Annotated in this window: 126 protein-coding genes and 4 tRNA genes (2 of these 130 running past the window's edge); 110 read left to right on the top strand and 20 right to left on the bottom strand. The window is 36.7% G+C overall.

Annotated features, from left to right (window positions below; translation table 11 throughout):
* From ND812_RS12770 to ND812_RS12725, 10 genes are all read left to right on the top strand, one after another.
* On the top strand, positions 1–101 hold the final stretch of the coding sequence (locus tag ND812_RS12770; protein WP_265375744.1) for an SDR family NAD(P)-dependent oxidoreductase. The gene continues 631 nt to the left of window position 1, outside the view; the window shows 101 of its 732 coding nt (coding positions 632–732); the start codon falls outside the window, past its left edge; it ends in the stop codon at positions 99–101.
* On the top strand, positions 94–1173 hold the full coding sequence (locus ND812_RS12765; protein ID WP_265375743.1) for an AroB-related putative sugar phosphate phospholyase (cyclizing): 1080 nt from the start codon (positions 94–96) through the stop codon (positions 1171–1173). The genes ND812_RS12770 and ND812_RS12765 overlap by 8 nt, the downstream gene beginning before the upstream one ends.
* Before the next feature lie 18 nt (positions 1174–1191).
* Positions 1192–2184 (top strand): phosphoglycerate dehydrogenase, encoded by a 993-nt coding sequence (locus ND812_RS12760; protein ID WP_265375742.1) that lies wholly within the window; start codon positions 1192–1194, stop codon positions 2182–2184.
* Between the two features lie 24 nt (positions 2185–2208).
* On the top strand, positions 2209–4074 hold the full coding sequence (locus ND812_RS12755) for a TIGR04326 family surface carbohydrate biosynthesis protein (RefSeq protein ID WP_265375741.1): 1866 nt from the start codon (positions 2209–2211) through the stop codon (positions 4072–4074).
* Positions 4075–4099: 25 nt separating this feature from the next.
* Entirely contained in the window at positions 4100–4870 is a 771-nt protein-coding gene (gene rfbF, locus ND812_RS12750; RefSeq protein ID WP_265375740.1) for a glucose-1-phosphate cytidylyltransferase, read from the top strand.
* Between the two features lie 2 nt (positions 4871–4872).
* Positions 4873–5964 carry a CDP-glucose 4,6-dehydratase gene (gene rfbG, locus ND812_RS12745; RefSeq protein ID WP_265375739.1) on the top strand — a complete coding sequence of 364 codons (1092 nt, stop codon included), beginning with the start codon at positions 4873–4875 and terminating at the stop codon, positions 5962–5964.
* A gap of 1 nt (position 5965) precedes the next feature.
* Positions 5966–6418, top strand: a complete 453-nt coding sequence (locus tag ND812_RS12740) for a dTDP-4-dehydrorhamnose 3,5-epimerase family protein (RefSeq protein ID WP_265375738.1) — start codon at positions 5966–5968, stop codon at positions 6416–6418.
* A complete protein-coding gene (locus tag ND812_RS12735; RefSeq protein WP_265375737.1) occupies positions 6415–7368 on the top strand; it encodes an SDR family oxidoreductase in 954 nt (317 codons plus the stop codon). The genes ND812_RS12740 and ND812_RS12735 overlap by 4 nt, the downstream gene beginning before the upstream one ends.
* Before the next feature lie 4 nt (positions 7369–7372).
* Positions 7373–8269 carry a glycosyltransferase family 2 protein gene (locus ND812_RS12730; RefSeq protein ID WP_265375736.1) on the top strand — a complete coding sequence of 299 codons (897 nt, stop codon included), beginning with the start codon at positions 7373–7375 and terminating at the stop codon, positions 8267–8269.
* Between the two features lie 135 nt (positions 8270–8404).
* Positions 8405–9265 (top strand): polysaccharide deacetylase family protein, encoded by an 861-nt coding sequence (locus tag ND812_RS12725; RefSeq protein ID WP_265375735.1) that lies wholly within the window; start codon positions 8405–8407, stop codon positions 9263–9265.
* A 40-nt stretch (positions 9266–9305) separates the two neighbouring features.
* On the opposite strand, the gene ND812_RS12720 is transcribed toward ND812_RS12725, so the two are convergent.
* Positions 9306–9458, bottom strand: coding sequence for a hypothetical protein (locus ND812_RS12720; protein ID WP_265375734.1), 153 nt, complete (start codon positions 9456–9458; stop codon positions 9306–9308).
* Between the two features lie 220 nt (positions 9459–9678).
* Between ND812_RS12720 and ND812_RS12715 the strand changes: the two genes are divergently transcribed.
* The 14 genes from ND812_RS12715 (at position 9679) to ND812_RS12650 (ending at position 25939) form a co-directional block, all read left to right on the top strand.
* A complete protein-coding gene (locus tag ND812_RS12715; protein WP_265375733.1) occupies positions 9679–11346 on the top strand; it encodes a GNAT family N-acetyltransferase in 1668 nt (555 codons plus the stop codon).
* Between the two features lie 7 nt (positions 11347–11353).
* Positions 11354–12505, top strand: a complete 1152-nt coding sequence (locus ND812_RS12710; protein WP_265375957.1) for a glycosyltransferase family 4 protein — start codon at positions 11354–11356, stop codon at positions 12503–12505.
* Positions 12502–13338: a 2OG-Fe(II) oxygenase gene (locus ND812_RS12705; RefSeq protein WP_265375732.1), complete on the top strand. Its 837-nt coding sequence runs from the start codon at positions 12502–12504 to the stop codon at positions 13336–13338. The genes ND812_RS12710 and ND812_RS12705 overlap by 4 nt, the downstream gene beginning before the upstream one ends.
* Before the next feature lie 11 nt (positions 13339–13349).
* Positions 13350–14234 carry a dTDP-4-dehydrorhamnose reductase family protein gene (locus tag ND812_RS12700; protein ID WP_265375731.1) on the top strand — a complete coding sequence of 295 codons (885 nt, stop codon included), beginning with the start codon at positions 13350–13352 and terminating at the stop codon, positions 14232–14234.
* A 3-nt stretch (positions 14235–14237) separates the two neighbouring features.
* Positions 14238–15248 (top strand): polysaccharide biosynthesis protein, encoded by a 1011-nt coding sequence (locus ND812_RS12695; protein ID WP_265375730.1) that lies wholly within the window; start codon positions 14238–14240, stop codon positions 15246–15248.
* Entirely contained in the window at positions 15241–16362 is a 1122-nt protein-coding gene (wecB, locus tag ND812_RS12690) for a non-hydrolyzing UDP-N-acetylglucosamine 2-epimerase (protein ID WP_265375729.1), read from the top strand. Before ND812_RS12695 ends, wecB begins: the two co-directional genes overlap by 8 nt.
* Positions 16359–17573, top strand: a complete 1215-nt coding sequence (locus ND812_RS12685) for a glycosyltransferase family 4 protein (protein ID WP_265375728.1) — start codon at positions 16359–16361, stop codon at positions 17571–17573. The genes wecB and ND812_RS12685 overlap by 4 nt, the downstream gene beginning before the upstream one ends.
* Positions 17570–18961, top strand: coding sequence for an exopolysaccharide biosynthesis polyprenyl glycosylphosphotransferase (locus tag ND812_RS12680; RefSeq protein ID WP_265375727.1), 1392 nt, complete (start codon positions 17570–17572; stop codon positions 18959–18961). Before ND812_RS12685 ends, ND812_RS12680 begins: the two co-directional genes overlap by 4 nt.
* Before the next feature lie 207 nt (positions 18962–19168).
* Positions 19169–20401 (top strand): hypothetical protein, encoded by a 1233-nt coding sequence (locus tag ND812_RS12675; RefSeq protein WP_265375726.1) that lies wholly within the window; start codon positions 19169–19171, stop codon positions 20399–20401.
* 15 nt (positions 20402–20416) lie between these two features.
* Positions 20417–21706: an O-antigen polymerase gene (locus tag ND812_RS12670; RefSeq protein WP_265375725.1), complete on the top strand. Its 1290-nt coding sequence runs from the start codon at positions 20417–20419 to the stop codon at positions 21704–21706.
* The gene (locus ND812_RS12665) at positions 21703–23019 is read left to right on the top strand and encodes a flippase (RefSeq protein WP_265375724.1); all 1317 of its coding nucleotides are present in this window, start codon (positions 21703–21705) and stop codon (positions 23017–23019) included. The genes ND812_RS12670 and ND812_RS12665 overlap by 4 nt, the downstream gene beginning before the upstream one ends.
* 124 nt (positions 23020–23143) lie before the next feature.
* Positions 23144–24118, top strand: coding sequence for a glycosyltransferase family 9 protein (locus tag ND812_RS12660; protein WP_265375723.1), 975 nt, complete (start codon positions 23144–23146; stop codon positions 24116–24118).
* On the top strand, positions 24118–25065 hold the full coding sequence (locus tag ND812_RS12655; RefSeq protein ID WP_265375722.1) for a hypothetical protein: 948 nt from the start codon (positions 24118–24120) through the stop codon (positions 25063–25065). The genes ND812_RS12660 and ND812_RS12655 overlap by 1 nt, the downstream gene beginning before the upstream one ends.
* Before the next feature lie 4 nt (positions 25066–25069).
* Complete coding sequence (locus ND812_RS12650; RefSeq protein WP_265375721.1) at positions 25070–25939, top strand: class I SAM-dependent methyltransferase; 870 nt, start codon at positions 25070–25072, stop codon at positions 25937–25939.
* A gap of 443 nt (positions 25940–26382) precedes the next feature.
* On the opposite strand, the gene ND812_RS12645 is transcribed toward ND812_RS12650, so the two are convergent.
* Positions 26383–26505 (bottom strand): hypothetical protein, encoded by a 123-nt coding sequence (locus ND812_RS12645; RefSeq protein WP_265375720.1) that lies wholly within the window; start codon positions 26503–26505, stop codon positions 26383–26385.
* A 530-nt stretch (positions 26506–27035) separates the two neighbouring features.
* Between ND812_RS12645 and ND812_RS12640 the strand changes: the two genes are divergently transcribed.
* On the top strand, positions 27036–27791 hold the full coding sequence (locus tag ND812_RS12640) for a glycosyltransferase family 2 protein (RefSeq protein ID WP_265375719.1): 756 nt from the start codon (positions 27036–27038) through the stop codon (positions 27789–27791).
* On the opposite strand, the gene ND812_RS12635 is transcribed toward ND812_RS12640, so the two are convergent.
* Positions 27784–28548, bottom strand: coding sequence for a rhamnan synthesis F family protein (locus tag ND812_RS12635; RefSeq protein WP_265375718.1), 765 nt, complete (start codon positions 28546–28548; stop codon positions 27784–27786). The genes ND812_RS12640 and ND812_RS12635 overlap by 8 nt on opposite strands.
* Positions 28549–28849: 301 nt before the next feature.
* Between ND812_RS12635 and glf the strand changes: the two genes are divergently transcribed.
* On the top strand, positions 28850–29995 hold the full coding sequence (gene glf, locus ND812_RS12630) for a UDP-galactopyranose mutase (protein WP_265375717.1): 1146 nt from the start codon (positions 28850–28852) through the stop codon (positions 29993–29995).
* 9 nt (positions 29996–30004) lie between these two features.
* Here glf and ND812_RS12625 read toward each other — a convergent pair whose 3' ends face one another.
* Positions 30005–30763 carry a glycosyltransferase family 2 protein gene (locus ND812_RS12625; protein ID WP_265375716.1) on the bottom strand — a complete coding sequence of 253 codons (759 nt, stop codon included), beginning with the start codon at positions 30761–30763 and terminating at the stop codon, positions 30005–30007.
* Between the two features lie 176 nt (positions 30764–30939).
* Here ND812_RS12625 and rfbC point away from each other — a divergent pair, with 176 nt between their 5' ends.
* The 13 genes from rfbC (at position 30940) to ND812_RS12560 (ending at position 45820) form a co-directional block, all read left to right on the top strand.
* Positions 30940–31488, top strand: a complete 549-nt coding sequence (rfbC, locus tag ND812_RS12620; protein WP_265375715.1) for a dTDP-4-dehydrorhamnose 3,5-epimerase — start codon at positions 30940–30942, stop codon at positions 31486–31488.
* Positions 31489–31525: 37 nt separating this feature from the next.
* Positions 31526–32584 carry a dTDP-glucose 4,6-dehydratase gene (rfbB, locus tag ND812_RS12615; RefSeq protein ID WP_265375714.1) on the top strand — a complete coding sequence of 353 codons (1059 nt, stop codon included), beginning with the start codon at positions 31526–31528 and terminating at the stop codon, positions 32582–32584.
* 2 nt (positions 32585–32586) lie between these two features.
* Positions 32587–33465 (top strand): glucose-1-phosphate thymidylyltransferase RfbA, encoded by an 879-nt coding sequence (gene rfbA / locus ND812_RS12610; RefSeq protein WP_265375713.1) that lies wholly within the window; start codon positions 32587–32589, stop codon positions 33463–33465.
* A 7-nt stretch (positions 33466–33472) separates the two neighbouring features.
* A complete protein-coding gene (rfbD, locus tag ND812_RS12605) occupies positions 33473–34330 on the top strand; it encodes a dTDP-4-dehydrorhamnose reductase (RefSeq protein WP_265375712.1) in 858 nt (285 codons plus the stop codon).
* Between the two features lie 13 nt (positions 34331–34343).
* Positions 34344–35108, top strand: a complete 765-nt coding sequence (locus ND812_RS12600) for a glycosyltransferase family 2 protein (RefSeq protein WP_265375711.1) — start codon at positions 34344–34346, stop codon at positions 35106–35108.
* 70 nt (positions 35109–35178) lie between these two features.
* Positions 35179–35973, top strand: coding sequence for a glycosyltransferase family 2 protein (locus ND812_RS12595; protein WP_265375710.1), 795 nt, complete (start codon positions 35179–35181; stop codon positions 35971–35973).
* Positions 35974–35977: 4 nt separating this feature from the next.
* Positions 35978–37921: an O-antigen ligase family protein gene (locus tag ND812_RS12590; protein WP_265375709.1), complete on the top strand. Its 1944-nt coding sequence runs from the start codon at positions 35978–35980 to the stop codon at positions 37919–37921.
* Positions 37918–39057, top strand: a complete 1140-nt coding sequence (locus ND812_RS12585; protein WP_265375708.1) for a glycosyltransferase family 2 protein — start codon at positions 37918–37920, stop codon at positions 39055–39057. The genes ND812_RS12590 and ND812_RS12585 overlap by 4 nt, the downstream gene beginning before the upstream one ends.
* 2 nt (positions 39058–39059) lie before the next feature.
* The gene (locus tag ND812_RS12580; protein WP_265375707.1) at positions 39060–40592 is read left to right on the top strand and encodes an LA_3751/LA_3752 family putative glycosyltransferase; all 1533 of its coding nucleotides are present in this window, start codon (positions 39060–39062) and stop codon (positions 40590–40592) included.
* Complete coding sequence (locus tag ND812_RS12575; RefSeq protein ID WP_407658521.1) at positions 40589–42202, top strand: LA_3751/LA_3752 family putative glycosyltransferase; 1614 nt, start codon at positions 40589–40591, stop codon at positions 42200–42202. The genes ND812_RS12580 and ND812_RS12575 overlap by 4 nt, the downstream gene beginning before the upstream one ends.
* Positions 42199–43605 (top strand): dolichyl-phosphate-mannose--protein mannosyltransferase, encoded by a 1407-nt coding sequence (locus tag ND812_RS12570; protein WP_265375705.1) that lies wholly within the window; start codon positions 42199–42201, stop codon positions 43603–43605. The genes ND812_RS12575 and ND812_RS12570 overlap by 4 nt, the downstream gene beginning before the upstream one ends.
* On the top strand, positions 43598–44797 hold the full coding sequence (locus ND812_RS12565; RefSeq protein ID WP_265375704.1) for an acyltransferase family protein: 1200 nt from the start codon (positions 43598–43600) through the stop codon (positions 44795–44797). Before ND812_RS12570 ends, ND812_RS12565 begins: the two co-directional genes overlap by 8 nt.
* Before the next feature lie 24 nt (positions 44798–44821).
* A complete protein-coding gene (locus tag ND812_RS12560; protein ID WP_265375703.1) occupies positions 44822–45820 on the top strand; it encodes a glycosyltransferase family 2 protein in 999 nt (332 codons plus the stop codon).
* Between the two features lie 5 nt (positions 45821–45825).
* Here the strand turns inward: ND812_RS12560 and ND812_RS12555 are convergent, their stop codons facing one another.
* Complete coding sequence (locus ND812_RS12555; protein WP_265375702.1) at positions 45826–47346, bottom strand: LA_3751/LA_3752 family putative glycosyltransferase; 1521 nt, start codon at positions 47344–47346, stop codon at positions 45826–45828.
* The gene (locus tag ND812_RS12550; protein ID WP_265375701.1) at positions 47347–48933 is read right to left on the bottom strand and encodes an LA_3751/LA_3752 family putative glycosyltransferase; all 1587 of its coding nucleotides are present in this window, start codon (positions 48931–48933) and stop codon (positions 47347–47349) included.
* Between the two features lie 103 nt (positions 48934–49036).
* Here ND812_RS12550 and ND812_RS12545 point away from each other — a divergent pair, with 103 nt between their 5' ends.
* Positions 49037–50509, top strand: a complete 1473-nt coding sequence (locus ND812_RS12545; protein ID WP_265375700.1) for an acyltransferase family protein — start codon at positions 49037–49039, stop codon at positions 50507–50509.
* Positions 50510–50534: 25 nt separating this feature from the next.
* Here ND812_RS12545 and ND812_RS12540 read toward each other — a convergent pair whose 3' ends face one another.
* Positions 50535–52085 (bottom strand): phosphatase domain-containing protein, encoded by a 1551-nt coding sequence (locus ND812_RS12540; RefSeq protein ID WP_407658547.1) that lies wholly within the window; start codon positions 52083–52085, stop codon positions 50535–50537.
* A 44-nt stretch (positions 52086–52129) separates the two neighbouring features.
* Here ND812_RS12540 and ND812_RS12535 point away from each other — a divergent pair, with 44 nt between their 5' ends.
* Together ND812_RS12535 and rfaD are read left to right on the top strand one after the other, a co-directional pair.
* Entirely contained in the window at positions 52130–53905 is a 1776-nt protein-coding gene (locus tag ND812_RS12535; protein WP_265375698.1) for a UbiD family decarboxylase, read from the top strand.
* 98 nt (positions 53906–54003) lie between these two features.
* Entirely contained in the window at positions 54004–54975 is a 972-nt protein-coding gene (gene rfaD / locus ND812_RS12530; RefSeq protein ID WP_265375697.1) for an ADP-glyceromanno-heptose 6-epimerase, read from the top strand.
* 3 nt (positions 54976–54978) lie between these two features.
* Here the strand turns inward: rfaD and ND812_RS12525 are convergent, their stop codons facing one another.
* The 3 genes from ND812_RS12525 to ND812_RS12515 all read right to left on the bottom strand — a co-directional run bounded on the left by ND812_RS12525 (position 54979) and on the right by ND812_RS12515 (position 56959).
* Positions 54979–55278, bottom strand: a complete 300-nt coding sequence (locus ND812_RS12525; RefSeq protein WP_012388953.1) for an ArsR/SmtB family transcription factor — start codon at positions 55276–55278, stop codon at positions 54979–54981.
* A 148-nt stretch (positions 55279–55426) separates the two neighbouring features.
* Entirely contained in the window at positions 55427–56194 is a 768-nt protein-coding gene (locus tag ND812_RS12520) for an SDR family NAD(P)-dependent oxidoreductase (protein ID WP_265375696.1), read from the bottom strand.
* A 72-nt stretch (positions 56195–56266) separates the two neighbouring features.
* Positions 56267–56959, bottom strand: a complete 693-nt coding sequence (locus ND812_RS12515; RefSeq protein WP_265375695.1) for a histidine kinase — start codon at positions 56957–56959, stop codon at positions 56267–56269.
* A 213-nt stretch (positions 56960–57172) separates the two neighbouring features.
* On the opposite strand from ND812_RS12515, the gene ND812_RS12510 reads away from it, so the two are divergent.
* The 45 genes from ND812_RS12510 (at position 57173) to ND812_RS12290 (ending at position 89051) form a co-directional block, all read left to right on the top strand.
* A tRNA-Thr gene (locus ND812_RS12510) sits at positions 57173–57244 on the top strand.
* A gap of 5 nt (positions 57245–57249) precedes the next feature.
* Positions 57250–57323, top strand: a tRNA-Trp gene (locus ND812_RS12505).
* 39 nt (positions 57324–57362) lie between these two features.
* Positions 57363–57551: a preprotein translocase subunit SecE gene (gene secE, locus ND812_RS12500; RefSeq protein WP_002973751.1), complete on the top strand. Its 189-nt coding sequence runs from the start codon at positions 57363–57365 to the stop codon at positions 57549–57551.
* A gap of 8 nt (positions 57552–57559) precedes the next feature.
* Positions 57560–58114 carry a transcription termination/antitermination protein NusG gene (gene nusG / locus ND812_RS12495; protein ID WP_004783847.1) on the top strand — a complete coding sequence of 185 codons (555 nt, stop codon included), beginning with the start codon at positions 57560–57562 and terminating at the stop codon, positions 58112–58114.
* A gap of 39 nt (positions 58115–58153) precedes the next feature.
* The gene (rplK, locus tag ND812_RS12490) at positions 58154–58579 is read left to right on the top strand and encodes a 50S ribosomal protein L11 (protein WP_100721689.1); all 426 of its coding nucleotides are present in this window, start codon (positions 58154–58156) and stop codon (positions 58577–58579) included.
* Positions 58580–58604: 25 nt separating this feature from the next.
* Positions 58605–59297, top strand: a complete 693-nt coding sequence (gene rplA / locus ND812_RS12485; RefSeq protein ID WP_100721691.1) for a 50S ribosomal protein L1 — start codon at positions 58605–58607, stop codon at positions 59295–59297.
* A 12-nt stretch (positions 59298–59309) separates the two neighbouring features.
* Positions 59310–59843, top strand: coding sequence for a 50S ribosomal protein L10 (gene rplJ / locus ND812_RS12480; RefSeq protein WP_265375694.1), 534 nt, complete (start codon positions 59310–59312; stop codon positions 59841–59843).
* 35 nt (positions 59844–59878) lie between these two features.
* Positions 59879–60262 carry a 50S ribosomal protein L7/L12 gene (rplL, locus tag ND812_RS12475; protein WP_012388946.1) on the top strand — a complete coding sequence of 128 codons (384 nt, stop codon included), beginning with the start codon at positions 59879–59881 and terminating at the stop codon, positions 60260–60262.
* Positions 60263–60387: 125 nt separating this feature from the next.
* Positions 60388–64074 (top strand): DNA-directed RNA polymerase subunit beta, encoded by a 3687-nt coding sequence (rpoB, locus tag ND812_RS12470; protein ID WP_265375693.1) that lies wholly within the window; start codon positions 60388–60390, stop codon positions 64072–64074.
* A 14-nt stretch (positions 64075–64088) separates the two neighbouring features.
* Positions 64089–68390 (top strand): DNA-directed RNA polymerase subunit beta', encoded by a 4302-nt coding sequence (rpoC, locus tag ND812_RS12465; RefSeq protein WP_265375692.1) that lies wholly within the window; start codon positions 64089–64091, stop codon positions 68388–68390.
* 146 nt (positions 68391–68536) lie between these two features.
* On the top strand, positions 68537–68911 hold the full coding sequence (rpsL, locus tag ND812_RS12460; RefSeq protein WP_004783543.1) for a 30S ribosomal protein S12: 375 nt from the start codon (positions 68537–68539) through the stop codon (positions 68909–68911).
* A 14-nt stretch (positions 68912–68925) separates the two neighbouring features.
* Positions 68926–69399 carry a 30S ribosomal protein S7 gene (gene rpsG / locus ND812_RS12455; RefSeq protein WP_015678186.1) on the top strand — a complete coding sequence of 158 codons (474 nt, stop codon included), beginning with the start codon at positions 68926–68928 and terminating at the stop codon, positions 69397–69399.
* Positions 69400–69478: 79 nt separating this feature from the next.
* A complete protein-coding gene (locus tag ND812_RS12450) occupies positions 69479–71419 on the top strand; it encodes an elongation factor G-like protein (protein WP_265375691.1) in 1941 nt (646 codons plus the stop codon).
* Between the two features lie 49 nt (positions 71420–71468).
* Positions 71469–72674 carry an elongation factor Tu gene (gene tuf, locus ND812_RS12445; RefSeq protein WP_108958618.1) on the top strand — a complete coding sequence of 402 codons (1206 nt, stop codon included), beginning with the start codon at positions 71469–71471 and terminating at the stop codon, positions 72672–72674.
* 5 nt (positions 72675–72679) lie between these two features.
* Positions 72680–72988 (top strand): 30S ribosomal protein S10, encoded by a 309-nt coding sequence (rpsJ, locus tag ND812_RS12440; protein ID WP_002974412.1) that lies wholly within the window; start codon positions 72680–72682, stop codon positions 72986–72988.
* Positions 72989–72999: 11 nt separating this feature from the next.
* Positions 73000–73623 (top strand): 50S ribosomal protein L3, encoded by a 624-nt coding sequence (gene rplC, locus ND812_RS12435; RefSeq protein WP_265375690.1) that lies wholly within the window; start codon positions 73000–73002, stop codon positions 73621–73623.
* A gap of 11 nt (positions 73624–73634) precedes the next feature.
* Entirely contained in the window at positions 73635–74270 is a 636-nt protein-coding gene (gene rplD, locus ND812_RS12430) for a 50S ribosomal protein L4 (RefSeq protein WP_100727889.1), read from the top strand.
* Between the two features lie 4 nt (positions 74271–74274).
* Complete coding sequence (locus ND812_RS12425) at positions 74275–74580, top strand: 50S ribosomal protein L23 (protein ID WP_002973792.1); 306 nt, start codon at positions 74275–74277, stop codon at positions 74578–74580.
* A gap of 2 nt (positions 74581–74582) precedes the next feature.
* Positions 74583–75419 carry a 50S ribosomal protein L2 gene (gene rplB / locus ND812_RS12420; RefSeq protein WP_015677973.1) on the top strand — a complete coding sequence of 279 codons (837 nt, stop codon included), beginning with the start codon at positions 74583–74585 and terminating at the stop codon, positions 75417–75419.
* 13 nt (positions 75420–75432) lie between these two features.
* Complete coding sequence (gene rpsS, locus ND812_RS12415; protein WP_100743125.1) at positions 75433–75711, top strand: 30S ribosomal protein S19; 279 nt, start codon at positions 75433–75435, stop codon at positions 75709–75711.
* 8 nt (positions 75712–75719) lie between these two features.
* Entirely contained in the window at positions 75720–76070 is a 351-nt protein-coding gene (rplV, locus tag ND812_RS12410; RefSeq protein WP_100721562.1) for a 50S ribosomal protein L22, read from the top strand.
* 3 nt (positions 76071–76073) lie between these two features.
* Entirely contained in the window at positions 76074–76751 is a 678-nt protein-coding gene (rpsC, locus tag ND812_RS12405; protein WP_100721560.1) for a 30S ribosomal protein S3, read from the top strand.
* Between the two features lie 22 nt (positions 76752–76773).
* On the top strand, positions 76774–77187 hold the full coding sequence (rplP, locus tag ND812_RS12400; protein ID WP_012388934.1) for a 50S ribosomal protein L16: 414 nt from the start codon (positions 76774–76776) through the stop codon (positions 77185–77187).
* Positions 77184–77456: a 50S ribosomal protein L29 gene (gene rpmC, locus ND812_RS12395; RefSeq protein WP_100721558.1), complete on the top strand. Its 273-nt coding sequence runs from the start codon at positions 77184–77186 to the stop codon at positions 77454–77456. Before rplP ends, rpmC begins: the two co-directional genes overlap by 4 nt.
* 3 nt (positions 77457–77459) lie before the next feature.
* Positions 77460–77729 (top strand): 30S ribosomal protein S17, encoded by a 270-nt coding sequence (gene rpsQ / locus ND812_RS12390; protein WP_012388932.1) that lies wholly within the window; start codon positions 77460–77462, stop codon positions 77727–77729.
* Entirely contained in the window at positions 77726–78118 is a 393-nt protein-coding gene (gene rplN / locus ND812_RS12385; protein ID WP_002974152.1) for a 50S ribosomal protein L14, read from the top strand. The genes rpsQ and rplN overlap by 4 nt, the downstream gene beginning before the upstream one ends.
* A 1-nt stretch (position 78119) precedes the next feature.
* Positions 78120–78503, top strand: coding sequence for a 50S ribosomal protein L24 (gene rplX, locus ND812_RS12380; RefSeq protein ID WP_012388931.1), 384 nt, complete (start codon positions 78120–78122; stop codon positions 78501–78503).
* Positions 78504–78505: 2 nt separating this feature from the next.
* Positions 78506–79057 (top strand): 50S ribosomal protein L5, encoded by a 552-nt coding sequence (rplE, locus tag ND812_RS12375; protein WP_100721710.1) that lies wholly within the window; start codon positions 78506–78508, stop codon positions 79055–79057.
* 10 nt (positions 79058–79067) lie between these two features.
* Positions 79068–79253 carry a type Z 30S ribosomal protein S14 gene (locus tag ND812_RS12370; RefSeq protein WP_012476296.1) on the top strand — a complete coding sequence of 62 codons (186 nt, stop codon included), beginning with the start codon at positions 79068–79070 and terminating at the stop codon, positions 79251–79253.
* A gap of 17 nt (positions 79254–79270) precedes the next feature.
* Positions 79271–79669: a 30S ribosomal protein S8 gene (rpsH, locus tag ND812_RS12365; protein ID WP_002973604.1), complete on the top strand. Its 399-nt coding sequence runs from the start codon at positions 79271–79273 to the stop codon at positions 79667–79669.
* Positions 79670–79683: 14 nt separating this feature from the next.
* Positions 79684–80223: a 50S ribosomal protein L6 gene (gene rplF / locus ND812_RS12360; protein WP_100721709.1), complete on the top strand. Its 540-nt coding sequence runs from the start codon at positions 79684–79686 to the stop codon at positions 80221–80223.
* A gap of 6 nt (positions 80224–80229) precedes the next feature.
* Positions 80230–80598: a 50S ribosomal protein L18 gene (gene rplR, locus ND812_RS12355; RefSeq protein ID WP_265357714.1), complete on the top strand. Its 369-nt coding sequence runs from the start codon at positions 80230–80232 to the stop codon at positions 80596–80598.
* A gap of 3 nt (positions 80599–80601) precedes the next feature.
* A complete protein-coding gene (gene rpsE / locus ND812_RS12350; protein WP_002973816.1) occupies positions 80602–81105 on the top strand; it encodes a 30S ribosomal protein S5 in 504 nt (167 codons plus the stop codon).
* Between the two features lie 14 nt (positions 81106–81119).
* Positions 81120–81299, top strand: a complete 180-nt coding sequence (gene rpmD, locus ND812_RS12345) for a 50S ribosomal protein L30 (protein ID WP_002974048.1) — start codon at positions 81120–81122, stop codon at positions 81297–81299.
* Between the two features lie 4 nt (positions 81300–81303).
* Positions 81304–81840: a 50S ribosomal protein L15 gene (gene rplO, locus ND812_RS12340; RefSeq protein ID WP_265375689.1), complete on the top strand. Its 537-nt coding sequence runs from the start codon at positions 81304–81306 to the stop codon at positions 81838–81840.
* Between the two features lie 3 nt (positions 81841–81843).
* Positions 81844–83223 carry a preprotein translocase subunit SecY gene (gene secY, locus ND812_RS12335; protein WP_015678147.1) on the top strand — a complete coding sequence of 460 codons (1380 nt, stop codon included), beginning with the start codon at positions 81844–81846 and terminating at the stop codon, positions 83221–83223.
* 3 nt (positions 83224–83226) lie between these two features.
* Positions 83227–83790, top strand: coding sequence for an adenylate kinase (locus ND812_RS12330; protein ID WP_135742205.1), 564 nt, complete (start codon positions 83227–83229; stop codon positions 83788–83790).
* Positions 83791–83800: 10 nt separating this feature from the next.
* Positions 83801–84019 (top strand): translation initiation factor IF-1, encoded by a 219-nt coding sequence (gene infA, locus ND812_RS12325; RefSeq protein ID WP_012476295.1) that lies wholly within the window; start codon positions 83801–83803, stop codon positions 84017–84019.
* Between the two features lie 9 nt (positions 84020–84028).
* Positions 84029–84142, top strand: a complete 114-nt coding sequence (gene rpmJ / locus ND812_RS12320; protein ID WP_002974084.1) for a 50S ribosomal protein L36 — start codon at positions 84029–84031, stop codon at positions 84140–84142.
* A gap of 6 nt (positions 84143–84148) precedes the next feature.
* A complete protein-coding gene (rpsM, locus tag ND812_RS12315) occupies positions 84149–84526 on the top strand; it encodes a 30S ribosomal protein S13 (protein ID WP_035983662.1) in 378 nt (125 codons plus the stop codon).
* Positions 84527–84537: 11 nt separating this feature from the next.
* A complete protein-coding gene (gene rpsK, locus ND812_RS12310) occupies positions 84538–84951 on the top strand; it encodes a 30S ribosomal protein S11 (protein ID WP_004783964.1) in 414 nt (137 codons plus the stop codon).
* Positions 84952–84960: 9 nt separating this feature from the next.
* Positions 84961–85593 carry a 30S ribosomal protein S4 gene (gene rpsD / locus ND812_RS12305; protein WP_100727886.1) on the top strand — a complete coding sequence of 211 codons (633 nt, stop codon included), beginning with the start codon at positions 84961–84963 and terminating at the stop codon, positions 85591–85593.
* Between the two features lie 25 nt (positions 85594–85618).
* Entirely contained in the window at positions 85619–86596 is a 978-nt protein-coding gene (locus ND812_RS12300) for a DNA-directed RNA polymerase subunit alpha (RefSeq protein ID WP_002974165.1), read from the top strand.
* A gap of 1 nt (position 86597) precedes the next feature.
* Positions 86598–87116 carry a 50S ribosomal protein L17 gene (gene rplQ, locus ND812_RS12295; RefSeq protein WP_100727885.1) on the top strand — a complete coding sequence of 173 codons (519 nt, stop codon included), beginning with the start codon at positions 86598–86600 and terminating at the stop codon, positions 87114–87116.
* 114 nt (positions 87117–87230) lie between these two features.
* Entirely contained in the window at positions 87231–89051 is a 1821-nt protein-coding gene (locus ND812_RS12290) for a PAS domain-containing sensor histidine kinase (RefSeq protein ID WP_265375688.1), read from the top strand.
* Here ND812_RS12290 and ND812_RS12285 read toward each other — a convergent pair.
* Positions 89041–91059, bottom strand: a complete 2019-nt coding sequence (locus tag ND812_RS12285; RefSeq protein ID WP_265375687.1) for a 1-acyl-sn-glycerol-3-phosphate acyltransferase — start codon at positions 91057–91059, stop codon at positions 89041–89043. The two genes, ND812_RS12290 and ND812_RS12285, sit on opposite strands and share 11 nt — an antisense overlap.
* A 122-nt stretch (positions 91060–91181) precedes the next feature.
* On the opposite strand from ND812_RS12285, the gene ND812_RS12280 reads away from it, so the two are divergent.
* The 4 genes from ND812_RS12280 to ND812_RS12265 all read left to right on the top strand — a co-directional run bounded on the left by ND812_RS12280 (position 91182) and on the right by ND812_RS12265 (position 93754).
* Positions 91182–92207, top strand: coding sequence for an ATP phosphoribosyltransferase regulatory subunit (locus ND812_RS12280; RefSeq protein WP_265375686.1), 1026 nt, complete (start codon positions 91182–91184; stop codon positions 92205–92207).
* Positions 92208–92214: 7 nt separating this feature from the next.
* A complete protein-coding gene (locus ND812_RS12275) occupies positions 92215–93489 on the top strand; it encodes an adenylosuccinate synthase (RefSeq protein WP_265375685.1) in 1275 nt (424 codons plus the stop codon).
* Between the two features lie 78 nt (positions 93490–93567).
* Positions 93568–93640, top strand: a tRNA-Lys gene (locus tag ND812_RS12270).
* 39 nt (positions 93641–93679) lie between these two features.
* Positions 93680–93754: transfer RNA gene (locus ND812_RS12265), tRNA-Glu, on the top strand.
* On the opposite strand, the gene ND812_RS12260 is transcribed toward ND812_RS12265, so the two are convergent.
* Together ND812_RS12260 and ND812_RS12255 are read right to left on the bottom strand one after the other, a co-directional pair.
* Positions 93714–94610 (bottom strand): TIGR02757 family protein, encoded by an 897-nt coding sequence (locus ND812_RS12260; protein ID WP_265375956.1) that lies wholly within the window; start codon positions 94608–94610, stop codon positions 93714–93716. The genes ND812_RS12265 and ND812_RS12260 overlap by 41 nt on opposite strands.
* Entirely contained in the window at positions 94600–95499 is a 900-nt protein-coding gene (locus tag ND812_RS12255; RefSeq protein ID WP_265375684.1) for a hydroxymethylglutaryl-CoA lyase, read from the bottom strand. The genes ND812_RS12260 and ND812_RS12255 overlap by 11 nt, the downstream gene beginning before the upstream one ends.
* A 76-nt stretch (positions 95500–95575) precedes the next feature.
* Here ND812_RS12255 and ND812_RS12250 point away from each other — a divergent pair, with 76 nt between their 5' ends.
* Positions 95576–96364 (top strand): ABC transporter ATP-binding protein, encoded by a 789-nt coding sequence (locus ND812_RS12250; protein ID WP_265375683.1) that lies wholly within the window; start codon positions 95576–95578, stop codon positions 96362–96364.
* On the opposite strand, the gene ND812_RS12245 is transcribed toward ND812_RS12250, so the two are convergent.
* Complete coding sequence (locus ND812_RS12245) at positions 96319–97335, bottom strand: tetratricopeptide repeat protein (RefSeq protein ID WP_265375682.1); 1017 nt, start codon at positions 97333–97335, stop codon at positions 96319–96321. The two genes, ND812_RS12250 and ND812_RS12245, sit on opposite strands and share 46 nt — an antisense overlap.
* A 9-nt stretch (positions 97336–97344) precedes the next feature.
* Between ND812_RS12245 and ND812_RS12240 the strand changes: the two genes are divergently transcribed.
* The 18 genes from ND812_RS12240 (at position 97345) to gshAB (ending at position 113575) form a co-directional block, all read left to right on the top strand.
* A complete protein-coding gene (locus ND812_RS12240; RefSeq protein ID WP_322113694.1) occupies positions 97345–97953 on the top strand; it encodes an ABC transporter ATP-binding protein in 609 nt (202 codons plus the stop codon).
* Positions 97937–98596, top strand: coding sequence for a heme exporter protein CcmB (locus ND812_RS12235; RefSeq protein ID WP_265375680.1), 660 nt, complete (start codon positions 97937–97939; stop codon positions 98594–98596). The genes ND812_RS12240 and ND812_RS12235 overlap by 17 nt, the downstream gene beginning before the upstream one ends.
* Before the next feature lie 54 nt (positions 98597–98650).
* The gene (gene ccsA / locus ND812_RS12230) at positions 98651–99349 is read left to right on the top strand and encodes a cytochrome c biogenesis protein CcsA (protein ID WP_265375679.1); all 699 of its coding nucleotides are present in this window, start codon (positions 98651–98653) and stop codon (positions 99347–99349) included.
* Between the two features lie 7 nt (positions 99350–99356).
* Positions 99357–100484: a PP2C family protein-serine/threonine phosphatase gene (locus tag ND812_RS12225; protein WP_265375678.1), complete on the top strand. Its 1128-nt coding sequence runs from the start codon at positions 99357–99359 to the stop codon at positions 100482–100484.
* Positions 100481–101338, top strand: a complete 858-nt coding sequence (locus ND812_RS12220; RefSeq protein WP_265375677.1) for a phosphoribosylaminoimidazolesuccinocarboxamide synthase — start codon at positions 100481–100483, stop codon at positions 101336–101338. Before ND812_RS12225 ends, ND812_RS12220 begins: the two co-directional genes overlap by 4 nt.
* On the top strand, positions 101320–101568 hold the full coding sequence (gene purS / locus ND812_RS12215) for a phosphoribosylformylglycinamidine synthase subunit PurS (RefSeq protein ID WP_135592245.1): 249 nt from the start codon (positions 101320–101322) through the stop codon (positions 101566–101568). The genes ND812_RS12220 and purS overlap by 19 nt, the downstream gene beginning before the upstream one ends.
* Positions 101565–102212, top strand: coding sequence for a phosphoribosylformylglycinamidine synthase subunit PurQ (purQ, locus tag ND812_RS12210; protein ID WP_100727873.1), 648 nt, complete (start codon positions 101565–101567; stop codon positions 102210–102212). The genes purS and purQ overlap by 4 nt, the downstream gene beginning before the upstream one ends.
* A 55-nt stretch (positions 102213–102267) precedes the next feature.
* Positions 102268–103551, top strand: a complete 1284-nt coding sequence (locus tag ND812_RS12205) for a sugar phosphate nucleotidyltransferase (protein WP_265375676.1) — start codon at positions 102268–102270, stop codon at positions 103549–103551.
* 117 nt (positions 103552–103668) lie between these two features.
* On the top strand, positions 103669–104907 hold the full coding sequence (locus ND812_RS12200; RefSeq protein WP_265375675.1) for an EAL domain-containing protein: 1239 nt from the start codon (positions 103669–103671) through the stop codon (positions 104905–104907).
* Positions 104908–104999: 92 nt separating this feature from the next.
* Positions 105000–105752, top strand: coding sequence for a Fe-S cluster assembly ATPase SufC (gene sufC, locus ND812_RS12195; RefSeq protein ID WP_108958640.1), 753 nt, complete (start codon positions 105000–105002; stop codon positions 105750–105752).
* Positions 105749–106912, top strand: a complete 1164-nt coding sequence (locus tag ND812_RS12190; protein WP_265375674.1) for a SufD family Fe-S cluster assembly protein — start codon at positions 105749–105751, stop codon at positions 106910–106912. Before sufC ends, ND812_RS12190 begins: the two co-directional genes overlap by 4 nt.
* Positions 106912–107226, top strand: a complete 315-nt coding sequence (locus ND812_RS12185) for a Rieske (2Fe-2S) protein (protein ID WP_265375673.1) — start codon at positions 106912–106914, stop codon at positions 107224–107226. Before ND812_RS12190 ends, ND812_RS12185 begins: the two co-directional genes overlap by 1 nt.
* Positions 107223–108467: a cysteine desulfurase gene (locus ND812_RS12180; RefSeq protein WP_265375672.1), complete on the top strand. Its 1245-nt coding sequence runs from the start codon at positions 107223–107225 to the stop codon at positions 108465–108467. Before ND812_RS12185 ends, ND812_RS12180 begins: the two co-directional genes overlap by 4 nt.
* Complete coding sequence (locus ND812_RS12175; RefSeq protein WP_265375671.1) at positions 108451–108885, top strand: iron-sulfur cluster assembly scaffold protein; 435 nt, start codon at positions 108451–108453, stop codon at positions 108883–108885. Before ND812_RS12180 ends, ND812_RS12175 begins: the two co-directional genes overlap by 17 nt.
* Entirely contained in the window at positions 108869–109192 is a 324-nt protein-coding gene (locus ND812_RS12170; protein WP_135604126.1) for a metal-sulfur cluster assembly factor, read from the top strand. The genes ND812_RS12175 and ND812_RS12170 overlap by 17 nt, the downstream gene beginning before the upstream one ends.
* Positions 109189–110961 carry a gamma-glutamyltransferase gene (ggt, locus tag ND812_RS12165; protein ID WP_265375670.1) on the top strand — a complete coding sequence of 591 codons (1773 nt, stop codon included), beginning with the start codon at positions 109189–109191 and terminating at the stop codon, positions 110959–110961. Before ND812_RS12170 ends, ggt begins: the two co-directional genes overlap by 4 nt.
* Positions 110962–110964: 3 nt before the next feature.
* Positions 110965–112566, top strand: a complete 1602-nt coding sequence (gene gshA / locus ND812_RS12160; RefSeq protein WP_265375669.1) for a glutamate--cysteine ligase — start codon at positions 110965–110967, stop codon at positions 112564–112566.
* A gap of 1 nt (position 112567) precedes the next feature.
* Positions 112568–113575 carry a bifunctional glutamate--cysteine ligase GshA/glutathione synthetase GshB gene (gene gshAB, locus ND812_RS12155; RefSeq protein ID WP_265375668.1) on the top strand — a complete coding sequence of 336 codons (1008 nt, stop codon included), beginning with the start codon at positions 112568–112570 and terminating at the stop codon, positions 113573–113575.
* Here gshAB and ND812_RS12150 read toward each other — a convergent pair.
* The 6 genes in view from ND812_RS12150 to ND812_RS12125 are tightly spaced (at most 13 nt apart) and all read right to left on the bottom strand, a layout consistent with a single transcriptional unit that may run on beyond the window.
* On the bottom strand, positions 113568–113810 hold the full coding sequence (locus ND812_RS12150; protein ID WP_265375667.1) for a glutathione S-transferase N-terminal domain-containing protein: 243 nt from the start codon (positions 113808–113810) through the stop codon (positions 113568–113570). The two genes, gshAB and ND812_RS12150, sit on opposite strands and share 8 nt — an antisense overlap.
* 4 nt (positions 113811–113814) lie before the next feature.
* Positions 113815–114123, bottom strand: a complete 309-nt coding sequence (gene grxD, locus ND812_RS12145; protein ID WP_015678202.1) for a Grx4 family monothiol glutaredoxin — start codon at positions 114121–114123, stop codon at positions 113815–113817.
* Between the two features lie 2 nt (positions 114124–114125).
* Complete coding sequence (locus ND812_RS12140) at positions 114126–114350, bottom strand: BolA/IbaG family iron-sulfur metabolism protein (protein ID WP_100727861.1); 225 nt, start codon at positions 114348–114350, stop codon at positions 114126–114128.
* Between the two features lies 1 nt (position 114351).
* Positions 114352–115023 carry a glutathione S-transferase family protein gene (locus ND812_RS12135; protein WP_265375666.1) on the bottom strand — a complete coding sequence of 224 codons (672 nt, stop codon included), beginning with the start codon at positions 115021–115023 and terminating at the stop codon, positions 114352–114354.
* A gap of 13 nt (positions 115024–115036) precedes the next feature.
* Positions 115037–115321, bottom strand: a complete 285-nt coding sequence (locus ND812_RS12130; protein WP_265357738.1) for a BolA family protein — start codon at positions 115319–115321, stop codon at positions 115037–115039.
* Positions 115305–115343 carry the final stretch of an ABC transporter permease gene (locus ND812_RS12125; RefSeq protein ID WP_265375665.1) on the bottom strand. Its footprint extends 732 nt past the window's final position, so the window shows 39 of its 771 coding nt (coding positions 733–771); the start codon falls outside the window, past its right edge — the gene reads right to left on this strand; it ends in the stop codon at positions 115305–115307. The genes ND812_RS12130 and ND812_RS12125 overlap by 17 nt, the downstream gene beginning before the upstream one ends.

The following is a 115343-nucleotide window of genomic DNA, read 5'->3' as shown; positions in this document are numbered from 1 at the left end:
CGAATGAAATTGCGAATGTTATCCTATTTTTATCAAGTGACCACAATACTTACCTGACAGGACAAAATATCATTGTAGACGGAGGATTTGTGAATGTATAAAGAAATTCATATAAAGTCTTCTCAAAAAGAATATGAGGTATCATTTGTAGATGATATCTTTACATTAATTCAAAAATTTATTAATGACGGATCTTTCCTAGTTGTTGATTCCAAAATCTACGATTTGTATCTTAAGGAAAAATTAGATCACTCTTTACTGGGAAAAAAAATACTATTAATCGAAGCAGAAGAACAAAATAAAAATATTGAATCTTCGCAAAAATTGATTCAAACATTGGTAGAAAATTCAGTAAAACGAAGTAGCAAAATTGTTGCGATAGGTGGAGGAATTACACAAGATATAGTTTGTTTTACTTCTTCTATTTTGTTTCGGGGTGTTCCTTGGGTTTTTATTCCTACAACTTTGCTAGCGCAGGCAGATAGTTGTATTGGAGGTAAATCATCGATAAACTTCCGGAATGTTAAAAATTTAATCGGAACTTTTAATCCTCCTGATAATATTTACATTGATCCTATTTTTTTAAACTCGCTTTCTGAAGAGGATGTAAAATCGGGAATCGGTGAAATGTATCATTACTTTTTTCACAGCGCATCACCTTTGATTCAAGATTTTCATAATGATCGATTACATGTTCTTTCAGATCGTTCCTTACTTGTTAAATACATTTATGAAAGTTTAACGATAAAAAAGGAAGTAATTGAAATTGATGAATTTGACCGAGGAGTGAGGCGTAAATTCAACTATGGACATACATTCGGACATGCGATTGAAGCTTTGACTGATTATCAAGTAAATCATGGCCAAGCAGTAACCATTGGCATGGACTTAGCAAATTTTCTCTCTTTCCAATTCGGATTGATTTCTGAAAATGAATATAATTCTATGAGCGTTTTATTAAGAGCAAATTTTCCTAAATTTTCCTTTTCTAGTTTTTCTATCGAAGAATATACTTCTTTTCTTCAAAAAGATAAAAAAAACGTAAATTCTAATCTTACATGTATACTTACCAAAGGTGCAGGGCATCTGGAAGTTTATGAAATGGAATTGAATGACACAAACAAGTCATTGATTTCAACTTATTTCGCTGAAGAATATTTAAAACCAGTTTAATTTTTTAAGAGCCTTTATATGAAAAAGAAAATTTTTATTTCTACATATCCGTTTGGAAATTACGATCCAGAACCGCTGCGGTTATTAAATGAAACCGGTTGGGAAATTCTAACCAATACTTTTAAAAGAAAATTAAAGTCTGAAGAAGTGGCAGAAATTGCAAAAGACGTGGATGGGATCATTGCGGGAACTGAAGATTTAACACCTCTAATCCATAAGAATCCAAATTTAAAGTTTATATCCAGAGTCGGCATTGGACTTGATTCCGTTCCTCTTTCTTTATGTAAGGAAAAAAATATTAGAGTTTCCTATACTCCTGATGCAGTTACAAAAGCTGTGGTTGAGTTAACAATAGGACTTATGGTATCTATTACTCGTTTTGTTCCAAATGCAGATAGGGAACTGAGAAAAGGGAAGTGGTCTAGATTTACTGGCAAAAGATTGGGAGAGAGTACGATCGGTCTTATTGGACTTGGCAGAGTCGGAACAAACGTTCTAAAGATTCTTGCTGGATTTTCTCCTAAAAAAATTCTTATCAATGATTTGATAGATAAAACGAAAGAAGTTGAATCTATACTACGTGAATCAGGAGTTTCATTTGCTTTTGTGGATAAAGATCAAATCTATAAAGAATCTGATCTAGTCTCACTGCATGTTCCATTAACAAAACTGACACGAAATTTAATTGGTAAAGATCAATTGAATCAGTTCAAAAAAGATTCCTTTTTGATCAATACTGCCCGCGGTGGAATTATTAATGAATCTGATTTATATGATGCGTTAAAAAATAATATAATTTCCGGGGCAGCAGTGGATGTTTTCGAAGAAGAACCATATAAAGGAAATTTATGTGAACTCGAAAATATTCTTCTGACACAACATATGGGTTCTTGTTCCTACGATTGCAGGTTATTAATGGAGAGAGGGGCTGCGGAAGAAATAATTCGTTTTTTTAAAGAGGAACCTCTTCAAAGTGAAGTTCCTTCAGACGAATATCTCAACCAAATCTAGTAGATAAGAATATTTGTTTCTTTGATGATAAATAATAAAGATTCCAATTCAACTACCGTTCTAATTTGGGATCAGACAGATCCTCCTCCAAAATTTGAAGGAATCACTTTATTATGGAATGAGTTTTTAGAAGACAAAAATTCAAATTTGTTTTCTATTCCGAGACTTGTAGAACAAAATTCAGATAAATACAGAGAATTTTATTTAGGTTTGGCCCATGACTTGGGAGAGTTTAAAATCAAAGGCCGTATGATTGTTGATTGGTTGGAAATAAAACCTGGGCTCAGCTTTTGGTGGATGACTCTAATTGTTGAAAATAACTATGGAAAAACTCTAGAGATTCCCAATCGTATTAAGTTTTTTGCTTTGTTTGATTTTTTGGAAAACAGAGAAGTTAATACACTAAAAATTGTCACCGGGAATAAGCTTTTATATAAGTCTGTAAAAGAATATGCAGCGGAAAAAAAAGTAAATTTTAAATTCAATTTTAATGACTCTTCTCTAGCGAAATCAGTTTTTGAAAGAATTTATTCTTATTTTCCTCTTTTTTCTAAAGTAGTTCTCTTTTTTTTACATTATACTTTAATTAGGTGGAGATTTCTTTTTAATTCAAAACAAAAATACAAACCGGCAAAGTACGTTTTTATCAATTATTTTTTAAATTTTAGCCTTGGTATTGAAAAAGGGACTCCGTTTTCTTCCGATTATTGGGGGAAAATTATTCCAGCCTTAAACCAGGCAAACATAAGCACACATTGGCTCCATTTTTATGTAGATTATAATTTACTGCCAACTGTCAATAAGGCCGTCTCATTAACAAAATCATTCACGCAGTCTGAAAGAAACCAACAACACACTCTAATTGACAGTTACCTTTCTTTTTCTATTTTGTTTAAATCCCTTATTGATTATTTTAAAATTTATTTTATTTCTTTAAAGATTGGATTAATAAAAAAAGCCTTTCGATATAAAAAAGCAAATATTTGGGAACTTTATAAAGAGGATTTGATTGATTCCTTGAGGGGACGAGCCTCCTTATTAAATTGTATATATGTAAATCTTTTTTCTAAGATATCTCTTGATTTGGTTTCTTCTGAGAAAGTATTTTACTTACAGGAAAACCAGTCATGGGAGATCGCACTGGTTCATGCTCTGCAGTCTAAAAATATAGAAGTTATTGGTGTTCCGCATGCTACAATTCGCTACTGGGATTTGAGATATTTTTACGATCCGCGTTCTTATGTAAAAGAAGGACATTGTCCGCTTCCGTACCCTAATCAAATCACAATTAATGGGCCTGGAGCAAAATCGGCGTTACTGGATTCTAAATTTCCAAAGGAAAAAATTATAGATGTAGAAGCGCTTAGATATATGTTTTTAAGCCGTTTCAACAATAGAAAAAAAACTTCGGTGAAGCGAAAAACATTTTTAAAGATGTTGGTACTCGGGGATTACCTTCCTTCGGCAACCGCAAAACAAATGTCTGTATTACAAGAAGCCTATTCTGGCGTGGATAACAACATTGAAATCACTGTGAAACCTCATCCTATTTGTCCCGTAAATAAAGAAGATTATCCGAATATTCAATTTGATGTAATTACGGATTCTTTAGTGGATGTTTTGGAATTATTTGATTTAGTTTATACTAGTAATATAACTTCTGCATCCGTGGACGCGTATTGTGCAGGTCTTCCCGTAATTTCATTTCTTGATGGGGAGACATTGAATATGAGTCCTTTGCGAGGAAGAAAAGGTGTTTTTTTCATATCTAATTCGACTGAGTTGGATCTTGCAGTTCAAGCGGCGAAAGAAATGAAAACAAGTGATTTAGATATATTTTTTAATTTGGATGAAAATATTCCTAAATGGCGGCAATTACTTAAACTATGATGATTATACTTGAGGCTATTATTAAATGAAAACTGTCATACTATGCGGTGGTTTAGGAACTCGTTTGAGTGAGGAAACAACAGTAAAACCAAAACCAATGGTGGAAATTGCTGGAAAACCAATTCTCTGGCATATTATGAAAATATACGAATACTTCGGATACAATGAGTTTGTATTGGCACTTGGATATAAAGGCGAAGTGATTAAGGATTATTTTATTAATTATCATGCCAGGATGAGTGACCTCACTGTAAGTTTGAAGTCTGGAACTGCGCGTTATTCCAATCCAACTGCTGAAGACTGGAAAGTTGACATGATAGATACAGGGGCATTAACAATGACGGGTGGACGATTACTTCGCCTGAAAGACCAATTAGCAAATTCTGGTACATTTATGCTTACCTATGGCGATGGTGTTTCCAATGTAGATATTGGAAAACTAGTCGAGTTTCATAAATCACATGGAAAACTGGCAACTGTAACTGCAGTTAGGCCTCCCGTCCGTTTTGGTGAATTAGCTATTACTGGGAATCAAGTAACTCAATTCCAAGAGAAACCACAAGCAGAAGTCGGTTGGATCAATGGTGGATTTTTTGTTTTCGAACCTGAAGTATTGAATTATATTAAAGATGATTCCATAATGTTAGAAAGAGCTCCGTTGGAGGCTCTTGCAAAGGAAGGACAACTTATGGCATTTCATCATCCTGATTATTGGCAATGTATGGATACTCTAAGAGACAAACAGACGTTAGAAGAATTGTGGCAACATAATAAAGCTCCTTGGAAATTGAAATAAATATGTTTCAGAATATTTATTATGGTAAAAGAGTATTAATTACCGGACATACCGGCTTCAAAGGAGCTTGGTTGTCAGTCTGGTTACATTCGTTAGGTGCAGATGTTGCAGGTTTCTCATTGGATGTACCAACGGAAACAAATCATTTCGAATTATTAGAACTACCTAAGAAAATAAAAGATTTTCGGGGAGATATCCGAGATCGTAATGCTCTTGCTAAAACAATTGATGAATTTAAACCTCAGTTCATTTTTCATATGTCCGCACAAGCGCTTGTTAGAAAATCTTATTTAGATCCAGTAGAAACATTTGAAACTAACGTTATGGGAATGGTGAACCTCCTTGATTTAGTTCGCACAAGAGATTGGATCGATGTGGCTGTTTTGATTACTAGTGATAAAGCTTATCGAAACGATGAATGGTGTTGGGGTTACAGAGAGACAGATGCACTTGGTGGACACGACCCTTACAGCGGATCAAAAAGTTGTGCTGATTTAGTAGCTCATTCATTTTATCATTCCTTTCTAAAAGAATCTAAAACTAGAATTGCTATCACAAGAGCTGGGAATGTGATTGGAGGTGGTGACTGGGCCGCTGATCGAATTGTACCTGATTGTATTAAAGCTTGGTCCAAAGGTGAAACTGTATCTATCAGAAGTCCCTTGGCTACTCGCCCTTGGCAACATGTTTTGGAACCATTGAGCGGATATTTATTGTTAGGTGCAAAATTATACCAAAACCAGGAAGGTTTGGATGGAGAGGCTTTTAATTTTGGACCGGAAGCCAGTGTCAATCAAACTGTGTCTGAATTATTGGATGCGATGGCAACTCGATGGCCAGGTGTTCATTGGTCTGTACCCGAAGGTTTCGAAGTTGGTGGGAAAGAAGCAAAACTACTTAAGTTGTCTTGTGATAAAGTTCTTTTTCATTTGAACTGGCAAGCCGTTCTTGGATTTAACGATACAGTTGCTTTTACAGTCGATTGGTATAGAAATTGGTTGGAATCTAAATCTAATATTTACGAATTTACCTTATCGCAGATCAATCGATACTGTGAATTAGCTGCAAAGAAAAATTACGTTTGGATTTCCTGATATGTCCGCAATTTTGTTAGGGATAGTTATTTCACCTCTGAAAGAAATTTTTGATCCGAAAGGTTCAGTACTTCATATGATGCGTTCTGATGATCCTGAGTTTACTAGTTTTGGAGAATGTTATATCTCTGAAGTAAATTTTGGATCCGTTAAGGCGTGGAAATTTCACAAGAAACAAACTCAAAATTTTTCTGTCCCATCTGGCCAAATTAAATTGGTACTTTATGATGATCGGGACGATTCTCCTACGAAAGGGAATTTGCAGGAAGTGGTTCTCGGTAGGCCAAACGAATATAAACGGATTAAAATTCCTCCGAGAATCTGGTATGGATTTACTTGTGTTTCTGAAAATACCGCACTCATAGTTAATTTTACAGATATACCACACGATCCTTTAGAATCAAATCGATTACCGGATAATGATCCTTCGATTCCATATCAATGGAATTTATGAGTACATATAGAATATTAATTACTGGAGGTTCTGGATTACTCGGTGGGCGATTAGTTCAGTATTTTTCTGCAATAGATAATATTGAAATATATTTAGGAACTAGTAAGCCACTCGAACTTCCAAGTTATGTAAAATCAGGAAAAGTAAGGTTTTTGGATTGGGATTCGGAATCGTCTTTAAAATCTGCCTGCCTAGATACAAATGTTATCATTCATTGTGCAGGAATGAATGCACAGGATTGCCAAAAAAATCCAGAAAGAGCACTTGAATTCAATGGATTTACGACTGGTAAACTTTTAGATGCCGCAATAAAAATGAATGTTTCAAGGTTTATCTACATTTCAACTGCACATGTTTATGACAGTCCATTAAAAGGTCTTGTGACTGAAAATTCACCGCTTCTAAATTCACATCCTTATGCAACTAGTAATGTTTCCGGCGAACAACAGGTAAATCAACGTTATGATCGAATTACTGGAATTAACGTTCGTTTATCCAATGCTTATGGAGCTCCTGTATCTCCCTTAGTCAATTGTTGGATGTTGTTAGTGAATGATCTTTGTAAACAGGCAGTGACTACGAATCAAATGGTATTAAAAACTTCAGGAATACAAATCAGGGATTTTATTCCTATATCGGAAGTTTGTCGAGCCATTCATCATCTCCTGAATCTTCCACTGAACATGGACGAACATACATTTAATTTGGGTGGAAATATGTCGATGAGTGTATGGGATATGGCATTATTAATCCAAAAAAGATGTAAAGAAGTTCTAGGTTTTTCGCCAAATTTACAAAGAGTTTCACCTTCTACAAATGAAGTTTCCGAAAATTTTGAATATGATACTACAAAACTTTTATCTACCGGATATAAATATTTGAATTACTATCAATCTGAAATTGATCAGTTATTATATTTTTGCAACTTAAACTTTAAGAACGTTAACTAGAAGAATGAATCCTTTTATCTCTATAGTCATTCCCACATACAATCATTCGCATTTTTTGAAAAAATCATTAGGATCTGTGGTTACTCAATCTTATATAAATTGGGAAGCGATAGTGATTGATAATCATTCATCCGATACTACAGATGAAGTTGTTAATTCCTTCAGCGACTCCCGCATTCGTTTGAAAAAAATACACAACCACGGTATTATTGCAAGTTCGAGAAATCTTGGAATCTTGGAATCAAAGGGAGAATGGATTTCTTTTTTAGATTCAGATGATTTTTGGTATTCTGATAAATTAGAAAAAACTGTATCAGAAATAATAAAACTAAAAAACGAAGTAGAAGTGATTTGTCATAATGAATTTATGGTTTACCTGGATTCTGACGGAAAATCAATTTTAAAATACGGTCCTTACGAAATGGATTTCTATAGGAAAATGTTATTTTACGGCAATCGATTATCTACTTCCGCAACAACTGTGAATCGAAAATTTCTTTTTGAGAAAAAACTTCTATTTAGCGAAGAGAAAGAGTTTGTAACAGTGGAAGATTATGATTTATGGTTGCGGTTAGCCAATGAAAATGCGAGATTTTGTTTCATTCAGGAAACTCTAGGCGAATATACAATTCATGGTTCAAACCAATCAGGTTCTTTGGATAGACATATGAACCACCTGGAAAATTTAATTAAACATCATGTTTTCCAAATACAGAGTTTTGAATTAGATAAAAATAAACTTTGGAGGAAATTTCGTTCAAGACTCAAGTTTGATAAGGCCATTGTGTATTTAAGAGAAAAAAGATTATCACAGGCAGTTATTTTGTTGATTCGCTCATTTTTTAATTCTCCTTCAGTGTTTGTTACTTTATTAACTGCTAAAATTAGTAAATGGATTTGATTTTGTATTTAATTTTTGGTCATTCAGCTATACGTTTTGGTAAAGTAAAAATTGTCCTACCTCTGTTTGATTCTGTCACAGACTTATTTTTTCCGTTAGATAGGAATTACTGCTTCACTAGTTTAGAAAATCAAAATGTCAATTCTACATAAAATACTCGCGGCATCACATCTGCCTTTAAAGTTTTCCAATTCAATTGCTAAGTTTTTGAAAATTAAAGTTAATTCTGATTTAAGGGTTTTATTGTATCATGATATTCCTTTAGACAAGCAGGAACTTTTTCTTGCCCAATTGCAGGAATTATCGAAAGTCTGGAAATTTGTTTCTCCGGAAGAATTCGAAGAAATGATATTGGGAAATAAGGAAATTGTCGGAAAAAACCTACTTTTGAGTTTTGATGATGGTTATATTTCCAATCGAAGAGTAACAGAAGAAGTTTTAGAGAAAATGGGTATTAAGGCCTTATTTTTTATTATATCGGACTTTGTTTCTATTTCTAATTACGAAGATAGTAAAACATTTGTATCAGCAAATGTTTACCCTGACTATACACCGGAACAAGTACCTGATTCTTGGCTACCCATGAATTGGAATGATTTAAAGTTTCTTTTAGAAAAAGGTCATTCTATTGGCTCTCATACGAAAACACATGCAAGATTATCAAAGATAGAAAATTTAGATCAATTAAAAGATGAAATTATAAATTCCAAACAAATTCTTGAAAATAAGTTAGGAATTACTATCAAACATTTTGCATATACTTTTGGTGACTTAGGAAGTTTTAGTGAAATAGCTTTATCAATTGCAAAAACAAATTACGAATTTGTTCACACTGGACTAAGAGGAAATAATTTTAAAACCTATCCTTGGGCCATAAGAAGAGAAGCCACTTCTCCTGAAGATTCATTACAGTTAATTTCTGCCTTTTTAGAAGGCGGAGCAGATGTTTTATATAAAAAGAAACTTCAAATTTATGAATCTTGGGGTTTAAATTGAAATTTTTGATTGCGCCATTACCTAGCTGGAAGGCTTTTTTTTACTCACTCCTACCTGGTAAAATTTCTGATTCTAGTTTTAATAGAACTTGGCAGAGGGATTTAGAAACATCCATTTGGTTTTCTAAAACTTCTTGGTCTTTTGCTGCCATTGCTATTTGGAAAAGAAAGCATTCGTTAAATGAATCGATCACTTTTTGGTTTCCTGAATACTTTTGTAATTCTTCGTTATTTTTACTTCGTACACTAGGAGTTAAGATCGTTTTTTATCCAATAAAAGAGGATAGAGAACCTGACTACAATGCATGTAAAGAACTCTCGTTAGTTCATCAAATTGATGTATTCGTTTTGGTACATTATTTTGGTAAACCAAACAATTCTGTTAGGGCATTTGAATTTTGTTCTAATAAAAATGTGATCTTAGTGGAAGATTGTGCTCATGTTTTAAAGCCGATTAAAGGAATTGGAGAGAAAGGTGATTTTGTGTTGTATAGTCCGCACAAACATTTACCAATTCCAGAAGGTGCTGCACTGATTATAAGAAATAGTGGGCCATCTCAAATTGAATGGAAAGATGAAGATACTCATCAAATAGTTAAGTTATCTAAAGGACATTATCTAAAAGTTAAAAATACTAGGTTTTATTTACTTACTTGGTTTTCTAAAAGATTAGCACAAAAAATTGGAATTCGTTCTCGGAATTCAAATGTTCCAAATTATAATGAGGATAGTTTAAACCAAACAGTTGCTTATCCGTTAATGGCTAATGTTTCTAAACGGTTTCTAATTTCCGCACTTTCTAGTATTGGCGAAGTAGTTCGGCATAAATTTCAGATTCAAAGGATATGGGATGCTGTTCTGGATGAGTTCATCCCAATTCAATCAGAACGATCTGAAAGTTATATTCCCTATTTAACGGAATATAACTTTCCTAATTTGGAGATTGCAAAGGCTAATTTTGAGCGATTGTATTCTCTTCATTACCCTGTTTCCGTTTGGCCTGATCTTCCTCCGGAAATCCGTTCTAATCCACTCTATTATAAAAGTTCTATTCATTTACGAGAAACTAGTTTTTACCTGCCAACCCATTTTTCATTGTCCAGTAAAGAAGTATCTTTATTTAGTAATTCAAAGAATTCTAATATATTTTTTTCACTGGAAGCTACTAATTTGGATGAGGAAAATTGGAATTCGGAATTAAATTCCATCGATGCAGTAAATCTATTGCAAACGCTCTTTTATGGTGAGGCCAAAAAACATATCGAAGGTTGGGGAATTAAACGTATTTTATTGAAATCAAACGGTAAAAAAATTGGCCTAGTTCAAGTTTTATCTAAAACCTATTTTTATTTGTTCCATGTTCTTAGAATCAATCGAGGTCCATTGTTTTATGAAGGTGTTAGTGAAGAGGAAAAAAAATCTGCACTACACTATATTGCTAAATGGGTATCCAAGTTTAGTTTTTTATTTATCAATCCGGAAATGCTAAATACAGGAAAAAACCTTGTATCACTTTTTCGCATGGGTTATCGGACTCGCCGTGCCATTCCTTGGTCATCTTCTTTAGTCGATCTTTCATTGGATTTAGATGATTTAAGAAAAGAATTGGATGGCAAATGGAGAAATATGTTAAATGCAGCGGAGAAAACTGAATTAAAGTTGGTTATAAGTGAAACTGAAGAAAGTTTTCAATGGATTTTAGATAGATACTCAGAACTTATGAATCAGAAAGAATTTTCAGGAATTCCCATCTCTTTTTTAAAAGGAATAAAAGCTGAGTCCGATCAAAATCAAAAGTTAGTTCAGCTAATTGCTATGTATCAAGGTGAAAAGGTAGCGGGGATTTGTATCTCAATGGCTAACGGTACTGGAACTTATTTAGTTGGTTGGAACGGCGAAGAAGGTCGTAAGTTAAAAGCAAATCAATATTTGCTTTGGAATGCAATTGTTTACCTGCGCTCACAATGTTGTCGTTATTTTGATTTAGGGGGTATTGATGAAGAAAATACTCCTAAAATAGCTGAATTTAAAATTGGAGTCAATGGTCAAAGATACGAATTGGCTGGTGAGTTTGTCCGTTAAACAGCAAATGATTTTAGGTATTGATGCCTCCAATATAAGAGGCGGCGGAGGAGTGACCCATTTGGTTGAGCTCTTGAAAGCCGCTGAACCTAAACAGTTTCAATTTCAGAAAGTTATTGTTTGGGGTGGTAGATCTACATTAGATAAAATAGAAGAACGTTCTTGGATGGAAAAAGTTTATGAACCACTTCTAAATAAATCCTTGTTTCATCGGATATATTGGGGAAAGTTTCTCTTACCTAAAAGAATTTCAACTGGGAAAGTAGATTTATTATTTGTTCCAGGTGCAAATTATTCAGGTAATTTTAAACCTTATGTTTCGATGAGTCAGAACTTATTACCTTTTGAATGGAAAGAAATTAAAAGGTATGGGTTCTCGAAAAATTTTTTTCGTTTGATCCTTCTTTTTTTTAGTCAGACATTATCATTTAAGAAAGCCGATGGGATTATTTTTCTAACCGAATTTGCAAGGAAAGTTGTTTTTGATAAAATTAATTTGCTGAATAAACAAACTGAAGTTGTTTTTCATGGAATTAATCAAAAATTTTTTCAAAAACCTAAAAGTGCGAAAGATATCAGCAACTATTCAATAGATAAACCGTTTAAAATTTTATATGTGTCTTTTGTTGGTGAATACAAACACCAATGGAATGTAGTTTATGCAGTCGGGAAATTAATGAAAAACGGATATCCGATTACTTTCGACTTAGTTGGAGGTGCTGATGAAAAAAAACCGGTCGAAAGGTTAAAATTAGCAATAAACGATGTTGATCCTTTAAACAAATACATTCACTATCATAGTTCTATACAGTATTCGGAAATAGAAATTAAATACAAAGAAGCAGACCTTTTTGTTTTTGCCTCTTCCTGTGAAACATTTGGACAAATAGTCCTAGAGGCAATGGCTGCCGGTCTTCCTATTGTTTGTTCTGAGCTCTCGGCAATGAAAGAAATATTAAAAGATGCAGGTGATTATTTTAATCCATTGGATATTGAATCAATCGAAGAATCGATAAAACGAGTTATTGATTCAAAAGACAAACGAAATGAATATTCAAATAGAGCCTACGTACTTGCTAAGGAGTTTTCCTGGAAAAGAACGGCTAACCAAACATTTGGCTTTTTTCATAAAATAAAAGGAAGATTTGATAAAGTATGACAAATTTAATCAACAGAGAAGAATTAGTTTCAATTCTTCAAAAAAGACTTTCTTCGAAAAAGAGCGACTTAAAAAAATTCTTTCATAATTCGGTAGATGAAATTGGAGTGCGATATTGTTATTTAGACGATTTGCTTCCGAAAGAAATTGCCAACCAAATTCATTCTGTTTTTCCTAAAAAAAACGAAATGCGTTTATTGGATAGTTTTCGAGAAAAAAAATATACATCCAAAAACTTTGACCATTTTGATCCTCTACTTAAAGATATTACTTTTGCAATTCAGGACGAGCGAGTGATCAAAGTAATTGAAGAAATAACAGGTATTATAGATCAAAAACCAGATCCTTCTCTGTATGCCGGTGGCCTTAGTTTGATGGAAAAAGGAAACTTTTTAAACCCTCATATAGATAATTCACATGAAATGACCCGAACTATGTATCGTACATTAAACCTTTTGTATTATGTAAATCCGAATTGGTCGTTAGAGAAGGGTGGAAATTTAGAACTTTGGGATACTTCCGTAAGAAATAATATAACCATTGAAAGTTCGTTTAACAGATTAGTTCTTATGGAAACAAATCCGAAATCATGGCATTCTGTAAGTCCAGTAACAGTAGATGAAATCAGGATTTGTGTTTCCAATTATTATTTTTCAAAAACGTCTCCCATTGGAAAAGAATATTTTAATGTAACCAGTTTTAGTGCTAGACCGAATCAAAAATTTGTCAGATTGTTTTCTTCAATTGATAACAAACTTAGAAGTTTTATCCGTCACATTAAAAAAGACGGATTTGGTAAAAAAGATTTGTATCAGAATCATAAAAACACATAGAGAATAAATTAGTGAACGTACCGTTAAAGATCTTAGTCCTTGGTGCTTCGGGTATGTTGGGAAGTACATTGTTTAATGTTTTATCTAAAAATTCAAAGTTTAAGGTTTGGGGAACAGTCAGAAATCCAGAGGTATTAAAATATATCAAAAATTTACACAATGGAATTATATTAACTCATGTAGATGTGATGAATCAAGATGAGTTAATAAGAATTTTTTATGATGTTAAACCAGATGTTGTTATAAATTGTATAGGAATTATTAAACAGCAAAAAGTTGCGGAAGATCCATTAACTGTTATACCAATTAATTCCTTATTGCCACATAGACTTTCTAGTTTATGCAAATTGATTGGTGCACGTCTGATTCTCATTAGCACGGATTGTGTGTTTGATGGGAAAAGAGGAATGTACGTGGAATCAGATCCACCTAATGCTATTGATTTATATGGTAAATCGAAAGAGTTGGGAGAAATATATAATGATAAACATGTATTTACGTTTAGAACTTCCATTATTGGACATGAATTAAACTCCCAGATTTCTTTGGTGAATTGGTTTTTATCGCAACAAGGTATTGTTAGGGGATTTTCGAAAGCCATTTTTTCTGGTTTTCCTGCAAATGAAATTGCGGAGATAATCGAAAATAAAATTATTCCAAATGAAGATTTATTTGGGCTCTACCATGTTTCAGCTGAGCCAATTTCAAAATTTGATCTTTTGCAATTAATTAAAAAACTATATGGATTTGATATTGAGATTAAACTTGAAGATGATTTTGAAATTGATCGCTCTTTGAATTCCGAAAAGTTTAGAAAAGAAACTGGTTATATACCAAAAAAATGGGATAAACTGGTTCAAGATATGAAAGATTACAGAAAAGAATATTTGGATTAATATATGTTTGATAATAAAACTCTCCTCATTACTGGTGGGACTGGTTCTTTTGGCAACACGGTCTTAAATAGATTTTTAAATACTAATGTCAAAGAAATTCGAGTCTTCAGCCGTGACGAAAAAAAACAAGAGGATATGCGAATTTCGCTTAATAATGATAAGCTGAAATTTTACATTGGTGATGTAAGGGATTATGAAAGCATTTCATCCGCATTAGTGGGTGTCGATTATGTATTTCATGCAGCTGCTTTAAAACAAGTGCCATCTTGTGAATTTTATCCAATGGAAGCATTAAAAACCAATGTAATTGGAACTGAAAATGTTTTAAATGCTGCTATTGCTCGCAATGTGAAACGTGTTGTTGTGTTGAGTACTGATAAGGCAGTATATCCAATCAATGCTATGGGAATTTCGAAGGCCATGGCTGAAAAGGTAATGGTTGCTAAATCAAGACAAGTGCCAGAAGGAGGCACAGTTTTTTGTGCTACTCGTTATGGAAATGTTATGGCATCTCGAGGTTCGGTCATTCCTTTGTTTGTTGATCAACTTAAAAATGGGGATCCCTTAACGATCACTGATCCAAATATGACTCGATTTTTAATGTCGTTAGAAGATTCGGTAGATTTAGTTTTACATGCTTTTGAACATGCAAACCAAGGTGATATATTCATTCAGAAAGCACCTGCCTCGACGGTAGGGGATTTAGCGGAAGCATTAAAAGATCTCTTTAAGAAACTAAATATGATAAGAGTGATTGGAACTCGACATGGTGAAAAACTCTATGAGACTTTGGTTTCAAGGGAAGAAATGGCGAAGGCAATTGATATGGGACGTTATTACCGTATCCCTGCTGATAATAGAGATCTAAATTATAAAAAATATTTTGTGGAAGGGGAAGAAAAGGTTTCTGAACTAGATGATTATACTTCACACAACACGAACCGATTGGAAATCAATGACATTAAAGAACTTTTATTAAAATTAGATTATATCCGGGAAGAATTAAATGCTTAAAGTTCTAACGTTAATTGGAACACGTCCCGAGTTAATTAAAATGTCACGGGTTATTTCGGCAATGGATAAGTGCTTTAAACATGTATTTGTTCACTCGGGTCAAAATTATGATTATGAATTGAACCAGGTTTTTTTTGATGATCTCGAGATTAGAAAACCAGATTATTTTCTGAATGTTGCAGAAGATACGGTTGCAAAAACGATTGCTTCTATCTTAGTCAAAATTGACGAAGTATTCGAGAAAGAACAACCTGATGCGTTACTATTTTATGGGGATACTAATACATGTTTGGCGGTGATTTCCGCTAAAAGAAGAAAGATACCTGTTTTCCATATGGAAGCAGGAAATCGATGTTTTGATGAAAGAGTGCCTGAGGAACTAAATCGAAAGATTGTGGACCACTTAAGTGATATCAATATTGTTTTAACTGAGCATGCGAGAAGGTATCTCTTAAGTGAAGGGATTAAACCTGAGACAATTTTCAAATCAGGTTCCCATATGAAGGAAGTTTTAGATTATTATAAGCAAAAAATTCAAAAATCAAATATTTTAAATGAATTGAATCTAAAACCTCAAAATTATTTTTTAGTCAGTATCCATCGTGAGGAAAATGTAGACAGTGAGCAAAACTTAAAGGAGATGTTACAATCTTTGGAAGGGATCGTGAATCATTATAACCTTCCTGTAATTGTATCTACCCATCCCAGAACTAGAAAACGATTGGAATCATTGGGAATTGAGTCGAATGAGAATATTAAATTTCTAAAACCATTTGGATTCCTGGATTATATTTACCTACAACAAAATTCAAAATGTGTTGTATCAGATTCTGGTACCATCACCGAGGAATCTTCCATTCTCAAATTTCCTGCTATTACAATTAGAAATACACATGAACGCCCTGAAGGAATGGATGCAGGAGTTTTAATTATGTCTGGACTAAAAACTTTAGATGTTCTCGATTCCATAAAAATTTCTATTATGGCAAATACATCTAGAGCAACTGAAAATGGGACTGTGGATGACTATTTAGCAGATAATGTATCAATGAAAATTGTGCAATTGGTGCAAAGCTATACTGGTTATATAAATCGAGTGGTCTGGAAAAAGTGAATATTCTTATCATTGTAGACGACTATTTACCGAGTAGCATTAAGGTAACTGCCAAAATGATGCATGAACTTGCTCTTGAACTAAAGCAGTTAGGCAATGAAGTTCTAGTAATAACTCCTGATAGTTACCGAAGAGCGGAAAAATCTTTAGATAAAATTGAAATTTTTGAGGGTATTTCCGTTTTGCGATTTCCATCAGGTAGATTAAAGAACGTATCGAAGATAATCCGACTATTTAATGAATTTCTGTTGCCTTTTCGTGCTTGGATGTATGGGAAATATAAATTTAAAGACTTTAAAATGGATTTGATAATATACTATTCCCCATCCATTTTTTGGGGTTGGTTAGTTTATAAATTAAAAAAGCTAACGAAAACGAAGTCATATTTGATACTGAGAGATTTTTTTCCTCAATGGGCAATAGACAATGGAATCATAAGTAAAAAATCACTGATTACAAAGTTACTTTTGTTAGTAGAAAATTGGAATTATCGTCAAGCAGATACTATTGGGTTAATGTCGCAAAAAAACTTAGAATGGTTTTGTCGATATCACAATTATGATGGAAATGCAAAACTTGAAGTTTTGTTCAATTGGGTAACAGATAAATCATTTTCTTTTCAAGTAGGTGTGGATAAGTCTAATTATAGAAAACAGCTAAATTTAGATGAAAAAGTTGTTTTTTTCTATGGTGGAAATATTGGGCACGCACAAGATATGAGCCAAGTTCTTCGTTTGGCAAAAAGTTTAGAAAACTATGCATCAGCACACATAGTGTTAGTAGGGGCTGGTGATGAAGTGAATATAGTAAGAGAATTTATCAGAGAATCAAATATATCTAATTTAACTCTTTTGGATCCTGTAACGCAAGAAGAATACGCAAAAATGTTAAGTGAATTTGATGTTGGTTTATTTTTTTTAAACTACAATCACTCTACTCATAATTTTCCAGGAAAAATACTGTCTTATCTAGTTCAAGGATTGCCCATTTTAGGAAGTGTAAATCCTGGCAATGATTTAAAGGATATAATTGAAGAAGCTAATGCTGGCTACGTAGTTATATCGGGTGATGATGTTGGTCTATATGAATGTGCTAAAAAGCTTTTAGAAAAAGAGTTAAGATCTTCAATATCAGTGAATGCTAAAAAATTACAGAAATCAAAATTTGATCTTAGTGTGGCTGCAAAACAGATTATTAAAGAAGTAATATGATTTTTAAAAAAAAGCAAATCGAAAGGATACCAATATTTTTAATCTTTTTAGATATAATTTCGATTATTCTAATTAGTCACTTTTTTGAAATTTATCTTATCGTAACAAATACTTCGACGGCACATTATTGGACTAGATACTTGATTTTTCTATTTTTCCCATTTGTGCAATTAGTATTGAATACCTATAAGCCTAGTTCAAATGATCTGAGATTAGGATTTATTGAAAGATACTTGGTTGGATATATTGTTTATTTGGTAATCGTAAGTAGCTTTCTCTTTCTTTCTGAATATAGATATCTAGGTAATGCATGGGGAAGGGGGATATTTTTTTCTAACACCGTATCATTTTTTATTATTGGATTAATCAATCGCTATATAATTAAAGTTTATAAAAATTCTATAGTAGATAAGGTACAAATTAATTTATTGTTAATTGCCTCTCCAAATAATATTAGAAACCTATTTTTGGAGCTAGGCACGTTTAAGGCAGAGATTAATTATTTCATCTACTCGGAGTCAACTGCTGTTTTTAATGCGCCTGGAGTGAAATATATTAAACACGAAGATGAACTGGTTTCAGTGATAAAAAGTTTTCATCCGATCTCTTTAAATTTTATCGTAGTTGATAATGAATTTAAAATTTCTCCGGATAGTTATTCTCATTTAGTTGAAGCTTCTGTAAAGGGGGTTAATGTAATTGATTTATCAAATTTTGTCGAACACTATGTAGAAAAATTTCCGGTATTGTTTACGAGTTTAAATTGGATCATTACTAGTGGTGGGTTTTCGTATTTTAATAAACCTATTCAAGAAAGAATAAAAAGAATTATTGATTACTCATTGTGTTTGTTGCTATTTGGTCCTTCATTTATCTTAATATTTTTTTCGGCTATTGTTATCAAGTTAACGTCTCCTGGACCAGTATTTTTTAGTCAGCTTCGAATCGGAAAAGGTGGAAAAGAGTTTTTACTTTATAAATTAAGAACAATGAAGACTGAAAAAAATATTCAACAGGCGAAATGGGCATCTGCTAATGATCCTAGAATTACTTTGTTTGGAAAATTTTTAAGAAAGACTAGGATAGATGAGCTTCCTCAAATTTTTAATGTTTTAAAAGGTGATATGAGTTTTATAGGTCCAAGACCAGAGCAGCTTGAGTTTGTAAATTTATTATCGAAAGAAATTCCTTTCTATAGTCTTCGTCATTCTGTAAGTCCTGGTTTGACGGGATGGGCACAAGTAAATTATGGATACGGCTCTTCTGTTTATGATTCAAGAATCAAGTTAGAATATGATTTGTTTTATATAAAAAATTTTTCACTTCTATTGGATTTTAGAATTATGATTAAGACTGTCCGAGTGATATTGTTTGGGCGTGGACGTTAATTTTGAGAAATGTATCTATATATGTGAATGGTTAAAATGAGAACGTTTAGTTTTTGATTTAATGAAATTATTTTCGTGAATAAATTTAGGGAATATTATCTGGATACACTAATTCGAACTATTTACTTCGGAAGAATGATTGGAAGGCAATTTCGTTTTGAATTGATTATATTTTTTATTTCTTTTTTCATAAGATTTTTTTGGGTTTTGATCGTCGATTCATATCCTACTATGGATGGGTATGCGTATTATTCTAATGCATATACATTGGCAACTGAAGGTAAGGTCGATTTTTATTGGCCTGTTGGTTATTCAGCAATTATTGCCCTTTTGATGAAGTTAGGAATTTCGAAATTAATATACTTCAAAATTTTTAACGTTGTATTATCTTCCTTGACCGTAGTGTTAGGGTACAAAATTGCAAATTTTTATATTTTCAATCACTTTAAAAAAATCATAATCGTTTTTCTTTTAATTTTTTATCCTGAATTTATATTTTTTAACTCATTGTTTTGGAGTGAGACGGTCTTTGTTTTTTTGTTTATCTTAAGTTTCTATTTGTTTTTACTTGACAAGATAAAAATTTTTTCTGTTGTGCTTGCAATTTCAATTTTTGTAAAACCTGTTTCGATTTTTATGCCTTTAGTTTTACGATTAATGAATTTTTTTCCAAACAGGCGAAAAGATTTTGTTTTAATTTCATATGCAATTATTTTTATATTTCATTTTCCTTGGATTACATTTAATTACCAACAGACTGGAATATTTGGCATCGTTTCTAATAATGGAACGACTAATTTATTTATAGGAAACAATCAATTCGCTTCTGGTCATTATGATGAAGATGGACTGAAAAATATTTCAAAGTTTCCAACAGATGATTTAAAGGAAAATGTTTTAAAGTTTTGGATCACACAATACCAAGATATCCCACTGCTCGTATTTAAAAAATTGTCATATCTACTTTTTGGGATGCCTTCTCCTTGGATTTGGTCAATAGGAATTGGCACGAATATTTACAGTCAATTACCATTCTATCTTACTGTTGAAGAGTTTAAAGAATTAAAAGCAAAAACTAATGATGATACAATTGTTGAGCAGTGTTATCGTTTTAAGGAAAAGATAAATTTATATTCATTAGATGCGAATCTCAATGACTTTACAAAAGCAAAAATAGCGAATACCGTGTTATATGCGGGCGTTGTTTCGTATAATGGGAATTATCAATTATTGTTATTATCTAAGTATGCTTTTTTTTTAAACCTAATTTTAATTCTGATATTTTTATTTAAGATGATTTATTATGGAATAAAACGTATTTCTCTGTTTATTATACCTTTGTATTTTCTTTTTTTCTATTGCCTCTTTTTTGGAGATTTTAGATTCTTTTTACCCGCGATTCCATTTATTATAATAGGGAATTTCCTTCCAAGAAGATAAGGATAAAGAGCGAAAATGATTCAAACGTTGATTTTATTTGCAATATTAATTTTTATAGTTGCTAGATATTCTAAAAATCCTATTGGGATGTACATTATACTTATCTGGTGGGGAGCTTTAAATTTATTGAACTATTTTTCACTATCTGGTTTGTTTATCATCTCTTCTGATACACAATACGTTTATTTTTTATTTTTTGTTTTCTTTACATTAAGTTTTATTTTTACTGAAAATTTTATTAATTCTAGGGTTTATGATAATTTCAATATAAATGTCTCTTTATATAGCTACAATTTCTTGTTTTATTTTGCTTTGCTATTAATTGTTCCAATTCAGATTATGTTTACTGTTAGAGCAATCTATCTTTTTAGCTTCATAATGGAACCTTCCATGTATAGAAGTGACGTGTTTGGTCTAATTACGGGTACATCCTCTTTGTTTTTTAATTCAGTGCATGTTGCAAAAGCTCACGCTTTTATAATAGGTCCATTACAGTTTGTAGTTTTTTTTTCGGGCATATCTTATTTCATTGTCCGAAAAAAAGTAGGATTGTTATTTCTCGGAACAATTTTGATTGTTTTGGATGCGATAATGATGTTTGGCAGATTTGGCTATCATTACCTAATTATATCTATACTATTGTATTTTATTTTTACTAATAAAAATAAATACAAAGAGGAAAAGTTTAGAGTATATCTGTTTTCCATTGTTTTGTTTTTAATTTTAATTTTTGCTTCTCTTAAAATTACTAATAATAGAGGTGATTCGAATATTATTAAGATTCTTAAAACTTATATAGTAACTTATCATACAGAATCTTTTACTATATTTGATATAGAATTAAAAAACCCAAATTCAATTCTTCATGAATACACATATGGTTTATCGACTTTGGGAGGAATCGAAAGGTATTTCATACCGCTAATCAATATATTTGGTTATCGTTTCATCTCTCAAGCTGATCAGGTAGGTGGATATTTGCACCAAAACTTCTTAATTGGTTACGATGAGTATAATAACCCCCTTTTATTTAATGCGTATGGATCTATTTTTTTCACCATGTATCGAGATGGCGGATTGATTGCAGTTTCTGTTTTTGGAATTTTGTTAGGATTCTTCTTTTCAATCTACTCTGGAAGTTTGAAAACTAAAGATCCTATTGATTTTGCCATATTTTACGGATTATTATTTTTGATATTGTACGGAATTTTTCAGCCAACAGTATTAGGTCCAATGTTGCCTGCTCTTTTTATCTTATATATCTTAAAACAGGTTTTAAAAGCTTATACGAAGTTAATTCATTGAAATCAATTTTTTTTAATTCAATTTGGTTTTTCTTCGACAAGGTATTTAAGCTCATAGTTGGTTTTGCAATCAGTGTAATGATTGTAAGGTATCTTGGACCAAAATGGTTTGGAAAATATAATTATGTAAATTCGATCATTGTTTTATTCGGTATATTTGTATCCTTTGGTTCTGAAGGAATATTGGTGAAATTTTTAGTTTCGGAACCGGATCAAAAAAATGAGATATTGTCTGCATCTTTTTGGTTTCAAACATTTTTTGGCATATTATCTTTCTTATTATCCGTTCTATTTCTGATATTTTTAAGAAATGATTCAGATTTATTTCAGTTATTATTGATTCTAGGGATCCCTTTGTTATTCCGTTCTTTTTCAGTTGTTAAGTATGTTTATGAGTCGAACTTGGAGATTAAAAAAGTTGTCATTATTGAAAATCTAATTTTTTTTACTTTTTCATTTATTAGAGTTATATTGATATATTTTAATTCTAGTTTTAATTGGATTTTTGTTTCCTTCGCAACAGAAGGCATTATTTCGAATATTTCTTTGTATTTATATTATCGTCTTAATCATACTTCATTTTTGAAAGTTCGTCCCAAATTGGATAGAATCAAATCGATCCTGAAAGAATCCTTCCCAATTTTAGTGTCTGGTTTTGCGATCATTGTCTATATGAAAGTAGACCAAATTATGATTGGTTCTATGTTAGGTGATAAGCAGTTGGGTATCTATAGTGTTGGTGTTCGACTTAGTGAATTCTGGTATTTTATTCCAATTGGAATTTCATCTTCATTTTTTCCCCATTTGATTGCATTGAAGAAGGAATTATCAGTTCAGTATAAGAAACGATTTGCAATTTTGCATAGTATTGTTTTTTGGATGGCGTTGTTAGGAGCTTGTATTACCCAATTCGCAGCAGACTTTGTGATTTTGAAAATTTATGGTTATGATTATTTTAATTCATCCTTGATTTTAAAAATACACATTTGGGCATCATTGTTTGTTTTTTTGGGTGTTGCAGGAAGTAATTATTATATTCTAGAGAATCTACAAAAATTGACGATATTCAAAAGCTTTTTTGGACTATTGGTCAATATTATTCTAAATTATTTTTGGATCCCTGAATATGGAATTGTTGGCGCAGCCTGTGCTACTTTGATTTCACAATTTTGTGCCAATACTTTATTTTTAGTATTTTTTAGAAGTTTGCATCCTATTTTATTCCTGCAATTTGGAAGTTTATTTGAGATAAGATTTTTAAATATAAAAAGTATTTTCAGAAAACAAGTAAGCGTTTATCATTCCAATGATTAAAAGTATTTTCATTTTTTTAACTAGTTTGTTTAGGATTTTTTCCTTTTTTAAGGAGGAAGTAACTTTAATATGTAAAATTGATAATATTGGCGATTACATTCTATTTAGAAATTTTTTAAAAGATTTGAAGTGTTCTGAATTCAATAAAAATCGTAAAATAGTTTTTATCGGAAATGTTGCATGGAGAAATATTTTTGAAAGTTATGACCGATCAACAGTTGATAAGGCTGTTTGGGTAAATTTAAACTCTTTACAAAGCAATGTTCTCTATCGATTTGGAATTCTTTTTTTACTGAATACGTTTCGTATTCATACTATTGTACAGCCAACTTTTTCACGTAATCTACTGATTGATTTTTTACTTATACCTTTGAAGGCAAAATTCAAATACTCACCATTTGGTGATGATCTAAACCATATTCGGGAACTGAAATTAAAAAATGATCAATCGTATTCACATATCATCAAATCGGAAAAAGAGATTGAATTTGAGTTCGATAGAAACCTATTTTTTTTCAAAGAATTAGATTCTGTTTTTGCTAATGTGAAATTTTCTCTTCCATTTGAACGAAAAAAACAAAAAGAGAATGCAATTTCATTTTTTATTGGTTCAAGTTCCAAGACTCGTCAATTTTCAAGAGAGAACCTAGGCTATATTCTCAAATCAATCGAAAATCAAAGTCACTATCGAGTGAATTTACTTGGTGGGCAGGCGGAATTCCGACTAGCCGAGGAATTAAGTAAAATTTCAGAAAGAGTGATAAACTTATGTGGAAAACTGACTCTCTCTGAAACAATCAATATCATTGGTAATTCCAAAATTGTCTTAACTATGGATTCTAGTGGTTTGCATATGGCAATGGGAACTGGAGTACCGAAAGTTTATTGTTTTTCCAATGGCAATCATGCATTTCGTTTTGTACCGTATCCAAAACAATATAAAAATCTAAATGTATTTTTTCCTCCTATCATTGAAATGGCCATCGGTAAACATCCAAAGATTGTGTATGATTCATTTCGGAATGGTTCTCTTATCCCTATCAATTCCATCCGTATTGATTTAGCAGTGGAAAGTATATTAAAAGGATTACGATCTTAATGAGTGTTCCTGTTTTATTGATTGCGTTTAATCGTCCAGATTTAGCGGAAAAAACATTAATGAGGATGATTGAAGCAAATCCCTCGAAAATTTATTTTGCAGTAGATGGTGCGAGAATTGATAAACCAGAGGAACTAGCTAAGGTTAAACAAGTTAGAAACCTAACTTCACTGATTCCTACATCGATTCCTTATGAAGTAAGATTTTCAGATACAAATCATGGGTGCCGAGAAGGGGTTAGCTCCGCGATTACATGGTTTTTTTCCAAGGAAGAATCTGGTATCATTTTGGAAGATGATTGTTTCCCTGATTTAAGTTTTTTCCCATTTTGTGAGGAATTACTAATAAAGTATAAAGATGATCATCAGATTGGAATGATTTCTGGTGATAATTTTTTTCGAAATAAAATACATTTGAAAGACTCTTATTTTTACTCAACTTATTTTCATATTTGGGGTTGGGCAACATGGAGAAGAGCATGGAATGGATACCAATCGACAGGCATTCAACATGAGGAATTATATTCCGTCTTAAGTAAAAAATTTTTCTTTAAACGTCAGATTTTGAAATGGTACAATTGGATCAATGGTTCTTCATCAGGAAAAGTTGATACTTGGGATCATCAATGGACTTTTCATAACTGGAAAGAGAATCGAATTTCCATAATGCCTAATGTTAATTTAATTTCGAACATTGGTTTTCGAAGTGACGGAACACATACAATTGATGAAAATTCTCAACTTGCAAATTTAGACTTGGATTCTATTCCTTTTCCACTTGTTCATCCAAAAAAAAGAAAACTTAAATTTTTATACCATATATTTGTAGAAGTAAATTATTATCCGAATAAAATTTATCAGTTAGTTTTTAATTTAATTTTAAACTATTTGGAATTTAAATCTTCTTTATTGATTTTAATAAACGGTAATAAAGGAGAAAAATTTTAATAGAATGAAATGTCGGATTTGCAATGCTAATTGTCAAATAGTCTACTCAAATATGGTTTATCTGGGTAAATATACATCTTCTCTTTACCATTGCAATCAGTGTGATTTTCTCCAATTGGATCGAGTTACTTGGTTAGATGAGGCATACGAAGAGTCTATTGCTATCACGGATACTGGGATTGTATCCAGAAATTTAGATCTTTCCAGAAAAGTTTTAGTATTATTATCCGCGTTGAACTCTAAACTTGGGCTCAATAGGTTTATATTGATTTTCCTTCGGATTTTTTGTAAAGGACTCTTGGGAAGAGTGTTTACTCGATTTAACGGAAAGATTCTAGATTTTGGAGGAGGTTATGGATTGTTAGTCCGGATGTTAAGAGACTTTGGCATAGATGCCTATTGGACAGATCCTTATTCTAAAAATCTTTTTTCAAAGGGATTTGAAGGAAGTCTCGAAAATACTTTTGATTGTCTAATCAGTTTTGAAGTACTGGAACATTTACTTGAACCAGATATCCATTTTCAAAGTATTTTAAAGGAGCAGAATCCAAGACATTATATATTTTCAACGGAGTCATATGGGGATAAAATACCACAACAGAATTGGTGGTATTTTTCATTCTTAACTGGACAACATATATCTTTTTACAATCAAGGAACATTCGACTATATAGCAAAAAAATACAATTACCATTACTATTCAATCAATCAATCCTTCCATCTCTTTTCAAAGGAGAAACTTAATATCACTTTGATCAAATTCTTAGTTGAGAGATCGGATATATTTTATAGCTATGCGAAAGTTCATTACGACAGTCTCACCTGGTCTGATCACAATAAGATGATGAAAAGTTTGGACAAAAATACAAAATGAAATTTTTCGAAATGATTTCAAATAAGGAGATAAATTCTGGAATCTAGAATTGCTATTAAAAGTTTATGCAAATTAGGTTTTCCGAGATACCTAATTTTTTTAGCTATTTCGATTCTGTTTACTGGATTTCATCATCAACTCAATTTTAATTTCATAGGTCATGAGAATTTTGTTAACCAAAATTTCTCTCAACCATTTGTTTCAAGGGCTCTCTCGAGTTGGGTAGCAAAAGCACTAACGATAGTATTTCATTTTACTCCAGAAGAGGCAGTGTATCTTTTGGAGTTAGTTGCATTTTTTCTAATATTCGAGATTTTCTACAAGGTTGGTGTTTCGATAAAAGGCAAACAGTTTGGTATGATTGCCTCTGGGTTACTTATTTTGACAATTCCTTGGTTTGCATTTTTACCAAGGTATATGCCACTATATTTCTTATATGATACTTATGCGCTCCTTGCAAATGTGATTTTTTTGTATTTTTTGCAGAAAGGAAGGTTTTTGCCATTTGTTCTCTCTTTTTCTTTTGCAACATTCAATAGAGAGACATCACTTATATTTGTATTCATTTACTTTTTGGTTCACTTCCAATCATTGGGAAATTTTAAATTATTAAAAAGAATTGGTTTCTTGTTATTGATTTGGGTATCAATTAAGATAGTTTTAAGATTTTTATTTTCGATGAAAGGGGGAGAAGTTTATCAGGAACAGTACTGGTCAAATATAGAATTTTTTCTATCAATGCCATATGAAATAAAAAATCCAATTTTTTTTGAACCATATTATCGATTTTCTTTTTTGATTTTTCCTTTCTTTTTTCTAATTCCTCTTTTTATGAAACAAAATGTTTCATTTTTACCTTTGCGGATTCGTAAAACGTTACCGATTGGTTTAGTGATACTTTTGATTTTCCTTTACACAGCAAATATTTATGAATATAGAATTTTTACTGAGTTTTTGCCGATATTTATTTTACCGATAACAATGATTATAGTGCAATTCATAAAATATGGAGAAAGTTCTGAATCGAACTAACGTAAATTACATTGCACTTTTTTCATATTGAAAACTTATAATAAAAAAAATTAAATTAATATCTATGGCCCAAACGCATCCAAAATTGTCCATTATTACGATTGTCTTAAACAATAAATCTTTTTTGAAACATACAATTGAGAGTGTGATCAACCAAACGTATTCTAACATTGAATACATTGTGATCGATGGCGGATCAACAGATGGTAGTGTAGAACTCATCCAATCCTATGGATCGAAAATTAATACTTGGATCAGTGAAAAAGATTCCGGAATTTATAATGCAATTAACAAAGGTGTATCTCTTGCTACTGGGGAGTGGATTTGTATTCTGAATGCAGGAGATCGATTGGCTAATGAGAATACAATTAATCATCTCTTTAAAGATTCAATTTCAGATGAAATACAGGTAGTATATGGGGATTGGTTTCTTTGTAATTTAAAAGAGAATCCAGAAGTGCTCGTAAAAGGGCATGCAAATTTATCGAAGGGATATCTTTTACACCAATCTTTGGTATATCGAGCTTCTTTACATAAAATTCGTGGCCCATATCTTGAAACAAAAAAACTCATTATTTCTGATTATATTTTTCTTCGTTCGATTGATGATTTACATTATCAATATGTAAATATGCCGATTTCCATAAATGATAATTCTGGGGTCTCTAGTCAATCCTGGTCATTAGAACAAAAAGTAGCATTTGATTTTATCCTAGGGAAAGTAACATTTCAATATATGGTAAAAAGAATCCTTTTTGAGCGAATGCCTGGTTTTCTCAAGAAATCAGTACAACTAATATTGAAATTTCGTTTTAAATAATTGAATTTTCTTTTTCGACTAATCTGAGAATTGTAGGATTGTATTTTCCTAGGACATTTTTTACAGTTTCAAACCCATTAGTAGAAATTAAAGTTCTGATTAGATCTTTTTTAAGGAAAGGGAATGAATTTTCACGAATGATTTTTTCCCAAAATACATGGGTAGGGTTGTTATAGTAATTTTTGAAAATCGGTTGTGTCAGGTTTTCAAATTTGATGTAAGTATTGGTTTTAAAATTGTTTTTTTTCCAATATTCCGTGCCCCCAACTTCATAAGATAAGATCAGAAATTTTTTCCAAGTTGTAGGAAAAAATACCATCGATTTCCAAAAGTTTTCAAATTCTTTTGATTGAATGATTTTGTTTTGAAATACTAAAAAATAGCTCATTAAGTGATACGATAGTTCGTAAGAATCGGTTAAGCCCCAAACATCTATTTCTTGAGATTCGAATGTTTCAAAAATTGGAGTAAGTGGATGGATAGGGCCAAAAATACTATCATTTGTTATGATGATTTGGTTATATTTTTTCCAGTCATCTATTTCTGATAAACCAACTTTCCAAGATCCAAAATCGTAACCTATATTTTCTCTCCAAATATATTTTCTCAAGAAAGGCTTTGTTTTTTCTATTTCTTCCGGTATGCTGTAGGGAGATGTGTCAATGAGGACGATGTCAGTTTTTAACTCTTTTAATTTAGTTAGATAAAAAAGTAAACTTTCTTTGATTTTTCCATCAGTGTTGTAGGTGGAGAACAAAACTAGGCGATTTGTTGTTTTGTTAGTAAATGTTATTGAATTATAAATTTTAGGAATTTTGTTTAAAAATATTTTTTTGAACACACTCGTATTTACAAAGAAATAAAATAACTTTAACAGATGTTCTTTGCAAATAATCAATTTGCTCTTTTTGGTATAATTCAACATTGTTTTGATAACTTATGATTTCATTGTCATAAAATAAGTCATTTTCATCAATATAATTTTTGAAGTTTGTTTTTTTCTATTGTTAAGAATAAAAATCTCTTGATGTATCTCTTACAATAAATTTATTAATTCTATGGATTATTCTCAGTTTTCGGTAGTTGTGGTTGGCTCAGGTTTTTTTGGTTCTGTAATAGCAGAGCGAGTTGCTTCTGAGTTAAAGAGGAAAGTCCTAGTTATAGAGAAGAGAAACCATATCGGTGGTAATTGTTTCTCCGAGGTTGATCCAGAAACAGGGATTGAATTCCATACATATGGAACTCATATATTCCATACCTCAAATGAAAAAGTTTGGAATTACATTCATAAATTTACAGAATTCAATAATTACTTTCACCAAGTTTTAACAACATACCAAAATAAAGTTTACCAAATGCCTATCAATTTGGAGACAATCAACCAATTTTATAATGTAAATTTAAAACCTTTTGAAGTAGATGATTTTTTAGCAAAAGAAAAAGCAAAAGATAAAATAGATTCACCTCCAAAGAATTTTGAGGAGAAAGCAATCTCTTTGATCGGTAGACCACTATATGAAGCTTTTATTCGTGGTTATACAAAAAAACAATGGAATAAAGACCCAAAGGATCTACCTGAGTTTATATTAAATCGCCTCCCAATACGAAAAAACTATAACGAAAGTTATTATTACAGTCGTTGGCAAGGTATCCCTAAGGATGGATATGGAAAGATATTTGAACGTATGTTATCTAATCCACTCATCACGACTCAATTAAATACGAATTATTTTGATATCAAAGATAAAATCTCAAAAGATGTGATTTTAGTCTATAGTGGACCATTGGATCAATTTTTTGAATATAAATTTGGAAAACTTGAATACCGTACACTTAGGTTTGAATCCGAGGTGCATCCATATGATGATTATTTAGGTACATCTGTAATGAATTTTGCTGAAGAATCTGTCCCTTATACAAGGATACACGAACCTAGGCATTTACATCCAGAAAGGACATATGGACAAAAAACATTAACGATTAAAGAATATTCTTCGTTAGATGATGGAACCAATCCTTATTATCCAATCAACGATGAAAAAAATTCGAACTTAGTTAAGAAGTACCGGGAAGAAGCACAAAGTTTGAAAAATGTTTATATCAGTGGTAGATTAGGTGATTATAAATACTTTGATATGCATGAAACGATTGCGTCTGCATTAGGATTATTTGAGGACAAAATTAAACCTTCGCTTCATGAGTAAAAATTAGCTCTATAACTGTTTTTCAGTAATACCAAATTTATATTTTACTAAAAATTTTAGAATTTCGTAAAACATAATCAGACGTCCAAGTGCCATTTTATAAATAGGCCTCTTTTTTCCACCTAATCCGCGCATGGTAAATGTTTCTGAATGCCTTCTGTAAAGTAAGTAAGGTACTTTTAGGAACAGAACTTTACCAGTTAACTCCGCCACTAATCCAATCCAAAGGTCATGTCCAATTTCCTTTGTTTTGGGAAAGGGTAAAGCATTGTCCAATAAAGATTTTCTGAATGCCATACAAGATCCATAATAAGAGCTTCGCAAAACGTTTTTGAAGATTCCTTGTTTGGATCCAAAGTATTGAAAAAAAGAAGGATGCATTTGGTTCAGTTTTTCATCCGTGACGATTGAGTCATGGATGACTAAATCAAAACTTTCTAGTTTTTGCATGACGGAAGTGACTTTGTTTTCCATCCAAACATCATCTTGGTCAGATAAAAAAATGAATTCACCTGAAACTTTATACAGTGCATTTTGAAAATTTTGAATTGGATCTTTGAATTTCTGGTCTAGAAAAAGTTGAATGCGTTTGTCGCTACTTGCGAATTTTTTTAAAATCTCACATGTACCGTCTGTAGAGGAGTCATCAGAAATGATGATCTCATCCTCTGCGGAGAGCTGGTTTAAAATTGAATTTAATTGTTCGGAGATATACTTTTCACCGTTATAGGTTGCAATACAAACGCTGACTTTCGGTTTATTTGGCATTTTGATTGTGTCTGTGTTAGTCAATTTAAGGAAAATGCAATTATGCCTTTCGTCAATTACAATCTAAATCAGATTTTTATAAAAACATTTTTGGGAATGGTTTCAAGGGATTGATTTTTTCTATGCATAGGACTCATTTTTTAAATGATTACAAGAAGTTGGTGGCAAATTAGAGAATGCAAACGCAAGTTTTTCCTATCAAAGGACCTGTCTTAATTTTTCCTAAAGTACATGGTGATGACAGAGGATTTTTTTTTGAATCATTTAAGTCATCTGAATATGAAAAATTGGGAATTCCTAAAATCTTTTCACAAGACAACCACTCAAAATCGGGCAAAAATGTATTGAGAGGTTTACACTTCCAATCCCCTCCCCACGACCAAGGAAAATTGGTAAGAGTCATAAGGGGATCAGTTTTAGATGTCATCGTTGACATTAGAAAAGAATCATCTACTTATGGAGATCATTTAACTCTAAAATTAACAGAGAAAAATCACGAAATTTTTTGGGTACCTTCCGGGTTTTTACATGGTTTTATTACATTGGAAGATGACACAGAATTTTTATACAAAGTCACAAATGAATACTCAAAGGAAAGTGAAGGTGGAGTCATGTTTAATGATCCAACTTTAAATATAAACTGGGGTATTCCATATCATGAATGTATATTATCTGAGAAGGATAAAGTGTTACCTTTCTTTAAAGATTTCAAAAGTCCTTTTTAACCGAAATTGATTTAGCTTAGGAAGAATTTTCACGTATATGTCAAAACAAAGAAACATTTTAGTAACTGGTGGAGCCGGATTTATAGGTTCAAATTTTGTTCATACTTTACTTGAATCAGGTGAGGATGTAAAAGTTACTGTTGTAGACAAACTTACTTACGCTGGTAATTTAAAGAATCTTGAACGATGGTTAAATGATAGAAGATTCCAATTCATTAAATTAGATATCACTGATAAAGATAAAGTTTTAGATCTCGCAAATCAAATCGAAATCAATGAAATTGCACACTTCGCTGCCGAGTCACATGTTGACAGGTCCATCTTAGGACCTGAAGAATTTGTTAAAACGAATGTTCTTGGAACATTTTATATGTTGGAGTTAGGTAAAAAGCTTTATGAAATGAATTCATTAAGAGTATTTTTGCATGTCTCGACAGATGAAGTTTTTGGGACATTGGGGAAAGACGGAGCGTTTACTGAATTAACGCCATATGCTCCTAATTCGCCTTATTCAGCATCAAAAGCTGGCTCCGATCATTTGGTAAGGTCTTATTTCCATACCTACCATATGCCTGTCATTACAACAAACTGTTCCAACAATTACGGACCGTTCCATTTTCCGGAAAAATTAATTCCACTCATGATCCTTAATTGTATGCAAGGAAAATCATTGCCTGTATATGGGACAGGTGAGAATATTCGCGATTGGTTATATGTCAAAGACCATTGTTTCGCGATCAACTTGGTAATGAAAAAAGGTAAATTTGGTGAAACCTATAATATAGGAACACGGAATGAAAAAACAAACTTAGAAATCGTTAATCTTATTTGCGATTTAATGGATAAAAAACATCCTGAAGGTAAACCCCATAGAAATTTGATCAAGTTTGTGAAGGACCGTCCTGGGCATGACTTTCGTTATGCGATTGATCCAAAAAAGATTGAGACTGAAATTGGTTGGAAACCTATTTATAAATTCGAAGTTGCAATCGAAGAAACCATAGATTGGTATCTAAACAATAAAGTTTGGTGGGAAGAAATTATTTCAGGTCAATATAATCAATATTATGAGTTACAGTATAAGGAATCAAATTGAATATGAAAGGAATTATTTTAGCAGGCGGATCTGGTACACGCCTATATCCTGTTACGAAAGTAGTCTGTAAACAATTACTTCCTATCTATGATAAACCGATGATTTATTATCCGCTGAGTACTTTGTTACTAGCTGGAATTCGCGATATCTTAATCATCTCTACTCCTGAGTCAACACCACTTTTTAAAGAAATGTTAGGCAATGGTAAACAATGGGGAATCAACCTTCAATACGAAGTACAACCATCACCGGATGGACTGGCCCAAGCTTTTCTGATTGGTGAAAAATTTTTGAATGGAGGAGAAGCCTGTTCATTGATTTTGGGAGATAATATTTTCTTTGGACATGGAATGGAAGAGAATTTATCAGCAGCAGTCAAAAAGAGTAATGGAGCCACTGTTTTTGCTTACCATGTAAATGATCCAGAAAGGTATGGAGTTGTTGAGTTTGACGAACATAGAAAGGCAGTTTCCATCGAAGAGAAACCCAAATTTCCAAAAAGTAATTACGCTGTGACGGGTCTTTATTTTTATGATGAAAATGTAGTTGAATATGCTAAGTCAGTTAAACCTTCGAATCGTGGAGAATTAGAAATCACTGATTTGAATAAGATTTATCTCGAAAAAGGGAAGTTAGACGTGCAACTGATGGGAAGAGGATTTGCTTGGTTAGATACGGGGACACATGAATCTCTTTTAGAAGCATCTACTTTTGTTGAAACTGTTGAACGTAGGCAAGGATTGAAGATTGCTTGTCCTGAAGAAATCGCTTTCAGAAAGGGGTATATTTCAAGGAAAGAATTGGAAGAACTGGCAATTCCTTTAAAAAAGAATGGTTACGGGCAATACTTGTTTCGTATTCTAAACGAAACGATTTATTAAAAATAAAATGAAATCAATTGTTGTATTTGGATCCACTGGTCAGTTAGCAAGTGAATTGAAAGATATTTCTAATTTGGAAAAAAGATATCAATTTCATTTTATAAGTAGAAATGAAGTGAATTTTGAGTCGGGGATAGAAATCCAAAATTACTTCTCAAATTTATTGCCAAAAGATACACTCGGCATCATCAATGCGGTTGCCTACACGGCTGTCGATTTAGCTGAAACAGAAATTGCCAAGGCAAAATCAATTAACACGGTAGCTCCTGGAATTATATCTGAAAAATGTAATCAACACGGAATTAAGTTCATACACATCTCCACGGATTTTGTTTTTGATGGACAAAATTCGACACCTTATCTTGAAACAGACACAAAAAATCCACTATCTGTCTATGGGAAAACAAAATCGGAAGGAGAAGATTTGGTTTTACAAAATGATAAAAATGCAATCATCCTTCGCACATCCTGGGTTTACTCAAAATATGGAAAAAATTTTCTAAAGACAATCCTTCGGCTTTCGAGTGAAAGAGGGAAAATATCCGTAGTTGATGATCAGATTGGAACACCCACATGGGCTAAAGACTTAGCGCACGTTAGTTTAGAGGCAATAACATCGAACCTTTCTGGGATATTTCATTTTTCCAATGAAGGTGTTGCAAGTTGGTATGATTTCGCACATGAAATTGTTTCTTTATCAAACAAAAATTGCAAAGTCAAACCAATTCCCTCCGCTTCCTATCCGACTCCAGCCAAGAGGCCATCTTTCAGTGTATTAAACAAAACAAAAATTCGCAATTCATTCCAATTTCAAAATTACCATTGGAAAGATAGAATTCCACTCATTTTGAGTGAATTAAATTAATAGGAACAATTATATGCCTAAAGTATCAGTCATTATGCCAGCATACAATGCGGCTTTATATTTAGAAGAATCTGTAAATACACTACTTAAACAATCATTTCAAGACTGGGAACTTTTGTTAGTTGATGATTGTTCCAAAGATGAAACTGCAAAGATTGCGAAAGAATTAGAGTCGCAGGATAAAAGAATCCATTTCATACAAAAAGAAAAAAATTCTGGTTCAGCTGATACTAGAAACCAAGGAATCAAACTTGCAAAGGGTGAATACATTGCGTTTTTGGATGCAGATGATCTTTGGGAGCCTGATTTTTTGGAGATAATGATTCCTTTTATGGAAAAAAACAATTCTCCTTTTTCTTTTTCGTCTTACAGAATCATCGACGAAAATGGATACGAATTTTGTGAGCCGTTTATAGTAGAAACAAAAACTTTTACTTACAGAAATTTATTATTTTACAATCGAGTTGGATTACTCACGGCAATTTTCCATGTTCCTAGTGTGGGAAAAAAATACTTTGACCCATCTCTCAAAAGCCTTCGGGATGATTATGCTTTATGGTTGGATATTCTTCGTGAGGGACGAGTTGCTTATGCGAATTCAGCGGTTTTGGCTCGCTACCGAGTTAGGAGGGGAGCCGCAACATCTAACAAGAAAAAAGTGATGTTAGCGCATTTCCGAATGTTAAAAAATCGGGAAAAACTCAACCCTTTGTTTGCCTTCCTTTTGACCATAATCCATGGATTTATGGGAATTCGCAAATATAGAATCAAATCATAGATTTGAACCTTTGCTTTGAAGGATTTGGCGCTTGACTTTCTCCAATACTTGGTATTTTTAGATATAAACTATGGTCGCTAGACGTAACCTCGGACGTGCTGAAAATACGTTCAAAACATCACTTATCATCCCAATTTATAACGAATCTTCCCATTTGGAAGAGTTCTTACAGAAGATTGATGCTTTGCCTTTAAATACAAAAAAAGAATTAGTTTTCATAGACGATGCTTCCCGGGACAATTCACTTTCCATCTTACAAAACTTTAAATTCCGTTCTGAACATAAGATATTGGTCCAAGAAAAAAACCAGGGGAAGGGTGCTGCTCTTCACAGAGGGATTGATGAAGCAACTGGGAATGTAATCATCATCCAAGATGCCGACTTTGAATATGACATGGATGAAATTCAGATGTTAATCCAACCAATCGTCAATGGAAAGGCGGATGTCGTTTTTGGTTCTAGATTTAAAAAAGATGGAAGGCAAGTGCATCGAACTTTCCATTACTTGATCAATCGAATCCTTACAATCCTTTCCAATTTCCTGAGTGGTTTATATCTAACCGATATGGAAACCTGTTATAAAGTTTTCCGTTCGGATATTATCCAGAATATTTATTTAGAATCAAGACGATTTGGTTTTGAACCAGAAGTAACTGCAAAAGTAGCTCGTTTAAAAATAAGAGTCCAAGAATTTCCAATTTCTTATTATCCTAGAAATTATTTAGAGGGTAAAAAAATTACTTGGAAGGATGGGATTGCTGCAATACGTCATATTGTTTATTTCAATTTGATCAAAAACAAAAGAGATTTTTTCAAAAAAACTCTCCCTGAAAAGTACATTCCGAAAACAGCCAACTGGTTATAAAACAATGAAAAGGTTTTATCCTTTTGTAATTGATTTTGTAATTTTGATTGGAATTTCACTTTTATTTCAAACATATACAAATCAAAAGAACTTTAAATTAGATATCATTGGACTTGGTATCTTTTCCTTTCTAGTTTATTCCATATACCGTTGGCGTGTTTTTATTAAGAATCCATTATACTTTTGGAATCTGCTTCATGTCATTTTGCTTACTTGTTTTGTATTTCTTAAAATAGCAGAATATGACCCAATTCAAATATTTCCACAAAAACTAGGAATCAAATTAGTAACCTTAATTTGGTTGGTTTTTATACTGATCTCGTTTCATAAATTGTCAGTTAAACAATTTCAAAATTTTGGTCCATTTCTCGCAGTGGTTCCTGTTTTGTCTTTCATTGATTTTATGGCATATCCCTCTGTTCCCATTGCGATCGCTCTCATCTTAACTATAAAAAATTCAAATTTACCAACGAATAAAGCGAAACCTATTTATCTAGTTACATTAATCATTTTATTTCTGATGATTGGTAGAGATTGGTGGGATGATTTTGCATTACAACGCGGAGTACTAATTTTAGAAGCATTTTTGTTTTTTCAAATTATCAAAATTTGGGAAAAAAATGATTTAATTATATTTTTGAAAGCTTGTATTTTCTTTTATATTATTAATTCGATTTTTATTTATTTTGCTCTTTATCTGGATCCAAAGTTTCAAATTACATCCTATCGAGAAAATGTTTATTTAATTCCTGTTAGTTTGCTTGCATCGAATTCACTTCTAATGATAATGATGTCTGTTTTGTTTTGGTTTGAGCCAGTCAAAAATAAAACAGAGAAGACTTTCCTAATCGTTGCATTTTTGGTTTCCGTTATCTGGTTTGGAATTACAGTTTCGAGAAATTCAATAGGTTCTCTATTGGTTTTTTTATTTTTTGTTTTGTATATACGGCAAGATCAGACCAAGAAAAAGAATCTTTTGTTTGGCTTCATTACGATTGTCTTTGTCGTTGGTTTAGCATTTTTGTTTTTTACTGAAAAATCAATTTTTAATCTAGGTTCAACAGCTGTAAGATTATCGATTTGGGGATTTTATATCATCAATACCTTGCAAGAAAGTCCAATGTTTGGGTTTGGATTATACCCTGAAAATAAAATTCCATTTGATTCTGGCTTTAATATAAAGAATGAGTCATTACACTATATCAAAGATTATATCGTTAATTTTGATAGTTTTCCTCTCGCGCACAATTTATATGTTCAGTTTTTCGGTTCCTTCGGAATCGTAGGTTTGTTTTTAGTATTCGGCGTTTTGTTGTATTGTTTGTTTCAAAAACGAGTCAACTTAGCCAATACAATAAAGAAAAATCAATTAGTTTCACTGGTTTTATTTGTTTGGATTTTACATGAGTTATATGATTTTAATAGTTTGGAAATATCTAATTTATTTGTGTTAGTTGGGATTTCCTCAATTTTAATGGTTAAAAATCAGAATGTTTCGGTTGAAGAGCAAAATAATTTGTTGGGAAAACGATCTACGTTTATTCTGATAGCCATCTTTTTGATGATTGTATCCTTCCGGTTTTCATATGTAGATCATTTTACGTTAAAATTTGCAAGGAAAGTGATTCCTCATAATTTCGAATTTTACTTACCTAGAAAGGATAATATTTCAAAATTCAATCAATCGATGCCGGATTTTTCCCTGGCTGATTATTTTTTCTTAGGTAACAAATTCTTTTTTTATAACTTAGCTGCAAATGATAACTTAGAATCAAAGTTGAAACATTTAAACTACTGTTTTGAGTTAGATAATTACCCTGCAATTTGTTATTCAAAGTTAATTCGGTTTCAGTCGAGGGAAAATTATTTTCCTGACCTTATACCATTATTTCAGTATTTTTTAAATCTGTATGATCCTTTTGGGATTTACCAAAGAGAACAATTATGAATAAGCCAAAAGTAAGTTTTGTTATCCCATGTTTAAATGAAGAAAAAACTCTACCGTATGTATTGGAAAAACTAAACAAAGTTAAGAAGGATTTTTCAAAATTGTACGAAATTGAAGTTTTAGTTTCTGATAATGGCAGTACTGATCGTTCGATCAAAATTGCAAAAGAGTTTGGCGCTCGAGTGGCACCTGCAAAAGATAGGGGGTATGGAGCTGCTTTAGATTCTGGGATTAGAAATGCGAAAGGTGACATCATTGTTTTTGCAGATGCTGATGATACCTATGATTTTCTAGAAGCGCCTGATCTCGTTGCAAAATTAGTGAATGGTGATTTTGACATGGTGATCGGATCTAGATTGGATGGAACAATTCATAAAGGTGCAATGCCAATCTTACATCGATATCTAGGTACACCTGTTATTAATTGGATTATTAACCTCCTATATGCAAAGAAGAATAAAATTCGGGATAGTAATTCAGGATTTCGATGTTTTAAGAAAGATAAATATTTATCTTGGGACATTAAAAGTAAAGGAATGGAATTTGCTTCTGAGTTATTGATTAAAGCATTAATTCATGATGCAAAAATGGAACATGTTCCAGTTTCGTTATATCCAGATAAAGAAGGTCGCATTCCACATTTAAAAACTTGGCGTGATGGGATGCGTCATCTCCTTCGAATTTTATTTTATGGTCCTCATTTATTTGAAAGAATAGGTCTTAGCTTTTTTTCGTTTTTTTGGATCCAACTACTAATAGGTTTTTTTGTTGGGAAAGTTGTGAGAATTGGTGGTATGAATTTGTACGGAATCCATTCAATGGTGTTATTTTCATTTTTAACAGTTTTAGGTTTAAGTTTATGGGGAACGGGACTACTCATTGCTACCAAACAGCCGAGAATCAGTAGGTTCTATCAATTAATTTTAAACTTAGAAGAAGATAGGCTGTTTTTTGTTTTAATTTCAGGTTTGGGTGTGATCAGTATTACGCTTGTTTGGCTTTTTTTACAATGGCAGAAATCGGATTACGCATTTATCCATTTTGAACGCGAATTTATTGTCACTTCAAACTTAAGTCTTACACTTTTGATTTTCGGATTACAAGCTGTTACAGCTCATATCATTAAGAGAGAGTAACAGTGAATTTTTATTATCGTGGATTAGTCTACTTTCTAATTGTTTTAGTTCCTATCTTCTATCGTTGGAAGTGGAATGATGGCCATATTTTCATTTCAAGTGATCCACAGATAAAATATTTCCAAGTGATTCATGCTAACCAAGGTGGTTCTGCAGAAGAATGTTTTTTCCCAGCTAGTCAATTGGGTTTTAAATCAGAGCAGATACCGATTGGGTATCCTTGGGCATTTTTTCTAAAAAACGGTGAGTGTGTTTTCCAATACCCATCTTTATTTGTTTGGGCACAAAAATCTTTTTTATATGTTTTCGATCAAAAATACATAACTTATTTTCCAATTTTAATATTTTTGATTAATTTTTTAATCTTAGATAAAATCCTACAATTATTTGAAAAAAGACCAACTTATATTCTGATAACAACGATATTGGTTCAGGTTTTTTCTCCTGTTTTTTTATCTTCTCTGGACTATTCAGAATTAACGCTCACAAATTTTTTCCTATTACTCTCGATATATTCCTATGTAAGTTTTAGTCGATCATCGAAATATTATTTAGGTCTGATACTATCTTTAAGTATAGTTTTGAATTTTCAATTAAGACCAGAATCCACTATTGCATTGATTTTATTTTTTGGTTTTGCATTTTTACTTTCTAAAACAAAGATTCAATTCTTAAAACAATTATTTCCTTACATTGTTCTAGCATTTGTTTTACAAGGTATCTTTTTTTCCTATAACAATCGGGTTTATGGACACATTCTTGGGATGCGAGGCCTAAATACAGTGAATGATTTAGGTTCGAATGAATTACAACGTAATTTTCTTGGTGAATGGATCGCTGATCTTTGGGGAAACGATTTTAAAATTGGCATTTTCAAAGGTTATCCAATACTTTTTCTTTCTTTTTTTATCATTGGGCTTAGGAAACTTAATGAATTAAGTCCTTTTTTGATTTCAGGTTTGGTGTTTGTTATCATATTACCAATTCTTTCACCTTATCGAGCAGGTGTGGATATTTTTGGAATGAGATATTATGAAAGTGGAATATATTTATTATTAATTGGTACCTTTCTTTCGTTATGGAAATTAAAACCTAATTATTTAGTCTTATTCATTTTATTACCTTGTTTGTACTTTTCCTATAAATCGGATACAAGAGCAATTAAACAATGGTCGTCATCAAACAAAATTTATCAGGAAATAATCTCCCAAATTCAGAATATACATCCTGATTTAATAGTTCATAGAGGATTAGCGTTATCTTATCTCATGGGAGAGAGTTACGTTACATATCCACAAATTGCCGTTTTCTCAAATGAGGATTGGTTAAATGTGGAAGAAACATTGAAGAATAAATCATATAGAATTTTGTATTTACAGTGGGAAGGTAATCGATTGGTGAAAGATGAATTTCCAAAAAAAATATGGAAGGAAAAGTTTGATATTAACTTTCAATTAAAACCCAAAACATATTCGATACAAACCGAATACAAGATTGCACATTTCCAAGGTTTTTTGTTGGAGAAAAAACATTGAAAGTCTTTGTTAGATTCATCGATAAACTTGAAAATTTCTTTTTAAGAAAAGAAGTTCTTATATTTTTACTAATTTGTTTTTCTGGGATTTTGATTTATAAAAGAATTCTTTGGGATAAGGGAGTGAGTCCTCTGATCCAATCAGATTCTCAAATCAAACTTTATCAAACAATTGAATATAAAAATAATGGCTTAAATTCCCACTCCTGTTTTTTGTTAGACAATTCCTTTGACAATCAATTTGAATTTTATCCATTTAGATATCCTTGGGCTTTTTATTCTACGAACGAAGTTGGTAATCGAACTTGTGTATTCCAGTATCCAAGTTTCTTTTCTCAATTTTTTTCGCTCATTCCCATCAAATATCAATTCTTCAATCTACTAATTCTTTTTTTATACTTAATCGTATGTTTGGTAATCATTTTTACATTGAAATACATTCTAAATCTAAAATCTTTGGAATACGCCCTATTGAGTGGCATATTTTTTTTAGTAGGGTTTGGAATCACAAGCGCTTTTGAATTTTCTGAGAGTGTTCCTGCGCATCTTTTTTTAAGTATTTGGTTTTTTGCAATTCTTGCCATTGATTTCAATAAAAACCTATCGAATTTTCTCTTGTTAGTGATCGGTTTTATTGGTGGTATTTCGATCTTTTTACGATCGGAATCATTGATTTACATTGGAATCACTGGATTTGTATTTGCGTACTTTTATAGAAATGATCTTTTTGTTTTTTTACGAAAGTATTTCTTTCTGTTTTTGGGATTATTATTCTCAATCTGTCTTTTTTCTTATTATAATCAATCACATTTCGGTGAGATTTTTGGTGTTAGAAGTAAAGTAAGTTTAATTGATTTTACCAGATTGAATTTTACTGACCGTTTTCATTTAGTAAAAGAATTTTTTGTGGGAAATGAAAATCGAGTCGGATTTTTATACTACTGTTTTCCTAGTATACTTTTTTTTATCTATTCTTCTTTCAAAACAAATCTATCGATCATACAAAAGAAACTTTATGCCATTACCGTTTTATCTTTCGTTTCCATTGTTTTACTCAGTCCCTATTCTTCGGGAGGACTGTATGCGGGAATGCGGTTTACGGAATTCACCTATATTTTAATCACAATTTATATTTGTTTAACGGTTGTAACAGAAAAAGAAGAATCTAGACGAAGAATCCTTGTTTTATTGGTAATATTTCAGATATTTTTAGGAATATACCATGTAAGAAAGAATATAAGAAATTTAGATTATATAAAGAAATACCATGATCTATACCAATCAAAACTAGAAGAATATCCAGAGGCACCAGTTTTGCACTTGAGCACGTTTGATCTTCTGTTAATTTCCGATTCTTTTTTGAAAAAACCACATTGGATTGTGAATCATCAAAAGAAATTTGAGTTAATGGAGGAGAGACTAAAAGAAGCGAAAGTTTCCCATTTTCAAGTATTTGTTTATGATTTTGTGCCTCCTAAAGATGATAATGTAACCGAAGAATTTTATAATGAATGGATCAATACAAAATTTGAAATCAAATCCAAGTTTTATGAAAAGCAGACAGATGAAAAAATTGCGGGTTTTAGATTGATGTTATGGAAAATGAAATGAAGATCAATAGGGAAGGAATCAAAAAATTCAAATTTGAAATTGGTATTTTTATTTCTCTGGCACTAGGAATTTTTTTTAGATTCTATAAGTTAGATCGACAGAGTTTATGGACAGACGAACTTTATTCTGTATATGCATCCTCTCTTGGAAATTGGCAACAATTCTGGAATTATTTAGCAAGTGATCCTCATCCACCACTTTTTCAAATTTTACTTTCGATCTGGATTCACATCAATCCAACAGGGAGTGAAGTTTATTCTAAATTATTTCCTGTTTTAATTTCTGTTTTTAATTTATTAGTTTTACTATTCTTAACTACGGGTTGGGAGAAAAAAAGAAGATTTCTCTTTCTATTTCTTTTTTCATTTTCACCAGGTGCAATTTATTATGCACAGGAAGTTCGATCCTATTCCCTGCTCTTGTGTTTATCATCCTTTATCATTGTTCTTTTTGATTCATTTTTATCTGACATTCAAAATAAGAAACGATATGTATTATTAGTAATTTTATCGATTTGTATTTCTTATGTTCATTTGTTTGGATTTATTTTTGTAGGCTCACTTTATTTTCTATTTTGGATCTACTTTTTAATTCTAAATGATAATCGGCGCAATTTGGTTTTTTTACTTGGAATTGTAACTTTTATTGCTTATTTACCGTTTATTTTTCAGTTGCTAAGTGGTGATAAGATTGCAACTGCAAGTTGGATCGATCCACCTAATGTCGTTTTATACTTGAGTTACTATTCTTTATATTTTTATACTTCGAAAAAATTTCTGTTTTTGACTGTTGTAGTTCCTGTTGTTCTTTTTTTAATCATTATATTCCAAGTGATCAAAAAAATATTCAGGAAGGGTGGATTTTCTTTTCTTCGGTTTTCGGAGATATACTTGTTGGTAGCTATATTTGTGATAATAGTAACAAGTGTATTTTCATTTTTTAAACCTATTGTTACGAATCGAAATTGGATCGTAACTTTACCACTTGTGTTTATGTTTGTTTCGGAAAAGATTTCCGAAAGTAAGAGAAGTAAAATTCTTATGGTTTGTTTGATACTTTTGACTATTCTCTCCTTTGTTGATTTTAAAAAGAATTTTTATATTGTTTTTAAGGAAGATTGGCGTTCCACAAGTCAGTTCATATCGAAACAATGTGAGGGTCAGTATGTGTTTTCAAATGCAACACCCGAATACATCAAGCTCTATTTAGATTGGAATTTGGATCAAAATTTTGAACCTCGATTATTAGGGGAGGAAACTCCATTAAAACAAAAAAAACTTTGCGTTGTGTATCGGTTTTTAGGTGGTAATGGGAAAAGTTTTGAAGAAAAGAATGGTTGGAAATTTGTTAACGAACATCAGTTTTATGGGATGGTAGTTAAGGAGTATCTTAGAAGTGAATAAAAATCGATTGAGATACATAACATCTATTTTCGAAAAGAAGTCATTTGAACATGAGAATTTAAATGGAATTAGAGCAATTTCGATTCTTTCTGTCGTAATCTATCATGTTTGGGTAACTGTGAAACAAATTATTCATAGCGAATATGAGTTTGTAAATTTATTTTTGGGCGCTCTCTCTTCAGGAGTTGATTTCTTTTTTTTGTTAAGTGGTTTTTTAATTTATGGGGGGTTAAGAAGAGAATTTGATAAAAATGGGAAAATAAACATTAAAGACTTTTTTGTAAAAAGGAGTTTGAGGATATTTCCTGCTTACTATTTTGCGCTTTTTATTTTATATTCATTTAAAAGATTTCAGTTAACTAAGTTTGATATCCATTCAATAAAAGATCCAGCTGCAATTGCGATGTTTGAGAGTATCCGAGCGGGGTTGTCCAATGTTTGGGTGGATGCCTTGTATTTGACAGACATATTAAGGGTTCCTGTCGTATACGATGGCGGATGGTCTTTATCAATCGAAGAACATTTTTATTTAGTATTGCCTTTTTTCTGTGTATTATTTTTTTTCCGAATCAATTTGATTTCACGACTGGCGATTTATATCTTGGGATTTGCCTTTGCTTTGTTCAATCGATATTCGATCTCTTATCCAATCGCAAATTTAGATGCTGTTTACCAACTTTATTGCAGGTTTGATTCCATTCTTTATGGGATGGTTGTGTACGAAGTGTATCATCTATTCCCATGGCAGACATTACATATAAGCTATAAACAGTTTTGGTCTGGCTTATTATTATTGATCAGTTTTTTTCTAATAATTTGGATGCATCAAATCGATTCTTCGAGTGCATTTGCCATCGTGTTTCGTCCAACACTTGTTTCAATAGGATTTGGAATTCTAATGTATTTTTCTTTTTTCATCAAACCGATTACAAGTTTCTTTAGTTGGAGTGTCTTTAGACCTTTTGCTCGATTGGGCTACACAGCATACCTATGGCATATCATAGTAATTCCATTAGTTGCGACTAAAGTGACTCCAATTGTTTTAAAAAATCAAAATATGTTATCTGCGGTTTATGCATTTGTGTATGTAATATTTTTTACATTTTTAACATCATGGATTGTTTACTTAATCATTGAGTTACCGTTTTTAAGAATGAAAGAAAAATTAGTGCATCCGATTAAAATTCAATAAAGAAAGAGTCTCTATATTTAAATTATGAAATATTTTTTAGAAAAACGCAGTAATCCTAAATTGTTGTCCATTGTAATTCCATGTTATAATGAGGAATCTGTCCTTCCGCATTTAAAGGAGAGGTTAACTTCATTTTTAGAAAAACTTCCAACAAAAATCGAGCTAATACTCGTGAATGATGGAAGTATCGATAATACAATTTTTGAATTAGTCAATTGGTCAAAAGAAGACAAAAGAGTTAAAATCATTAGTTTATCTAGAAATTTTGGTCATCAAATTGCTGTCACAGCTGGAATGGATTATGCGAGTGGAGAGGCTGTTGTCATTATGGATGCCGATTTACAAGATCCACCTGAAGTGATATTTGAAATGTTGGAGAGATACCGAGAAGGATACGACGTTGTTTATGGACAACGAATTGCCCGTACGGGCGAGTCATGGTTTAAAAAGATAACGGCTTGGGCGTTTTATCGTCTAATGAAGGTATTAGTTCATAAAGATTTACCATTGGATTCTGGCGATTTTAGATTGATTTCACGCCGATGTTTGGATGCTTTAAATGGACTAAGAGAAAACCATCGTTTTTTACGAGGTATGAATGCATGGATAGGTTTTCCACAAACTCCAGTTTTTTATAAACGTGATGCGAGAGTTGCAGGTGAAACGAAATACCCATTGCAAAAAATGTTAAAGTTGGCAATGAATGCAGCAGTATCCTTTTCTCCTCTACCATTACGATTTAGTTTGGCTCTCGGAATCATCGTTGCCTTTGTTGGATTTTTTGTAGGAGCTTATGCGCTTTTTCGAGCGTTTCAACATTTCATTTTGGAGATGCCAATTGTTTATAACCCAGGTTGGGCCACAATTGTCACATTGATTTGTTTAATTGGTGGATCGATTTTAATTTCCATTGGAATCCTAGGTGAATACATTGCTAGAATTTTTGAGGAATCTAAAAATAGGCCTCTCTATGTAGTTGAATTTGTAAAAGGTATTTCTGATTCGAAACGATATAGAAAATAAAAAGTTTACGGAGAATAATTACATTCTCGATAGCCAATGAATTTTATTTCTGTATATTTGTTACAGGAATATTTTTTGGTTTGAAGGAGATTTTGAAACTCAGGACTGCTTAGTTCCAAACTCCTTTTTACATTCATAAATGCATTGGGGACTTTTTTCGAAAAATCAAAGACATATATTTTTTTCATCTTTTGTGATTCCATTAATTTTATTAATGAATTCAGATTTGTTTCATCCGTAAAGTTTTGAAATGAGATTGCAGGTTGTTTTAATAAATGAATACCTGAAGTTGCAGATATGTTATTATCATAAAAAATCCATAAATCAGCATTGAAATTTTCATAAATTTGATTTGTATTTTTGATCATTTTGAAACTTTCTTTTAAAATTCGCAGTATAACCAAATTGACTAAGATAGAAACAATGATAAGGATTTTGAAAACTTTATCCTTTTGGAGTTCTGACCAATAATGGGAGAGTATGAAAATCATTGGAACAACTGCAAACAGTACATACCGTGCCGAAATTGTAATGCCATCATTTGGTGCGCTTAATCCTACAAGAATCGGATACAATATAAATAGAGTTAAGTGGTAATGGATCGTATTTTGTTTTCTAATGGAAAACAAAGAATCTCGGAAACGATAAAGCGGATAAATAAAATAAGGTGAAATGAGAAAAAAGCCAAATTTGAAACCTTGCTCTGAAAAACCTGTGAATAGAATTTTTTGCAGATTTAGGATCCAATTGTTTTTTGCAAAGTAATGGTCTTCGGTATAATTGTATAGGAATCGAATTCCCATTGGGTGACCGTATTCAGTATCATTCCATAGAAAGAAAAATGACAAGGGAATTAGGAAGGCAACTGTTAATAGAACAATTTCTGCTCCCTTTTTTTGTCCAAACAATCGAATTGAGGAAAGGACAAACAGTAATCCGGAAAAAATTAAGAGTTCCAATCGGAAAAAACAAAGTAAAACGGAAAGAAATACGCTTATTATCAGTAAATTTGTGTTTTGATTTTGGATCGCCATAGTCCAGATTGAATACACAAAACAGACAAAGAAAAGAGTTATCGGAACTTCTGATAAGTCTATAACTTGGCAAAGTACAACAGACGTCGTAAAAACCAAAATTGAAATTCTGAAGTCAACTTTTCCGATTCCTTTTAAGCAAAGAACTCCTAGCAGGAGAAAAATTAAATTCATATAGACCATTTGTTTCACTGGCAAAAAGAAGAAAAGTTTTGCATACAAGAAAGCAAATGCTGCAGAAAAGACTGACTTCAATTTGTTTTGGTTTTGGAGGATGAATGTAACTGGATGTAATTTTTGATCTGGATCAATGGAGTTTGCGGGGTAGGTGATGGTTTCGGTTCCGTTTTGTATGCTATTGATTTGGAAGGCTTTTGCCAAGGAATCCGAGATATAACTATTCGTTGCGGAGAGGTAGGATTGTAATCCAAGGAAAAAAACAAAAAAAATAGCTAAGGTGATTTTATCTTTTTTTGAGAAATGAAATTTCATTTAATTTGCTCCTTTGATAGTTCCTGACCAAATTCGATACATTTGTTTATCAATGATTTGAAAATTTGAAGTATTTTTTTTCAAACTCGACTCTAGTCGATTCAAATCCCAATGTGAAATGGGATATCCTCCTTTTGCTTTATCTGCATTCAATGCATATCTTGCTTCTTGTGTCAAAATGAGTGGGTGCCAATCCACAAAGATTATTTTTTTATTTTTCATTTTCTCTGATAATATTCTAATCAATTCTTCATTCTTTTCTGTAGTATATGACACTATACTGATATGTTTTGTATAATCACTTCCGATGGAGTATAAATTTAAGTAATCTGTAAACACAATGATATCAGGGTTTAATTCTTTAGTGATGGAACGGAAATTTTTAACCAAACTTGTTTTTGATTTTTGAATTTTTGCACCGATAAAACCTAATAACAGAGAGTAGGTAAACAGTAGTAAGAGAGTAATCTGTAATTTCCTATTTTTGGATGCGACAATTTTTACAAACAAGGGTTTTAATAGGATTAAATAAGGCAAAATCAATACAGTATAAAATCTAGGCCCCCAATTATTGAATCCATCGTTAGGTGCAATGAAAGGTATCACAAGTATTGTTAATACTAAGGACAATAAGAGTGATTTTTTTATATTGGAGACAGTCTTAAAATGTGTTCCATAAAAAATAATCAATGGAATGGTCATGGGAAGGTATGCGAAAATTCCTACTTTTTTATCTGCATAAAAATTTAAACTTTGGAACCATTCGAATCTTTGGCTTAAACTTACTTGGAATCCAGATAAGTTAGCTAAAAATCGAGTACCAAATATGTGATTGTACAAAGATTGATTCAAAATGAGCTGGAAAGCGGTTCCTAAAACACACACAAGGATATATACTTTGATCGAAGAAATTTTAGATAGAACAGATGAGAAAGATTGGTCTTTCCATAAAAAGAATAAAATAAAGAAGAATAAAAAGGAAAAAAAGGGAAGGGTATCTAATCGAACCATAATCACCCAAGATAGTGATAACCCAGCAACAATTTGTATGTGGATTGATTTTCGATTGCGTAAAATTGGTAAGAGGCCAATTAACGAAAAGGCAAAAATAGCCGACATTTCTGAATATTCCCAGCTCAATGGCCACATATACGTGGCGAAATAACAAACCCAAAGTAGAGGAAATGAAAATTTGTAATAATGTTTGAGTATCCAAAAACCTAGGAAGAGAAAAAACAGAGAAGTATATACAAGATAAGACAAAGGAAGAATGTATAGTAGTGGTGCCATCATGGCTGCAAATTGTATCGGAAAGGCACTTACAATTCTATCTTTGCATTTGATATATAAGTTATCTACTAAATGGAAGTAGTTTAAATTTGGATCAAAGTCATACCCCGGGTAATACAATCGGTCTGATTGAAAGTGATTGTAATAAAGAGAATAGGTTTGGATCAATTTGTCATGGCTATCTTGGAAATAAGAGTTTTGAGGAGAAGTGTATTGGATGGACAAAACAACCGCAATGAAAAGTAAAAACCATCTTAATCCTAGTTGTAATTTTCTCACTTTAGGTAGAATCACCATTAAGTCCTTTGCCTTTTTATACTTTCTACATGTGGATTCGATATAGTATTTATCGATTGATTTCTATTGAATCCAAGGCAAAGTTTCCCCAGATACGAACAATATGAAAGAATATTTTATTGAAATTTTTAGGAAAAATAACAAGGAAATAAATGAATTGTATGGAATCCGTGCTTTAAGTTGTTACTTAGTTATCTTATTCCATTGTTTTGCTTTTTCTATCGATTTTTTCCCCGTACATTTTGCTAAGTATCTTCCAAATGCGCAAAATGTTGAATTTTTAATGAGTTTGTTTTTTGTAATCAGTGCCTTTTTGGTTTCCACATCTTTTTCGCGTGAATTAGAGAGATCCAGTTTTGGGGTTAGTTGGAAAAACTTTGTATTGAAACGTTCTCTTCGCATCTTTCCTGCATTCTATGTGATTCTATCAATTACGATCTTAATCATGGCTGGCGTATTGAAAAAAAGCCAAATGATGCCAAATTCTGGTGGATTATCGGAAAGTTTAATCGATTTAAAATTAAAACTTTCCTATTGGTGGACTGATTTTGCATATATCTCCAATTATTTTCCAAAGCGAATCATGGTTCATGGATGGTCTTTATCAATGGAAGAACAATTTTATTTGGCTATGCCATTTGTATTTTTGTTCTATACAAAATTTTTATCAAACACCGTTCAAAAACTGATATTTTTAATTCTTTTATTGAATGTCCCTATTCTCATTCGTTATTATTATCACCTAAATGTTCCTATGTTAGAGTTTGATGGATATGTCAAAACTCTATTCCATCCGATCCATACTCATTTTGAACCATTCGTATATGGAATATTACTGATGGAACTTTGGAGGTCTGGCAAAATATCCAAACATTTACCAAATTCTAAATTAGGATTTTATCTGGTATTTTCGATTCTCTTTGTTCTGTTTTGTTATTTTTGTACCCTTCATTATGAGGATGCAAAGTTATATTTCACAGTGTTTCGCATTAGTTTTTATTCTTTTTTTGCGTTTGTCATCGTATACGGAGCAGTGGGTGGATTTTTTTCTGGCATCGCTTGGTTTTTGGCAAATCCAATATTAGTTTTTATTGGAAAGTTAAGTTATGGAATCTATTTAGTTCACATGTTGGTCAATACAGCGGTTATGTTGGCCATCTTAAATCCTAAGGGTAGAGATTTTAATGGATTGAACCATTTATTGAAAGCATCATTCATTAGTTTAATATTATCTGCAGTGATTGCACTTTTTAGTTATCTAGTGATCGAAAAACCATTTTTAAAAATTCGTGAGTGGACTCAGCCTAGATTTGACATTTCTAAAAATAGTTTTTACTATATAATAGGGAATGATAAAGAAAAAAGATTGGTTTCCATTTTACTTTCCATTTTATCGTTTTTGCCTTATTTGATTGTAAAGCAGATGATAGTCGTTTCTTTCATACCCTTAACAAATTATGCAGAGATTAGCCTTTCGGTATTACTCATCATTCCGATCTTACTCAATGGATACTCGCTTCTAAAGTATAGACAAATTTTCTTTTACCACTACATTAGCCGGTTTCAGAACCAATGAGTTTGTTCTCTCTAGCGTTTTTGGTCTAGTTCAAAAACGCAGATTTTAAATTCTCTTTGATTTTGGCTCTTGTTCCTTCCGCTTCTTTGGGAAGTGTTAACTCATCGAGTTGTTTTAGAATAAAGGTTTCATCGACAAGTTTTCCTTCCAAAACTTTTCCAATCATTCCCGCGATGATATTTAAAATTTGGTTGGGATCTAAATAACCATGATTCTCTAAAAGGATGGCCATTCCCATGGCACCTTCTGTTCCGTAAAAGGGAGGTCTCTTTGAAAATTCTGTTTCGAAAACACCTTCTGGTAGGGCATCTTTTACTTTTTGGATCATATCCAATTGACTTGGGCCATGACTTGTGCGATTGATGAGAGTAAGAGTTACTGGGTTTTTAGGGCCGTGGATCCGTAGGATTTCTTCCGCATACAATCTGATTTTTTTTGCAGCGTCTCTTGTAATGGCATCTCTTCCTAAAAAATTCAATTGGTATAAATATTCTTCTAATTCGTCTCCGCTTAATTTTCCCATACAGATCAATTGGTAGAGTGTGAAGATCATATAATCGGATTCTGTATTATCTCCGAGAAGGATCTCCTTAGAATTTGTGGGTAAATAAATTCGGTCATATAGAAGAATGGAAAGTTTATAAGACATTTGGTCGAATAAACTTTGGTAAGAAGCTCCCAGGAATTTTTTAGTTCGTGACCAAGCCGGTTTGAATCCGTTTTGGAAAAATGTAAGGGGATTGAAGATTGTATCAATGACTTTATCAAATACTCCCTTGATCGTACCTTCTAAGTACTTTAAGTGTAAGGATTCAATGTGAATGTTATCTTTTGCAATTGTGGCAAGCATGGTCCTTCGAAAAAAATGAGGGCTTGCGGAAATAAACGCGAGGGGAGCATTCTCTAAGTTAATCCTCAGTTCCCTGTACAATTCGGGCATACCAGGAAGCGCCTGTTTTTGGTTAGGTGTCTCGAATAACGCAGAGAATTTTCCTTTTCCTGAGTGAATGTCCGTTGCCAGATAGGTTTGGTCAATGTCCGATGTGACAACCATTCCTTGGTAGTCTTCTGCAATGATCCGTAATTTCCCTTTTCCAACGATGGTGGTTCTTCCCAAAATGGAATTTTCGGTAGCATTTAAATGGGCAAGGTCCTTGGAATACTGTCGAAAGCTATCCAAACCTTCTAAAATCACTTGGAAATCATGCGATCCTACTGGCAGTTTGTCTCGGATTTCACAAGAGAAAAAACCATCCTCATCTGCTTTGATTTTACCAGATGTATAAATGAGTTTTCCAGTCACATCATGGACTTCTAATTTCAAAACTGGTTTGCGAACCGGGGCGAGGGAAAAATCGAGAAAGGGGGTGATTTTGGTTTCATCCCCCTTAAATAACCCTGTCACAAGGTCCCAAAGGCCATCTGCCTTCATTAAATCGGTAATCCCTACATCGACTACCTGACCACGCACATAGGAGCGTCGTTCTCTTCCTAGCGATCCACCGCAAACTGCGATTCTTTTGATATCGGTAATGATAGGTTGTGAAGTATTTGGTTCTTGGGACATAGAATTTATGCCCTTAAGCGTCTAAGAAAACAAGGAGCCGTCTATTCCTTTTTATGGCATCACTACGATCTACGAATGATTTTGTAAAACTTTTACAAAAAGAGGGAGAGCTCCGGGTCATTTCCGAGTTGGTTGACCCTAATTTAGAATTGGCTGAAATCCAAAGGCGAGTGGTCGCGAAAAAGGGACCTGCTTTGCTATTTACGAATGTAAAGGGAACCAAGTTTCCTGTGGCTACCAATCTTTATGGTTCTGAAAAACGAATCCATTTGGCCTTTGGTGAAAAACCTGTGCAAACGATTGCAAGACTTGCCAAACTTGCGAAAGAAATTTTTCCACCGCGGTTTTCCAAACTTTGGAAAGAACGTTCCCTTGGACTTTTGCCGTTTCAGGTTGGCCTAAAACAGGTCAGGCGAGCACCCATATTTGATGGCAGTGTCCCCAGCGTGGAAGATCTTCCAGGACTTGTGTCTTGGCCAAAGGATGGTGGTCCCTTTGTGACTTTACCTCTCGTTTATACCCAACATCCCAATTCTGGAAACGGTAATTTGGGGATGTATCGTGTGCAACTGTTTGGTGAAAAGACAGTTGGTATGCACATTCAAATCCATAGAGGAGGTGGGTTTCACTATTACGAAGCAGAAAAGGAAAACAAATCCCTTCCAGCACATGTTTATATTGGTGGGCCTCCAGCTCTCACCATTGCCGCTGTGGCACCACTGCCCGAAGAAATTCCGGAACTTGTATTTGCTTCCTTTCTCATGGGAGAAAAACTGCGGATGAAAAAAGACAAATTGGTTTCTCCATATCCAATTGTTGCCGATGCGGATTTTGCTCTCATTGGATCCATACCACCTAAATTACGAAGACCGGAAGGTCCGTTTGGAGACCATTATGGATACTATTCGTTGTTACACGATTACCCTTACTTGGATCTCTCTCATATCCTCCACCGTAAGGATGCCATATGGGCAGCAACAGTTGTCGGAAGACCTCCACAAGAGGACCATTACATTGCTGAATTCTTACAAGACTTATTATCACCAATGTTTCCCCTTGTGATGCCCCAAGTCCTTGGGGTATGGGCCTATGAGGAATCAGGTGTTCATTCTCTTGCAGCTGCCATTGTCAAAGAACGTTATTTCCGCGAAGCCTTTATGGGAGCACTTCGTATTTTGGGAGAAGGGCAGTTGTCTCTCACAAAATGTTTACTTGTGACAAACGAGAAGGTGAATCTTAAAAACTTTTCAGAAACCTTCCGAGTCATCACAGAACGAAGTGATCCAAGGACCGATTTTTTTATCTTTAGCAATATCAGCCAAGACACATTGGATTATACCAGTGGAACAGTGAACAAGGGGAGTAAACTTCTTTGGATGGGAATTACCGATCCAAACAAACCCATCATCAATACAAATCTTCCTAAAGAATTTAATGGAAGTTTTAAAGACAAACGTTTCCAAAACCCAAAAGTATTTTTACCAGGTGTTCTTGTTGTCAAAGGTTCGGAATTTAAACCAAATGATCGTTTAGCGGAAACTCTCCTCTCTGAAGATTTAGGAAAGTTTTCCTATGTGTTTCTTGTGGACGACTCGGAAGATGCTGTGAAATCAGATTCAGATTTTATTTGGACTATGTTTACAAGGATGGAACCTGCCTCAGATGTCTATGCAAGGACAGAAACCATTCGTAACCATATAGCCTACCAAGTTCCCATTGTATTTGATTGCCGTATGAAACCTTGGATCCCAGAAGTTCTCACTGCTTTACCAGAAACAGTCAAACAAGTGGATGAACGATTTGGCAAATGGATCGATTCCTTGCCATAGAGGTAACGAGAATCCAGAAACTTTCTGAAACTCTTTTCCCAAATCCGGAAGAAAAGTTGATAGATGGATTCTCTTAGGAAAAAAGAATCATCAGAGAAATGGGAAAAAAACTGACTTTAGTCACTGGCGGTGCGGGCCTCATTGGCTCACAAATCATAGAAGACTTAAACCATAATGGAAACACTGACATTTTGGTTGTGGACCATTTGGGAACAACAGATAAATGGAAAAATCTCCAAAGGAATTTTTTTACAGAGTATTATGAAAAGGATCAGTTTGAAGGATTTTTGGATACAGGCCATCCTATACTTTCTGAGATCTCCGAAATTTACCACCTTGGTGCGTGTTCTGCCACAACGGAAAAAGATGCAACGTATCTAATTCAGAATAACTTCCATTATACGAAAAAACTAGCTGAGTTTGCGATTACTAAAAACATCCCTTTTTTATACGCATCGAGTGCGGCAACTTATGGGGAAGGTGAATTCGGGTATGATGACAAAGCCCCGATCGAAACTTTAAAACCCCTCAATATGTATGGTTATTCAAAACACCTATTTGATTTGTATGCAAAAAAAACGAAGATTGCAGACAAACTCATCGGACTCAAATATTTTAATGTGTTTGGATATGGCGAAGCCCACAAAGGGGACATGCGTAGTTTAGTTCTCAAAGGCTATGAACAAATTCGAGACACTGGCAAACTAAAACTTTTTAAATCCTACAAACCCGAATACAAAGATGGGGAACAAAAACGAGATTTTTTGTATGTAAAGGATGCGAGTAAAATTAGCATCTATTTACTAAGTGAACGAAAATACGGATTGTACAATGTGGGGCGAGGGAAGGCAGAAACTTGGAATGACTTGGCTTCTGCTCTATTTAATGCCATGAATGCGCCGATAAACATTGAATATGTGGAAATGCCAGATTCGTTAAAAGGCAAATACCAATATTACACCTGCGCTGATATGGAAAAGTTAACAAAGGCAGGATATCCTTTCGGTTTTACAAACCTCCAGGATTCCATAAAAGAATACGTTCGCCTCTTATCATTAGAAGCGAAGTAATGCTTATTTTTTATACACTTTTACAATGGTTTGGATTAAATCTTTGAACTTAGCATCTTTCAAACGATAGAACACTTGGTTCGAAGACTTTCGGGATTCTAAGATTCCATTGTTTTTCATTTTGCTTAGGTGTTGTGAGGCGGCCGACTGACTCGTACCTAGTAATTCCACTAGTTGACCTACTGTTTTTTCTTCTTTTGCCAAAGTATAAAGGATGAGTAAGCGAATCGGGTGGGCTATCCCTTGAATTCCTTTAATCGCTTGTTCCAATTGTTGTTTCGATAGTTCTGTTTTTATTTTCATCGGTAAGGATTCCGTTATATCCTTATGACGAAAACATACTCAATTTACCTACGAAATTTTTATCGTTTGTTAAAAAAATGACAAAATAGATTCACAAATTTTTTTGCCTCCTATGTACAAAAAGAAGGCAAAAAAAGATTAATCGAAGTTAGATTCGTACTCCTCCGGAGATTTCCAAGACCACACCAGTAACAAGATCATTCGTGATGATAAACTCAGCTGTAGAAGCAATTTCATCTGGTTCTCCAAGCCTACCCACTGGGATAATCGATTTCCATTTTTCCAATGCTTCTGGGTTCATGTCTTTTAATACCATCTCAGTTCCAATAAATCCAGGAGCAATTCCTGCCACTCTGATTCCGAACTTGGCGAGTTCTTTTGACCAAGTTACTGTCATGGCTGCAACTCCAGCTTTTGCTGCACTGTAATTGGTTTGTCCAGAATTACCATGCATAGCGATGGAAGCAATAGGGATGATGACCCCTTTTTTTTGTTCTACCATTTTAGCTGCTGCTTCTCTACCAGTTAAGAAGACTCCAGTTAAATTAACATCGATGACTGATTGCCATTGGTCGATGCCCATTTTACCTTTGACCTTTCCCGTTTCTTTATCCACCCGGATGAGTAGGCCATCACGTAAGATCCCTGCATTGAGGATTGCAACATCAAGGCTTCCTTGAAATGCCGCAGCTTCTTCAATGAGTCGGATACTATCTTCTTCTTTAGCAACATTGGCAACGATTCCAGTTGTTTTGATTCCTTCTTTTTGAAAGAGAGAAACGGTTTCGTCCAACTTGTCTTTTTGGATGTCTGAGAGAATGATATTGGCACCCGACTTACCGAGACGGTATGCCATTGCCTTTCCTAGTCCACCGGCAGATCCGGTGACGAGAATGTTTGCACCTTTTAATTCCATGTCCACCAGTTTCGAAAAGGGCGGACACTAGGTCGATACAATTACAGTAGAAATGATTTGGTCAAAAACGAATTATATTTCTGCTAGTTCGGCACTACGAAACGACACATAATTGTCGTTAAATGGAATTTCCACTCTGGCAACTGTTCTGTCTTCGTGAGTGATGATACGAAATAGGTTAGGGTCAACACCTTCGTTTTTAAGAAGGATCATGATGAGGGCAATTCCAAGTCCTGCACCTTCTGTATTGTCCATATTGTCCATGTAAAATTCTGCGATGTCATTATACCCCATGGACTTTTTCATTTTTTCTCTCATACGAACTTCTTCCGTTTTGATGACGGGAGTGTTGTTTGTCACTTCCACAAGGAGTCCGTCCAAACAGTAGTGGAATTTGATTTGCACATACACACCACGGGCGAGGCATCGTTTCCCATATTCATCTGCCATTTTTTCAGAAAACTTTTTGGAATACTCTTTGATCCCTTGGAAATAATCAGCTTCGTCTGTGATGTCGAGTCCCTCATCTTCGAAAAAGACTCGTTTTTGGTTGGCTTTGATTCCGTTGATGGTGAGTTCTTTAGAAATGGTATATAACATTTCCACAAATTGGGATTGTCCCACTTCGTCTAGGATATGAGTGATGAGCCCAAGCACATACTGTTCCAACTGGCGATTCATCCGAGACGACCGGACGACGATTTTCGATTTTGCCTTTACTAAATCGGGGATTTGTGCTTCTAATTCTACAAAGGGTTTCGCCACGAATCATTCCTTATACAGTGAGTGTCTCCCACATGGTTCTATTATCGAACCGGGAAATCCACAACTAAAATCAGACTGGAAAATCACCAAATTTCCTGTTTTTTTACCATTTCCAGGAAATAAACTCATTTTCCATTGACCAATGAGCCTCATTTAAAATAGTGTAAAAAACCTAGCCTCGCTTGGAAACCCGCGCTTGGGTGGGAAACGTTTGCCCTCTTAGCTCAGTGGTAGAGCACTTCCATGGTAAGGAAGGGGTCGCCAGTTCAAGCCTGGTAGAGGGCTTGTTTAGGGCTGTAGTTTAATGGTAGAACTAGGATCTCCAAAGTCCTTGGTGGGAGTTCGATTCTCTCCAGCCCTGCCAACTACGGAATATAGAATTAGAGAAACAGGACAAGGATCAATGAAAGCTACGAGTTTCATTCAGGAATGTAAAGCAGAACTTGAAAAAGTACATTGGCCTACGCGCCAAGAAGTGGTGAGTTCTACCGTTGTAGTCCTAGTTACAGTATTTATCTTTTCCTTATTTTTATCAGCTTCGGATTTCGTTTTCTTGAAACTGTTAAAGTGGTTCTGGGCATTAGGAACATAGGTAGGGAAGTGGGCGATTCTTTAGATAAAAAATGGTATGTGCTTCAAACTTATTCTGGTCATGAGAATAAGGTGAAAACTAACATTGAAAAGATGGTCCAACAACAAAAGCTGGAAGACCAGATCTTTTCGGTGAAAATTCCTTCAATGGAAGTTGCCGAAATGAAAAACGGCAAAAAGAAGGTCACGAAGAAAAAACTCATGCCGGGTTATGTTCTCGTTGAGATGAATATGACCGATGACCTTCGGTTTAAGATCCAGAACTTACCTTCTGTGTCTACGTTTGTAGGCGGAAAAGGAAAAGGTCCGGAACCACTTTCACTCGATGAGATCAAAAATCTCTTCAGTGATGTGGGAAGTGTGGAATCGGAAGAAGTATCACGACCACGTTTCCTCTTCAAAGTGGGCGAGACATTGAAAATTATAGATGGTCCGTTTGCCAATTTCACTGGGCTTGTAGATGAAATTTTCCCTGATAAGGGAAGGCTTCGTGTCCGAGTCGAAATTTTTGGAAGATCCACTCCAGTGGAGTTGGATTACCTCCAAGTAAAATCGGAACAATAGAACTGATAGATTGACTTTTAGTAAGGAACTTGAAACGAGATGGCTGCAAAGAAAGTAGTAAAACAAATTAAACTCCAAGTAGAAGCAGGGAAAGCAAACCCAGCTCCTCCGGTAGGACCTGCACTTGGTCAGGCCGGACTCAATATCATGGAATTTTGTAAACAGTTTAATGAAAGATCAAAAAACCAAATGGGACTCAAACTCCCGGTGGTGATCACTGTTTATTCCGACAGAAGTTTTACATTCGTCACTAAATCACCTCCAGCTGCTCTTCTTGTCATGAAGGCACTTGGGATTCCAGGTGGATCTGCTACTCCTCACACAGTGAAAGTAGGAACGATCAAACGCGCACAACTAGAAGAAATTGCAAAAACGAAGATGGAAGACCTCAATGCGAACGACTTAGATGCAGCAGTGAAAATCATTGCTGGAACTTGCCGTTCCATGGGTGTTAACGTCGAGTAATCATTAGGAAACGGGAACCGAAGTCATGAAACGCGGCAAAAAATACATCCAACTCAAAGAGAAAGTCGATCGCACAAAGGCTTATACCCTTGGTGAGGCAGTCGGTTTAGCGAAAGCGACCAGTTACTCAAAGTTCGACGGGACTTTAGAGATCTCTACTAAAATCAATTATAAATCTCTTCAAAACGTAAGAGGGACAATTTCTCTTCCACATGGAACTGGAAAAACAATTAAGGTTTTGGTTTTCTGCAAAGGAGACAAACAAAACGAAGCAAGAGAAGCTGGTGCTGATTTTGTTGGCGATATGGACCTGATTGAAAAAGTTTCTGGTGGTTGGACTGATTTTGATGCTTGTGTGGCAACTCCTGATATGATGAAGGAAGTTGGTAAACTTGGTCCAGTTCTTGGTCGTAAAGGCCTTATGCCTAAACCAAAGGCAGGAACTGTCACTACTGATGTTACAAAAGCAGTGAAAGAACTCAAAGCGGGTCGTATTGAATACCGTCCTGATAAAGGGGGAGTGGTTCACTTAGGGGTAGGAAAATGTTCCTTCTCTGATGATAAACTTTCTGATAACATCAATGCTGTTGTTGCAGCACTTATGAAAGACAAACCTTCCGATGCGAAGGGAGATTACCTCAAGTCTTTCTCTGTAGCAGCGACTATGGGAATCGGCGTAAAAGTCGATGTAAAAGAACTAGTAAACGCGAACATATAACGAGTAAGAACAATGGCAAATCCATCTAAAATTGAAGCAGTATCAGAACTTAAGAGTCGTTTGGAAAAACGACCTAACTTTATTTTAGCATCTTACAGCGGTTTAACTGTTGAAGATATGTCTAACCTTCGTGCGAAACTTCGCAAAGAAGGATCGGAGATGAAGGTAATCAAAAACAACCTTTTTCTCCGTGCATTAAAAGAGTCTTCTGAACATAAAAACAACTCCATCGATTTTGGGGATGTTTACAAAGGACCACTTGCAGCGATTTTCTCTCTGGATGCACTTCCAGCAGTAGCGAAAGTTTGTAAGGACTTTGCAAAAGATAAGAAGGAACTTGAAATCAGAACCGGCTATATGGACGGTGAGGTTTTGGGTAAGTCTGGAGTAGAGGCGATTGCTGGACTTCCGTCCAAACAAGAACTTCTTGCGCAAGTTGCTCGTGGGATCAATGCTCCTGCAACACAAATTGCTTCTGGAATCAATCAAATCATGGCATCATTGGCACGCGCCATCAATGCTGTAGCCGAGAAAAACGGCAATTAGTAATCATAGTGATTAGTAGGATAAGGAGAATATAGATGTCTGTTGACGCGCTATTAGAACAAATTGGAAGTCTTACATTAGTTCAGGCTGCTGACCTAGTGAAAAAGATGGAGGAGAAATTCGGGATTTCTGCTGCTGCACCGGTTGCGGTAGCGGCTGTTGCGGGTGCAGGTGGTGGCGCTGCTGCTGCTGAAGAACCAGCAACTTTCAATGTTATCTTGAAAGCACACGGTGACAAAAAGATCGACGTTATTAAACTCGTTCGCGAAATCACTGGTCTTGGATTAGCAGATGCGAAAACTCTTGTAGAGGCTGGTGGAAAATCAGTGAAAGAAGGGGTTTCTAAAGATGAAGCTGCTGATATTAAGAAAAAACTCGAAGGTGTTGGGGCTCAAGTAGAAGTTGCTGCTGCCGGTTAATCGGTTGCCAATTTTTAAACCCAGTCTTCAAAAACTTAGAGGCAGGGAGGCCGTAGGCGTCCCCACCTCTATTTTTTCGTTTATCATACCATCTATTATTTTGACGTCTCTAGGGAGAGTATTCCATGCATACCCGAATGCAAATTAGAAACCGGGTAAATTTCGGTAAAATTACCGACCTCAATTTACTTCCTAATCTTATCTACGTACAGAAAAAATCCTTTGATTGGTTTCTCCAGTCGGAAGTGAAAGATCCGACCAAACGTTTAAACCAAGGGTTGGAAGCAGTTTTTCGCGAATCTTTTCCAATCGAATCACCAAACAACGATATGGTCATGGAATATGGCCATTATGTGTTAGGAGAACCAAAACGTGATCCTCAAGAATGTAAGGACACTGATTCTTCTTATGCGGTTCCACTAAAAGCAGTCATTCGACTCATCATCAAGGACACCGGTGAAATCCGCGAACAAGTTGTCTATATGGGTGACCTTCCTGTGATGACAGACCACGGTACTTTCATCATCAACGGTGCGGAAAGAGTAGTGGTAAGCCAGTTACACAGATCTCCTGGTATTTTCTTTTCTTATGACCAAGTGCGAGATACATTCTCGGCGCGAGTCATTCCATACCGAGGTTCTTGGTTGGAATTTGAGATGGACAACAAAGGTATCCTTGTTGCCAAAATCGACCGTAAGAAAAAATTCCCTGCTACTTTACTTGTAAAAGCTATGGGAATGGGAACAAACGAAGAAGTATTACGTTTGTTCTACGGTTCAAGCAAGATGAAAATTGCTGGTGCCAATCCAAAAGACCTCAAACGTCTGATCGGCCGACGAACCATTGCTGATATCATTAACATGGAAACAGGCGAGGTAATGCTCGATGCTGGTTCCAAAATCAATGAGGATAATATCTCCATCCTTCGTGAAATGAAGGTAAAAGATGTGGATGTCATTGAATTTCCAAAAGGAAAAGACAATCCTGTTCTCATCAACTGCCTTGAAAAAGACGGAGTCAATGACTACGAAGATGCGGTGAAAAAATTTCACACCATTATGCGTCCGGGTGAACCTTCTACGATTGAAAACGCGGAAGCAGAACTCAAACGACTCTTTTTCTCTCCTAAAACATTTGATTTGGGTGTAGTAGGTCGTTATAAAATCAATAGCAAATTTGAATTCAACAATCCGAAAGAATTCTCAAAAGCTGATGACCGAGTTTTAAGAAAACAAGACATCATTGAAACGGTTCGTTACCTTGTGATGTTAATGTCTGAGGCAGAGAACTACTACCCAGATGATATTGACCACTTAGGAAACAGAAGGATTCGTTCTGTTGGTGAGCTCATTGCAAACCAATTGAAACTTGGATTCTCTCGTGTAGAACGTGTCATCAAAGAAAGAATGACCGTACAAGAACCGGAACAACAAACTCCGCAACTTCTCATTTCCATCAAACCAATCACAGCTGTGATCAATGAGTTTTTTGGATCTTCGCAACTTTCTCAGTTTATGGATCAAACGAACCCACTAGCGGAACTAACTCACAAACGTAGGTTAAACGCTCTTGGACCTGGTGGTCTTTCTCGTGATAGAGCAGGTTTCGAAGTCCGTGACGTTCATTATTCTCACTATGGCCGTATGTGCCCAATTGAAACACCGGAAGGTCCAAACATTGGTCTCATTCTTTCCATGTCTAGTTTTGCAAGGGTAAACGATTATGGGTTCATTGAAACTCCATACCGCCTTGTCAAGAATGGAAAGGTCCAAAAACAAGTAGAGTATCTCACTGCTGACAAAGAAGAATACCACTATATGGCGCAGTCGAACTCGACTGTGGATGAGAAGGGAGAATTTACTTCCAAACTCATTTCCACTCGTCATAGAGGAGACTTCCCTTTCCGTAGCCCATCTGAGATCCAGTATATGGACCTTGCTCCACTACAAGTTGTGTCTGTATCAACAGCTCTCATTCCATTCCTCGAACATGATGATGCAAACCGCGCTCTCATGGGTTCGAACATGCAACGCCAAGCAGTGCCACTTCTCACGGAAGAAGCTCCTTTTGTGGGAACTGGTATGGAAGCTCGTGCAGCGTATGACGCTGGGGTTTGTATTGTTGCGAAAAAAGACGGTGTGGTTTCCAAAGTGGATGCAACAGGTGTTTGGGTGAAAGAAGACCAATCCAAAGAGATTGTGCACTATCCACTCATTAAATTCAAAAAAACCAACCAAGGTACATGTTTTAACCAAAAACCAAACGTGTCCATGCTCCATACCACAACTGGTGGTAAGGTGAATAAGGTTTCCAAAGAACGGATCGAAGTTACAACTCCGAACGGTGAAAAGGAAATCCACGAATTGGTATTATCGGAAGAAGTACAATTCCATGCTGTTGTCAAAGAAGGACAAGATATCGGAATTGGAGCTCCTGTTGCCGGCCAGATCATCAAAGGGGAAAAATACGGTGAGTTCGGACAAATCCTCCAAAAAGGAACTGTCCTTGCGAATGGTCCTTCCACTGACGCAGGTTATTTGGCACTGGGAAGAAACGTTCTTGTGGCATTTATGCCTTGGGAAGGTTACAACTTTGAGGATGCGATTCTGATCTCTGAACGAATCATCAAAGACGATGTTTTCTCTTCCATTCACATTGAAGAATTTGAAATCCAAGCTCGGGAAACCAAACTCGGACAAGAACAAATCACTCGTGACATTCCAAACCTTTCGGACAAAGCGTTCCGAGATTTGGATGAATCAGGTGTGATTCGTGTGGGTGCTGAAGTAAAACCTGGTGACATCCTTGTTGGTATGGTGACTCCTAAAGGGGAAACTGACCTCACTCCAGAATATAAATTATTACACTCCATCTTTGGAGAAAAGGCAAAAGAAGTAAGAGATTCCTCTCTTCGTATGCCAAACGGTTTCGAAGGAACTGTGATCGATATCAAACGTTATTCCCGTGAAACTGGCGATGAACTCGCTGCTGGCGTGGAAGAAATGGTGAAAGTGTATGTGGCTCGTAAACGTAAACTCCTAGTGGGTGATAAGATGGCGGGTAGACACGGAAACAAAGGGGTAGTTGCACGTGTGATGGCACAAGAAGATATGCCATACATGGAAGACGGAACTCCAGTTGATATCGTTCTAAACCCTCTCGGTGTTCCTTCACGTATGAACCTCGGTCAGATTTTTGAAACTCAACTTGGTTTTGCTGCTAAAAAACTAGGGATCAATTTTGAAACCCCAGTTTTTGATGGAGCGTCAGAAGGTGATGTTCACGAATTCTGCCAAAAAGCAGGTTTACCAGGAAACAGCAAATTTCAGTTATTCGACGGAAGAACAGGTGAAAAATTCATCAACCAAGTTTTCTGCGGATACATTTACATGTTAAAACTGGCTCACTTGGTGGATGACAAAATCCATGCAAGGTCTACTGGACCTTACTCACTCGTAACGCAACAACCACTCGGTGGTAAGGCGCAGTTCGGGGGACAAAGGTTAGGAGAGATGGAAGTTTGGGCTCTAGAAGCGTATGGTGCATCACACACCTTACAAGAGTTACTCACCATTAAGTCAGATGATATGTTAGGTCGTGCAAGAATTTACGAAGCGATTGTCAAAGGAATTCACTCGATTAAACCGGGTATCCCAGAGTCCTTCAACGTTCTTGTACAGGAACTCCGAGGTCTAGCACTCGATATCATCATCAAAGACTCCGAAGGATTGGAAGTGGATATCTCTGATTACGAAGATGAATTCTCGAAAAACAAAAAGAAAATCAAATTCGAGACCATTGAAAACGTTTAGGGAAGGGAAAAAGTATGAGAAATTACAATAGTTTTGAATCGATTACGATCCGTTTGGCATCACCCGAGCGGATCAAAGAGTGGTCGTTTGGGGAAGTCAAAAAACCTGAAACGATTAACTACCGTACCCTAAAACCGGAACGAGATGGTCTTTTCTGCGAAAAAATCTTTGGAACCACAAAGGATTGGGAATGTTACTGCGGTAAATTCAAATCCATCCGTTATAAGGGTGTGGTTTGCGACAAATGTGGAGTTGAAGTAACTCACTCCAAAGTGCGTCGTGAGAGAATGGGGCATATTGAACTAGCGGCCCCAGTTTCGCATATCTGGTACTACAGATCCGTTCCATCACGTATGGGTCTTCTACTTGATATGACGATCAACCAACTCAAAAGTGTTCTATACTTTGAGAAGTATGTGATCATTGACCCAGCTGATTCTGGAAGGAACAGAGGGGAACTCATCGATGAAGATGAATACCACAATTATTTAGATGAATACGGTGATAAGTTTATCGCAGGTATTGGTGGGGACGCAATCAAAGAACTTCTCGCACGCATTGATGTGGACGCAGAAGCTCGTGTGATCCGCCAAAAGATCCAAGACAAAAACAAAATCTCCGACAAACGTATTTTCAAACGCCTCGAAGTTTTGGAAGCATTCCGTGATTCGGGTAACCGTCCTGAATGGATGGTTCTGGATGTAGTTCCGGTTATCCCACCAGAACTTCGCCCGATGGTGCAATTAGAGGGGGGACGTTTTGCCACTTCCGACCTCAACGATTTGTATCGCCGTGTGATCAACCGTAACAATCGATTGAAACGTCTTCTTGCCCTCAAAGCTCCTGAGATCATCGTTCGCAACGAAAAACGTATGTTACAAGAAGCAGTAGATGCTCTTTTTGATAACAGCCGTCGTAAACGAACTGTCAAAGGAAAAGGAAACAGACCTTTAAAATCTATCTCCGATATGCTCAAAGGAAAACAAGGTCGGTTCCGCCAAAACTTACTCGGAAAACGGGTGGATTACTCTGGTCGTTCCGTAATTGTTGTTGGTCCAGAACTCAAATACCACCAAATGGGTCTTCCTAAAAAAATGGCTTTGGAACTTTTCAAACCGTTCATTATGAAACGCCTAGTGGATTTGGAACTAGCACCAAACATCAAATCTGCGAAGAAAAAAATCGAAGCGGAAGACAAAGAAGTTTTTGATGTATTGGAAACCGTGGTGAAAGAACACCCGGTTCTACTCAACCGTGCTCCAACACTTCACAGACTTGGAATCCAAGCATTTTTACCAGTCCTTGTAGAAGGAAAAGCAATCAAACTCCACCCACTCGTATGTCACGCGTTTAACGCCGACTTCGACGGGGACCAAATGGCCATCCACGTTCCACTCGCGCCAAAAGCACAGCTTGAAACTTGGATGCTCATGTTATCACCGCATAACATCTTAAACCCAGCGAATGGACAACCAATTTGTGGACCAACTCAAGATATCGTTCTTGGGATTTATTATCTCACTTCTGAAGTGAAAGACGCAAAAGGTGAAGGTAAATTCTTCACGGGTCTGGAAGAAGTGATGTATGCGATTGAAACAAAAACAGTTGAAATTCGCTCTAAAATCTCCGTTTTACACGAAGGGAAAATCATCGAAACTACACCTGGTCGACTTATCTTCAACCAAGTGATGCCAAAAGGGTATGTTTATATCAACAGAACCCTCGGTGATAAAGAAACAAACAAAATCATTGCAGACGTATATGAGAAGTTTGGACCAGGGATCACAGTTGTGATGCTTGATGAAATCAAACGTCTTGGTTACCGTTACGCGACTGTATTTGCTCCAACAATCTCCATTGATGATATCCGAGTTTCTCCTCAAAAAGAAGGTCTCGTGAATGATGCCAACAAAGAAGTTGAAAAAGCAGATATGGAGTACCGTAAAGGTATCATCACAAACGAAGAACGTCGTAAAAAAGTAATCGAGATTTGGACCAAAACCAATGACCGCATTACAGAAGGGATGTTCAAGGAACTCGAAAAAGACCAAGCGGGATTTAACCCTGTTTACGTCATGGCAGCCTCTGGTGCTCGCGGATCAAAACAACAGATCCGTCAGCTTGCTGGGATGCGGGGCCTTATGGCGAAACCATCTGGGGAAATCATCGAACTTGCGATTCGTTCGAACTTCCGTGAAGGTCTTGGGGTATTAGAATTTTTTATCTCCACACATGGTGCGAGAAAGGGTCTTGCGGATACTGCCTTAAAAACAGCGGATGCGGGTTATCTCACTCGTCGTCTAGTAGACATCTCACAGGACGTGATCGTATCCGAAGATGATTGCGGAACTAAAGCAAACATCACTCTCGGAATCGTAAAAGAAGGGGAAAACGTAATTGTTTCTCTTGCGGACAGAGTGTTCGGCCGTTACACAGCTGAAGACCTAGTAGACCCTGTGACGGAAAAAGTAGTATTTCCAAAAGATACTCTCATCACAAGAGCTCTTGGCCAACAGATTGAAAACCTTGGTTACGATAAAATCAAAGTAAGATCGCCACTCACTTGCCGTTCCCGACATGGAATTTGTACAAAATGTTATGGTATGGACATGGCTCGCCTTGTGCCTGCTGAGATTGGTGAAGCAGTGGGAACCATTGCGGCTCAGTCCATCGGGCAACCAGGAACACAGCTTACGATGAGAACCTTCCACGTGGGTGGTGCAGCATCTGCAACCATTTCCGAAAGAGAACATAAAGTTCCTTATCGTTCGATCGTAAAATCAATTAACGGTCGTCTTGTGACGAACGCAAACTCTGCAAAAGTTTTTGCTCGTCGCGGAACCATCATCGTAAACCGACTCATCCAAGAGTTCAACACGGAGTCTTTATCCAGTGTTCGAATCGTGGATGGACAACGTCTAGAAAAAGGGGAAGTGTTCGCAACACAAGTGGGTGAATCCACGGAACAACGAATCACTTCTGACCAAGCAGGTGTTGTTTCCCTAGTCGGAACTACACTTCGTATTCTAGGGGATGACATTGTCATTCCAGTCAAAATCGGTACTATCTTAAAAGTAGAAGAAGGTCAAATCGTTGATGAAAACAGAGCTCTCGCTGAGTTTGACCCTTTTAACGAAGTGGCTGTTTCGGAAACGGCTGGAACGATTCAATGGGAAGATTTGGAAATTGGTAAAAACGTTCGTCGTGACGTAGACCCTAAGACATCCAATATCATTTTAAAAGTCGTAGAACAGAAGAAAGACCGTCTCGTTCCAAAAGTAATTGTTGGATCTGATAGTTATTCCGTTCCAGTAGATGCACTCCTCCAATTCCAAAATGGAGACAAAGTAAGAGAAGGGGATATCATTTTCAAAATCCCATCGGTTGCTGAAAAAACACGTGATATCACGGGTGGTCTTCCAAGGGTAGATGAACTTTTCGAAGCACGTCGTCCAAAAGACGCCTGCACACTTGCTGAAATTGACGGAAAGATTGAAGACAAAGGAGAAATCGTAAAAGAAAAACGAATTCTCTACATCATTCCAGAAACGGCAGAACAAGAAAAAGTAAAAGTAGCAATCCCTGTTGGAAAACAAATTCGTGTGCGCCAAGGTGACTTTGTGAAACGAGGAGACCAGTTGGACGAAGGAAACTTTGATCCACATGATATCCTTGCGATCAAAGGACCAAGTGCCCTTCATGAATACCTAGTGTCCGAAGTGCAAGAGGTATATCGTTTACAAGGAGTTCATATCAATGATAAACACATTGAAGTTGTGGTTCGTTCCATGCTTCGTAAGGTGATCATCACTGATAGTGGGGACACATCGTTCGTAAACCAACAACAAGTGGATAAATTTCTCTTTGATGAAGAAAACGACCGAGTGGAACAAGAGGGTGGATCTCCTGCACAAGGAACTCCAGTTCTTCTTGGTCTTACCAAAGCATCTCTTAATACTGAGTCTTATTTCTCAGCAGCATCCTTCCAAGAAACCACTAAGGTTCTGACAGATGCAGCGATCAAAGGAAAAACAGATAACCTTATGGGTCTGAAAGAAAACGTAATCATTGGTCACATGATCCCTGCGGGAACAGGTATGAAAAAATACCGTGACATTGAAGTTTTCAAAGAAATGCCTGGGGATTTGGATTGGGACTTGGAATCAGAAGATGAGGAAGAAGAAGTTTCTGAACTTTCAGAATCAGCTCCAGTTTCGACTGCTACTCTTTCAAGACTTGTGGCAGAAGAAGATGAAGACGAGGATGAATTAGAAGAAGAAGCGGACGACTCAGATGATGAGGACGATGACGATTAGTCACTAAAGAATTCTTTTAGAAATCATCCAATTTGGATGGTTTCTAGGGACAAAAATCATGTTTTCGTTTACAAAATGTCCCTATCTGGAATTTTGGACGAAAACGTCATTATTTTTTTAAATAGAGAAGTAGAAGAAGGAATCGAATGCCTACAATTAACCAGCTCATCCGCATTGGAAGAGAAGACCAAAAGAAAAGAACTAAATCTCCCGCTCTAAAGGCATGCCCACAAAGACGTGGAGTTTGCACAAGAGTGATGACTTTCACTCCTAAAAAACCTAACTCGGCTCTTCGTAAAGTAGCAAGGGTTCGTTTGACAACAGGAATTGAAGTTACTGCTTATATCCCAGGCGAAGGCCATAACCTCCAAGAACACAACGTGGTTCTTATCCGTGGGGGAAGGGTAAAAGATTTACCAGGGGTTCGTTATCATATCATTCGTGGTACACTGGATACACTCGGTGTGGACAAACGTCGCAAAGGACGTTCTAAATACGGCGCGAAGCGTCCTAAAGCGTAATCGGAGAAAGGTATATGTCTAGAAGAAGAGGAAAAGTTGAACCGCGCCACATCGAAGGCGATCCAAAATACAACGACAAAGTGATTTCAAAGTTTATCAACTGCCTAATGGTAGATGGTAAAAAAAGTGTCGCTGAAGCTGTGTTCTACGATGCATTAGAAGTCATTGCGAAAAAAACAGGACAAGATCCTTTTGCTGTTTTCCAAGAAGCATTGGAAAATGCAAAACCACAAGTGGAAGTAAAATCCCGCAGAGTGGGTGGTGTCACTTACCAAGTACCAATTGAAGTTCGTCCAGAAAGACGTCTTGCACTTGGAATTAGATGGCTAATCAAATATAGCCGTGGCAGAAACGAAAAATCTATGAAAAACAAATTGGCAGCAGAATTCATGGAAGCCCAAAAAGGCACAGGATCTGCGATCAAGAAAAAAGAAGACATCAGAAAAATGGCAGATGCCAACAAGGCATTCTCTCATTACCGCTGGTAATCCCTTTTATTCGATTCCAAACATTGATAAGCCAGGTTTGATACCTGGCTTTTTTATTTTCGCACTCATCCCATAAACCATGATCTACCGCACAGTTGGCATTTTTGCTCATATCGATTCTGGGAAAACTACCCTCACCGAACGAATCTTATTCGAAGCGGGTAAAATTTCCGCGGTTGGAACCATAGAAGATGGGAACACCGAGTCAGACCAACTCCAAGAAGAAATCGAAAGAGGGATTTCCATTCGTACTACGTTCCATGTGGTACCTTGGACAACAAGTTTCGGAACCTTTGAAATCCAACTCATCGACACACCTGGTCATATAGACTTTCGAAACCAAGTGACGGACCTTCTTCCCGCAATGGAATCTGCCATTGTCATTTTAGAAGCAGGTTCCGTTGTACAATCCCAAGCAAGGTTAGTGATTGAAGAGTTACGAAAGGCAAAGATCCCAATTGTATTTTTCATCAACAAATTGGACAGGTTTGCAGAAGACTACCTCGATACACTAGTTTCTTTGGAAGAGATATTACAAATACCTCCCGTTTCCTTATTCCAAAAAGGAGCCAATGGTTGGGAATACTACTTGCAAAACGAAAGAGTATTTTCCAAAACCACGAAAGAAGAATTACTCGCATGTGATGAAGAATCACTGTTAACGTTCTGGAAGGAAGAAAACGAAACATCAGAATTACCAAAACTTTCCCTACAAAAGGGGACAGGGGAAGGGAAACTTTACCCAGTGTATGGTGGTTCTGCCAAAACCGGTGAAGGGGTTCGTGAACTTCTGGATCTAGTTATGTGGACAAATCCCAAAGAAATTGAACCAATTTCTCATTCTCCACTCCTTGTTCTCTCAAGAAGGACAGACCCACAGATCGGTCGTTATGCGGTCATTTGCCCAACGATTTCATTACCAGTCGCGAAGGTGATGGAAGTCCTTCTTTTCTCAAAGGAAACACTGGACCCAGCCAAACGCGAAAAAACCATTCCGTTTGGTTATGATACCAACCTCTCCCTTTCTTTTTTATCAGCAGAAACGTTTGAAGGAGTAGGTTCCCTTACCAAAGGAAAGCTTATACTCGTTCGGGAAAATGAACATTTCCAAATGGAACCGGGGAATCCCGTTGTCTACCTTGCGAGTGTTACCAGTGCAATTAGTTCCAAACCCACAACCTCGGAACTGAGTCCGTTTTCTGTGGTGTTAGAACCAGAAAATAGTGCGGAAAAGGAATTTTGGTTATGTCGCTTACAGGAACTCATTTGGGAAGATCCCGGTTACCAGCTGGAACTGAAAGAAGAAACAGGACAAATTGTCCTTTTTGGGAGAGGGGAACTCCATTTAGAGATTGGAATCCGAAGGATTTCCGAGAAAACTGAAAAAAAACTCTCTTTTAGTTCGATAAACATTGCCAAATTAGAGCTTTTTAAAAAAATGTCTCATAAGGTTGCCCTAGAGCATCGTGCCTTTGAAGACCAAAAGTCAAGCGGCGCGCTCATCGCAGTCCTGGAAGATACTGCCGATTTTTCGAAGCAAATTGCCTTCGAGGTAAGTCTTCCGGAAGAAGTAAAACATTCGATAGAAACGTCCTTTATAGAAGCCTGCTTACACGGGTTTTACGGTGAGGAAGTTTGTGGCCTGAGACTAAGAGTCCTCTCTTATGAGATGCCTCCGGGGGATTTACAAACCACTCTCACATTACTCAAAGTAGCAATACTTGCAGGAGTGAAGGAATGTTTTCCGTCAAACACATATTTGGTTGGTCCCCTCACTGAGATCGAAGTGATGGTAGACGCAAACCATTTGGGTGTAGTTCTTTCTGATCTAAGTCGCAGGAACGCAAAGGTGGTATCCACCTATGAGGCTGTGGCAGGGAAGAGTCACTTAAAAGCCAATGCATCGGCAGAAAACCTGCTTGGCTTTTCAGGGGCTCTTAGAAACATGACCAAAGGGATTGGCATTTCTTGGGAAAGGACTGCTTTTACCTCTGAATTTTATGCAGTTCTAAAGGAGTAAAGAACCGAATATCGGGTCTTGCACCACGATTGAGGAGTAGATTCTAACAATGGCTAAAGAAAAATTTGACCGTTCAAAACCACACTTAAACATCGGAACAATTGGTCACGTTGACCACGGTAAAACTACGCTAACAGCAGCAATCACAACGACGCTTGCTAAGTTAGTTGGTGGAAAAAACAAAGCGATTGCTTACGACCAAATCGACAACGCGCCAGAAGAAAAGGCTCGTGGGATTACTATTGCAACGTCTCACCAGGAATATGAAACTCCTAACCGTCACTATGCACACGTAGATTGTCCAGGTCACGCGGACTATGTTAAAAACATGATTACTGGTGCTGCTCAGATGGATGCTGCGATTCTCGTAGTTTCTGCAACTGACGGTGCTATGCCTCAAACCAAAGAACACATCCTTCTTGCTCGCCAAGTTGGTGTTCCTTACATCGTTGTTTATCTTAATAAAGCAGACATGTTAGCTGCTGACGAAAGAGAAGACATGATTGAGATGGTTAAAGAGGAAATCAAAGACCTTCTTAACAAATACAACTTCCCTGGTGATAAAACACCTTTCATTTCCGGATCTGCATTAAAAGCTCTAGAAGGTGAAGATTCTGACCTAGGTATGAAATCCATTTTGAAATTGATGGAAGCAGTTGATACTTACGTTCCAAACCCTACACGTGTTGTTGATAAACCTTTCCTAATGCCAGTAGAGGACGTATTCTCTATCACTGGTCGTGGAACTGTTGCAACAGGTCGTGTTGAGCAAGGAGTTCTTAAGATCAACGATGAGATCGAGATCGTTGGTATTCGTGATACATCTAAATCAGTTGTTACTGGTATTGAGATGTTCCGTAAACTACTCGACCAAGCAGAAGCAGGGGACAACATTGGTGCTCTTCTTCGCGGAACGAAAAAAGAAGACATCGAAAGAGGTCAAGTTCTCGCGAAACCGGGTACAATCACTCCACACAGAAAATTTAAAGCAGAAGTTTACGTCCTTACAAAAGACGAAGGTGGACGTCACACTCCATTCTTTAATAACTATCGCCCACAATTCTACTTCAGAACTACAGACATTACTGGTGTTTGTAACCTTCCTGGTGGAATGGAGATGGTTATGCCAGGTGATAACGTTACGATGTCAATCGAACTTATCCACCCAATTGCTATGGACCAAGGTTTGAAGTTCGCTATCCGTGAGGGTGGAAGAACGATTGGTTCTGGTGTTGTTGCGGAGATCGTTGAGTAATCGCAATGGCTGGACAAAGAATTCGCGTTAAGTTAAAAGCTTTCGATCATCGGTTGATTGACCAATCAACCTTTGAAATCGTTGCAACTGCGAAAAGGACTGGAGCTACTGTCTCCGGTCCTATCCCACTTCCAACGAAAAAAGAAATCTACACGGTATTACGTTCTCCGCACGTGAATAAAAAAGCTAGAGAACAATTTGAAATGAGAACTCATAAGAGACTCATCGATATTTTAAATACGAATGAAGATACGGTAGAAGCCCTGATGAAGCTTCAACTCCCTGCTGGAGTTTCCGTAGATATTAAATCCTAAGGATAGGATCCATGGCTAAAGGTTTAATCGGCGAAAAATTGGGCATGGCCCACATATTCAATAACGACGGTAAGATGGTAACTGTTACTGTTTTACGCGTGGGTCCTTGTTTTGTGTCCCAGGTAAAAACTGCTGCGAATGATGGCTACGAAGCTGTTCAATTAGCATTTGGTGATGCCAAAGAAAAACACTTAACAAAGGCCGAAGCTGGACATATCAAAAAAGCGAATATCGCTACTCCTAAAAAAACTTTGGTTGAATTCAAAGGATTTGAAGAAGTTGCAGTGGGTTCAGAAGTGAAACTCGCTGATGTTTTTGCTTTGAATGATACAGTAAAGGTTACCGGAACTTCTAAAGGGAAGGGAACACAAGGTGTTGTAAAACGCCATGGTTTTGCTGGTGGTCCTGCTGGGCACGGTTCTCGTTTCCAAAGACACCCTGGTTCGATTGGATCGAACACAACTCCTGGACGTGTGTTCAAGGGTTTGAAGATGGGTGGAAGAATGGGTTCTGAACAGACAACTGTTCGAAACCTGAAAGTAGTAAAAATTGATGCAGATGCTAACTTAGTATTTGTATCCGGTCCGGTTCCAGGAAGGGAACGTGGTATCGTTACGATAGAAAAAATCGGATAGATAGGTAGAACATGAAAGCGCGTAAATACAATAAAGAAGGCGTATTCGTAAGCGAAGTTGAACTTCCGGCAGAATTATTTGCTACCGGCATTTCGCTTGGAGCCATCTATGATGCGGTTAAAGCTGAAAATGCGAACAATAGACAAGGAACACATTCGACTAAAGATCGTTCCGAAGTTCGCGGTGGGGGAATCAAACCTTGGGCTCAAAAAGGAACTGGTCGTGCAAGACAAGGATCCATCAGAGCTCCTCATTTCGTTGGTGGTGGTATCATTCATGGACCAAAACCAAGAGATTATTCCTCTAACTTGTCACGCAGCGTTAAGAAGAAAGCTGTTCTCTCCATCCTTAACAAAAAGGCAGAAGAAAACAGAATCGCGATCATAGAAGACGTAGAACCTTCTTCTTACTCCACAAAGTCCATCTACAACATTTTGAAGAACATGGACATTGCAGAGAAGGGTAACGTGGGATTTGTAGTAGCTGGTGAAAACCAATTCCTAAAAAGATCCACTCGCAATATAGAGAACCTCAAATATGTGAACAGCAAACGTGTCGTTTGCCGAGACATCCTCTATAATAACAATTTAGTAATCTCTGAAAGCGCTTTAAAAGAGCTTCAGGCTCAGTATTCTAAGAAAGGATAAGACAGTGAACCTAGAGAATGTAATCTTATCACCAGTTGTTACAGAAAAGTCGCAAGACCTGCAAACAATTGGAGAACGTATGGGAAAAAGAACTGTCAAGTATACGTTCAAAGTCCACCCGGATGCGAACAAAACTTTGATCAAACAAGCCCTGAAACAAATGTATAACGTTGTTCCAACTGCAGTAAACGTAGCCGTTTACCGTGGTAAAATGAAACGTTTTAGAAACATGCCGTCCCCAAGACCTCACTACAAAAAAGCTGTAGTGACCTTCGCTGACGGAGCAAATTTGGATTTTGCTAAGGTTTAATTATGGGAATTAGAAAACTTAAACCCACAACACAGTCTAGCCGGTATTATTCGGTATTAGATTTCAAAGAAATCACAGAAGTGGTTCCTTATAAACCTCTCACTGCCAATTTTTCTTATAAGGCTGGCCGTGACAATAAGGGACGTATTGCTGTTAGACGCAAAGGTGGACGTAACAAAAGAAAGTTTCGTATCATCGATTTTAAACGTAATAAATTTGGAATCCCTGCAACAGTAAAAACAATTGAATACGATCCAAACCGTTCGTCATTCATTGCTCTTGTCTGTTATGCAGATGGGGAATACCGATACATTTTAGCTCCAAACGGTCTTAAAGTTGGAGATAAAATTGAGTCTGGTCCAAACGCAGAGATTAAACTTGGAAATACACTTCCATTGGATAAAATCCCTGCAGGAACGAACGTTCACAACATCGAACTCCATATCGGAAAAGGTGGTCAGATTGCAAGAACAGCAGGTTCCTTTGCTGTGATCTCTGCAAAAGACGGTGACTACGTTTCACTCAAACTTCCTTCTTCGGAAATCCGAAAAGTACGTAAAGAGTGTTTGGCGACTGTTGGAGAACTTTCCAACAAAGACCACAACTTAGTGATCATAGGAAAAGCCGGTCGTAACCGTTGGTTAGGAAAAAGACCGAAGGTAAGAGGGGTCGTAATGAACCCTGTGGACCACCCACTCGGCGGTGGTGAAGGTAGAACTTCCGGAGGTCGTCACCCAGTGACTCCTTGGGGTAAACCTACGAAAGGATTTAAAACACGTAAGACTAGACCGTCTGATCGTTTTATTGTCCAAAGACGTAAGAAAAACAGGAATAGGTAGGATCTAGATACTCATGGCTAGAAGCTTAAAAAAAGGTCCGTTCATCGACGACCACCTCATGAAAAAAATTACGAGCCTTAACTCTGAAGGGAAAAAAACTCCCTTCAAGTCTTGGTCCAGAAGAAGTACCATTTATCCAGATATGATTGGTCATACAGTCATGATTCATAATGGCAAAGCGTTTGTTCCTGTTTATGTGAATGAAAACATGATTGGACACAAACTCGGTGAATTTGCTCCCACTAGAACCTTCAAAGGTCATGGTGGAGACAAAAAAGTAGCGAAGAAATAGGTAGAGTGATGGAAGCAAAAGCAGTAGGAAAACACCTCAGAATTTCTGCCAGAAAAGCTCGCCTGGTTGCTGATGAAGTTCGTGGATACGATTACAAAGAAGCGATAGATATCTTGCGATTTACAAACAAATCGGCAAGTTCAATGATCATTAACCTTCTAAACTCTGCAGTGGCAAATGCCATTCAGATGAATGAAAGTTTGGATCCAAGCTCACTTTATGTTAAAAAAATCTATGTGGATGACGGCCCAATCATGAAACGTTTCCGCCCAAGAGCACGTGGACGTGCTTCTCGGATCCGTAAACGCCTAAGCCACATCACTGTTGTTGTATCTGAAATCGAAAAGAAGGTTAGCTAATTTATGGGTCAGAAAGTAAATCCAATCGGACTACGAATCGGAATCACACGTAACTGGGATTCGGTTTGGTTTTCCAAACAAGATTACATCAAAAATCTTCACGAAGATATCAAGATCCGTAGATTCCTTCAGAAGAAATTCAAAAACGCATCCGTTGTGAAAATCGTAATCGAAAGATTCCCTGAGAAAATCAACGTGAACCTCCATACTTCTAAACCAGGTATGGTGATTGGTCAAAAAGGCCAAAACATCGAAGCGGTGAAACAAGAGCTAAAAAAATACGCTGATAAACCGATCGGGATGAACATCATCGAAGTGAAAAAACCAGAAATCATCGCACAAGCGATTGCTGAAACGGTTGCCCTTCAAATCGAACAAAGGATGCCTTTCCGTCGAGTGATGAAAGCGGAACTTCGTCGTGCGATGCGCGGTGGAGTGGAAGGTGTAAAAATCCAAATTTCTGGACGTCTCAATGGGGCGGACATGGCAAGAACAGAAAAGTATATGGAAGGACGAGTTCCACTTCATACTCTTCGTGCCAAAATTGATTTTGGATTCAAAGAAGCTCTTACGACTTTCGGACAAATCGGTGTGAAAGTATGGACTTATACAGGTGATTACTTCCCAACGAAGGAAGAATCCGATGAAGATAAATACGCTGTAAAACGTAGAACGAGTTAAGAAGTACTAAAGAGAAACCATCATGTTAGCACCTAAACGAGTAAAATTTAGAAAACGCCAAAGAGGGCGCTTAAAAGGTAAGGACGAAAGAGGTTCTTACGTTGCGTTCGGAGAGTTTGGTTTAAAAGCCATTTCCTCCGGTCGTATCACTGCGCGACAAATTGAGGCAGCAAGGATCACTATCAACCGCCAAGTAAAACGAGGTGGGAAATTATGGATCAGGATCTTTCCTCATTTACCAATCACTAAAAAACCTGCCGAAACTCGTATGGGTAAAGGTAAAGGTAACCCTGAGTTCTGGATTGCTGAAATCCGACCAGGACGAGTTCTTTTTGAAATGGCTGGTGTTGATGAAGAAACAGCAAGAAAAGCACTCCACCTAGCAGCATTTAAACTGCCAGTTGAAACTTCATTTGTTAAGAGGAACGTTCTATGAAAGACGATTTCAAATCACTTTCTCCAGAAGATTTGAAGAAAGAAATTCTTTCCTCTTCCGAAGAAGTAAGAAAAGCAAGATTCCAATTTGGTGTTACAAGATCACTTGAGAACCCCAAAGTTATCCGCAATCATAAGAAGAGAATTGCCCAAGCGTTAACTGTCCTTCGTGAGAAGGAACTAGCTGCAAAAGGTAAACTCAAACAAATCGCACCGAAAGCTGGTTCGGCTCCAAAAGTCGCTAAAACAAGCAAAGGTAAGAAGAAGTAGGTTATGGAAGATAAAAACTCTAAAAAATCTTTAACCATTCAAGGTGTAGTTGTGAGTGATGCTATGGACAAAACCGTAGTGATCGAAATCATCACTAGAAAAGTGCACCCACGGTTTAAGAAAATTATGACCAGAACTTCTCGTGTGAAAATTCACGATGAGAAGAACGAGTGTCAAGTTGGTGATCGAGTCATCGCTGTGGAAACAAGACCACTTTCTAAACAGAAACACCATAAACTTGTAAAGGTAATTGAGAAGGCGAAATTAGTATGATCCAACAAGAAACTATTTTACAAGTAGCCGATAACTCGGGTGTGAAAAAAGTCATGTGCGTTAAAGTGCTTGGCGGTTCCAAAAAACGCTACGCAACGCTTGGTGACGAAATCATCGTCGCTGTGAAAGAAGCACAACCTGCATACGGACTTCGTGACGGGCAAGGTAAAAAAGTGCATAACAAAGCGGTTCAAAGAGCCGTTGTCGTAAGAACGAAAAAAGAAGTTCGTCGTCCAGACGGAACTTACATCCGTTTTGATGACAACGCGGTTGCCATTATCGATGATAAAGGGAATCCAAAAGGAACAAGGATCTTCGGACCTGTTGCTCGTGAACTACGTGATAAAAAATACATGAAAATTATATCTCTAGCTCCGGAGGTTCTCTAAAATGGCGACTAAGTTAGCATATAGAGGTTCCGAGCCTACTAAATTCAAAAAAACAAAAATCAAAAAGGACGATGAAGTTCTTGTGATTTCTGGAAAAGAAAAAGGAAAAAAAGGGAAGGTACTTGCTGTTGATAAACGCAAAGACCGTGTTTACATCGAAGGTGTGAACAAAAGAAAAAGATTCGTTCGCCCAACCCAAGAAAACCCTGGTGGTGGCGCGATTGAGATCGAATTCCCAATCCATATTTCCAATGTGATGTTTCACGACGCAAAAGCTGAGAACAAAGCGAAGCCAAAGAAGAAAATTAAGGCTGTACGCTTGGGCTTTGCTAAGAAGGATGGTAAATCCGTACGAGTGACTCGACCTGAAGGGAAAGAAGTATAGATATGGTACCTAGGCTTAAATCAAAATACGAAAAGGAAATTCGTCCTACACTCCAAAAGTCACTCGGCTTTCAAAGTGTGATGCGTGTTCCGAAATTAGAAAAAATCGTAATCAACGTAGGGATGGGCGAAGCTCATACCAACCCTAAAGCAATGGAAGCATGCCTTGTGGAAATTGGCCAAATCACTGGACAAAGACCTGTGAAAACTTTCGCTAAAAAATCCATAGCGGGTTTCAAAGTGAGAGAAGGGATGGTTCTCGGTTGCAAAGTGACTCTACGTGGACATCATATGTATGAGTTCCTTGATCGTTTCATCAACGTTGCCCTTCCAAGGGTTCGTGACTTTCGTGGTGTTAGCCCGAAGGGATTTGATGGCAGAGGGAATTACAACCTTTCTGTTAGAGAACAGATCATTTTCCCAGAGATCCAATTTGATAAAATCAATACGATCTATGGAATCAATATCACTTTCGTAACGAACACGGAAGTGGACAAAGAAGCGTTCGAATTATTCCAAGCCTTCGGTATGCCTTACCGAGCGGCAGGTAAGTAGGAGATTACTCATGGCGAAAAAATCAATGATGGAACGCCACGCCAAAGAGCAAAAATTCAAAGTGAGAGAGTACAATCGTTGCCCTCTTTGTGGTCGATCACGCGCTTATTTGCGCCGCTTTGATATGTGTCGTCTTTGCTTCCGGGACCTTGCTAGCAAGGCTCAGATCCCCGGTGTGAAAAAGTCCTCCTGGTAATTAGGTTAAGGTAAGATATGAGTCTTTCAGATCCAATCGCAGATATGCTAACAAGAATTAGAAACGCACAACAAGCTAAACATGAGCTTTGTGTGATTCCTGGTAGCAAAATCAAAAAGTCCATCCTAGATCTTCTCAAAGAAGAAGGTTTTGTAGATGATGTCCAAACTGTAAAAAATGGAAGTTTTGATGACTTCCAAGTAAAATTGAAATACGACACAGAGAAAAAACCTGTGATCCGTATGATTGAACGTGTTTCCACACCAGGACGTCGGGTATATATCCAGTCTGGTGAAATCCGTCCTTTCCGAAATAACATCGGAACACTCATCCTTTCGACTTCGAAAGGTGTGATGACGGGAAAACGCGCTCGCAAACTCAGAGTAGGAGGGGAAGTTCTCTGTAAGGTATTCTAGAGAACGATAACACCATGTCTCGAGTTGGAAAAAGTATCATCAAATTGCCTGCAAAGGTAGAAGTTAAAGCAGATGCAGAAGCCCTTACAATCAAAGGGCCGTTAGGGGAATTAAAAACTCCACTTTACGAAGGTGTCGGAGCAAACGTTGAAAACGGCGAATTGGTGTTCACAAGAAAAAGTGAAGACCAAAAGACAGTGGCTCTCCACGGTCTGGTGCGTTCCCTTGCGATGAACTGTGTAAAGGGTGTCACAACTGGTTGGGAAAAAAATCTAGAAATCACTGGGGTCGGTTACCGTGCGCAAAAACGTGGTAAGGATCTTGTGATGGCACTTGGTTATTCTCACGAAGTGGTTTTCCCTGAGCCAAATGGCATCAAAATTGAAGTCGCAGATCAGCTCAAAATCAAAGTATCGGGCATTGACCGACAACTGGTTGGACAAGTTGCGGCTGACATTCGTTCCAAAAGACCTCCAGAGCCTTATAAAGGCAAAGGGATCAAATATCAGAACGAATACATCCGTAGAAAGGCCGGAAAAACCGGTAAGAAGTAGAACGTCATGATCAACAAGACAGCTAAAAATAGTAAAAGATTGAGAAGAGCGGAGAGAGTTCGATACAAACTCCGCCAAACATCGGATAGACCTCGGTTAGTGTTTAACAAAACAAACCGTTACCTGACTGCGCAAATCATTGATGATGCAAAAGGTGTAACACTTGTTTACGCAACCACTCTCGAGAAAGATTTTCCGAAACATGAAAATTCTAAGAAGAGTAAATCGGCTGCAACCGAACTCGGTAAAGTGGTCGCTGATAAAGCGAAAAAAGCGGGTGTTTCCCAAGTGGTACTCGACCGTTCTGGAATGGTTTACCATGGAAGAATCGCTGCGTTTGCTGATTCTGCCCGTGAAGGTGGATTGGAGTTCTAAATGATGTTAGAAGAAGAAACAAAAGAATTTACTGAGAAAGTCGTTAAAATCGACCGCGTCGCCAAAGTAGTAAAAGGGGGACGTCGTTTCTCTTTTAATGCTCTTTCCGTTGTAGGTGACTCCAAAGGAAAAGTAGGCATTGGTTTTGGAAAAGCAAATGAAGTTCCAGATGCCATCCGAAAGTCCATTGAATCGGCAAAAAAGAATTTAAAATCCATTCATTACATTGGTCACACCGTTCCACACGATGTGGTTGGACAATTCAAATCAGCACGAGTGATTTTGAAACCAGCTTCACCGGGAACTGGGATCATCGCTGGAGCTTCCGTTCGATCCGTATTGGAAAGAGCAGGGATCCAAGATGTACTAACAAAGTCTTGGGGTTCTTCAAACCCGATGAACATTGTAAAGGCGACTATGGATGCATTACAACAGTTGGAAACTCCGTCTATGGCGGTGAAACGACGTGGTGTTAGCCTCAAACACTTGTTTGGGCAAGATCTATAAGAAGGAATCTGACTATGGAAGAAGTGATCGTAACGCAAGAAAGAAGTTCCATTGGTATCATCCCGATGCACAAAAAAACTCTGATTGCTCTCGGCCTTAAAAAGAAAGGTCAATCCAAAAAACACAAAATGACTCCCCAATTGAAAGGGATGTTACGACAAGTAGGTTACTTGTTGAAAGTGGAAAAGGTATAATTATATGGCACAAGAAAGAATCGAACAAGGTCGTGGGTTTGGTGCAAAACGCGCTAAAAAATCCACTTCTCTCGGAAACAAAAACTTGGTTCCCGTTCCAGAAGGCGCAAAAACCTCTCCGAAACGAGTGGGCCAAGGTCCAGGATCTGGGATGGGAAAAACTTCCACTCGTGGTTCCAAAGGACAAAGAGCTCGTGCAGCATCCATGAGACGTGGATTCGAGGGTGGTCAGCTCCCTCTGCACAGACGTTTACCAAAACGTGGTTTTACGAATATCTTCTCTGAAGTATTCCAACCGGTGAATTTGATTTCTCTTTCGAAAGCTGGTCTTTCGGGAGAAGTGACTCCTGCGATTCTCAAAGCAAAGGCACTTATCAAATCCGAACTTGGACCGATTAAATTACTCGGAACTGGAGAAGTGACTGTTGCCATCACCATTACGGTTGATGCTTTTTCTGCCTCTGCAAAAGAGAAAATTGAAAAAGCAGGTGGAAAAGTCATCATCAGAGAAAAGAAAAAAGAAGAGAAAAAAACAAAATAACCCATGTTTCAAACCATCGCTAACATCTTTCGAATCCCGGAGTTAAGATCTAAAATCCTATTTACGATCGGTATGTTGTTACTTTTTAGAATGGGAACACACGTGACCATTCCTGGTATCAACAGTTTGATTGTGACGGGCATTACTGCCGATCCAAGTGAAGGTTTCCTTGGGATGGTAGATTTGTTTGCTGGTGGTGCTCTTCTCAAATTTTCTATTTTTGCACTTGGGATTATGCCTTATATTTCTTCTTCGATCATTATGCAACTTGTGATGGTTCTCATTCCAAGTTTGCAAAAAATGCAAAAAGAAGGGGAAGAGGGCAGAAAAAAGATCCAACAGTACACTAAGTACGGAACTCTCATCCTTTGTGCGATCCAGTCACTTGCTGTGATCCAACTTGCTAATTCTTGGTCTACTGGATCGGGAACGGCGCAAGCAAAATACCCAGGTTTGATTAACCCTTCTGTAGAAGGTTACTTTTTACCGATTGCGATGTTATCCATCACTACGGGAACAGTGCTTCTCATTTGGCTCGGGGAACAAATCACAGAACGTGGGATTGGTAACGGAATTTCTCTCATTATCTTTGCTGGTATCATTGGTCGTATGCCAGAAGCACTCATTGCAATGTTTACTTCTGATACTTCGGATGCTCTCAGTATCCTAATCTTAATTATCATTTTTATTGTTCTCATTTCACTTACGGTGATTTTAACCCAAGGGGTTCGCCGGGTTCCACTCAACTATGGAAAACAAATGGTGGGTAGAAAGATGGTGCAGGCTCGTAGCCAATCCATTCCTTTCAAAGTGAATAGTGCAAACGTAATGCCAATTATCTTTGCATCTTCCCTCATTCTTTTTCCGCAAACAATTGTTCAGTGGTTGTCTTCGAAAGGGGGACAGTGGGCTGGTTGGGCTGTGATTATGGATTATTTTAACCCATTCTCACAAATCTGGTACCATGCTTTATTTTATTATGTGATTTATACTTCTCTCATCATTTTCTTTGCGTATTTTTACACGGCAATTCAGTTCAATCCGCAGGAACTCGCTGATAACCTAAAAAAATACGGTGGGTTTATCCCAGGTGTTCGACCAGGAAGCCAAACAAAAGAAATGATCGAGAAAATTTTGAATCGAATCACCTTACCAGGTGCTCTTTTCCTTGCTGGTCTTGCTCTTGCTCCGTATCTCATCATTAAATTCTTAAACCTGGGATCCAATACAGGTGGAGGAACTTTAGTGTATACATTCGGGGGAACTTCTCTTCTCATTATGGTGGGTGTGGCACTCGAAACCTTAAAACAAATCGAAGCCCAACTCCTCATGAGAAATTACGAAGGTTTCATGAAAAAGACTAAAATCAAGGGAAGAGTGTAACGAATGAAGAGACTCATATTTATGGGCCCTCCAGGTGCTGGTAAGGGAACACAAGCTGACATCATCAAAGAGAAATACAAGATCCCTCAGATTTCCACAGGCGATATCCTCCGTGCCGCAGTAAAAAATGGCACTGCTATGGGGATTGAAGCTAAAAAATTTATGGACGCTGGAGACCTTGTTCCAGATGCTGTCGTTATAGGCATAATTCGCGACCGTTTGGTCGAATCCGATTGTGCAAATGGATTCATTTTGGATGGATTTCCAAGGACGGTGGAGCAAGCAAAGGCTCTCTCGGAAATCCTCAAAGAGCTCCGCATGGAGCTCGACTCCGTTGTCAACCTAGACGTTCCTGACGAAGAACTCGTCAAACGGTTGCTAGGTAGAGCGATCAAAGAAGGACGCTCGGATGACAACGAAGAGACCATCAAAAACCGTCTGCATACTTACAACACCAAGACGTTGCCCCTGATTGACTTTTATAAAGGCACAGGGATCCTTCGGCAAATCAATGGGTTGGGAAGTATGGAAGAAATCACTAACACTATTTTAAAATCAATCCAGTAGGAGATAGACCCTGGCTAAGGAAGAAGCAATCACCATTGACGGAACCGTTTTAGAACCGTTACCAAATGCAATGTTCCGTGTGGAACTAGAGAATGGTCACAAGGTTTTAGCGCACATTTCAGGAAAAATGCGTATGCACTACATTCGTATTCTACCTGGAGATAAAGTCACTGTGGAACTTTCTCCTTATGACTTAACCAAGGGCCGTATCACTTACAGAAAGAAATAGGAAACTATAATGAAAGTTAGAGCATCAGTCAAAAAAATCTGTCCAGAATGCAAAGTCATTCGCAGAAAAGGTGTAATCCGAGTGATTTGCACGAACCCAAAACACAAACAAAGGCAAAGATAGGAAGATATGGCACGTATCGCGGGTGTTGATTTACCATCAAACAAAAGAATAGTGATCGGTCTTACATACGTATTTGGTATTGGTAAGACATCCTCTCAAAATATCCTGAAAAAAGCAGGAATTGACGAATCTATCAGGGTGAAGGACCTCTCGGACGAACAAGAAGCCGCGATCCGACGAGTCATTGAAGAATCATACCAGGTAGAAGGGGATCTTCGTTCCGAAGTCAACCTCAACATCAAACGATTGATGGATGTGGGATGTTACAGAGGTTTCCGTCATAGACGCGGACTTCCAGTCAACGGACAAAGAACAAGAACCAACGCAAGAACCCGTAAGGGCGTCAAGAAGACAGTAGCCAATAAGAAAAAGGCTACTAAGTAGAGGACAGGTCCATGGCTGAAAAAGACGCAAAGAATAAAAAAGATACCAAAAAGGTTAAGAAAAAAGAAAAGAAAAACGTTCCACGGGGTAAGGTTTATATCCAAGCTTCGTTTAACAATACAATCGTATCGATTACCGATATGGCTGGAAACGTTCTTTCTTGGTCTTCTTCCGGAATGATGGGATTTCGTGGGTCCAAAAAATCCACTCCTTATGCAGCACAAGTAGCTGCTACCAATGCTGCTGAGAAAGCAATTGAAGCTGCTGGTCTTTCTGAAGTGGATGTAATGGTTTCAGGTCCTGGAATTGGACGTGAATCTGCCATTCGTTCTTTGACCACAAAAGGGATTGCAATCAAACTCATTAAAGACGTAACTCCGCTCCCGCACAATGGGTGCCGACCACGAAAAAGAAGAAGGGTGTAGGAATTAGATATGGCACGTTACCGAGGTCCAGTTGTTAAATTGATGAGAAGAGAGGGACTTAACCTCTTTCTCAAAAATAGTCATACATTACATAAAGAAAAATCTTCCCTTGAAAAGAGAAAGTACCCACCAGGTCTTCCTCCAAAGAAAAAAGGGAAGGTAACAGAATACGGTGCACAGCTACGTGAAAAACAAAAAGTAAAACGCGCTTATGGTGTGTTAGAAAAACAATTCCGTAGATACTTTGAAGAAGCTTCTCACACTCCAGGGATTCCTGGTGAGAACTTACTCCAATTCCTTGAAAGGAGATTGGATAACGTTCTTTATCGTATGGGTTTTGCTGTTACTCGAAGACAAGCTCGTAACTTTGTGGCTCACAGACACATACTTGTGAATGGCCACCGAGTTGATATTTGTTCTTATCGTGTGAATGTTGGTGATAAAATCGAAATTCGTGAGAAGTTCCAAAAATCCGCGTTTATCGAAGAAAATATCAAACTAGCCCAAGCAATCAATCGTACTGCTTCTTGGGTAAGTGTGGATTATGCCAAGTTCTCAGGAGAAGTGACTTCACTTCCAACAAGAGAGCATATTGATATCCCTGTGAAAGAACAGGTAATCGTAGAGTTGTACTCGAAGTAAGAATTTAGAGAAGAAGGATACGACATTGTCTCCAAAGAATTTATTAAAAGGTTTTAAAAGACCCAAAAAAATCGAATTCACTACCGATGTGAATACACCAAACTATGGTAAGTTTGTTGCAGAACCTTTCGAAAGAGGAATTGGTACAACGATCGGAAACTCCCTTCGTCGTACACTTATGTCTTCGATCGAGGGAGCCGCAATTTCTGCGATTCGAATCGAGGGAGTTTCTCACGAATTTTCTTACATCGAAGGTGTTGCAGAAGACGTCACTCGTATCATTCTTAACTTAAAACAAGTTCGAATCAAATACGAGCCAGAAGACAAAGAAGCAAGTAAAGTGATCCACCTTGAGTTAAAAGGGGCGGGATATTTTAGAGCTGCTGACCTAGCTGTAGATTCTTCTATCGAAATCATGAATCCTGACCTTCATATTGCTACTCTCAACGAGGATGCAAATTTGATTATGGATTTGGAAATCCAAAGAGGACGTGGTTACGTTCCAGCAGAAGACAAAAAGAAAGACATTGAAGTTTTGGGAACGATCCCAATCGATTCCATCTTTTCACCTATCCAAAAAGTTTTGTTTGAAGTATCAGAAACTCGTGTAGCACAAAGATCTGATTACGAAAAACTAACGATGGAAGTTTGGACTGACGGTTCTGTTTCTCCAGAAGATGCAGTGGCTCAAGCAGCAAAAATCCTAAAAGACCACCTCACTGTATTCATCAATTTTGAAGAAGAAATTGAAGAGGAAGAAGAAGAATTAGATGAAGCTGATGAAAAACTCAAAGCAGCTTTATCGAAACATGTAGAAGAATTAGAACTTTCTGTTCGTTCTACTAACGTTCTTCGCAGTTTGGAAATTGACTTCATTGGTGAACTCGTAAAGAGATCAGAAGACGAAATGACGAAATCAAAACATTTCAGCGAACAAAGTTTACAAGAGTTGAAGGCAAAACTTTCCTCTATGGGACTTTCTTTCGGTATGAGAGATTTTTAAGATGAACAAACGTAATAAAGTTAAACAACTCAATAGATCAGCTGATCATAGAAAAGCTATGATCCAAAACATGGTAATCTCTCTTCTTCGCCACGAAAGAATTGAATCTTCAGTAGCGAAGTTAAAGGTGGCTCGTTCTTACGCAGAACGAATCATCACTAGAGCGAAAAAAAATCTAGATGCAAATTTGGCAAACCTAGACGAACAAAAGAAAAATGCTGCGATTTTGCACAATACAAGGTATCTTTATAGCCACCTTGGTGACCAAGAAATCGTAAACAAACTTTTAAAAGATTTAGCAAATCGTTATGCTGAAAGAGTAGGTGGGTATACTAGAATCATTCGATTGGTAAACCGTCCTTCTGACAACACTGCGATGGGAATTTTAGAGCTTGTTGATAGAAAAACACAAGACGAACTCAAAGCAGAAGCGAAAGCAAAACGCGAAGAGAAAAAACCTGCCAAAAAAGAAGAAAAACCAAAAAAGGCAAAGAAAGAAAAAGTAGCCGCTTCTAAGTAACTTCTTATCCGCTAACACGGATTCCTTGGTGAAAAACCTACTTGAGTTCATTCTTAAGTAGGTTTTTTTATTGCCAGACTCGTAGATTCCGATAACCTTTAACCTCCGAAAACAATGGACTCATCTTTACCCATCACTGATCGAATTTGGCACACAAGTTTTGCCGAAAGCCCCATTGGTATGGCAATTACAGATTTACAAACAGGTCTGTATGTGGAAGCAAATGAAGTGTATTGCAATTGGCTTGGTCGTAAGAGAGAGGAAGTGGTAGGGAAAACCACAATTGATCTAGGAATTTATACGAATTTAACGGACCGTGAACTCATATTATCCAAATTAAAGACAGATGGGTATGTAATTAACTTTGAAGTTCCGCTTTTGACCAAAACAGGTGATACAGTAACCATTCTTTTTAGTGGGAAAATTGTAGAGAACGGTCGGTACTTACTCAGTGCAGGTCAAAATATTACAGCCTTAAAAGAAAAAGAGAAACTCGCAAACGCACTTCAAAAGGAATTAAAATTAAGTAAGGAATTATTTGAAAGTGTTTTTAGATTAAATCCTGCGGCTGTTAGTTTATCAAATGCAGATACCGGTCGATATGACGATGTGAATGAGGCATATTGTCGACTCATTGGCTTTGATCGAGATGAAATCATCGGTAAGACATCACATGATTTAAATATTTGGATTACAAAGGTAGACCGAGCACGGTTAATCGCAGAGGTCCAAAAAAAAGGTTGGAGCACTGGTATGGAAGCAAGTGTACGAACCAAATCTGGTGAAATTCGACACGTAGTTTCGGGTAATACAATTCTCAATCATGATGGTCGTTCCACTTTACTTGCGATACTCATTGATATCACTGAATCCAAACAAAACAAAGAAGCTCTTGAATTTGCTGTCAAAGAAAGGACAAAAGAACTCAATCGTATCTTAGAAGATTTGCAGAAAACCCAAGACCAATTGATTTTATCCGAAAAAATGGCCACTCTTGGCCAACTTGTAGCAAGTGTGGCACATGAAATTAACAACCCTTTGGCGGCTATTTCCGCTTTCAGTGAGCAGTTACAAAACCGCTTGGGTGATTTTGGATCTAGGATACTTGAGATTCGAAATTGTATGGGTAAATATTCAGATAAAGATGCTCTGGAAATCATCCTTTGGATCACGGAACTATTCCAAGTAAAACCGAAAACTTATAGTTTTTCTGAGACAAGGAAAATTAAAAAGAATTTAGAATCACTTTTTGTTTCCGCCAGTATAGAATCACCTTATGATTTAGCAGATCGCATCGTAGATTTGGGTGTATCTGATTATATCTTAGAAAATACAGGTTTTGTCGAAAAACTGAAAAACACTCCCATACTTAGTATCATCTTAAATGAATTAAATGCCTTACGTAGTATTGAATCGATTCGTTTAGCAGTGGAACGCACATCGAAAATCGTTTATAGTTTAAAAAATTATGGAAGGATGGACAGAGGTTCTGCTAAAATCCAAACCAATATCATCGATACAATTGAAACGGTCTTAACATTGTATCAAAACAAAATGAAATCAGGAATTGAATGCATTCGATTGTACAACGCAAATCCTGTGATCATGGGATACCCAGACGAACTCATCCAAATATGGACCAATTTGATTTATAATTCCTTACAGGCAATGCACTTCAAAGGGAAGTTGACGGTGCAAGTGGAAGAAACAAATACCGATGTGGAAGTGTCGATCAAAGACAATGGCCCAGGAATCCCACAGAATATGCAAAAACGAATTTTTGAACCTTTTTATACGACAAAGGAAAAAGGAGAGGGAACTGGGCTTGGTCTTGGCATCGTCAAACAATCCGTAGAAGAAAGGCACAATGGCCAGATCCGGTTGTTTTCCGAACCAGGCCAAACGGTTTTTATCGTTTCAATCCCTAAAATCTAGCTAATTGCTTTTGCAATTCTTCCGCAACAATATCAAAATCTTCATTTTGGATCACGGTTTTATATGCGTAGGCAACAATCGGATGCCTTTTTTCATCCAGTTGGATGAGGTTTGGTAAAACTTTTAGACCATAAAATCCGTTGGTGATTTTTTCTGGTCTTGTTCCGTTAGCTAGATCATACCCATATTTACGATCTCTGGTATCAGAACCAAAACAAGCCAACATAAAATCAGTCATACCAGATAAACCATTAAACGTAGTTGGATCTCCTCCGAGTAAAACTCCGATAGAAACCATCTCATTAAAAAATCGGTTGCTCAAATGGAATAGAGTATTGTCGACATTTCCACCTAATTCGCGTTTAAAGTATCCTTCTACTAGTCCCATAGCAAGTGCATAAATTGTTTTTAGTGCACCACCAAGTTGAACCCCTTTTGTATCTCGGGAATTGATTGCTGTTCTTGTGAATACGTAATTATTGGTGAGAAGTTCTTTGAGTTTTGGAATCAGAGAATCTTCAAATGCAGAGATTTCAAAACCAGAAATTTTTCGTTCCATGATTTGATCAGGGTAACAAGCACCCGATACAACAGCTAATCGATCCCTTTCAATGAGAAGGAGTTCATGTAAGTCTTCTAGAATGAGCCCTTTTTTGGATCCAGTAAAACCTTTGATTACATTCACCATCGGTGATTTATTCTTTTGTAAATAGGTTCTGATTTTGGAGTAAACAGCATCAAATTCCCAAGGATTTGTTCCTTGGACAAATAAAGTAGCTGATTCTAAAACTTCTGGTTTATCCGAAAAATCAATGTTTGGTGGTAGTTTGTAAATTGGGTAATGGATAATGTCACGTTTTTCTTCATTACTTCTAGCCACCATTTCTGAATCGGGATGGTAAATCGTCACTTTGACATTTTTATTTGCAAGAATACAGGCAAACGCGACTGACATATTGGACGAACCAATGATCACTATGTGTTCTTCTGGTTTTTTTGGAAGCGAAATGAGTTGGTTTGTTTCCCTTACATCACCTCGGTAGAGGTTTCGATATGTGCCATGTTTGTGTTTGTTGAGATTACTTCCCACAAGAAGAGCAAGGTTATCAATGATGAATTGTTTTTTGTCACCAGTTCCTGGAAAAGAGATTTGTTCGATATGTGATGGAAAGGTTTCCATTTCCCGTTTAGTCAGTTCTCCAACAAGTACAGGTTTACCGATCACAAGTTTTCCTACGGCTTGGTTGAAAAGTAAACCTTCGATCGGTAGAATTTTTTCCGTTCCTTCAAGTGAGATAGGCAAAATGACTTTGTTTGCAACATAATGGTACACAGTGTCCACAAATGGCATGAGCCTTCCATCCCGAGAACGAGTTCCCTCAGGGAAAATGGAAATTACCTTTCCGTCAGATTGTAATTTCTGTGAATTACGAAAAGCACGCATATTGATTTTCGTCATGACATCAGAAAGAGAAGGGTTATCAGCCATATCTTTTTTGGAACAAACAAGGAGAGTTCCAAACATATAAAGGCCTAGGCGAGTAAAATCAGGTTCAAAGGCAAGTCTACCCGCAATGAATACAAGAGACTCAGCAATCTTTCTACCCTCTGGTCCCGAATTGTAAAGTAGAGTAAAAATGGCAGGTGCATCTAAATGGCTTAAGTGGTTAGAGATAAGAGTGACTGGGTATTTGCCAATAATGCCATCGAGGAGTTTTAAATTTTCTATTCCTTCCACCTTAAACTTCTTCATGATGGGATCCAGAAATTTGAGCATAAAATCACGAGGTTCTGATTTGATGTCTGTGTAGACACCTATCTCCTCTAATCGCTCTGGCTCTTGGAAAATTTCCATAACCTTGGGTTTAGGAGTCGCTTGTGATAAAACTAAAAATTCTTCTAAAATGGACTTTGCATCTTGTTCCGAAAGACCGGATTTTACAAATAAGTGAATGTTCTCAAAAAATTCTTTGTGCCAACGTCCCAAAGTGGCTTCTTTTTCTGTCATGTATGCCTCTAAACCGACATCAGCGTACTGAAAAGTTTCGATTTGTCTATTCGATTTTTACAATTGATTGCGTAAATCCAGGATTTCTCTAACCTGACTTCTTGGGTGATCGAGATCCCGGTATGAATCAAAAAAACAAATCAATTTCCTCGGAACAGAAATGGATACCCGATGGATTTCATTTTTTAGGACCGGAAGAAAGCAGAAACCGGCGAAATTTACTACAATCGTTTTCAGAGCTCTTCGAAAGAGAAGGGTATTCTGAAATCACTCTCCCCAGTTTTGATTATTCAAATTCCTTTCGTTCCCAATTACATGAAGGTGTTGAGAGTTTACTCGTCACAAAAGATTGGGACGGAAACGAACTCTCTCCTGGTGTGGACCTAACATTACAGGTAGTGAAAGGGATGGCAGCGAGATCCCATTGGGAAGAAAATCAAAACATCTATTATTTTGCCAAAAAGATTAGAGATCATAAAAAACGAAACGCTTCTAGGCGCGAGATCTTACAGATCGGTGTCGAGAGTTTAGGAAAAAGTGATACAAACCATTTGATATCCCAAATCCAAATTTTGAATAAACTATGGGATCATACAATTCCTAACAAAACATTTACGATTGTGTTTGGTCATTCTTCTTTTTTTCGCAATTTGTTAGAAATCCTTGGATGGAATGAGGAAGAAACAAAGGTTTTACGACAATTTTTATATACGAAAAATATCCCAGAATTAGTCGCTCTTGCTGCGAGGACAAATACGAGTGATTCTCATATGAAAATCATTCAGCTATTGCTCAAACCAATTCCTGCAAATGAAATGGCTGGTTTTAAGAAAGATTTGGAATCGAATTTATCGAAAGAAGAATTAAATCGAGTAAAAAATGATCTGGATTCGATCACATCTTTTTTTGAAGTTTGGAACAAACAAATGCAAAATGTATCCTGTATTTGGGATCCATCTCTTGTTCGCGATTTATCGTATTACACGGGTTTTATGTTCCAAGGATATGTAGAACATGACCCTGAACCAGTTTTTGCTGGTGGTGTGTATAATGATTTATATGCAAGTTTTACAGGGATACAAAAGGATGCATGTGGCTTTGCACTGCATTTGGATTCAATTGAAGTTTTGATAAATAAGGAAAAATGAGGGATTTATGCCTGCAAATTTAGTCGTTGGAGCCCAATGGGGTGATGAAGGAAAAGCAAAAGTTATTGATTACCTTTCAAAAGATACAGATATCATCGTACGTTACCAAGGTGGCGCGAATGCGGGCCATACTGTCGTTGTTGGTGGTAAAAAATATATTTTCCATTTAGTACCTTCAGGGATTATTTATGACAATACTACGTGTGTGATTGGCAATGGGGTAGTTCTTGATCCTGAATACTTTCTAAAAGAATGTGCTGATTTAGAAGCACATGGATTTCGCGTCAAAGATAAAGTCCTTATCAGTGATTCTTGTCATATCCTCCTACCGTATCATCGTTTGATTGATGAGGCAAGAGAAGCTGGTTCTTCCCCAGAACGAAAAATCGGAACCACAAAAAAAGGGATTGGTATGTGTTATGCGGACAAAATGTTACGTAATGGTGTCCGTGCAGGAGACTTACTCGACAAAGACCTTTTAAAATCAAAACTCAATCATATTCTGGAAGTAAAAAACCAAGAACTTGTAAAATATTATGATTTAGAACCAGTGAATCCAACAGAGATGTATGATTTCCTTTTAGATTTTGCTGATAAAATGGGAAAAAACATTGTGAATACAGTGTATTATCTCAATAGCGAATTGGAAAAAGGCAAACGTGTTCTTCTGGAAGGTGCACAAGGGACAGGACTTGATATCGATTTTGGAACCTATCCTTACGTTACAAGTTCCAATCCAACGACTGGTGGAGCCCTTGCTGGTTCTGGTGTAAGTTTCCGTTATTTAAAGGATGTGATTGGGATCACAAAAGCTTATGCAACTAGAGTTGGTGAGGGACCTTTTCCATCCGAAATTTTAGGTGAAGCTGGAGACGTACTTCGTAAGTTAGGTGGAGAATACGGATCCACTACAGGCAGACCAAGACGTTGTGGATGGTTTGATGTACAGATGATCAAACATGCAGTCACAGTGAATGGGATTAACTCACTTGTTCTAACTAAAATTGATGTTCTTAGCCATTATGATTCAATACCTGTAGTAGTAGGATATGAATACAAAGGAAAAAAATTAGATTTTTTCCCATCACAAGGACTTGAGAGCGTAAAACCGTTGTTTGCTGAGTTTAAGGGTTGGAAAGATGATATCTCCGGTATCAATTCGTTTTCGAAATTACCACCTTTATGCCAGTCTTATATTAAATCGTTACAAGACTTAGTGAATACAAAAATTGGGATTGTATCGACTGGACCTGATCGTGATCACACGATCATTATGGATTAAAAAAACAGATAGTTCTGTATCTTTTTTTTAAGTAGTTGTTGACCGAGAAAGGTGGTTCGATATTCTTGGCTACAGAACGAGTCGTTAGCTCAGCTGGTAGAGCAATTCCCTTTTAAGGAATGGGTCCGGGGTTCGAATCCCCGACGACTCAAAGACAAGAGTTTAAAACTCTTAGAAAACGTTCTCAATCGGTGCCATCGTCTAATGGTTAGGACACAAGGTTTTCATCCTTGCAATCGGGGTTCAATTCCCCGTGGCACTACCAAACAAACCTCCTGCAACTCACATAACTTACAAATTTCCTCTACATAACTTCCTTTGCATTTTTCGATGATTCCCACTCTTGTTAGATAGAAATCGTATAACAATGGATCGGTGGGATTGAGTAAACAGAAATACTCAGTAAGAAGGAATGCGTCATCTAACTTAACTTGTTTTTTGTCACGAATGCCTAATACTTTACTTAATTTTTGAATGTGAACATCCATCGGATAGGGTATTTCACTGGGAAGGATTTGTTTATAGATTCCAAAATCAGGATACTGGTTTCGAACCATCCATCGTAAAAAAAGAGAAATCCTTTTTTTAGGAGATTTAGAATTCCATTTACCAATTAAAAACTGTAAACCATACGTAAGTGGTTTGTTGCCCAGGGTAATTTTGAATTCTTCTTCCATGAATGCTTGAAAATTCTGTATGGACCTTTCTCTTTGGAATTTGATTTCTTCACCTAAAAAAGTAGATTCAAAAATTGGTTTTGTTCCTTTGTGAACTTGTATCATCCTCTGTAAGGTTACAAAGAAAACAATTAGATCCTCTTTTGTTTGGAAACGGTAACCTTTTACTGTTTTAAGAAACGGTTCCATTGCACTTTGTTTTTGTTTTAAAAATAAATAGGGAGAAGGTCCCATTGCTGAAATGATAGGATTTAAAAAATTCTGAATGTTTTTGACTGATCCATAGGCAAACAAACAAGCAATCAAGGATATAATTTCGATATCCAGTGGATCTTTGAATTGTTTTGGGAAACAAATGGGATCTGTATCCAAATAAGATACACTTTGGTATTTGTTTTTTAGATTCTCTAATTTTTTCTTTAATAAGAATACATCAGCTGGCATTTTTTTTGGCAATGTAGGTTCTGGAACTAAACTGACGGTCTAGTTTTGTTTCCATAAATTGACTCACTTTTACTAGTGAATCCAATTGTATCCCTGTATCATATCCTTCTCTCGTTAAAAAATATACCAAATCTTCTGTTGCCACATTCCCTGCGGCTCCTTTTGCATAGGGACAACCACCTAACCCTCCAGCGGAACTATCAAAACTTCGGATCCCCATGGAGAGAGCTTGTTTAGTATTCGCAATTGCCATTCCATAGGTATCATGGAAATGACAATTGAGATAAGAAATCGGAATTTTTTTAAGTAAGACATCAAATAATTTTTCAACCTCATCCGGAACAGCAACACCTATCGTTTCCCCTAAGGAAATTTCATAGGCACCAGCATCTAATAGTCGCAATGCGACATCTAATGTTTTATCAGGTGTTATTTTTCCTTCATAGGGACAGGCAATCACTGTTGAAATATAACCTCTGACTTTGATTCCATCTTGTTTGGCTTGTTCAAAAATAGGTTGGAAGGAAGTAAAACTTTCCAAAACTGTCATGTTGATGTTTTTTTTCGTAAAAGATTCAGAAGTCGCAGTAAACACTGCCACTTCTTTGAAACCCGCTTGTTTTGCTGCTTCATATCCTTTAGTGTTGGGAGTTAGACATGAAAACTCTACATCGTTTGCAAATTTTGGTAACACGAGTGCAGATAGTTCAATCGCATCACCCATTTGGGGTATTCTATCTTTTCTGACAAATGAAGTGAGCTCGATGTGTTTTGTCCCAGATTCTACTAGACGTTTTACGAATTCAAATTTATCCTGAGTTGAGAGAATGGTTTTTTCGTTTTGTAATCCGTCTCTTGGTCCTACTTCTGTGATTTTTACTTTCTCCAAAACGATTCACTCCTATTTATCCTCTTTAGATTGTTTATTGAGAGAGAGAATGCAATGATTTTATCTGCAAGGTATTATGTTTAAAATCAAAAATCTTTCAGTTCATATAGGGAAACGAACCATCTTAAATGACGTATCCTTAGAAGCAAAACCCAAAGAAATCACTGGCCTCATTGGAAAATCGGGATCTGGTAAATCCACTTTATTTCGTTTGGCACTTGGTTTACTTCCAAAGTCTGATGGATATGAGTGGAATGGGGAAATAGAATGGAAGGGCGAAATGTTGGGAAATCAACATTGTCCCAAAATCCAACCTGTTTTCCAAGATCCCTTTGGTAGTTTTTCACCGTACAATATAATTGGCGAATTATTATTAGAACCACTTAAGGTTCAGAAACAATTAGTCTTAAATCAAGAAATGATCGATAAGGAAAACACAAGAATTGGAAATTTATGTCATCGATTTGAATTACCAGTGTCTTTATTAAAAAATACAAAACAAGAGTTAAGTGGTGGTCAATTACAAAGATTTGCTATACTAAGGGCATTGCTAATGAATCCAGAATACCTATTATTGGATGAACCAGTAACAGCCCTTGATGTTCTTGTGCAAAAGAAAATTGCTGAAGAATTAAAGGAAATCAACCAAAAGGATTCATTAGGAATGTTGATTGTTTCACACGACCTTGGATTTTTATCTTATATGTGTGATCAAATATTTGTATTGGAAGAGGGAAGTATCACTGAATTTGGAAATCCAAAACAACTTCTAAAGCATCCACAATCGAAACTATTACAAGAATTGGTTTTTGCCAGAAATCATTCGTTTGGTGGTGTAACTTCTTCTTCGGAATCATCCAACTGAGTTCGTTTTGCTTCCGCAAATTTTTTCGCGATATCCCTTCTACGTGCGATCACTTTTGAGGAAACGGTCGCAAAAAACGGATCATTGGTGAAACTGAGCATTTTTGTATATTGTTCTTCTGCTGTTTCATAATCTGTGACTTTTGAAGCTGTCTCAGCAAAATAATAATGAAACTTTTTATCATATGACTTTTGTTTTCCCTCACCAGTGGTTAAACTCGTTCGATTGAAAATCTTATAAGCAATATGATAATTCCCTTTTTCCATTTCAAGCCTTGCAAATCCAAGTTTTACATTCGGACTTTCCTCTTCGATTTTCAGAGCCTTGTTAAGATACAATAGTGCTCTGTTCTTAAGTCCAGTTTCCAAATAATGATCAGCAAGTCGAATGAGTGCTTCTGTATCGTATGGATTTTTTTCAACTGCCAATTTATAATTCATAATGGCATAATAAGTTTGTCTTGTGATTTCAGAAAGGATTGCGATATGCAAATATGTTTTGTAATACTCTGGCATTTCTGCTTTTGCATATTCAAATTCAACAAGTGCTTTTTCGTATTTCATTTCCAGTGAATACAGTCTGCCCAAATTGTAACGGAAGGGAAAAAATTGAGGGTCAAATCGAACTCCAGCTTCCAAACGTTTGATGACTTCACCTCTTTGGTTTGCCTTTCCATTTAAGAGAAGTTCAATGGTATCGTTGTTCCATTTTCCTGAATTTGTGATGGTTTCTGTTCCGTAGACAAAACTTCCATTCGATTTAGGGGGTTCTCCGGTATAAAGTTTTCCACGAGTTAGGATAAAATCATCTTTGTGGTAAATAAAAGATCCATTCGGAAAGTCACGGGTATCAAACTCTTCGTCTTTCCCCCATAAAAGTTCTGGGTATTCTTTGTTCCCGATGAGTTTTTGTGCAAAGACTAGGTTTGGAAACAAAAACAGAAGTGCGAATGTAAACAGTCGATGGAACATGGTGTTAGAATGAACCGTATGCTTTTGGAGACAAAAGGGCTCACTATTACTGTCGGCGAAAAAACCGTATTGAAAGAGGTGAATCTCAGTTTTTTTGAAAAAGGATTACTCGCAGTCCTTGGAGAAAATGGAGCTGGTAAATCGACATTACTTAAAAAAATCTTTCATGATTCCTTAACCTCTCCTGCCTGGACTTGGCCTAGTGGAAAACGCAAAATTGCTTATTTGGGCCATGAACTTGGTTTTTATTCCTCTCTAAGTTTAGAAGAAAACCTAGACTACTTTGCCTCTTTGGATGGATTCCATTCCATGGAGAAAAGGATGGAGTTATTAAAACTCTTTCGTTTGGAAAAAAGGATATGGGATCCCATCCATTTTTTTTCCAGAGGGATGAAACAGAAAGTTGCCATCATGAGGGTTTTACTTTCATCAGCAGAAATCATTTTATTTGATGAACCATTTACAGGACTTGATTTTGAATCTTCTTTGGTCTTAAGTTCGATTTTAAATGAAGAAAAAAAATCGAAACTCATTCTGACTGTGCTCCATTCGATTCCAAGTGAACTTGAGTGTACAGGTCAAATTTTAATTCGCCAGGGGAATGTCTTTGTTTCTTAATCTATTAAAAAAAGATTTTTATTTGATTGGGCGTTCACTAGGTGGAGTCGTTTCTCTTTTTACATTGAGTGTTTCTGTCGTTTTCATTTTTTATACATCCATTGAAGTGAACGAAATGTTATCGGCAAGGAGTATCCGTGGTCTGAAATGGGCAATCATCTTCATTCTCAACTTTGTCATTGTAAGCCAAAGTTTATGGGAAGAAAGAGAATCTATGGGATGGGAAGCAAGTTCCAGTTATGTCAGTCCTACTTATCTATACATTAGCAAATCGATTACAATTTGGTTTTGTACCATCCTTGTAAATGCACTCCTTATCCTCGTATTATCGATCTTTTTCCAAAATATGGTTTTGGAACGTTATTTAGGAGAGTGGTTATTTGCAAACTTAGGAAGTGGGTGTTTGGTGTTTTTGGGTGTATCCCTTGGAGTGGTTGCATTTGAAAGCCGACTGAAAGAGATCATCATTCCCCTCTTACAACTTCCGTTTTCGATTCCATTGTTTTTGTTTGGACTAGAAGCTGAAAATCGATACTGGATGGAGCCTGGATTGTATTTACCTTCGATTGGATTACTTTTGTTTTTCCTTCTATTTTACGGAACCCTTGGTTCCATTATGGTAGAAACCTTACAGAATGAGTAGGGGATTTGTATTTTCTCCTAGAATTTCTTTTCCATTCTGAAAATTTGGAAAAAAATGGAACGTAAGATCAAACTGATCCACCCGGCTTTGGATTTCGCCTTTTACATCGCAGTCTGTATCTCTTTGGTGATTGCTGTATTTGTTTCGATCCTATATCCCAATGTCATTTTGGAACAAGGCCTAAGCCATAGAATTTTTTACCTACATGTTCCAGTCGCCTGGGTTGCATTATACGGCCCACTGTTATCGTTTGTTTTTTCTCTGATTTATTTCATCAAAAAAGACCTGCTATGGGATCGGCTCGCATTTACTGCAAACCAACTTGCTTTTCTTTTTGCCTTAGGCGTTTTATTTTCCGGTCCCATTTGGGCATATAGTGCATGGGGAGTTCCTTGGGACAAAACAGATGCTAGGTTACAATCATTCTTTATTTTATGCCTTTCTCTCCTTAGTTATTTTATCTTTCGATATTTGGTTCCATCTCGCAAAAAAAAGGCCATCTTATCGGCTTATCTTTCTGTTCTTTGTGCTTTAAGTGCGGTTTTGACTTGGGGAGCCATTCGTTGGATTGAAAATCCTGGAAACCACCCGGGCAGTGTGCTTGGAAAGGGCGGAATGGATTCGGACATGAAACAAACGATGTGGCTCGGTGTTCTTGCTTACCATTTTTTGTTTTTGTTTCTCTTTTTCCTTTCGAACCGAAACGAAAAAATACAGGAAATTAAAAATCACCTTCGGTCCGAATTCAATTAATTGAAAAATGGAAACAAAAGAGTCACAACATACAATTCTCATTGTTGATGATGTTCCTGAAAATGTGGAACTTCTCAAATACCTTTTATCCCAAGAAGGTTTTAAGACATATACCGCCTATTCAGCAGAAGAGGCACGTTTGGTTTTACTCAATACCCGCATTGATACTTTATTATTAGATGTCAATATGCCAGAACAGGATGGCTTTTCCTTTTGTCGTGAACTTCGGGAAATGGATCAGTTTAAGCTTTTGCCCATTCTTTTTATCACTTCTATCGATCGTGAAGTTGGTTTCCAGGAAGCCATGAAAAATGGTGGTGATGATTTTATTAACAAACCTTTCAACAAACGAGAATTAGTTGCAAAAATTCATTCTGTGATCCGTTTGAAAGATTTACAGGACGAACTGTACCAACAAAAAAGTAGATACGAAAAAGAACTACAAACGGCAAGGCGTGTCCAAGACCAACTGATCCCGGAAAAAAGTTTTATTTGGAACGGAATCAAAGCCCAGACACTTTTCCATCCGTATTTACAAATTGGTGGTGATTTTGTAGACACTTGGATTGAAGAAAAAAAACTCCATATCGTGATTGCTGACTGTTCAGGGCATGGACCAAGTGCCGCCCTCATCGGTGCCATGTTCAAAATGCAATTATTCAATTTAGTTCCTAATATGGGTTTGAAGGAACGTGTTTCTCACCTTCGTAAAAATATGGAACTTGTACTTCCTGAGGATTATGCCATTACTTTTTGTTATGCGATCATTGATCAGGAATTAAAACTTTCCTATATCAATGGTGGTCATCCAGCTCCCATCATTTACATGGATGGAGAAACCAAATTATTAAAGGGGATGAGTCCTATGATTATGGGAATCAATATGATTACCAATGACGAAGTGCAATCGATCTCTTTAAAACAAGGCTCCAAGTTTTTTATGTACACGGATGGAGCAAGTGAAGCTATGAACTCCAAAATGGAATACATCACAGAAGAGGGTATGCGCGATATTTTTCAAAAATCTGTAAGTATTGGTGGGGATATCCTTCCCACAGTTCAAAATCAAATTTTAGAGTTTTGTGGAACTTCCACTCCGAATGACGATATGGCAATGGTGTGTATACAATTATGATCCCGAGTCCCCATTATAAAGGAAAGGTGAGAGATGTTTATGATCTTGGTTCTGAGTTATTACTAGTAGCAACGGATCGGATTTCTGCCTTTGATGTTGTATTTTCCGAACCTGTTGAAGACAAAGGGAAAGTCCTCACTCGAATTTCCACCCAATGGTTTCGTTATTTTTCGGATATAAACAACCATCTGATCACAGATGATGTTTCCCGTTTTCCAAAACCTTACCAAAATGAACCAAACCTGATTGGACGTTCTGTCCTTGTGAAAAAAGCAAAACGAATTGATTTTGAATGTGTGGTTCGTGGTTACCTCACAGGTTCTGCTTGGAAGGAATACCTACAATTGGGAACCATTGCGGAGACCGCTTACCCTAAGGGTTTACAAGAATCCTACCAATTTCCCACACCCATTTTCACACCCGCGAGGAAAAACGATGCTGGCCATGATGAAAATGTCAGTGAGAGCACAATGGAAAAGGAAGTGGGATCCGATTTATTCCAAAAAGTAAAAACGATCTCCCTCCACCTTTACGAAAAAGCCCACCAATTGATGGCAAAACAAGGGATCCTTCTTTGTGATACCAAATTTGAATTTGGGCTCATCGATGGAGAACCGGTTCTCATTGACGAAATTTTGACACCAGACTCTTCCCGGTATTGGGATGCGTCAACCTATGCCCTTGGGAAAACTCCCGCCAGTTTTGATAAACAAATCCTACGAAATTGGCTCGAATCCACCTCTTGGGATAAAAATCCACCACCCCCTAAACTCCCCGAATCCTTGATTCAGGAACTACGTAAAAAATACTTGGAATTGGAAGATAAAATCAATATATGTTTGTCGCAAAAATAAATGTTACCCTCAAAGAATCCGTCCTTGATCCCCAAGGCCAAACAGTGCTCCGTACCCTTCATGACCAAGGAAAAGGACAAGTCCAGGACTTACGTGTGGGAAAATACATTGAACTCAAACTCAATGCCTCTTCCTTAAAAGAGGCTGAATCGATCGCCAAGGAAATTTGTGAATCAGTCCTTGTGAACCAGGTGATTGAAACTTACAAACTGGTGGTTGAATCCCAATGAAAGTTCGGGTAGTCACCTTTCCTGGTTCCAATTGTGATAAAGATGTTGGATCCGTATTACATGACTATTTCCAGGCCGATGTCAATTACACCTGGTACAAAGAATCCTTTGATGATGTTCCTGATTTGGTTGTTTTACCTGGAGGGTTTTCCTTTGGAGATTACTTACGCTGCGGTGCTATGGCAAAATTCAGTGCATCCATGGAATCGGTTGTGAAGTATGCGAACAAAGGGGGAAAGGTTCTTGGAGTTTGTAACGGGTTCCAAATCCTTACCGAATCTGGACTACTTCCTGGTGCACTCTTACACAATCGAACTTTAAAATACATATGCAAAGATGTTGAACTTGTTCCAGTAAAAGAAAATGGTTTTGCAAAACATTTCCAAGGGAATCTTTCCATCCCAATTGCTCATGGAGAAGGTGCATACTTTGCTGACGCAGAAACTTTAGAACGATTAGAAAAAAATGGACAAGTTGTGTTTCGTTACCAGGAAAACCCAAATGGATCTTTACATGACATCGCTGGGATCTGTAATGAAAAAGGAAATGTTTTAGGAATGATGCCTCATCCGGAAAGAGCAATGAATCCTTTTACAGGGAAAATGGACGGCAAACAAATCTTAGAAGCTCTCTTAAAAAATTAGAATCTTTTCCTTTCCTTTTCTTGCTTTTTCGTCAAATATCCTTATAAGGATAGGTATGCGATTCCAAGAAGACTCAATAGACTGTGTGGATTTTATTCTCAAAAAAGATGAAGTCCTCACAATTATTCTCGGTGGGGGAAAGGGAACAAGGCTACTGCCTTTAACTGAAAAACGATCAAAACCCGCCGTGAGTTTTGGTGGTAAGTATAGACTCATCGACATTCCGATCTCCAATTCCCTGAACAGTGGATTCGAAAAAATTTTTATCCTAACACAGTTTAACTCGTATTCGCTGAACCGCCACATCAATCGAACGTATGCAACTAACAATATCCACCAAAAAAGTTTTGTAGAAATCATTGCTGCGGAACAAACCGTATCAAGTGCCAATTGGTTCGAAGGGACAGCGGATGCCGTAAGAAAGGTATTACCTTACATTCGTGAACAAAAACCAAAGTATGTTCTTATCCTTTCTGGTGACCAGTTGTACAATATGGACCTTGCCGACTTTATGCAGAGTCATTTGATGGACCCAGAAACCCAAATTTCTGTAGCAACCAATGCAATCCCTGAAGACCAAATTTATGGTCTGGGCATAGTCAAAGCAGGGGTTGGTGGCACCATCCAGGAATTCATTGAAAAACCACAGGACCTTTCTCAGGTAGAATATTGCCGCACAGAAAACGGGGCCTTCCTTGCAAACATGGGAATTTATATCTTCAACACATCTACGTTAATTGATGTTTTGGAAGACCGTAATATGGCAGATTTTGGAAAGGAAATTTTACCGAAGGCGATAAAAGAACGAAAAGTAAAAGCGTATACTTACGACGGTTACTGGGAAGACATCGGAACCATCAAAGCTTTTTATGAAGCCAATTTGATGTTAACCGATCATATCCCTAAATTCAATTTGTATTTAGAGAAAACCCCGATTTATACAAGGGCGAGGGCACTTCCACCGTCAAAGATCAATCAGGCGGTTGTGAACCAGGCGCTCATTTCGGAAGGTACCATCCTTAACCAATGTGAGGTGCACAGATCCATCATTGGGGTGAGGCAGCTCATTGCTTCTGGAACAAAAATCTACGATTCCATCATCATGGGTCTTGACCATTACGGGTACTTTGATCGTAAATCGGGAAAAATCCCAATTGGGATTGGACCTAACTGCGAAATACGGCGGACAATTGTCGATAAGGATTGTGCGATAGGCGCCAACGTTCGGCTGTTAAACGAACAAAACTTACAAGAGTACGAAGATGATTATATCCGGATCCGTGACGGGATTATCGTTGTGCCCAGACACTCTGCCATCCCAGATGGGTATTCTGTTTGAGTCAAAAATGACACAATTATGGATTTAGTTTGCCTAAAATGGGTCTAAATGGTTCCAAAAATGTGGAATTTTTCTTGCCAGTTTTGAACTTAGTTCTAAGTTGGAAGAAAGGGAACCATGTTCACAACGGAATCAACGGAAGGAAACCAGTTTTGGAACGAGACATACTTTGTCCCACATTTCCAACCCATCGTCAATGCCATCAATCGCTCTATTTCAGCCTATGAAGTCCTCGGCCGCCAGTTCAATCCAGAAGAGAACACCTACCATTCTTTAGGCGGGCTTTTCCATAACCGAGAACATGACCCTGTTCCGATTTACAATATTGACCGGATTTTAAGAGAGAAGGCAGTCCAAACCCTAAAGGAAAGTAACCTTCGGACAAAACTATTTTTCAATATGATGCCGAACTTCCTCTCTCGGGTACACAATACTGATTTATTTGCAGAAAATTTCCATATCATCCAACTCATCGAAAAGTATGGGATTGATCGCAACCAAGTAGTGATCGAAATCACTGAAGACGAATTTGATGGTTCGATCGAAAGGCTCATCCAAATTGTCCAAATTTTCAGGGATTATGGGTTAAAAATTGCCATCGATGATTTGGGGACAGGTTTTTCCAATTTAGAACGCATTGGGTATTTGCACCCCGACATCATGAAAGTGGACATCCGTATCATGAGGGAAAGTTTGAATAAAAACTCCTTCAAACAGGTCCTTGGAGCTATCTCGGAGATGTCTCAGAAATTAGGAAGCCAACTCCTATTTGAAGGGATTGAAACAGAAGAAGAGGTGAACCTTGCCCTTTCCATGGGTGCCAATCTCCTCCAAGGTTTCTATTTTTCGACTCCGAACCCACATTTTCTCAACCGCAATACGTTCTCCGACAAGATGAAAACTGTCCTCGAAAACTTTTCGAGTGTTCGTTCTCGTGAACTTCGGGAAAAGGGAATCCGAGAACAAAAGATCATCGACCAATTACAAGACTTGTTTTATGAACTCTCTGATTCGAGTGAAGAAGATTTCCCCTACCGGTTTGGACAAATCCTAGGTTCCCTTCCACGGGAGATCTTAAAGGTGTTTGTCTGTGACGGGGAAGGTTACCAAATCACACCAACCTATGATTTGGATCGTATGAATGGTGGGTATTTGGAACGGTCTAGGCAAATTGGAAACAACTACGCTTGGAAACCTTATTTTTTGAAACACAAAGAGGAATCAGAGCGGTTTCGCAAAAAATGGGGAGTGACATACCCTCTGTATGACATCAACAACCAAAATCAGTATGTTATCTTTACCTTTTCTCTCATGGCAGGGAAGATCCTTGTGGCACAGGTGAGTTGGTCGGAATAGAATCTTGTTTTTTTTGAGTGGTCGATTTTCCTGGTAGTAGGGATTCGTCTATAATATAGAATCATTCTAAATATAAAAAACAGGATACCACCTTGTCCGCAATTCTCGAAATCAAATCTCTACATGCCAATGTCGGAGACAAACAGATCCTCCGAGGGGTCAATTTAACCATCGGAGCAGGAGAAGTCCATGCCATCATGGGGCCCAATGGTTCTGGGAAAAGTACCCTTTCCAATGTGATCCTCGGCCATCCAAAATACAATGTTACCTCGGGGGACATCCTCTTTCGAGGAGAATCGATCTTAAAACTTTCTACAGACGAAAGGGCAAGGTTAGGTTTATTTTTATCGTTCCAATACCCAACAGCACTTCCGGGTGTCACCATCGGGAATTTTTTAAAATCCATTTTAAAAGCACACCGCGGAAAAGAACTCCCTGTCAAAGAATTCAAACAAGAATTAAAAACCGCAATGGATCTTTTGGAAGTCCCTCAATCGTTTATCGGACGTTATGTGAATGATGGGTTCTCTGGTGGAGAGAAAAAACGAGCTGAAATTTTACAAATGAGTTTACTAAAACCTGTGTTATCGATTTTAGATGAAACTGATTCTGGGTTAGATATCGATGCTCTAAGGATTGTTTCCGAAGGGATCAATGCAAATAGAAACCCAGAGAGATCTATTTTACTCATCACTCATTACCAAAGGATGCTGAACTATATTGTTCCTGATTTTGTCCATGTGTTTGCTGATGGAAGGATATTGGAAACAGGTGGAAAAGACCTATCACTCAAATTAGAAGAAGTAGGTTATGATTGGATATTGGAGAGAGAAGGGGTCAAATGAATTCCTTACTCAACAAACAACAGTTTACCATCGACCAGAATAAGCGAAATCAGTTTTGTCGTTCTCTCATACAAACTTGGGAAACATTATCTCTTCCCGCTGAAAAAGAGGAATCCTATCGTAAATTTCCGATCAGTGCTCTAGATTGGAAGGAACTGGGATTTGACCCCCAAGAGAAAAAAACGAAGATTGAGGATTCTACAAATTCTGTTGAAAAGGATTTGGTAAGTGAAACAATCCTAAATGATATTTTTGGTTTGTTACAACAATACCTACCAAAGGATTATTTTAGTTATCTCTCTGTTTTACAATCACCTGGGATTCAGTTTTTCATTTGTGAAGACGGACTAGTGACTCCCATTGATTCATCATTAGGTGATGAACCGAAATTTTTTTTCCGAATTTTTTATGTTCCCAAAGGGAAATTTTCGCAAATCCATTTAAAAACACAATCTAACCACAAGTCAGATTCACTCCATTTGCAAACAGGAATTGATGTTTTTATTTCAGACAAAGATTCACAAGTTGAGATTTTGGATGAAGAAAATTATGATGAAGACTTAGTCCAGTTCCGAACTGTACTTTTACTATCCAAAGAAAATACATCAGTAAAATACCATCATTTTCCATTTGGTGGGTTTCGTTCTAAATTATTATTGCACTCTCACTTATTAGGAAACGGTTCAGAAGTGACAGTGGATGGGGTTTCTGCATTAGGAAAAAGGAATCTGAAGGATTTGGATATGGAAATGCACCACCATGCAGACCATACTACAAGTAAAATTACCTATAAGGCAATTGTGACTGATCGTTCCCATCATGTATTTACAGGAAATCTGATCATTCCACCTAACTTAAAGAAGGTAGTGGCTCACCAAGAATCATTTAACCTTTCTTTAAACAAAAAGGCAAGAGCAGAAGCAAATCCAAAATTGGAAGTCCTAGCAGAAGACGTATCCTGTACCCATGGAGCCACCGTTGGTGACATTGATGAAGAACAATACTTTTATTTATTATCGAGAGGATTAAGTCCTGAAGAATCTAAGTCTTTACTTGTGACTGCCTTTTATGGAGAGACCATACATTCGATTGGATTCAAAGAGGAAGTAAAACTGGATTTGGAATCTTCTATTCATACCATTCTCGTGGGAGGGAAATGATGGCGTTTAAAAAATTAGTTTCCATTGGGGAAATTGAAGAAGGTAAATTAACTGTCATCAAAACCCGACATTTTTCCGTTGTGGTCACAAAATGGGAAAACGAATATTATGCCTTTGAAGATTCTTGTACTCACGATGGCGAAGAAATTTCCTGCGGGAAGTTGGAAGGTTGTGTCATCACTTGCCCTCGCCATTTTGCAAAATTTGATATCAGAAATGGGAATGTTTTAGCTCTCCCAGCCACAGAACCACTCACTACGTTTCCGACAAAAGTGAATGGAGAAGACTTAGAAGTGGATTTGGAGTCTGTATGAGTTTGGACCCTTACCAACTTCGAAAAGATTTTCCGATCCTTTCCCAAACGATGCCGAATGGGAAACCTCTTGTTTACTTAGACAATGGAGCAACCTCGCAAAAACCACTTAGTGTCATTCAGGCAACAAATGACTATTATGCGAAAGAAAATGCAAACATCCATCGGGGTGTGTATTATCTTTCCCAACATGCCACTGAACTTTTTGAACGAACAAGGATCAAAACATCCCATTTTTTCCAAGCACAATGTGCAAAGGCAATTATTTTCACCCGGGGAACAACAGATGCGATCAATTTAGTGGCACAAACTTATGGACGGGTCAATGTCTCTGAAGGCGATGAGATTGTTTTATCAGTCCAAGAACACCATTCCAATTTAGTTCCATGGCAAATGTTGGCACGTGAAAAAAAAGCATTTTTAAAATTCATTCCAATCCTTCCTGATACTACCTACGACTTATCAAAGTTAAGTGAAATTATCACCAAACGAACTAAAATAGTAGCAATTAGCCAAATGTCAAATGTCACAGGAACGGTTCATGATCTGCGAAAGATCATTGATCGGGCAAGGCAAGTTGGCGCCAAAGTACTCGTTGATGGTGCGCAGGCCGCTTGTCATATGCCCATTCACTTAGTGGATTTAGATGTGGATTTTTATGCTTTTTCTGCCCACAAGATGCTTGGTCCCACTGGAGTTGGTGTACTATTTGGGAAAGAAGAAATTTTAGAAGCCATGCCACCTTGGTTAGGTGGGGGCGATATGATTGAGTCAGTGGAATTGGAAAGTTCTACTTACGCAGCACTTCCTGCGAAATTAGAAGCAGGTACCCCAAACATAGCAGGTGTCATTGGTTTTTCTCATGCCTTGGATTATTTACAAAAAGTAGGAATGCAGAATATCAAAAACCACGAACGGATGTTAACCGAATATGCTTTGGAACGATTTCAAAAGATCGGTGGTCTTACCATTTATGGAACAGAGGATTTGGACAAACGTGGTGGTGTCATTTCCTTCACTTTAGATGGAATCCACCCTCATGATGTTGGTTCCATCTTAGATGAAGAAGGAGTGGCCATCCGTGTGGGACACCACTGTTGCCAACCTCTTATGAAACAGTTCCAAATTCCAGGAACCTGTCGGGCATCGTTCTATTTTTATAATACAAAAGAAGACATTGATGTTCTCATAAAATCCATTGAGAAGGTAAAATCAATATTTGGTCGTGTCGTTAGAAAATAATACATTCCAAGATTTTCTAAAATGGAAATCCTATGCGCTTTGGCGAAAACCAGAGGAAACTGTTTTAGAAGTTTCGGCATTGAATCCCTTATGTGGGGATGAAGTGAAATTGTATTACCGAGAAGGAGAGGATAGGATCAGAATTTTGGGTGTATCTGGTGAATCCTGTTCGATTTGTTCGGCTTCTCTTGGTTTTTTATTCAAACACCAAACTGAATTTCAAAAAGATAAGTTCCTTTCTTACTTGAGTGAACGTAAAAATTTTTTAGAGGGAGATGAAACTTCCTTGTTTGGAGATTTAGAAGAGATAACATTCTTTCGGAATGTGAAAACTCATCCCAGTCGTTACCGTTGTGCCCTTTTGCCCTGGCAAACTCTATTAAAAATCATTGAGGTAAACCATGATCCGAGATCCTGAAACAGAAAAAGAGTGGGAAGTGTATCATAGTATTCGATCAGTCGAAGACCCTGAGATTGGCATTTCTCTTGTTGAACTTGGATTGATTTATGATGTGAAAGTAGAAGGGGAAAAAGCAGAAGTTACAATGACTTATACTTCTCTTGCTTGCCCAGCCGGTCCACAGATGAAACAAGACATTGAAAATCATGCACTGCGCGTGGAAGGAATTTCAGAAGTAGTGGTACATGTTGTCTGGAATCCAAAATGGGAACCCAGATCCATGGCAAGTGAAGAAGCTAAAATGCAAATGGGGATATTCGATTGAGTTTGTTTTTTGGCAAAAAGAGATCGTTCCTCTTCTTATTCCTCGGTTTGTTATCATTTGGAAGTTGTGAAACTATCCAAACGTTTTTAGGTAATAAAGAGAAAACCACTGAGTTATCTCCTTCCATTCCTCAAATCCAAGGTGCTTCACTCAAAAGAGATCGTTATGAGTTGATTGGTCGTGAGTTTATGATTGCAACCGACCATCCTCTTGCTTCCCAAGCTGGGGTTGAAGTTTGGAAACAAGGTGGAAATGTTGTGGATGTTTTTGCAGCCGCAAGTTTTGCCATCTCTGTCTTAAGACCACAATCCACTGGGTTACTTGGCGGTGGATTTGCCATTGTTTACCTTCCCAAAAAAGGGAAATGGGCTTATGATTTCCGAGAACGTTCCCCAAAAAAAGGAATTGCTTCTTTTTATACAAAACCTGATGGATCAGCCGATACAGAAAAAATTAGCAAAGGTCCGTTTAGTGCCGGGGTTCCTGGAAATGTTCAAGGGATTCTAAAAATCCAAAAACAACATGGAAAACTTCCCATCACAGATGTAATCGCACCTGCTATGCGTTATGCGAAAAATGGGTTTGCCGTGTATGCAGATTTAGCCAATGTGATTTCAAAAGTTTGGCCAAATATGAATCCATCGATGCAAAAGGTTTTTGGAATTGACAACCGTCCCATTCGAGAAGGGGAACTTCTTGTACAAAATGATTTGTTCCAAACATTAAGCCGGATTGCAGAAAAGGAAGAGAAAGAATGGATCGATGGAGAAACAACTAGGTTAGTTACTGAATACTACAAAGAATTTGATAGCTTCATCAGTGAAGAGGATTGGAAAGAATACCAAGTCAAACAGATGGAACCATTGAGTAGTTCTGTATGGGGATACCAAATGTTGACTATGCCTCCTCCTAGTTCTGGTGTACATTTGATCACATTGATGTTATTGAAAGCAGAGATGGCAAAACGCCAATCCTTTCCCAAAGGCCAAGTGGGTGAAATGATACAAATCACGGAAGCAATGCGAGTTGCCTACAGAGATAGAGCAGAGTTAGGTGGAGATCCAAATTTTACAGAAGTTCCGGTCGCAAAACTAATCTCCTTCCCGTACATCCAGGAGGAAGTGAATGAAATCGAAAAAAAGGTAGTCTCTGGAAATTGGAAACCCATTCAAAAACCGATCGAACCAAAGGATTCTTATAATACCACTCATATCTCTGTGATGGACAAGGAAGGGAATGCAGTATCTTCCACACAATCCATCAATGGAATCTTTGGTGCCATTCAAATGGTTCCTGGAACTGGTCTTGTTTTGAATAATACGATGGATGATTTTTCTATAGCACCTGGTGTTCCGAATTTATACGGGCTTGTTGGTTCGAATGCCAATGCCATAGCGCCAGGGAAAACACCTCTTTCGAGTATGAGTCCAACCATTCTATTGGAACCAAATGGAAATACAAAATTAGTCATTGGTGCTCCTGGTGGTTCTCATATTCCTACCTCCATTTTTAACACGTTGTATCACTATTTGATTCAAAAACGAAACTTATATGAAAGTGTTTCTTTTCCACGCATCCACCACCAATACCAACCTGATACATTATTTTTGGATCCTGAATTAAAAGGAACGTTTCCTGAAACGGAACTTCCCTTTTACCAAGTCCAATATGGTAGGCACCGTGCGAAGGTATTTGTTGTGTCAAAAGAAGGAGACAAACTCATAGGTGTCTCTGACCCGAAAGGGGAAGGTGTTCCATTAGGTTTTTAATCGATGAAAGCAAAATTATTAAAATCAAAACAGAAAAATTCAACGGTTTCCCTTTTTTCAAAGGAATACAAAGATTGTCTACTCAGTGCCAAACATGGTTTAGAAAGAGAAAGTGTGCGAGTAGATGAAAAAGCATTTTTTTCACAATCACCTCATCCAAAATCGTTAGGTTCTAGTTTAACTCATCCTCTCATTAAAACCGATTTTGCAGAGGCACAAATTGAGTATGCAACTAACATACACAAAACGATTCCAGATGCCCTTATGGAACTCACTGAGCTCCATGCTTTTACTGCTAAAAATTTAGGAAAAGAATACCTATGGCCGTTTAGTATGCCACCTGTTTTGCCAAAAGAGAATAAAATTGAAGTTGGTCAGTACGGAACTTCAAATGAAGGGCGTAAAAAAACTATTTATCGAAATGGTTTGGGGCATCGTTACGGAAAAAAAATGCAAACGATTTCGGGAGTCCATTACAACGTATCATTTGATACTTGTATGTTGTCTGTCGTTTCTGAAAAAAGATTTCAAAAACCACTGACCAAAGAAACAAAATCACAAATTTATTTTGATACCATTCGTAATTTTTATCGGATTTCACCAGCACTTTTGTATTTATTCGGATCTTCTAGCTTAACAGATACAACCTTTGTTGATTCTCCGAATGCATTCAAAAACTTACGCAAGTTAGATTCTAAAACTTTGAATGCACCATATTCCACTACTTTACGGTTATCGAATATTGGTTATACTAGTAAAGTGCAAGGCAAATACCCAATTTCCGTGAATTCCTTAAAGGAATATGCATCGGACATGTGCCAAGTTGTATCAAAAACGTACGCACCTTACAAAAAATTCAACACGAAAGCAACCAATCAATTGAATGACTTTGTCTTACAATTGGAAAATGAATATTACTCATTGGTTAGGCCAAAACAAGTTCCAAAAGGTGAGGAAAGGGTTGTAGATGCACTGGTGGAACGGGGAGTCGAATACTTGGAATTAAGACTTCTTGATTTAGATCCTTTTTCGGCCATTGGAGTAGAAGAAACTAGACTCTATTTCCTCCATATGGTTCTCCTTTACTGTATGTTAAACGAGTCTCCAAAAGCTGATGCAATGGAAATGGCAAATTGGAGAAAAAACCAGGAACTCACAACTTGGTTCGGCCGAAAACCAGAAACAAAGGTTTTTTTGTTTGGAAAAGAGATTCTCCTTCGAGACATGGTGCACCAGCTTTTTGTCGACTTACAGCCGATTGCTGATCTATTGGATGATAATGATGCGAGTGGTCCTTTTAGTCGGGCTTGGGAAACACAATGGGAAAAATGGGATGATCCTTCATTCCTTGGTGCAACCATGTCGGAATTGGATTTAAAGATCCATAAAACGAGTTTCCGAGAATTTGGATTGGCTCTTGCCAAATCACATAAAGCTGAACTCTTACAAGTGGGTCTTTCTCCCAATCGTATCAAATATTACGAAGACCTAAGTGAACAATCGATATATGAACAGAAAAAAATCGAAACCTTAGAAGGAAGCCACCTTAAAAAAAACCAAAAACCCATACAAATTAAACCGCTAAAACTTTGTAGTGAGGTTTAACGTGACAGAACCAAAACCATTATTACCAGGTTGGGAAGACTTAGAAATATCGACTCAAATTATCATACGTGATGCAATCAGTAGAGGAATCGAAGTAGAAGTAATCGATCGTAAGGAAAATTTTTTACGTTTGGTCAAGGGCAATCATTCAGAATTTGTAAAAGAAGCTAGCAAAACACGTTTGGATAGTTTGATGACCTATTTGGTGATGGAAAATAAAATTGCCTCCAAACTGGTGTTAAGTGAAAATCGCGTTAGAGTTCCCATTGGAAAAGATTATTCTCGAATGGAAGATGCTTTGTTGGATTATCCACTCTTTCAATCTAAAAAAAAGGTGATAAAACCTGTCACAACAAATTTTGGAATTGGAATTGGTATATCGAATCCAAATGATTCTTTGGAAAAATTCACTTTTTTTGTCAAACAAGCCTTTTCATTTTCGAATTCAGTCATTGTGGAAGAATTTATAGAAGGTCCTGAATACCGTTTTTTGGTATTAGGTGATGAAGTTGTGGCAGTTTGTAACCGTGTTCCTGCCAATGTGGTAGGGGATGGTATTCATACCATTCGGGAACTCATCGAAACAAAAAACAAGGATCCAAGACGTGGGGAAGGCCATATCACTTCTTTAGAAAAAATCCAAATGTCTGAAACGGAAAGTTTAGTTCTTTCTGATTCTGGATTAACATTCGACTCGGTTCCAAAAAAAGATGAACAAGTATTTTTAAGAAAAAATTCCAATATATCAACTGGTGGTGATTCTATCGATGTAACTGATTTGGTTCACCCTGAGTTTAAAACCATTGCTTTAAATGCAGCAAAGGCTGCTTCTGCGGTCATTTGTGGGATTGATATCATCTCCAGTGCGATTACGGAAAAACCAAATCCAGAACATTATGCAGTATTAGAAATTAATTTTAATCCTGTGTTGTACATCCATGAATTTCCTTATGCAGGAAAACCAAGAGCTGTTGGAGATAAAATTCTCGATTTATTAGGATTTACGTAAATTTGTTTCGAAGGTAGTCGATGATGTCGAGAGATTCATACATTTTTGTCTCTCCGTCAACAAGGAAAGGGACTTGTGAAATGCCACCTAACTTGATGACTTCGTCCCTGCCTTGTGTGCCATGCCTAGCCTCTACCAAAATATAATCCTTACCTTCTGTCAAACCTAGTGTGTGTATGGCTTGCCTAACACGGTAACAATAAGGACAGGAGTCATATTGGTAGAGACGGATCATGGGATTAACCTACTTTTTTTTTGAGTTCCCCAGATTGAGCCATTTGTACCGTGATGTCATGACCACCCACAAATTCTCCATTGATATAAAGTTGAGGGATGGTTGGCCAATTGGTGTATTCTTTAATTCCTTCTCTAACTTTCATGTCGGAAAGAACATTAAAAGAACCAAATGGAATCCCTTGTTGTTTTAAGGTTGAGACGACACCGGCAGAAAATCCGCATTGTGGCATTTCTGGTGTTCCTTTCATAAAAAGAAAAACCTTTTCTGATTTGATTAACGATTCAATTTTATCTTTTAACTCTTGTTCCATGATTATTCACTCCTTGTTTCCAATGCTAAAGCATGGATTTCTTCTTTTAATTCTTCTTTTAAAGTAGCATACACCATTCGGTGTTGTTCAATGAGACCCTTACCGTTAAATCCTTTGTAAGTGACAACAGCTTTGATATGAACACCGTCACGGTAAGGATCTAATATTTCAACAGTACAACCTGGCAAACCCTCTTCTATTTTTTTTTGGATTTCTGGAATGGTCATCCTACAATTTTCCTCCCAACCATGAGTTGTGGGCTTTGATAAATTCAATGTATTCTTTTGGCACTTCTGGTAAAACAGAATTCTTTACTGATGGTAAAGAAAGTAGTGTATCACTCCAAATTTTGATTTTTGGAAATCCACTCACTAGATCAAATGAGGCTCCTTTGGATTTTAGAAAATCCAAACGCATGAAAAAAGGTGCATAGGCAGTATCAACCAGGTGCATGGAATCACCTGCAAAGAATAACTTTCCATCTTTGGGGTTTGGTAAAACAGGTTCTAAGATTTTAAATTTCGAAAGAATTTCGTCCCTTTTTTTGTTGGATTCTGCCTCATCTTTTGACATGGTCCATAAATATTGGTCAACCAGTAAGGCACTTGCAAATTCTGCCCAAGCTCTATGTTTTGCTTTTACCAATGGGTCTTTTGGATGGAGGCTCGGAAGGTTTGTTTCATCCAAATATTCGTTAATCACCGCAGATTCAAACAACACTTCTTCTCCCACTACAAGCACCGGAACCCGCCCAAAAGGTGAAATTTTTAAAAACCAATCTGGTTTATTTGCTAAATCAATGTATTTGATTTCATAATCTACTTTTTTTTCTAATAGGTTAATCACTGAACGTTGGACATAGGGACAAAGTTTGAAGCTGATGAGTGTTGGTTTTACCATACAAATTAGACTCCTAATTGGGCGAGGATAGATCCATTTCTAGAGCATGGAGGCCTTTTTTAAATTCAGGTCCGAGGAGCGAATAAACTTCTCTGTGTTGTTCCACCGTTGACTTTCCGTGGAATTTGGGTGATACCATTTTGATCCGAAAGTGGGTTTCCTTGGAATCCTTGGTCATACCAGGGTGACCCGCATGTTCCCATGATACATCGAGTACAGAAAGTTCTGTGGGAAGGAAAAACTCCTTCAAAACTTGTTCCATTCGATCTTTTCTAGTTTGTTTAGTTTCTAATTCCATAACCAATTTTCATTAACCTAAC

This window comes from Leptospira limi (assembly GCF_026151395.1).
Lineage (GTDB): Bacteria > Spirochaetota > Leptospiria > Leptospirales > Leptospiraceae > Leptospira_A > Leptospira_A limi.
The sequence above is the reverse complement of the archived record's forward strand: the minus strand, read 5'-3'. Positions and strand labels throughout refer to the sequence as shown.

Bases quoted from the DNA above. Each gene is read 5' to 3' on its own strand.
- secE (WP_002973751.1), top strand. From the start codon at position 57,363: ATGAAAGCTACGAGTTTCATTCAGGAATGTAAAGCAGAACTTGAAAAA.
- tuf (WP_108958618.1), top strand. From the start codon at position 71,469: ATGGCTAAAGAAAAATTTGACCGTTCAAAACCACACTTAAACATCGGA.
- ND812_RS12330 (WP_135742205.1), top strand. From the start codon at position 83,227: ATGAAGAGACTCATATTTATGGGCCCTCCAGGTGCTGGTAAGGGAACA.
- rfbC (WP_265375715.1), top strand. From the start codon at position 30,940: ATGCAAACGCAAGTTTTTCCTATCAAAGGACCTGTCTTAATTTTTCCT.
- rfbF (WP_265375740.1), top strand. From the start codon at position 4,100: ATGAAAACTGTCATACTATGCGGTGGTTTAGGAACTCGTTTGAGTGAG.
- purS (WP_135592245.1), top strand. From the start codon at position 101,320: ATGTTTGTCGCAAAAATAAATGTTACCCTCAAAGAATCCGTCCTTGAT.
- rplD (WP_100727889.1), top strand. From the start codon at position 73,635: ATGAAAGCGCGTAAATACAATAAAGAAGGCGTATTCGTAAGCGAAGTT.
- ND812_RS12235 (WP_265375680.1), top strand. From the start codon at position 97,937: ATGTCTTTGTTTCTTAATCTATTAAAAAAAGATTTTTATTTGATTGGG.
- rplN (WP_002974152.1), top strand. From the start codon at position 77,726: ATGATCCAACAAGAAACTATTTTACAAGTAGCCGATAACTCGGGTGTG.
- rplB (WP_015677973.1), top strand. From the start codon at position 74,583: ATGGGAATTAGAAAACTTAAACCCACAACACAGTCTAGCCGGTATTAT.
- rplO (WP_265375689.1), top strand. From the start codon at position 81,304: ATGGCACAAGAAAGAATCGAACAAGGTCGTGGGTTTGGTGCAAAACGC.
- rpsC (WP_100721560.1), top strand. From the start codon at position 76,074: ATGGGTCAGAAAGTAAATCCAATCGGACTACGAATCGGAATCACACGT.
- purQ (WP_100727873.1), top strand. From the start codon at position 101,565: ATGAAAGTTCGGGTAGTCACCTTTCCTGGTTCCAATTGTGATAAAGAT.
- ND812_RS12590 (WP_265375709.1), top strand. From the start codon at position 35,978: ATGAAAAGGTTTTATCCTTTTGTAATTGATTTTGTAATTTTGATTGGA.
- ND812_RS12245 (WP_265375682.1), bottom strand. From the start codon at position 97,335: ATGTTCCATCGACTGTTTACATTCGCACTTCTGTTTTTGTTTCCAAAC.
- ND812_RS12190 (WP_265375674.1), top strand. From the start codon at position 105,749: ATGAATTCCTTACTCAACAAACAACAGTTTACCATCGACCAGAATAAG.
- ND812_RS12135 (WP_265375666.1), bottom strand. From the start codon at position 115,023: ATGGTAAAACCAACACTCATCAGCTTCAAACTTTGTCCCTATGTCCAA.
- ND812_RS12600 (WP_265375711.1), top strand. From the start codon at position 34,344: ATGCCTAAAGTATCAGTCATTATGCCAGCATACAATGCGGCTTTATAT.
- ND812_RS12755 (WP_265375741.1), top strand. From the start codon at position 2,209: ATGATAAATAATAAAGATTCCAATTCAACTACCGTTCTAATTTGGGAT.
- rplR (WP_265357714.1), top strand. From the start codon at position 80,230: ATGATCAACAAGACAGCTAAAAATAGTAAAAGATTGAGAAGAGCGGAG.
- rplQ (WP_100727885.1), top strand. From the start codon at position 86,598: ATGAACAAACGTAATAAAGTTAAACAACTCAATAGATCAGCTGATCAT.
- rpmC (WP_100721558.1), top strand. From the start codon at position 77,184: ATGAAAGACGATTTCAAATCACTTTCTCCAGAAGATTTGAAGAAAGAA.
- rplA (WP_100721691.1), top strand. From the start codon at position 58,605: ATGAAACGCGGCAAAAAATACATCCAACTCAAAGAGAAAGTCGATCGC.
- ND812_RS12765 (WP_265375743.1), top strand. From the start codon at position 94: ATGTATAAAGAAATTCATATAAAGTCTTCTCAAAAAGAATATGAGGTA.
- rplL (WP_012388946.1), top strand. From the start codon at position 59,879: ATGTCTGTTGACGCGCTATTAGAACAAATTGGAAGTCTTACATTAGTT.
- rpsJ (WP_002974412.1), top strand. From the start codon at position 72,680: ATGGCTGGACAAAGAATTCGCGTTAAGTTAAAAGCTTTCGATCATCGG.
- ND812_RS12650 (WP_265375721.1), top strand. From the start codon at position 25,070: ATGAAATGTCGGATTTGCAATGCTAATTGTCAAATAGTCTACTCAAAT.
- ND812_RS12130 (WP_265357738.1), bottom strand. From the start codon at position 115,321: ATGGAATTAGAAACTAAACAAACTAGAAAAGATCGAATGGAACAAGTT.
- ND812_RS12550 (WP_265375701.1), bottom strand. From the start codon at position 48,933: ATGGTGATTCTACCTAAAGTGAGAAAATTACAACTAGGATTAAGATGG.
- ND812_RS12545 (WP_265375700.1), top strand. From the start codon at position 49,037: ATGAAAGAATATTTTATTGAAATTTTTAGGAAAAATAACAAGGAAATA.
- rplF (WP_100721709.1), top strand. From the start codon at position 79,684: ATGTCTCGAGTTGGAAAAAGTATCATCAAATTGCCTGCAAAGGTAGAA.
- ND812_RS12570 (WP_265375705.1), top strand. From the start codon at position 42,199: ATGAAGATCAATAGGGAAGGAATCAAAAAATTCAAATTTGAAATTGGT.
- ND812_RS12250 (WP_265375683.1), top strand. From the start codon at position 95,576: ATGTTTAAAATCAAAAATCTTTCAGTTCATATAGGGAAACGAACCATC.
- ND812_RS12290 (WP_265375688.1), top strand. From the start codon at position 87,231: ATGGACTCATCTTTACCCATCACTGATCGAATTTGGCACACAAGTTTT.
- ND812_RS12695 (WP_265375730.1), top strand. From the start codon at position 14,238: ATGTTTGATAATAAAACTCTCCTCATTACTGGTGGGACTGGTTCTTTT.
- ND812_RS12740 (WP_265375738.1), top strand. From the start codon at position 5,966: ATGTCCGCAATTTTGTTAGGGATAGTTATTTCACCTCTGAAAGAAATT.
- rpmJ (WP_002974084.1), top strand. From the start codon at position 84,029: ATGAAAGTTAGAGCATCAGTCAAAAAAATCTGTCCAGAATGCAAAGTC.
- rfbB (WP_265375714.1), top strand. From the start codon at position 31,526: ATGTCAAAACAAAGAAACATTTTAGTAACTGGTGGAGCCGGATTTATA.
- ND812_RS12680 (WP_265375727.1), top strand. From the start codon at position 17,570: ATGATTTTTAAAAAAAAGCAAATCGAAAGGATACCAATATTTTTAATC.
- rpsH (WP_002973604.1), top strand. From the start codon at position 79,271: ATGAGTCTTTCAGATCCAATCGCAGATATGCTAACAAGAATTAGAAAC.
- rplV (WP_100721562.1), top strand. From the start codon at position 75,720: ATGGAAGCAAAAGCAGTAGGAAAACACCTCAGAATTTCTGCCAGAAAA.
- rpoB (WP_265375693.1), top strand. From the start codon at position 60,388: ATGCATACCCGAATGCAAATTAGAAACCGGGTAAATTTCGGTAAAATT.
- ND812_RS12285 (WP_265375687.1), bottom strand. From the start codon at position 91,059: ATGACAGAAAAAGAAGCCACTTTGGGACGTTGGCACAAAGAATTTTTT.
- rpsD (WP_100727886.1), top strand. From the start codon at position 84,961: ATGGCACGTTACCGAGGTCCAGTTGTTAAATTGATGAGAAGAGAGGGA.
- rfbG (WP_265375739.1), top strand. From the start codon at position 4,873: ATGTTTCAGAATATTTATTATGGTAAAAGAGTATTAATTACCGGACAT.
- ND812_RS12200 (WP_265375675.1), top strand. From the start codon at position 103,669: ATGTTCACAACGGAATCAACGGAAGGAAACCAGTTTTGGAACGAGACA.
- secY (WP_015678147.1), top strand. From the start codon at position 81,844: ATGTTTCAAACCATCGCTAACATCTTTCGAATCCCGGAGTTAAGATCT.
- rfaD (WP_265375697.1), top strand. From the start codon at position 54,004: ATGGGAAAAAAACTGACTTTAGTCACTGGCGGTGCGGGCCTCATTGGC.
- ND812_RS12535 (WP_265375698.1), top strand. From the start codon at position 52,130: ATGGCATCACTACGATCTACGAATGATTTTGTAAAACTTTTACAAAAA.
- ND812_RS12725 (WP_265375735.1), top strand. From the start codon at position 8,405: ATGTCAATTCTACATAAAATACTCGCGGCATCACATCTGCCTTTAAAG.
- ND812_RS12585 (WP_265375708.1), top strand. From the start codon at position 37,918: ATGAATAAGCCAAAAGTAAGTTTTGTTATCCCATGTTTAAATGAAGAA.
- rfbA (WP_265375713.1), top strand. From the start codon at position 32,587: ATGAAAGGAATTATTTTAGCAGGCGGATCTGGTACACGCCTATATCCT.
- ND812_RS12555 (WP_265375702.1), bottom strand. From the start codon at position 47,346: ATGAAATTTCATTTCTCAAAAAAAGATAAAATCACCTTAGCTATTTTT.
- rfbD (WP_265375712.1), top strand. From the start codon at position 33,473: ATGAAATCAATTGTTGTATTTGGATCCACTGGTCAGTTAGCAAGTGAA.
- ND812_RS12150 (WP_265375667.1), bottom strand. From the start codon at position 113,810: ATGATCCGTCTCTACCAATATGACTCCTGTCCTTATTGTTACCGTGTT.
- rpsQ (WP_012388932.1), top strand. From the start codon at position 77,460: ATGGAAGATAAAAACTCTAAAAAATCTTTAACCATTCAAGGTGTAGTT.
- rpsL (WP_004783543.1), top strand. From the start codon at position 68,537: ATGCCTACAATTAACCAGCTCATCCGCATTGGAAGAGAAGACCAAAAG.
- ND812_RS12260 (WP_265375956.1), bottom strand. From the start codon at position 94,610: ATGCCAGCTGATGTATTCTTATTAAAGAAAAAATTAGAGAATCTAAAA.
- ND812_RS12450 (WP_265375691.1), top strand. From the start codon at position 69,479: ATGATCTACCGCACAGTTGGCATTTTTGCTCATATCGATTCTGGGAAA.
- rplE (WP_100721710.1), top strand. From the start codon at position 78,506: ATGGTACCTAGGCTTAAATCAAAATACGAAAAGGAAATTCGTCCTACA.
- ND812_RS12225 (WP_265375678.1), top strand. From the start codon at position 99,357: ATGGAAACAAAAGAGTCACAACATACAATTCTCATTGTTGATGATGTT.
- ND812_RS12180 (WP_265375672.1), top strand. From the start codon at position 107,223: ATGAGTTTGGACCCTTACCAACTTCGAAAAGATTTTCCGATCCTTTCC.
- ND812_RS12760 (WP_265375742.1), top strand. From the start codon at position 1,192: ATGAAAAAGAAAATTTTTATTTCTACATATCCGTTTGGAAATTACGAT.
- ND812_RS12735 (WP_265375737.1), top strand. From the start codon at position 6,415: ATGAGTACATATAGAATATTAATTACTGGAGGTTCTGGATTACTCGGT.
- rpsK (WP_004783964.1), top strand. From the start codon at position 84,538: ATGGCTGAAAAAGACGCAAAGAATAAAAAAGATACCAAAAAGGTTAAG.
- rpsE (WP_002973816.1), top strand. From the start codon at position 80,602: ATGTTAGAAGAAGAAACAAAAGAATTTACTGAGAAAGTCGTTAAAATC.
- ND812_RS12730 (WP_265375736.1), top strand. From the start codon at position 7,373: ATGAATCCTTTTATCTCTATAGTCATTCCCACATACAATCATTCGCAT.
- rpsG (WP_015678186.1), top strand. From the start codon at position 68,926: ATGTCTAGAAGAAGAGGAAAAGTTGAACCGCGCCACATCGAAGGCGAT.
- rpmD (WP_002974048.1), top strand. From the start codon at position 81,120: ATGGAAGAAGTGATCGTAACGCAAGAAAGAAGTTCCATTGGTATCATC.
- ND812_RS12205 (WP_265375676.1), top strand. From the start codon at position 102,268: ATGCGATTCCAAGAAGACTCAATAGACTGTGTGGATTTTATTCTCAAA.
- wecB (WP_265375729.1), top strand. From the start codon at position 15,241: ATGCTTAAAGTTCTAACGTTAATTGGAACACGTCCCGAGTTAATTAAA.
- rplK (WP_100721689.1), top strand. From the start codon at position 58,154: ATGGCTGCAAAGAAAGTAGTAAAACAAATTAAACTCCAAGTAGAAGCA.
- grxD (WP_015678202.1), bottom strand. From the start codon at position 114,123: ATGGAACAAGAGTTAAAAGATAAAATTGAATCGTTAATCAAATCAGAA.
- ND812_RS12370 (WP_012476296.1), top strand. From the start codon at position 79,068: ATGGCGAAAAAATCAATGATGGAACGCCACGCCAAAGAGCAAAAATTC.
- ND812_RS12185 (WP_265375673.1), top strand. From the start codon at position 106,912: ATGGCGTTTAAAAAATTAGTTTCCATTGGGGAAATTGAAGAAGGTAAA.
- rplC (WP_265375690.1), top strand. From the start codon at position 73,000: ATGGCTAAAGGTTTAATCGGCGAAAAATTGGGCATGGCCCACATATTC.
- rplX (WP_012388931.1), top strand. From the start codon at position 78,120: ATGGCGACTAAGTTAGCATATAGAGGTTCCGAGCCTACTAAATTCAAA.
- glf (WP_265375717.1), top strand. From the start codon at position 28,850: ATGGATTATTCTCAGTTTTCGGTAGTTGTGGTTGGCTCAGGTTTTTTT.
- ND812_RS12655 (WP_265375722.1), top strand. From the start codon at position 24,118: ATGAGTGTTCCTGTTTTATTGATTGCGTTTAATCGTCCAGATTTAGCG.
- ND812_RS12710 (WP_265375957.1), top strand. From the start codon at position 11,354: ATGATTTTAGGTATTGATGCCTCCAATATAAGAGGCGGCGGAGGAGTG.
- ND812_RS12595 (WP_265375710.1), top strand. From the start codon at position 35,179: ATGGTCGCTAGACGTAACCTCGGACGTGCTGAAAATACGTTCAAAACA.
- rpoC (WP_265375692.1), top strand. From the start codon at position 64,089: ATGAGAAATTACAATAGTTTTGAATCGATTACGATCCGTTTGGCATCA.
- ND812_RS12525 (WP_012388953.1), bottom strand. From the start codon at position 55,278: ATGAAAATAAAAACAGAACTATCGAAACAACAATTGGAACAAGCGATT.
- ND812_RS12220 (WP_265375677.1), top strand. From the start codon at position 100,481: ATGATCCCGAGTCCCCATTATAAAGGAAAGGTGAGAGATGTTTATGAT.
- ND812_RS12640 (WP_265375719.1), top strand. From the start codon at position 27,036: ATGGCCCAAACGCATCCAAAATTGTCCATTATTACGATTGTCTTAAAC.
- ND812_RS12520 (WP_265375696.1), bottom strand. From the start codon at position 56,194: ATGGAATTAAAAGGTGCAAACATTCTCGTCACCGGATCTGCCGGTGGA.
- ND812_RS12240 (WP_322113694.1), top strand. From the start codon at position 97,345: ATGAACCGTATGCTTTTGGAGACAAAAGGGCTCACTATTACTGTCGGC.
- rplP (WP_012388934.1), top strand. From the start codon at position 76,774: ATGTTAGCACCTAAACGAGTAAAATTTAGAAAACGCCAAAGAGGGCGC.
- ND812_RS12625 (WP_265375716.1), bottom strand. From the start codon at position 30,763: ATGCCAAATAAACCGAAAGTCAGCGTTTGTATTGCAACCTATAACGGT.
- rplJ (WP_265375694.1), top strand. From the start codon at position 59,310: ATGGCAAATCCATCTAAAATTGAAGCAGTATCAGAACTTAAGAGTCGT.
- ND812_RS12670 (WP_265375725.1), top strand. From the start codon at position 20,417: ATGATTCAAACGTTGATTTTATTTGCAATATTAATTTTTATAGTTGCT.
- ND812_RS12705 (WP_265375732.1), top strand. From the start codon at position 12,502: ATGACAAATTTAATCAACAGAGAAGAATTAGTTTCAATTCTTCAAAAA.
- rpsS (WP_100743125.1), top strand. From the start codon at position 75,433: ATGGCTAGAAGCTTAAAAAAAGGTCCGTTCATCGACGACCACCTCATG.
- ND812_RS12275 (WP_265375685.1), top strand. From the start codon at position 92,215: ATGCCTGCAAATTTAGTCGTTGGAGCCCAATGGGGTGATGAAGGAAAA.
- ND812_RS12280 (WP_265375686.1), top strand. From the start codon at position 91,182: ATGAATCAAAAAAACAAATCAATTTCCTCGGAACAGAAATGGATACCC.
- ND812_RS12645 (WP_265375720.1), bottom strand. From the start codon at position 26,505: ATGAATACAAATATAAGTGATGTCTCTCTATTGAATGTTGCAAAAGAA.
- rpsM (WP_035983662.1), top strand. From the start codon at position 84,149: ATGGCACGTATCGCGGGTGTTGATTTACCATCAAACAAAAGAATAGTG.
- ND812_RS12140 (WP_100727861.1), bottom strand. From the start codon at position 114,350: ATGACCATTCCAGAAATCCAAAAAAAAATAGAAGAGGGTTTGCCAGGT.
- ND812_RS12560 (WP_265375703.1), top strand. From the start codon at position 44,822: ATGAAATATTTTTTAGAAAAACGCAGTAATCCTAAATTGTTGTCCATT.
- gshA (WP_265375669.1), top strand. From the start codon at position 110,965: ATGAAAGCAAAATTATTAAAATCAAAACAGAAAAATTCAACGGTTTCC.
- ND812_RS12170 (WP_135604126.1), top strand. From the start codon at position 108,869: ATGATCCGAGATCCTGAAACAGAAAAAGAGTGGGAAGTGTATCATAGT.
- ccsA (WP_265375679.1), top strand. From the start codon at position 98,651: ATGGAACGTAAGATCAAACTGATCCACCCGGCTTTGGATTTCGCCTTT.